Origin of the sequence: Sphingomonas sp., from assembly GCF_003248515.1 — a bacterium.
Taxonomy (GTDB): Bacteria; Pseudomonadota; Alphaproteobacteria; order Sphingomonadales; family Sphingomonadaceae; genus Sphingomonas_I.
In genome coordinates this window covers 172607-284466 of the sequence record NZ_QFOB01000004.1, presented here as the reverse complement: position 1 = coordinate 284466, position 111860 = coordinate 172607, and the positions used below count along the sequence as shown (strand labels likewise).

The window sequence follows — 111860 nt, the reverse complement described above, 5'->3', positions numbered from 1 at the left end:
CGATCTGGGCGATGCCAAGTCAAACGCGCTGCTGTTCAAGCGCGACAGCGTCCATGGCGCCTGGAAAGGCGAGGTTTCGTCCGAGGGCAACGAACTCGTCATCGACGGCAAGCGCATCCGCGTGACCGCCGAGCGCGATCCCGCCAATCTGCCGCATGCCGAACTGGGCGTGGAAATTGCGCTGGAGTGCACCGGCTTCTTCACCGACAAGGCTTCGTGCGAAAAGCATCTCGCCGCCGGCGCGAAGAAGGTGCTGATCTCGGCACCGGGCAAGAATGTCGACCTGACCGTCGTGTTCGGCGTGAATGACGACAAGCTGACGGCGGAACACACGATCGTTTCCAACGCATCGTGCACCACCAACTGCCTGGCGCCGATCGCCAAGGTGCTGAACGATACGATCGGCATCGAGCGCGGCCTGATGACCACGATCCACAGCTACACCAACGACCAGCGCATCCTGGACCAGATCCACAGCGACATGCGCCGTGCGCGTGCCGCCGCCATGTCGATGATCCCGACCACGACGGGCGCCGCCCGCGCCGTGGGCGAGGTGCTGCCGGAGCTGAAGGGCAAGCTGGATGGTTCCTCGATCCGCGTGCCGACCCCGGACGTCTCCGTCGTCGACCTCACCTTCACGCCGAAGCGCGACACGACCAAGGATGAGGTCAACGCCGTGCTGAAGGCGGCCTCCGAGGGCGGCCCGCTCAAGGGCATCCTCGAATATGTGACCGATCCGCTCGTCTCGATCGACTTCATGGGCAATCCGCATTCCTCGTCGGTCGACAGCCTCGAGACGGCCGTGATCGACGGCAAGCTGGTGCGCGTGCTCAGCTGGTACGACAATGAATGGGGCTTCTCGAACCGCATGGTCGATACGGCCGGCGCGATGGCGAAGTTCCTGTAAGGAAAGCCTGAGGAAACCGTTTGTGTCGAGCGAAGTCGAGACACCCGCCGATGCTCCGAGCGAGGCCGAGGCGATCTCGACTTCGCTCGATCGCAGGCGGCCCCTCGGCTTCGCCCGGGACAGGCGGGAAGGTGGCGTGGGCACCCTTCTCGGCATCGCCCGGCATGATCGCCCGCGCGGGATGATGCAGACGGTCGATCATGCCGAGATCGGGCTTTCCACCGGCGTGCGCGGGGATTTCCGGGGCGCGCTGAAGCCGGGACGCAACAAGCGTCAGGTAACGGTGATGACGGCCGCAGGCTGGGGGGATGCGATCCGCGAACTGGGCGTGAGCGTCGCCTGGGAATTGCGGCGCGTGAACCTGCTGGTGGACGGGCTGGACCTGGAAGAGACCAGGGGCGCCACGCTGACGTTCGCGGGCGGCGCCGTGCTGGAAATTACCGGCGAGTGCGATCCGTGCAGCCGGATGGAGGAAATCGCCCCGGGCCTGAAGGCGGCCTTGCTGCCCCACTGGCGCGGCGGCGTGACGACCATCGTGAAACAAGAGGGCCGCATCGCGGTCGGCGATAGCGTGAGGATCGATCGATGAGCTTCAAGACCCTGGACGACATGGGCGATGTTTCGGGCAAGCGCGTGCTGGTGCGCGAGGATCTGAACGTGCCGATGGATGGCGCGCGCGTGACCGACGATACCCGCCTGCGCGCCGCGGCGCCGACGATCGCCGAGCTTTCGGACAAGGGCGCGATCGTGCTGGTGCTCGCCCATTTCGGCCGTCCCAAGGGCGAGCGGAACCCGGAGATGAGCCTCTCCTTGGTGACGAAGGCGCTGAGCGATGTGCTGGGCCGCGAAGTGCGCTTCATCGACGATTGCGTGGGCGAAGCGGCCGCCGCGGCGATTGCCAGCCTTTCGCCCGGCGATATCGCGCTCCTGGAAAATACGCGCTTCCACAAGGGCGAGGAGAAGAACGATCCCGCGCTGGTCGCCGAAATGGCGAAGCTCGGCGATCTCTATGTGAATGATGCCTTTTCCGCCGCACACCGCGCGCACGCCTCCACCGAGGGGCTGGCACATGTGCTGCCCGCATTCGCCGGCCGATCGATGCAGGCGGAACTGGAGGCTTTGCAGAAGGCGCTGGGCGAGCCGGTCCATCCCGTCGCCGCCGTGGTCGGCGGGGCGAAGGTTTCGACGAAGCTGGATGTGCTGCAGAATCTCGTCAGCAAGGTAGATCATCTCATCATCGGCGGCGGCATGGCCAACACGTTCCTCGCCGCGCGCGGCGTGGATGTGGGCAAGTCGCTGTGCGAGCATGATCTGAAGGATACGGCGCTCGCCATCCTCGATGCGGCCGACGCGGCAGGCTGCACGGTGCACCTGCCTTATGACGTGGTCGTCTCCAGGGAGTTCAAGGCCAATCCGCCGACTCGCACGATCAACGTGCACGAAGTGGCGGCGGACGAGATGATCCTCGATTGCGGCCCGGCGGCGAGCGAGGCGATCTCCGATGCGCTCAAGACCTGCCACACGCTCGTCTGGAACGGGCCGCTCGGCGCGTTCGAGATCCCGCCCTTCGATACGGCGACGATGTCGCTGGCGCACACGGCGGCGGCGCTCACCAAATCGGGCAGCCTCGTTTCCGTGGCGGGTGGCGGCGATACGGTGGCGGCGGTGAACGTGGCCGGCGTAGCGGGGGACCTCACCTTCATTTCCACTGCCGGAGGCGCCTTCCTGGAATGGATGGAGGGCAAGGTGCTGCCGGGGGTGAAAGCACTCGGCGGTTGATTTGCTGCATCTGCTCAGTTAGACGTTAAACGCGTTTAACGGAGCGATGTGTGCTTGGAGTCAGGCTCGATAGCGAACTGGAGCAGCGGCTGGCCGCCGTCGCGCGTTCGCAGGGCCGCAGCAAGAGCGATATCGCGCGCGAGGCGGTGCGCCGCTATGTCGACCTCCACGATGCGGCCTTCCGCGCGGAGGCGAAGCGCCAGTCGCTTCGCGCCGCCGCGCGGGACACGGCCGGCACCACCGAGGACCGGCCTTTCTGGCACGCCACGGATATCGAGGCCGGCGCTTGGAAATAAGGCGCGGCATGATCGTGATCGCGGCCGGCTCCGGGCAGGTGCCCGAGAAGCCGCGCCCGTTCCTCGTCGTCCAGTCCGATCTCTTCAATGAGGCGCATTCCTCGCTCACGCTCTGTCCGATGACGAGCCTGCTGGGCGGGGAGGCGCTGTTTCGCGTCGCCTTCGCCCCGACATCCGAAACGGGCCTGACCGCCGAGAGCGAGGTGCAGGTCGACAAGATCCAGATCATCGAACGCGGGCGGATCACGCGCGTCATCGGCCGGGCGCCGGCGACCGCGATGGAGCAGGTCGATCAGGCGCTGCGCCGCTGGCTGGAACTCTAGGCACCCTATTCAACCGGGAAGGTGGGCACATGAACTTCGACGAGATGACGAGCAAGATCGCCGCCGGCCAAGGCTTCATCGCCGCGCTGGACCAGTCGGGCGGCTCCACGCCCAAGGCATTGAAAGGCTATGGGATCGAGGAGGACGCCTTCTCGAACGACGAGGAGATGTTCGGCCTGATCCACGACATGCGCGTGCGGATCATCACCTCGCCGGCCTTTACGGGCGACAAGGTGATCGGTGCGATCCTGTTCGAGCGAACGATGGACGGGCAGGCGGGCGGCAAGCCCGTGCCGACCGCGCTGCTGGAGCGTGGCGTGGTGCCCTTCATCAAGGTGGACAAGGGGCTGGAGGACGAGAAGGACGGCGTTCAGCTGATGAAGCCGATGCCGACGCTGGACGCGCTGGTGGCGCGCGCCAAGGGCCTTGGCGTGTTCGGCACGAAGGAACGTTCGGTCGTCAATCTCGCCAATCCGGCCGGCATCGCGGCGATCGCCACGCAGCAGTTCGAGATCGGCCTGCAGATCCTGGCGGGCGGCCTCGTGCCGATCCTGGAGCCCGAGGTGAACATCAAGAGCCCCGAGCGGGCGCAGGCCGACCAGATCCTGATGGAGGAACTGCTGAAGGGCCTGGATGCGCTGCCGGGCACCGACAAGGTGATGCTGAAGCTCTCGCTGCCGGAAAAGGAGGGCCTGTTCCAGCCGCTCGTCGATCATCCGCGCGTGCTGCGCGTGGTGGCGCTTTCGGGCGGCTACAAGCGGCCGGAAGCCTGCGTGGAACTGGCGAAGAATCCGGGCATCATCGCCAGCTTCAGCCGTGCGCTGCTGGAAGACCTGCGCTTCCAGATGAGCGCCGCCGAATTCGACGCGGCGCTGGAGGCGGCGATCGACGAGATTTACGGCGCCTCCGTCAACAAGACGGCATAGCGGCTTCGCCCTCATCCGTCCCGAGCTTGTCGGGCGCCCGTTCTTCCGGAAGAACGGGCGCTGCTTCACAGGCTCGGCACGGACGGGTGAGACATGGCGCGGATTTACTGGCTGCTGGCGCTGATCGGCACGGTCGTTCCCCTCGCGGCCTTCGTGCCATGGGTCGCGGCGCATGGGCTGGACGTGCCGCTGCTGTTCTCGGATCTGTTCGCGAACCGGGTAAGCGCCTTTTTCGGCCTCGACGTGATCGTCTCGGCGGTTGTGCTGATCCTCTTCGTGGCGATGGAGGGAAGACGGATCGGGGCGTGGGCCGTAGCGCTGCCGATCCTGGCCACCTGCCTGATCGGCGTTTCCTGTGGCCTCCCACTGTTCCTCGCGCTGCGGCACGGGGCGCGGTGAGCCCTTTCTTCTATCATCGCAGCCTCTCGCCGATGCTGTGGGCGCTGGTCGCCATATCGCTGGTCGAGATGATGGTGGTCCATCTGCTGATCGCCTTGTGGAGCCCGGCGCTGGGGCTGTGCCTGAGCCTTGCCAGCCTGGTCCTGATGATCTGGCTGGTGCGCCTCATCCGTTCCTTTCCCCGGCTGCCCGTGATGGTGGGCGAGGGGGGGATCGTGATGCGCGCGGGCACGCTTCGCAGGATCGACGTTCCGGTCGCGCTTGTGGCCGGTCTGCGGGAGGAATGGAGCGCCGAGACGCTGAAGGATCGCGCGATCGCGCGCCTTTCCCTGCTGGCCTATCCGAACATCGTGATCGATCTGGTGGAGCCGATCGAGATGCGCGGCGGGCGCTGCATCCGGGCGATTGCGCACAGGCTGGATGATCCAGCCGCTTTCTCCGCCGCGCTGAGGCAGCTACAGCGCGCGCATGGATCAGGATGATGATGACGCGCTGGCGCTGGACCCGGGCTTCGCCGACCGCTTCGAACGGGATACGAGCCGGCCGCCCTGCCAGCTCTATCTGATTTCGCCCCCCGCCATCGACGCGGGCTTTCGCGATCGGCTGGCGGCCGCTTTCGATGCCGGGCCGGTCGCCGCCTTCCAGCTGCGGCTGAAGGGGCTGGACGATCATGCGATCGCGCGGATCGCCGATCCGATCCAGCGCCTGTGCGCGGATGCCGAGGTGACCTTCATCATCAACGACAGCATGGCTCTGGCGAAGCGGCTGGGGGCCGATGGCGTGCATCTGGGGCAGGAGGATGGTGATCCGCGTGATGCCCGCGCCCTGCTGGGGCCGCAGGCACAGATCGGCGTGACCTGCCATGACAGCCGCCACCTGGCGATGGAGGCGGGTGAGGCGGGAGCCGATTATGTCGCGTTCGGCGCTTTCTATCCGACGATGACGAAGGAGGTCCGCCACCAGCCCGATCCCTCGATCCTCGGCTGGTGGACCACCTTGTTCGAGCCGCCCTGCGTGGCGATCGGCGGGATCACGCCCGCCAATGCCGCGCCTCTGGTGGCGGCCGGCGCGGATTTCATCGCGGCCAGCGGTTCCGTGTGGGGCGCGCCGGAGGGCGAGGCGGCGGCGGTGAAGGCGTTCGCGGCGCTGCTGGGCGGCTGAGAAGAGCTATCCGGCCCCGCTTCCGACGATGATCGCGGGATCGGCGCGAAACCGCCATATTCCCGACGAGGATAAGAAGAATTATCCATATTCCGCATAGACTTCGGTCTAGTCGGGCGGATGCGCCACCCGAATCCAACCTCTCGTAAAGATCTGATCGACATGGCGATTCCCCGAAGTGTGGGGGGTAAAGTTGCGGATCGTGATTGCCGAGGATTCGGATCTCATGGCGAAGATCCTCACCCGATTGATCGAGCGGCGCGGATGGAGTGTGGCGGGGCGGGCGGTTTCCGCGCGCGAGGTGCTGCCCGTGGTGCGCGCGGCCGAGCCCGATCTGGTGACGCTGGATCTCAATCTGCCGGAAGGCGGCAGCCTGGAGCTGATCGCGGGCATATCCGAACTGGCCGTGCCCGTGGTGGTGATCTCCGCCGCCACCTATGAAGGCTCGCCCGCCACGGCCGAAGCCTTTCGCCACGGCGCGAGCGCGTGCGTCGACAAATCCCGGCTGGGTCAGCCCGAGGAGCTTTGGGCCGCGCTGGAGGCCGCGCGCGAGCAGGCGGGCTCTCCCGCATCAATCGATGCGCCGCGAACCGGAGCGACAGCCGGCTGATTCGAGGGTGGGCCGCGCCGAAAAGCCCGGCAAGGAAGGTCAGCGCCGGAAACGAAGCGTGAGCAGGCTGCCGATCGCCAGCATCGCCGAAAGCATCGCCAGCGCGATCGTGGTGCTGCCGCTCGCATCCTTGATCCAGCCGACCGCATAGGGGCTCAGGAAACCCGCCATCTGGCCCAGCGAATTGACGAAGGCGATGCCCGCGGCCGCGCCGGCCGCGGCGAGATGGCGATCCGAAAGCGGCCAGAACATCGGCAGCGCCGTCAACGCGCCCATCGCGGCCAGCGTGAGGCCGAGCAATGACCAGAGCGGTGTCGTCGCCATGAGGGCGGAAAGGCCCAGCCCGACAGCCCCGAGCAGCATGGGGCCGGCAAGGTGCCAGCGCCGCTCCGCGCGTCGATCGGCGGATCGGCCGATCGCGATCATGAACAGGGCCGCCGCCAGATAGGGAATGGCGCTCAACCAGCCGATCAGCATCGGATCGCTCTGGCCGGATTGCGCGATGATCGAGGGCAGCCAGAAATTGATCGCATAGACCCCGCTCTGGATACAGAAATAGATCGCCCCCAGCCGCCACAACACGGGATTGCCCCATATCGGGGCCAAGCGGCCCGCCTCTGGCATCGTGCGGGGGTGTGCCTCGGCCGCCAGCGCCTGCGCCACCGCGATGCGCTCGGCCGGATCCAGCCAGCTGGCCCGATCGCCGCCCTCGTCGAGCAGGCGGAGCATGGCGAGGCCGAGCAGGATGGTCGGGATCGCTTCGATCAGGAACATCCACTGCCATGCCTCCAGCCCGCCTTGCCCGGCCCCGAAACGGGCGAGGATCCATCCCGAGAGCGGGCCGCCAAGCACGCCGGAAAGCGGAATGGCCGACATGAACAGCGCCATCACCCGGCCGCGCCGGGAGGCGGGGAACCAGCGCGTGAGAAACAGCACGATCCCCGGAAAGAAGCCGGCCTCGGCCGCGCCCATGGCGAAGCGCAGGATATAGAAAGCAATCGGCGTCCGCACGAATAGCATCGCCGCCGAAATCGCGCCCCACACGATCATCAGGCAGGCCAGCCAGCGTCGCGCGCCGACCCGCTCGGCCAGCAGATTGCTCGGCACCCCGCACGCAATATAGCCGAGGAAGAAGATGCCCGCGCCGAAGCCGTAGGCAGTCTCGCTCATCCCGATCGCGCCGAGCATCTCCAGCTTGGCGAAGCCGACATTCACGCGATCGAGATAGTTGAAGATATAGCAGAGGAAGAGAAACGGCACGAAGCGAAGCGTGATCCTGCGATAGGCGGTTGCCAGCGGATCGGCCCTTGTTTCCCCCGTCATCGGCAGCTCTCCGTCGCCCGTTCCCCGCCCACGCCAATCAGAAGGCGGCAGGGCCTGTGCCGCTCCCTCATGCCATCCGGTGGCCGCGCGGTCGATCATCCTGGCGTTCCGGCTGGCGGGGCCGTTGGGCGGCGCTTCGATCAGGCCGCCCGCGCGGCGAACAATTCCATCTGCTCGGCGCGGGGCTTCACCAGTGGCGCGAGGTCCGCCGCGCCATCGATCCGTGCAGGCGTCCAGTCGGCCGCAATCAGGAAGGGCCGGATCTTCGCGATCGAGACGGTGAGCCGTGCCACATCCTCCAGACGCAGCCGGCGCAGGCGGCGCGCGGAGAGGATCGCATCGATCGCCTTGATGCCCAACCCTGGCACGCGCAGCAGCGCCTCCCTCGGCGCGCGATTGACGTCCAGCGGGAAGAAGGCCCGGAATTTCAGCGCCCAGGCGAGCTTCGGATCCATATCAAGCGGCAGCATGCCACCCGCGTCCGTCGCTGCCGTCACGTCGGCCGGCGTGAAGCCGTAAAAGCGCATCATCCAGTCCGACTGGTAGAGCCGGTGCTCGCGCAGCAGGGGCGGTCGGCGCAGAGGCAGGATACTGCTCGCGTCCGGTATGGGGCTGAAGGCCGAATAATAGACGCGTCGCAGACCGAATCGATCATAGAGCCGGCTCGCGCTGGCGATGATGTCGCCGTCATTCGCGCTGTCCGCCCCCACGATCATCTGCGTCGATTGGCCGGCGGGCGCGAAGGCGGGCGCGGCGCGGAAATGGCGGCGCGCATCCTGCCCTTCCTCGATCGCTCCCTTCAGCTCGCCCATCGCACCCGCGATCCGCGTGGCCGATTTTTCCGGGGCGAGGCGGGCGAGCCCCGAAATCGTCGGCAGTTCCACATTGATCGACAGCCGATCCGCATGGAGGCCGGCGGCGCGGATCAATTCCGGATCGGCGTCCGGGATCGTCTTCAGGTGGATATAGCCGCGAAAGCCATGATCCTCGCGCAGCGATCGCGCCACCTCCACGATCCGCTCCATCGTATAATCGGAAGAGCGAACGATGCCGGAGGAGAGGAACAGGCCCTCGATATAATTGCGTTTGTAGAAGGCGATGGTGAGCTTGACGATTTCGTCCGTCGTGAAGCGCGCGCGGCGGACGTTAGAGCTCTTCCGGTTGATGCAATAATGGCAGTCGAAGATGCAGCTGTTCGTCAGCAGAATCTTGAGTAGCGAGATGCATCGCCCGTCCGGCGCATAGGCGTGGCAGATGCCCATGCCTTCGGTGGAGCCCAGCCCCCTGCCATCGCGCGACGTGCGCCTGGCCGTGCCGGACGAGGCGCAGGAGGCATCATATTTCGCCGCGTCTGCCAGGATCGCCAGCTTCGATCGGGTATCCAGTTGCGCCATTCGTTCATCATATGTTCCAAATGCCGTCGCGACAAGGCCGATCGGCCCGCCGCTCCGTGCCGGTTGGCGCGGAGGTGCGGGCCTGGGCGCGCATCTTAATGGCGATGTTCGCGGCGGAGCGCGTAGCGGCCGTCGGTGAAGGGCTCGAACAGGCCGTTGATCGCCGGATGATCGACGGGCTCGTCGCTGCTGTCCGGCTCCAGATTCTGCTGGCTGACATAGGCGACGTAGCTCGATTCCGCATTTTCGGCGAGCAGATGATAGAAGGGCTGATCCTTTTCGGGCCGCACCTCTTCGGGAATCGCGGCATACCATTCCTCGCTGTTGGCGAAGACGGGATCGACATCGAAGATCACGCCGCGAAAGCCGAACAATCGATGGCGCACGACATCGCCCAGCGCGAAGCGCGCATGCGAAACCGGTGGCATCGGGGGCAGCGGTGTCGAAGAGGGGGTATTGGTCCGAACGGGAAGCGTCATGCGCATATATTTAGGTTTCTGGCGAAGACGCGCAAGCGCCCTTGGCAAGCCCGATTTGCTCGGCTAGGAGCGCCCCTCCATCGGTCCGGCCGCGCTCACGCGGCTTTCGAACCTCGCTGCGGAGAGGTGCCAGAGTGGTCGATTGGGACGGTCTCGAAAACCGTTGTGGGTGCAAGCTCACCGTGGGTTCGAATCCCACCCTCTCCGCCACGACTTTCCTAAGTGATTGTCGTAACTTAACCTTATGACAAAGCGTCGCTTTCCACCGTCTGGGTGCTACAAAGTGGTGCTACAAAATGCGGGTTATGACGCATGTTCGAAGGTCGAGTGATGGCGGATTCGAAGTCCGCATCGTGGTTCCCGCTGGCCTTCGATCCGCGATCGGAAAAACGAACCTGACCCGACGCCTCGGGCGGCTCTCGAAATCGGACGCCAATCGCTTGGCCTTCCGGTCATTCAGCAGGTCCATGATCTCATTAAGCGAGCGAAGGCAGTGGCGCTCGACGATCCATCCCCTGTGCCCATTGCCGTCGCCACCTTGCCCCAGCCTTCAAAGCCGTCTCTCCGGCAGGCCTCCTCAAATCTTGGCTCCGTATGGGGGAAAGCGGGTGCCGGCGTATCCGTCACCCGCTTTCCGGATCAGCCAGCCTTGGCGACCGGCGTGTTGAGGAGCTGCTGCTCCCAAAGGTAGGCGATGCCGCTGCCGCCCGCATGGGCGACGAGGATTTCCGGCAGCAGGACGGCAGTGTCGAGGCGTGCCCAGTCGCGCTGCCATTCGGAGCCCACGGCCATCCAGGTCATCATGTTGACGCCCGCTGCGATCATGCGCTGGATCGCGACTTCATGCGCCTCCAGCGAGGTGCCGCCCGATGCGTCGGTCACCACCGTCACGTCCCAGCCTTCGCCGGCCGCCTGGATCGCGGGCATCGCGACGCAGACTTCGGTCCACAGGCCAGCGATGATGAGCTGCTTGCGGCCGGTTGCCTTGACCGCGTCGACCGTAGGCTTGTCCTCCCAGGTGTTGATGAACGTGCGATCGATCACCTCTTGCCCGGGGAACAGATCGGTGATCTGCGGAAAGAGCAGGCCGCCGCGATCGACGATGACGCTGGTGAGGATCGTGGGGACGTCGAACGCCTTTGCAAGCTTCGCCAGCGCGGTCGTGTTGTTTACCACCATGTGCGGATCATGGCTGTTCAGATTGGCCAGCTGATAGGGTTGGTGATCGATCAGGAGGAGGACCGAATCTTCGGGGCGGAGGAGCGAGTCGAGGCCGTTGCGAAAGGTCATGATAATCCTCTGCTTCCGTTGCAATGGATGGTTTGCGGGAGACCGCCGCCGGAGCGGTGACGCCCGTGATGCGCATTGCCATCGCGGTTTTTGACGCGGTAGCATCGCGCAGTGGCATGCTGTGTCGCGCATCGGGGAACGCCAGATGGATATCGAGGAGCTGCGAACCTTCGTCGAGGTCGCCGATGCGGGCGGCGTTTCGCCCGCGGCACGGCGGCTCGGCGTGTCCAAATCGATCGTCAGCCGGCGGCTCATGCGGCTGGAGCAGGAACTCGGCGTCCAGTTGCTGGCGCGAACGACGCGGGGCGCCGCGCTCACCGAAGCCGGGGTTACGTTTCGCGATCATGCCGCGCGGGTGTGCATCGAGATCGATATCGCGAAGGAGACGATACTCCCCGCCGGGGACCTGCAGGGTCGCCTGCGGGTGGCGGCGCCACTGACCTTCGGTCCGACGCATTTTGCATCCGTGCTGGCAGAGATGGCGCGGCGCCATCCGAAGCTGCATCTACAGGCCAGTTATACCGATCGCTTCGTGGATCTGATCGCGGAAGGCTATGATTGCGCGATCCGCGTCGGCCATCTCACCGATTCCAACCTGCTTGCGCGTCGCGTTGGATGGACCAAGGCGAAATATGTCGCTTCGCCGGATTATATCCGGGACCACGGCTCGCCCGCGACGCCGGAGGAATTCGTCACGCACGAAGTCGTCATGCAGGGCACGGAGACCTGGATGGCGATGGATGGCGATACGGCGATCCCACTCAAGCCGCAGGGGCGGTTCAAGGCCGATAACGCCGTCGCTCTGGTGGCGGCTGCGCTCGCCGGAATAGGAATTGCGGGCGTGCCCGAAGACCTGATCGCCAATCATCTGGCGTTCGGGGCGCTGATCCCGGTCATGCCACTCTATCCGCCGCCAGATATCGGTATCTATGTGATCCGGCCGCCGGGGCACTATCCCGCGCGCAAGATCCGGATACTCACCGAAATGCTGATCGAATGCTACGGCAGCAGATCGGGCTGAACGGGCTGGGTGCGCAGCCCGCAAGAGGCTGCGCACGCTGGAACGAGGCTCAGGTCAGCGCGCCGCCGTCGACGTTGAGGATGGTGCCGGTGATCTGCCGGGCGGCCGGCGTCGCGAGGAAGGCAACCGCCGCTGCGACATCCTCGGGCTGGCCGAACCGGCCGAGCGGGATCAGGCTGCGCTGGAAGTCCGCGAACTCGCTGTCCTCGGGATTCATATCGGTGTTGGTCGAGCCGGGCTGGACAAGGTTCACCGTGATGTCGCGCGGACCCAGATCCTGAGCCAAACCACGATTGAACGACTGAAGCGCGGACTTGGTCATGTAATAGACCGTGCCGGGCGCGCCGACGATGCGATCCGCGCCGGCGGAGCCGATGTTGATGATCCGGCCGCCGGCCGCGAGGTGTGGAATGGCCGCCTTGGCGGCGAGGATCGGGCCGCGGACATTCACCGCCAGCAGCGCATCGATATCCTCGGCCGTGAAGTCGGCGATGGTGTTGTAGCGTGCGATGGCGGCGTTGTTGACGAGGATGTCGAGCCCGCCGAGTGCGGCGGCCGCCTCGTCAACGGAGCGCTGGATCGCCGCCGGATCAGCGCTATCGGCCTGGATTGCCATGGCTTTGCCACCCTTGCTCTCGATCGCCTGCACCAGTTGCGCGGCGCGATCTGCGGATCGCTCATAAGTGATCGCCACGGCGGCGCCCCTCTCCGCGAGCGCGATCGCGATGGCGGCGCCGATGCCACGGGATCCGCCCGTCACGAGGGCCCGCTTGCCTTCCAGTTCCTGCACTTGTCGATTCCTTTCTGTGTTGATCGATACAGAATAAATGTGATCGTTGCGCACGAGCGTCAACCTATTATATATCGATCGATGCAGAAATCGGATGCCAGTGCTGAAGGCTGTGCCGCGGTGCGACGCGGCCGGCCGCGCGCCTTCGATCGCGAGAAGGCTCTGGCGACGGCGATGCACCTCTTCTGGCAGAAGGGATATTCGGCGACCTCGATCTGCGATCTTACCTCGGCGATGGGGATCGGGTCACCGAGCCTCTACGCGGCCTTCGGTTCGAAGGAGGCGCTCTATTCGGAAGCGCTGAAACATTATGCCAGCACGCATGAGGCGATCGCATGGGGACGCTTCTTTGCGGCGGAGACGGCGCGGGAAGCCGTCGCGGCCTTCCTCCACGACACTGCGGGTGGGCTCGTCGAGGCCGCCAACGGCTGCATGGTCACCCTGTCGGCGGTCGGCGGGGAGGGGCATGCGGAACTGGGCGCGCTCGTGGCGTCCGCGCGTCATGCGACTTTGGTGCGGCTGAAGGATCGGCTGGAACAGGCGCAGGCGGCGGGCGAAATCGGCCGATCGGTGGATATCCACGGCCTCGCCCGCTTCGTGCAGACCATGCAGAACGGCATGTCGCTGCTCGCCCGCGACGGTGCCAGCCTCGATGAACTCAAGGCCGTGGCGGACACCGCCATGCTGGGGTGGGACGCCCGCATCGCCGAGACGTCCTCCGCCTGAGACGCCCCGGCCGAAGAGACGGAAGTACGGTGGCGCCAGCATGGTCCGTCTTGCGACCTGACACAATCGGAGAGTGAGAATGCGCTGGGAATATCTTGTCGTCGAAGAGAGCCTGACATCCGATGCGCTTGGGGCCTTGGGCGCCGAGGGATGGGAACTCGTCGCGGTCGCTTCCCCGGGACATTTCGTGCTGCACTATTTCTTCACGCGCCCGGCGGCGGCCTGACCGATCCCCAGTCTTTGTGAGCCACCTTCGCTCGAGCGATCGCAAGGAGAAAATCCATGACCAAACCTAAACCCGTATTTCCTGCCGGCCGGCACGATCTCTTTACGGCGCAAACCTATTCCGCGGCGATCCGATCCGGCGATCTCCTTTTCGTGTCGGGCTTGGTCGGCAGCCGCGGCGATGGTTCTCCCGAGCCGGATTTCGAGGCGCAGGTCCGGCTGGCCTTCGCCAATCTGGAGGCGACGCTAAAGGCGGGTGGTTGCCAGCTGGACGACATCGTCGACGTGACGACCTTCCACACTGATCCCGAGAACCAGTTTCCCACGATCATGGCGGTGAAGGCCGAAGTCTTCTCCGCACCGCCTTATCCGAACTGGACGGCGATCGGTGTCAATTGGCTCGCCGGGTTCGATTTCGAGATCAAGGTGATCGCCCGCATCCCCGGCTGACAATCGGAAGTGGCGCGATGACGGAGCATGTGATGGACGACCTGCATCGCAACAAGGCGAACGTGATCGCCTTCTATGAGTTGATGTTCAACGCGGGCCGACCGGCCGAAGCGGTCGAGCGCTTCGTCGGTGCCGACTATGTTCAGCACAATCCCCACGTGGCGACCGGACGGGAAGGCTTCATCGCCTATTTCGAGCGAATGGCGCGTGAATGGCCGGGCAAGCGCGTCGAGATAAAACGGGTCTTGGCGGAGGCCGACCATGTCGTCCTTCACTGCTTTCAGCACTGGCCCGGCGATCATGACTATGCCGGCATCGACATTTTCCGGCTCGATGCGCGGGGAAAGATCGTCGAGCATTGGGATGTGTTGCAGATCGTTCCCGAGCAATCCGCCAATGGCAATGGCATGTTCTGACGATCGGCACCGTGCGTGATCGCCCCCGCCCATTGCCCATTTTCGATCGATCGAAAGAGAAGGCTCGCTCAAACCTAGTCGCGGTCTGGCGCACCCAAGGGGAAATAATGCCGAAATCGCCGTGCCTCATCGACTGCTCGCGCGAAGGATGGTCGCTGGAGCAAACGCGCGCGATAGGCGGTGAGATACTCGTATTGCTCGGGAATACGGTGCGTCCAATCGGCGTAGAACAGCGATGGCGCCGCAGCGCAGTCGGCCAGGGTGAAGGTGTTGCCGACCGCCCATTCGCGGCTCTGCATGCGCCGGTCGAGCCAGGCGTAGCTGGTGTCGAGCATCCGGCGGGCCTCCTCCATCCCATAGGGATCGCGGCTTTCTGGCGGACGCAACGCATCGAACACAAATTTGCTCTGCGGCGTCATCACGTAATTATCGAAGAACCGATCGAGCATGCGCGCTTCGACGGCAGCGTCGGGATCCTCTGGAATGAGCCTGACCGGTCCCGGATGTCGGGCCTGCAGATGCTCGATGATGATCGTGGTTTCGAATATGACGCGACCATTGTCGCGCAGGACAGGGAACTTACGAAAGGGCGATAGCGATGCAAGCTCATCTGCGACGCCTGGATCTTCGATCATGCGATAGGTGAACGGAATATCGTTTTCGTAGAAGGCGATCAGTGCCTTTTGACAATAAGAGGAGAATGGGTGGGCGAAGAGTTCCAGCGTCATGCGAATGCCCTCGCCTGGCGACCTTCGAGGATCGCGACGAGATTGTCGACATGCCACGCGGTGCCGTGCTCGCGGCCGTCCACGGCTTCCTGTCCACCCGAGAAGTACGCGCCCTGTTCGGTGTGCAGCAGTCGGGTTCCGCCACTTTCCGCGCGCAACTCGATCGTTTGCAGTGACACGGAGAGTTTTTCGTCGCCGTGGAACAGATCATAGACGAGCACGATCCGCTCATTTTCCACGATGTCGTGGTAGGTCGCCTGAAAATCGGTCACCAGCCCGCTGGCCCAGCGGGCGCGGAAACGTTCCTTGCCGCCGACACGGAAATCAAAGTCGCGGTCCAGCACCTCGACATCGACCGGCGTCTTGAACCACGCACTTTTGGCTGCGAGGCTGGTGTACGCCGCGAACACCCGGCCGGGCGGCACAGCCAGCTGTCGATCTATCACGAAGGTGGCGTTGGTGACGGTCATTCGGCCTCTCCGGTAGAGGGGGCCTGTGCGAGATAGGCCTCCAGTTGATCATATTGCTGTTCCCAGAAGCGCTTGCGTTCGGCGATCCAGCGCTCGGCCTGCGCCATCGCGGCGGTTTGCAGGGTGCAGGTCCGTACGCGCCCTTGCTTGCCGCTTTTGATGAGGCCGGCCTCCTCCAGAACCTTGAGGTGCTGGAGGGCCGCCGAAAGCGACATTGGCAGCGGCCTGGCGAGTTCGCTGACAGAGGCTGGACCAACGCTCAGGCGCTCGATCATCGCGCGCCGGCCGGGATCGGATAGCGCGTGAAATGCCTTGTCCAGCGGGTGCGACTCATACTGTAGCATGTGCTTAAGTATTGAGGGGATTTGAGGTGAGTCAACCGCCGCAGAGTGTCTGCGCCCGTTGCACATCTCTGGCGGCGGTCGCTGGCAGCTCCAGGCTCTCGATACCGCAACCGATATCAGCAGCGCGCCAGCGCCCGCCGGTGGGCGCATCCCCCGTTTGCGATAATCGACCCGTTGGCTGGGCTGGTCGAAGCTCGAATCGAATGAGTGAGCGGCAGATTTCGAGGGCTGAGAAGGACGCGTGAGCGGCCCGAGCCGGGTCGAAACCCGGATATCGATGTTATCCCGCGGCCGATTTTTCGAAAAATATTCCTTTGCGCGGCTACTTCATAAGATCGTCAGCGAAACGGCGGAGCAACTTTTGCAGCTGATCGAGGTCTGCCGCCGTCCAGTCGATCAGTATGCGATTGGCCAGCCGTTCTCGCGCCGTGTTCAGCATCGCGATCATTTCGCGGCCCTCCGGGCTCACCGTGGCTTCGCGTACGCGTTTGTCTTTTGCCGATGGATGACGCTGGACCAAACCCAGTTCCTCGAGCTTGGCCATCTGGCGACTGATGGTGGTATGATCGCGGCCCGTGCGGTCAGCGAGTTCGACGACGCCGATCGGGCCGTATCGGGCGACCCGAGCCAGCAGCGGAAATAGCGCGCGATCAAGCGGTATGCCTGCTTCCTCAATCAGCCGGTCGTCGCGTCGCGGCCGGTTAATCTCGTCCACCAGATCGATCATCGCGGCATGGAGATTCCTCAAGGTCTCGCGATCGTGTGCATTATTCACGCTTATTCTTGCCTCGATGCGATGTTGGATATATGTGCATTTTACACATTGATTCGCGGAGTTGGCAATGTCGTTCGATGCGGACGTTCTCATCGTGGGCGCCGGCGCCGCCGGACTGATCCTCGCGATTGACCTTGCACGCCGTGGCGTGGATTTCCTCCTGTTAGAACGGAACGATCAGCCGTTCGGCGGATCGAGGGGCAAGGGCATCCAGCCGCGCACGATGGAGGTGTTCGAGGATCTTGGCTTCGTCGATCGCGTGGCGGCCGCTGGCGGCCCCTATCCTCCATTGCGGCAGTATCGTCAGGGCGGAACCACCGAAGAATCGCTGCTGACGAGGGAGGAAACCGCTCCAAGCGCGGCTGAGCCCTACGCGGCGCCACTGATGCTCCCGCAATTCGCGACGGAACGCGTGATGCGGGAGCGGCTGGCCGAACTGGGATCCCGGCCATTTTTCGGGGCGCGGTTGATCGGATTTGAGCAAGACGCGGATGGCGTAAACGCGGATATCGAGAGTTCCTTCGGCCGCCGTCGCGTGCGTGCGAGATACCTCGTTGGGACAGATGGTGGTCGCAGCTTCGTGCGGCATGCGCTCGATGTGGGATTTCCGGGAGAAACACTGGGTGTTCGGGCGCTTGTCGCCGATGTGACTCTGGAAGGCCTCGATCGGCTGGCATGGCACCGCTTCCAGCTAGGCTCTCCCGCGACGCAACTCATGATCTGCCCGCTCGCCGGTACGGATCTGTTTCAGCTTCAAGGCCCGGTGGCTCCGGAGGGCGAGGTCGATCTGTCAGCTGCCGCTCTGACCGCTCTCGTGGCCGAGCGCACCGGGCGGAGCGACATTGTCGTTCATTCCGTATCCTGGGCATCGGTTTATACGATGAATGCGCGGCTGGCCGATCGTTATCGCATGGGCCGCGTCTTTTTGGCTGGCGATGCTGCCCATATTCATCCGCCGACGGGCGGCCAAGGACTGAACACCAGTGTTCAGGACGCCTATAATCTCGGCTGGAAGCTTGCCGCCGTCCTCGGCGGCGCGCCCGATGCGTTACTCGATACCTATGAAGAGGAGCGCCGCCCGATCGCCGCAGGCATGCTCGGTTTGGCGACCCGGCTGCTCGGTGAAGCGAAGCAGGGCACGATGCGGCGTGACCGTGAAGCGCGACAGCTCGATCTCGGCTATCGCACATCCTCGCTGGCGTTGCCCGGTATCGATACTGGCAGACTTCGGGCAGGCGACCGCGCGCCGGATGCGCCGTGCCGGGGGCAAGCCGGCCAGCCCACGCGCCTGTTCTGCGAGTTCCAAGGACCGCATTGGACACTCGTCGGTTATGACGCTGCGGAGCGGCCGGCCCCCCGGGCCGGTGTCCGTATCGTGACGGTGGGCGAGCATGGCGATCTCATCGACGACGGCGCGCACATCGCCGACGCTTACGGCCTCGCTCCCGGGCAATGGATCCTCATCCGTCCCGATGGCTATGTCGCCGCCATTTTGACCTCGGCCGACATGGTGGAGAAGCTCCCCGACTTCCTCGAGGGCGTGCTGCCGGCCGGCTCCGCTCATGTGCTGAAGGGGAGGTGAGCCATGACATTTGGGGCTCCCCTTCGCCCTCTTTAATTGCCCGAGACCCCGGGCGCTTCAATCCTGCCCAATGATCGACCGCCCGGTCTCGACGATGGTGGCGGCGAATGACAGGCTTTGGGTCTCTCGGATCAACGCCGGCCAAGATGCCGCTCCGTCATGTAACGGCCGGGCGATGTGCCCAATACCTTCCGGAACATGGTGACAAAACTCGGGACGCTCTCGTAGCCGAGCGCAGCGGCGACCTGCTGGATGGACGCACCTTCGGCAAGCGACTGCACGGCCAGCATGACCGCAAATTGCTGCCGCCATCGCCCGAAGCTGAGCCCGGTCTCGCGCGCGATCAGGCGTACCATGGTTCGGCCGCTCATGCCGATGCGCCGGGCCCATTCTTCCAATGATCCCCGATCGGCAGGCGAGGCCGCCATCAGTTCGGCCATTCGGCGCAGGCGGGGATCAGCAGGCATGGGCAGATGCAGATCCTCGATCTTCGCGGAGGCAAGCTCATCAAGCAGAACCGCGATGAGGTTCGAAGTGCGATCGTCCTGTTCATAGAAGGCGGGTAGCTCCGCCAGGCGCGCGATGACCTCGCAAAGAAGAGGAGTGACTGACACGGCGCAACAGGTGGATGGCAAGCCCTTGCCGACTGTCGGATCGATGAAGGAGTTCAGTCCATCGAGTATCCCGACGGCACGGATAGCATGCCGGGCCTCTCCGGGGATCCAGATGGCGCTGCGAGGAGGGACGATCCACAGGCCATTCTCCACCTCACAGGAAAGCGCACCGCGCCGGACTACGATAATCTGCCCCTTGGCATGGCTGTGCGGTTCCAGCTCGATCTTGCCGAAGTCGTTCGAGATGAAGCCATAGGTGACGACGGGACGAGGCACCTCGTCCGGATTTATCCACTCCGCCTCATGCGATACGTCGGTCAGCAGCGGCACCCTCGGGTCCTTATCCATCGCCAGAGTTTGGCGAGAATGAATAACATCATGTCCATCCTTCGGAATGACGCCATGATCGTCGCCGATTATCCGATTGGTATCGACCAGTCGAGGCGCTGATGGCCTCAGCGATCGGGAGACGAAACTTGAGCAGTTTGCACAGCGAGCGCGTAGCCACGCTTCTCGAAAAACTACACCGCGAAGGCGATGCGCTGGAGACGCTGAGAGATGTTGGGGGGGAGGTGGATATGCTCCATCTCGATGGCGCCTTTTTGCTCTATCTGGCCGTCTTTCATCTTGTGGAGCCTCGGCTTCGCTCCGGCGCGGTGATCCTTGGAGAAAACGCGTTCCAGCCCGAATATCTCGGCTATGTCCGCAATCCGGCGAACGGCTATCTGTCGCAGCCGCTGCCGTTCGAGGAGGGGCGCGGCAACGAACTGACCGTGAGGACCGCCTGATGCTCGCCACAGGCTCGCCCGAGCGCCCGAGAACGAAGGCCTCCGGCCGGTTAAGCCAGATTTTGGTGCGGATGTTGATGCGGCGTGCAACGATCGTCGCCGCCGAGCCTTTGCCGGGCCGGTTTCATCTGATCACGCTCGAAGGGGCTGCGCTCCGGGATATTGCGTGGACGCCTGGCCAGAAAGTGCAGGTGGCGATGGGCTCGGCATTCGTCGCGCGGACCTACACCCCGATGACGTGGAACGCCGAGGCCGGACGGACCTGCATCCTCGGCTACGCACATGGCTCGGGGCCTGGCAGCGACTGGATCCGGAATGTTCGGCAGGGTGATGAATGTGATCTGTTCGGTCCTCGCAAATCTCTTGATGTCAGCCTTATCACCGCTCCACTCGTGATTTTCGGGGACGAGACCTCTCTCGGTTTGGCTTACGCGCTGACCCAGCCGGATCCCGATCGCCCGGTAAGCTGCCACTTCGAGGTTGCCGACGCGCGGGCGACCCAGGAGGTTCTTCTGCAACTCGGACTTGTGGGCGCATGCCTTTACCCGCGGGCCGACGACGATCGCCATCTGGCGAGATCGGAAGCGGCTATCTCCTGTCATTTGGCCGCCGATACGGTGTTCGTGCTCACTGGGCGGGCCGCGGCGGTGCAACGCCTTAACCGACACCTGCGGCGCGCCGGAATCCCGGCGGCCAGGATTTACGCCAAGGCCTATTGGGCCCCGGGAAAGTCTGGAATGGACTGATCCGCGATACATTGTCGGCGTGAGCGAGGGCGGGGCCAGGTGTCGGGAAAAAGATCAACTCAGGTCGAGGCGACGGATTCTAGGCTGGCCTTTGGAGGCCGGCTTGGGCGAGCGGGTCGGGTTGCCGGACAATGTGTGTGCGCTGATCGAGCCGCTTCTGCCGTAGGGGAGAGGCGAGGCTGCCGACCTGCTGGTGACAACCGCCCCTTCTTCGAGTGCATGATGGGGGTGGCGCGGGCGAGCATTCTCGATTCTCTTCGGGAGGCGCGCGCCTCCCTCTCTCCTCGGGGGAGCCGGCGAAAGGCTCAGGCGATGCCCCAGCGTTGCTTCACTGCCCGCTCCAGCACGGCCAGGGGCATCGCGCCCTGCAACAGCACCTTGTGGAATTCCTTGAGATCGAAGCCTGGCTGCTTGCGCGCGGCCTCGCGCAGGCGGACCCACATCGTGTGGCCGATCTTGTAGCTGCATGCCTGACCCGGCCAGACGGTGTAGCGATCGATCTCCCCCTGGCTGCGGCCGCGCGCGATGCCGGTGGTCGCGATCAGATAGTCGGTCGCCTGCTCGCGGCTCCAGCGCCTGGCGTGCATGCCGCTGTCCACCACGAGGCGCGTCGCGCGGAACAGCAGGGACTGGAGATAGCCGACCTGCCCGAGCGGATCGCCTTCATACATGCCCATCTCGTCCGCCAGCTGCTCCGAATAGAGCGCCCAGCCCTCGCCATAGCCGGAGAAGAAGCTGCGCCTGCGGATCAGCGGAATCGTCTCGCTCTCCAGCGCGACGCTCACTTGCAGATGATGACCCGGCACGCCTTCATGATAGGTCAGCGTGGCGAGGCCGAATTTCGGCCGGTCGAACGTATCGCGCAGATTGATGTAGTAGATGGCCGGGCGTGATCCATCGAGCGAGGCATTTTCATAATAGCCGCCGGGCGCGCCCGCCTGGATGGTCGGCGGTACGCGGCGTATCTCGATCGGTGCCTTCGGCACGTTGGCGAAGGATTCGGGCAAACGTGCCTGCATCGCCTTCAGGTGGCGATTGAGTTCGGCCAGAAGCTGTTCGCGGCCCGGATCGGTGTTGGGATAAAGCTGGTCGGGACGCTCGTTGAGCACAACCAGCCGCTGGCCGACCGTGCCGGTGGTCAGGCCCTGGCCCTTCAGGATCGTATCGATCCGCGCACCGATTTCGGCCACCTGCGCGAGGCCCAGCCGATGTATCTCGTCGCCGCTCATCCTCACGGTGGTCGCGGCCTCGGCGGCGGCCGCATAATAGGCCTCGCCATCGGGCAGGCGCCAGCAGCCGGCATCGTGCACGGCCCTGGTCCGCAAGGCGGCGACGAGCGCCTTCTGCCGCTCCATTGCCGGGAAGACACCGTCGCGCACGATCCCGGCCGCCTTCTCGGCATGGGTGGCGGGCAGGCCCGCGGCTTTCAGCTTGGTGGCAAGCGCCGTTACCATCACGCTCTGCTCGGGCCGCTTGTCGAGGACGGCGCCGATCTGCTTCAGCGTCGTATCGAGGATGTAATCGGGCGCGAAGACGCCGCGCGCGGCATCGCTTTTCTGGCGCTCGCTGCTGTCGTCGATCGCCTTGGGAAAGGCGGCCAGCCGGGCGAGATAGGCATCCGCCTCGTCCGCATCGCGCACGCGTGCCTGGCTTTCGAGGAAATCGGGAACGTCTCGGTAGGGGCCCGTCAGCTGGCTCAATATGTAGGGTGCGAACCGCCCGAGGGAATCGCCGTAGGTGAAGCGCTCGGCACCCGAGATGGCATGATCGAGCTGATAGGTGACCACGTCCAGATCGAGTCGCGATTCCGCCGAAAGGCCGGCCGGCGTGAAGCGCTTCAGCTCGGCCCGCTCCTTCCTGGCGCGCGCCAGCCGCTTCGCCTGGCCGGCTGCGGAGACATCGTCCAGCTTCGCCTTGAGGCCGGCGCGGGGGCCGCTGTCGAGGCCCAGCCGCGTCGCCTGCTGCGGGCTTTCCTCCAGCCGGGCGTAGAAGAATCGATCGAGCGTGGCGCGCAGGCTGGCATCGGCGCCGCCCGGCGTCGCCGCCCGCAACGGCAGCGCGGCCGTCGCCATGCTGGCGGTGGCGCCCTTCACGAACTGGCGACGGTCCATTGGCTACTCCATCATTTCCATCATTGTCGGCGCTTCGCGTGGCGACGGAGGGCCGCGAATGTGCGCGTGATGCGCGGGTGCCCGATGTCCCGGACGCGCATCCCGAACGCGATCTAGAGGCGCGGGAGCGTGACGCCCTGCTGGCCCATATATTTGCCCGCGCGATCGGCATAGCTGACCTCGCAGGGCTGATCGCCCTTCAGGAACAGGAACTGGCAGGCGCCCTCATTGGCATAGATCTTGGCGGGCAGCGGCGTGGTGTTGGAGAATTCCAGCGTCACATGGCCCTCCCAGCCCGGCTCCAGCGGCGTCACATTCACGATGATTCCGCAGCGCGCATAGGTGGATTTGCCGAGGCAGATGACGAGCACGTCGCGCGGCACGCGGAAATATTCCACCGTGCGGGCGAGCGCGAAGCTGTTGGGCGGGATGATGCACACGTCCGTCTTGCGATCGACGAAGCTGTTGTGGGCGAAATCCTTCGGATCGACGATCGCATTATCGACATTGGTGAAGATCTTGAACTCGTCGGAAACGCGCGCATCATATCCATAGCTGGAAAGGCCGTAAGAAATGCAGCCGTCGCGCCGCTGCGCTTCCACGAACGGCTCGATCATGCCGTTGTCCAGCGCCTGTTCGCGGATCCAGCGATCGGATTGAATGGCCACCCTATTTCCTTCTTCGTCACCCCGGATCGAGTGCCCGGGGGCACCGTTCCACGCATCGTGCGGTGGAGTGTTGCCGCGCGGTGGATGCCGGAACAAGCCCGGCATGACCGATTTTCAGCCGATCCCCAGATCGCCCGGCCCGAAGGCGTGGGGCAGCAATTCCGACAGGCGATGGGTGCGAAGCTCGCGGCCGTCTCCGCTGGCGCAGTAAACCGCGATGTCGCGGCCGCCCAGCTGCGCCGCCTCGTTCAGCACCTGGCGGCAGCGGCCGCAGGGATAGACAGCCTCTTCGCCGCTCATTTCGCCGCCTGCCTTCACCGCGCCGCCGACGACGCCGACGGCCACCACATCCCGCAGCCGCCCCGCAACGTTGGCGGAGGCCAGCGCCACCGTTTCGGCGCAGAGCGACAGCCCATAGCTCGCATTCTCGAAATTCGTGCCGGGCACGATCGTGCCGTCCGTGAGCAGCAGGGCCGCGCCGACCGCGAATTTCGAATAGGGCACATGCGCGTTGCGGGCCGCTTCGCGGGCGGCCTCGATCAGCACGCCGGCGGCGGCCTGTTCCATCGTCACTTCCGTCATATGTTCCTCACTGGCGGATATGCAGCACGCAGATGAGCGTGAAGAGCCTGCGCGCCGTATCGAAATCCACCTTGATCTTGCCGTCCAGCCGCTCGATCAGCAGCTCGGCCGCCTCGTTGTGGATGCCGCGGCGCGCCATGTCGATCGTCTCGATCTGCTGCGGCGTGGCCTTGGCGACGGCCTGATAATAGCTGTCGCAGATCGCGAAATAATCCTTGATCGGCCGGCGGAACCGCCCGAGCGCGAGGATCAGCGTTTCCAGATGCTGGCCGTCCTCGGCCGCGATCGTGATGGCGAGCCGCCCTTCCTCCACCGACAGAGCCAGCTTGTAGGGGCCGGCATAGTCCTGCGGATAGGCACGCTGGGGCGCGAAATAATTCTCCTCGAGCAGATCGAAGATGGCGATGCGCCGCTCCTGCTCGATATCGGCGTTGCGCCACAGGATCGTCTGCTCGTCGAGCTGGATGTCGATGAGGCGCGGGTCGGCCATGACGCCGCTTAAATGAGCCGCGCCGGCTTGGGAACCCGAGCATTGCGGGGATCGGCTCCGGAATGCCCCTTCGTCCGCACTTGTCCACAGAAGCATGAACCGATCTTTTTGCGTGCGGCCTTGAGGCACCCCCCCGGTCGCGCGCAGATGGCCGGATGGCCGAACCCCTCCGATTCCCGTCCGAAGCCGAAACGCCGGGCATGCCCGCCCTGCCCCAGAATGTGGAGGCGGAAGCCGCGCTGCTGGGTGCGCTGATGATCGACAATCGCCTTGTCGAGGATGTCCAGCTGAAGCTCAGGTCAGAGCATTTCCACGAGCCCGCCCATGGGCGCATCTACGATGCGATCCTCAAGCTCGTCGAACGCAACATGATCGCCAATCCGGTGACGTTGCGGCCGATGTTCGAGGGTGATCAGGCGCTAAAGGATCTGGGCGGCCCATCCTATCTCGCCCAGCTGACCGGATCGGGCGCGGCGCTGATCGGCGCGCGCGATTTCGCGGCGCAGATCTACGATCTGGCGCTGCTGCGCGCGTTGATCGGCGTGGGCCGCGAAATGGTCGAAAAGGCGGTCGATACGTCGGATGACGTCGATCCCAAGGGGCAGATCGAGGCCGCCGAAGTGGCGCTCTATCGCGTCGCCGAGGAAGGCGGCGAGCAGGGCTCGATGAAGAGCTTCGGCCAGGCGACGCGCGTTGCGGTGGAGCAGGCGGAGCGCGCGCTGAATTCGGGCGGCCACGTCTCGGGCGTCACCACCGGCCTCGAAAGCGTGAACGCCAAGATGGGCGGCCTTCACAATTCGGATCTTCTGATCCTCGCCGGCCGCCCCGGCATGGGCAAGACATCGCTGGCCACCAACATGGCCTATAATGCCGCGCGCCGGTACATGCGCGACATGGAGGACGGCATTCCGCCGGAAAAGTCGATCGGCGCGCCGGTGGCCTTCTTCAGCCTCGAAATGTCGGCCGATCAGCTGGCGACGCGCGTGCTTTCCGAACAATCGGGGATCAGCTCCGAAAATTTGCGCATGGGCAAGATCAGCCAGGCGGATTTCCGCAATCTGGCGCGCGCCGCGCAGGAGCTGGAAAATCTGCCGCTCTATATCGATGATACGCCGGGCCTGACGATCGCGGCGCTGCGTACGCGCGCACGCCGCCTGAAGCGCCAGCGCGGCATCGGTTTCATCATCGTCGATTACCTCCAGCTGCTCACCGGATCGGGCCGGGGCGGCGAGGCGAATCGCGTGCAGGAAATCTCGGAAATCAGCCGCGGCCTCAAGACGCTGGCCAAGGAACTGAGCCTGCCGGTGCTGGCCCTTTCCCAGCTCAGCCGTCAGGTGGAAAGCCGCGAGGACAAGCGGCCCCAGCTTTCGGACCTGCGTGAATCCGGATCGATCGAGCAGGACGCGGACATTGTGCTGTTCGTGTTTCGCGAGGAATATTATGTCGCCGCGCGCGAGCCCAAGCGGCCGGGCGAAGGTGACGACGCCAAGATTTTCGAGGCGCACGATCAGTGGATGCGCGACATGGATCGCGTGTTCGGCACCTGCGAACTGCTGATCGCCAAGCAACGCCACGGCGCCACGGGCCGCGTAAGGCTGAAATTCGAGAGCAAGATCACGCGTTTCAGCGATCTTGCCGAAGAAGGATATGCCTTGCCGCAGGAATGAGACGGCGGCGCCCTCAGATCGAGGGAAGGACCATCGTGAGCTTCACCTTGCGAAGCTTCCAGCGCAGCTGGATGTCAGGCGTCTCCTGCGCGGGAAGCTCGGCCGTGGGGAGCAGATAGGGCGAACGCAACCGGTGCTGGAGCAGGGCGGGGGGCGTGGCCGCCTTGCGGCGCCTGGGCTTGGCCCTCGTCTTGCGGGCGATGGTGCTGCGCAGATCGAAGGTGGCGGGGATCGGGCGGGCGAGCGTCGCCGTATCGGGAAAGGCCGCCAGCGCGAGAGCCCACATCATCATCGTCCGCCCATCTCCAGAACGATCAGATTTCAGGCTGAAATTCTCGAAATGGCCGCAAGGTTCCCGCCGCGCGTATTCCGGCCCGCATCGCGCGGCGTGACGGTGGTGACGCCTATCGTTTCGCGATCATCGGCAGCACGCGATCCAGCGGCAGCGCCTCCACGGTGGCGCGATGACCTGCGACCGTCTCCGCCTTGAAGAGGCTGTCGAGCGCGGCCTCCTCCGTCGCTTCCGCCACCGCCTGGAAAAGGGGCGACATCTGATCGTTGGGCAGATCGGCCACGGGGGAGGGGGCGGTGCGGCGCGCGGGCGTGCGCCGGACATCCGCGCTGGTGGAAAAGGCGACCGCGAAATCGCCCGATCCGTTGGTGAAGGAGGATCCGGTCCGCGCGATGCCGGCAAAGGCCCGTTCGGCCAGCCGGCGCAAATTGCGATCGGAAAGCGGTGCATCGGTGGCGACGACGATCATCACGGATCCGTCCGCCTTCTGCGATTCGAGTTCGCTCTTCAGGAAATATGTGCCGAGCCTCTGGCCGACGGGCGCGCCCGCCACGGTCAGCACGCCGCCATAATTGCTCTGGACGAGCACGCCTACCGTATAGCCACCGAGCCGCGCGGGCAGCCGGCGCGAGGATGTGCCGATGCCGCCCTTGTAGCCGAATGCGACCGTGCCGGCGCCGGCACCCACCGCCCCCTCCTCGACGGGGCCGTCCTTCGCCGTCTCGATCGCGCGGCGCGCATCGGCGATGCTGACGTGCCGGCCCCGTATATCGTTGAGATCGCCATCATTCGTTTCGCCGACGATGGCATTGACCGAGCGGACCTGCTGGTTGCCCGGCCGGGCCAGCGTCCATTCCACCGAAGCGGCGATACCCTCGGCCACGTTGAGCGTGTTGGTCAGCAGGATCGGTGTCTCGATCTCGCCCAGTTCCAGCAACTGCGTGGAGCCGGCGAACTTGCCGAAGGCATTATAGGCGACGAAGCCGGCCGGCACCTTTTCCTGAAAGAGATTGCCGCCATGGGGCAGGATGGCGGTGACGCCGGTATGCACATCCCGCCCGCGCACGAGCGTGATCTGGCCCACCTTCACGCCGGCCACGTCCGTGATCGCATTGAGGGGGCCGGGCGGCAGGATGCCGATTGCGATGCCCGCTTCGCGGACGCGCGGGCGGGCGTCGGCGGGAGCGACGGAAAGGACCCCGAGCAGCAGAAGAGGCAGCGTCATGCGCATGTCGGAGTGAGCCCCTGTTCAGTCTGTCGGGCCAGATGGCTTTCCGACCGGACGAGCAACCGTCCTACTGCCGCGCAAGCAGGAGTCCAGCACCGCGAACGCCTCTATTTCAGCCTTGGGGTGCCCGCATTCGCGGGATCACCCGCCCGTCAGAAAACGGGGTCGTCGGCCTGCGGCGTGGTGGGGATGGGCGAGTGGATGCCGCACTCGATCTTGTCCCAGCCCCGCCAGCGGCCGGACCGGGGATCCTCGCCCGGCATCACCTTGCTGGTGCAGGGCGAGCAGCCGATCGAGAGATAGCCCTCCGCCTCCAGCGGATGGTGCGGCAGATCCTTCGCCTCGAAATAGGCGTTGAGCGCGGTCTTGTCCCACCCGGCGAGCGGATTGATCTTGAGCTTGGGGCCGGAGCCCGCGGCGTCGGCCGTATCCAGCTCGAACAGGGGCAGGGCGGTGCGCGTACCGGACTGGAAGCCCTTGCGGCCCGAAATCCAGGCATCGAAGCCCTTCAGCGCGCGCTTCAGCGGCTCCACCTTGCGGATCTCGCAGCAACCGTCCGGATCGTAGGACCAGCGCAGGCCGGTGCGGTCCTTCTCGGCCAGGATGCGCGGATCGGGGCGATAGACGCGCAGATCCGTGAAGCCCAGCCGCTCGGCCAGCTCGTCGCGATAGGCGAGCGTTTCCCCGAACATCTTCTGCGTGTTCGTGAAGACAAGCGGGATGTCCGTATCGATCTCGCTCACGAGATGCAGCAGCACCGCGCTTTCGGTGCCGAAGGAGGAGACGAGCGCGACGCGCCCGGCCAGATCCCCCGCCAGCAACTCGCGCAGCATCACGTGGGTCGGCACGCCCGCATAGCGCGCATTGAGCGCGTCGACATCGTCCTGCGTGAAAGCGGGGCGCACGTCGATCATGTCGACATCATGGGCGAGCGCGGCCTCAGCCATGGCGCAGCGCCCACACTGGCGGCCTGGCATCCGCCGCCTTCTGATAGACCGCCGGGAAACGGGCGAGCGCCTCTTCCACTTTGGCCGGATCCAGCACATGATCGCTCGCCAGCACGTCGAAGCCGCAGCGGCGCAGGATCACCACCTGATCCAGCAGCACATCGCCCGCCGCGCGCAGCTCGCCCGTAAAGCCCGCCTCGCGCAGGATGCGCGCGGAGGAATAGCCCCGCCCGTCGCGAAATTTGGGGAAGGCGATCTCGATCAGCTGGAGGCGATCCAGAAAGGGCAGCAGTTTGCGCGCATCCTCGCCCGGCTCGATGCGGACGGCGGTGGCGTTCGACTGGCCGAGGAACGCGTCGAGCGTGACGGCGGGCTCCTCATGCGCCTCGTCGGTGCGGAAGCGGATCTGGGTCATGCGCCCGCCTTTTCGTAGATCGCCGCCTTGAAGGGCTCGGGACCCACGCGCCGATAGGTATCCAGGAAACGCTCGCCCTCCGCGCGGATCTGGCGATAGGTTTCCAGTGCCTTCTCCACCGCATCGACCACGCCGTCCTCGTTGAAGCCGGGGCCGATGATCTTGCCGACGCTCGCATCCTCCGCGCCGGATCCGCCGAAGGAGAGCTGGTAATTCTCCTCGCCTTTCCGGTCGACGCCGAGGATGCCGATATGGCCGGCATGGTGATGGCCGCAGGCGTTGATGCAGCCGGAAATCTTGAGCTTCACTTCGCCCAGATCGCGCTGGCGATCGAGATTGGCGAAACGCTCGCTGATCTTCTGCGCCAGCGGAATGGAGCGCGCATTGGCGAGCGCGCAATAATCCAGGCCCGGGCAGGCGATGATGTCGGTCACCAGATCCAGGTTCGCGGTCGCCAGATCGGCCGCCTCCAGCTTCCGCCAGATCGCATGGAGATCGGCCTTGCGAACATGGGGCAGCACGATGTTCTGCGCATGCGTCACGCGCAGTTCGTCGTGGCTATAGTCCTTTGCGAGATCGGCCATCAGATCGATCTGCTCGGCCGAGGCATCGCCCGGGATGCCGCCGGTGGGCTTCAGGCTGATCGTGACGATCGCATGGCCGGGCACCTTATGCTCCACGACTTGGCTGTCGAGCCACAGCGCGAAATCGCGATCGCTGCGATCGATCCCGGCAGGCGCGGCGGGATCGAGCGGGGGCAGCGCGAACATTGCCGCGATCCGATCCAGCTCGGCGGCCGGCGGATCGAGGCCCAGCGTCTTCACGTGAAGATATTCTTCCTCCACCTGCCGGCGATATTCGTCGGCGCCGATCTCGTGGACGAGGATCTTGATCCGCGCCTTGTACATATTGTCGCGGCGGCCATAGCGATTGTAGACGCGCAGGCACGCCTCCAGGTAGCTGACCAGCTCGTCGGCGGGCAGGAATTCCCGGATCAGCGGCGCCACCATGGGGGTGCGGCCCTGGCCGCCGCCGACATAGACTTCGAAGCCGATCCCGCCGGCTTCATCCTTCACCAGCTTCAGGCCTATATCGTGCAGCTTCATCGCCGCGCGATCCTCGTCCGCGCCGATCACCGCGATCTTGAACTTGCGCGGCAGCAGCAGGAATTCGGGGTGGAACGTGCTCCACTGGCGCAGCAACTCGGCATAGGGGCGGGGATCCGCTACCTCGTCCGCCGCCGCACCCGCATATTGATCGGCCGAGATGTTGCGGATGCAGTTGCCGCTCGTCTGGATGGCGTGCATCTCGACGGTGGCGAGTTCGGCGAGGATGTCGGCCGCGTCGCTCAGCTTGATCCAGTTATACTGGAGGTTCTGGCGGGTCGTGAAATGGCCGTAGCCGCGATCATATTTGCGCGCGATGTGCGCCAGCATGTGCATCTGCCGGCTGTCGAGCGTGCCATAGGGCACGGCCACGCGCAGCATATAAGCGTGCAGCTGGAGATAGAGGCCGTTCATCAGCCGCAGCGGCTTGAACTGGTCCTCCGTCATCTCGCCCGAAAGGCGGCGATTGCACTGGTCGCGAAATTCCTCGACCCGCGCATCCACGATCGCCTGATCATATTCGTCATACTTGTACATTCAGGCGACACCCTGCTTTTCTGCCTGCACGCCGAGATCGGGCCGGACGCTGGGCCCGGCGGCGCGGATACGTTCCTTGGCGTTGCGGACGAGGGGCCCGTTCTGGCCCGCATCCGCCTCGATCAGATAGGGGCCGTTCACACGGCGAGCGGCCTCCTCGCGCGCGGCGATCGCCTCGCCCTCGTCGCCCGCGTCCGCCGCATCGGAAATGTGGCGCGACCAGCCATGGCCGGCCCACCAGATGACATCGCCCGAGACGAGATCATTGCCTGTCACGAGTTTCACGACGCCATCACCTGTGCCTGCTGAGCCAAACGCTGCATCCGGTCTTCCGCGTCCGAAAGCAGCACCACTTCCCCCACGACGATGATCGCGGGGCTCTTGATCTTCTCGCGCGCCAGCAGCCCGCCGAGATCGGCGAGCACGGTGCGCAGCGCGCGGCTGCCGGGCAGCGTGCCGCGCTCCAGCACGGCCACCGGCAGATCGGGCGCGAGCCCGTCATTCATCAGCTTGTCCGCGATACAGCCGCCGGATGCCACGCCCATGTAGATGACGAGCGTGCGGCCCTTGCCGGCGAGGCCGGACCAGTCCTGCTCGCTGAGGCCCTTGCACTGGCCGGCGACGAAGCTGACCGCGCTGGACCAGTCGCGATGCGTGAGCGGCAGCATCGCTTCCGCCGCGCAGCCGAGCGCGGCTGAGACGCCGGGAATTACCTCCACCGCGAGACCGGCGGCGCGCACCGCCTCCACTTCCTCGCCGCCCCGGCCGAAGACGAAGGGATCGCCGCCCTTCAGGCGGACCACGATCGATCCGGAGCGGACATGCGCCACGATCAGCGCGTTGATCGCCTCCTGCGGCAGCGTGTGGCGCGCCCGGCTCTTGGCGACGGAAATGCGCTGCGCGCCGGCCGGCGCATAATCCAGTACGGCGGGATCGATCAGCCCGTCATGCACGACGATATCGGCCTGGCGCAGCGCCTCGACCGCGCGCACCGTCAGCAGACCGGGATCGCCCGGGCCTGCGCCGACGAGGATCACGCGCCCGCGCGCGTCAGGATCGAGGAGTGACACCATGATAGCGGCAGATGCGTTCTGCCGTTCGCGAGCGCAATGCAAGCTATCTTGACGCAGCCGAAGCAGAAGTTTTTCTCGTCCGTTCGGGCGGTTGACCGCCCTTGGCGCCCCGCTACTGTCCGCTTTCGTTGAGGAGAGGCGCAGTGGCGACCAGATATACCGACAGTGCGCGCTACAGCCGCGTGGCGATGTGGCTGCACTGGCTGATCGCGCTGGCGATCTTCTACAATCTCGCCTCGGGCCTGCTGCGGCCGGTGATGCCGCGCGGTTTCTTCATGTGGCACATCTCCTCCGGCATGACGATCATCGTCCTGACGATCCTGCGCGTGGTCTGGCGGCTGACGCACAAGCCGCCGCCCTTCCTGCCGATGCAGAAGTGGGAGGCGAATGTCGCCCATGTGGTCCATTTCCTGCTCTATGTGGCGATGGTGGCGCTGCCTTTCTCCGGTTGGGCGATGGTTTCGGCCAATCCGCCGATCGGATCGCCGGGCGCCGCCTTCGTAGCCGCCGAGCGCGCGGCCAAGGCGCCTCCCGGGGCGCCCGCGCCGCCCCCGCGCAAGCCCACCATGGTCTGGAACAGTTTCAAGCTGCCGCTGATCGGATCGCTCAGCGAGATGGGGCGCACGCCCGAAGGCGTGCCCGAACAGCGCGAAATTCACGAGCGGATCGAGAAATTCCATTCGATCGGCGGGTGGCTGCTCCTGATCCTGCTCGTTCTGCATATCGGCGGCGCGCTGAAGCATCAGTTCATCGATCGTGAGCCCGAATTGCAGCGCATGGGCCTCGGCCATCCCGGGCGGAAGCGTCACGCCGCCGCGGAATGAAGCGGTGAGCGAGGATGGCTATCGCGGCGGCGGCACGCTGGGTGGTCGCTGGGGCTGCGCGCTTTCGGCCGTGGTGGGGCTGCCGTTGATCGCGGGCGTCTTCGTGCTGGCCGCGTTAGGTGATTGCGCGCCGGGCGTGGAATGTCACCGCGGCCCGAACTGGCGCCTGCTGGCCGGCGCGATCCTGATCGCGATCGGGATCGGCTTCGGCACGCGATTGTTCGTGAACGTCACCTTCCGGCGGCTGCGCGCGCTGGCACGCGAGCAGGAGGCTGATGCCGGGCCGGGCCAGGCGGAGTGACGGCCTGACGCGCCCTCGTCCGGGTGGCGCTCCAACCGGGACGAGTGTTTTCAGCCTCTCAGCCGGGCGAGCGCGTCCCCCATTCGTCGGATCGCGGCCACTTTCGCGTGGAGGGGGCTCCAGTCGTCCTCCCGATCGATCGAGCCCCAGATCGCCTCCACCTCCTCGATGTGCATCGAGCAGGGATTGGCATCGCTCCAATAGGCATGATCCCCCGCGCCGGATGGCGATCGCGTCTCCAGCATCGTGGCGAGCGCCGCGAAGGCGGGCGCATCATAGGCAGGGTCCGCAGGAGAGGCGCCCCGCCGCCGTCCGCCGGCCCAATCGAAGAAGAAGCGATCGATCGTGACGGTGCCCGCACCCAGCGCCTCCTCGATCGCCTGTACCAGCGCGAGATCGGAAACTTCGTCCGTGCGGGCGATTCCCAGCCGCCCCAGCATCGCCCCGACGATCGCGGCCTCATAGGTGGCGGGAAAGCTGTCGAGGATCGGCGCGAGAACCTCCGGATCGTGAATCTTCGAAAAGGCGATGGCGAGTTGGACGACGTTCCAGTGGATCGCATGCGCCTGCCGCCCGAAGGCGTAGAGCCCTTGATGATCGAAATAGGCGGCGGTGAAGCCCAGCTCCCAATAAGGGGTGAAGCGCCATGGGCCATAATCGAAGCTTTCGGCGGTGACGTTGATATTATCCGTGTTGAGCACGCCATGGACGAAGCCCGCCGCCATATAGGAGGCGGTCAGCCGCGCCGCGCCGGCCACGACATGCTCCAGCAGGCGCAGTTCGGGTGCCGCACCCGGCTCCTCGCCGAACAGGTGGCGCAGGCAATAAGCGGCGAGGCGAGTCATCTCGTCCGTCAGGCCGAGCGTGGCCAGCCGCTGGAAACTGCCGATGCGGATATGGCTGTGGCTGAGGCGCACGAGCACGGAGGAACGAGTGGGCGAGGGCTCGTCGCCGCGCTGGAGCGCCTCGCCCGTCTCGACCAGCGAGAAGGTGCGGGATGTTTCCACGCCCAGCGCCTCCAGCATTTCCGTCGCCAGAATCTCGCGCAGGCCGCCCTTGAGCGTCAGCCGCCCGTCCCCGAAGCGGCTGTAGGGCGTCCGCCCCGATCCCTTGGTGCCGAGATCCATCAGGCGATCGCGCGAATCGTGCATCTGCGCGAAGAGAAAGCCGCGGCCGTCGCCGATATCGGGATTGTACACGCGGAACTGGTGGCCATGATAGCGCAGCGCGAGCGGGCTCGGCAGGCTGCCGGGCAGCGGCAGGAAGCGGCCGAAATGATCGGTCCATCCTTCGTCGCCCAGATCATCCAGCCCCACCTGCGCCGCCGCGCGATCGTTGCGGAAGCGCAGGATGTGGCGGGGAAAATCGGCTGCCGGCACCGGATCGGCAAGGAAATCCGCCACTTCATCGATCGCGGTGGAGGGGCGGAACGGGGTGGGTTGCGGATCTGTGGCCATCGCGCCGATATGGTGGGCGCATGCCCCAGGGCGCAACCGGAGTATCGTCGTCCATGCCCTATGCGGATTGCACCTGGCTCTCTCCCGATGGGCTGACGCTCCATTACCGGGATTATCCGGGCGATCCCGGCAAGGCGCCGATCCTCTGCCTGCCCGGTCTCACCCGCAACGCGCGCGACTTCGCCGTGCTGGCGGAAAGGCTGGCGGGTCCGCGCCGCGTGATCGTGGCGGAACTGCGCGGGCGGGGCCTGAGTGCCTATGCGCCCGATCCGATGACCTATGTGCCGCCCATCTATGCGGGCGATGTGATCGCGCTGCTTCACCAGCTCGCGATCGGGCCGGTCGCCTGTTTCGGGACTTCGCTGGGCGGGATCGTCGCGATGCTGATCGGCGCGGCGCGGCCCGATCTGCTGGCGGCGGTGCTGCTGAACGATGTGGGTCCAGTGATCGATCCGGCGGGCCTCGCGCGGATCGCATCCTATACGGGGCGTGGCGAGGGCTGGTCGAACTGGTATGAAGCCGCCGCCGCGCAGGGCGAGGTGCATGCCGATGCCTATCCCGATTATGGCGCGGCCGACTGGATGGACATGGCGCGGCGCCTCTGTCGCGAGGAGGAGGGCGGCCGGATCGTCACCGATTATGATCCGGCGATCGCGATCCCGTTTTCGGTGCCGCCGCCCGATCCCGCGCCCGATCCCTGGCCGCTGCTGAACGGCCTTGCGGGCAAGCCGGCGCTGCTGGTGCGCGGTGGCCTTTCGGACATATTGAGCGAGGAGACGGCCGAACGGATGGTGCAGGCGCTGCCGCTCATGGAACGGATCACGCTCCCGCGCGTCGGCCATGCACCCACGCTGGAGGAGGCGGAGTGCGGGCCGGCCATTAACGCTTTGCTAGCCCGGATCGATCTATAAGGACGATCATGCGAGAGGCCCGCAGGCGCGCGGCGCCGGAAACAACTTTGATCGCGCAATCGCGATCGGTTTCTCCTATAGGCGCCGGATTGTCTTGCCGGAGGATGGTTTGTTCAAGGGTCTGCGTCCTATTCGCTATGGAGGCCGTGAGGTCTGGCCGCTGATCGAGGGTGGCAAGGGCGTTGCGGTGTCCAATCATGCGAGCGCGGGCGCCTGGGCGGCCGCCGGCGGCATCGGCACGGTCTCCGCCGTGAACGCCGACAGCTACGATCACGAGGGCAAGATCATTCCCCAGATCTATCGCGCGCTCACGCGGCGCGATCGGCACGAGGAACTCGTCCAATATGCGATCGACGGCGCTGTCGAGCAGGTGAGGCGCGCCTTCGAGATCGCCGGGGGCAAGGGCGCGATCAACATCAACGTGCTGTGGGAAATGGGCGGCGCGCAGCGCGTGCTGCATGGCGTGCTGGAAAAGACTAGGGGGATGGTCGCGGGTGTCACCTGCGGCGCGGGCATGCCCTACAAGCTTTCCGAGATCGCGGCCTCCTATGGCGTGAATTACCTGCCGATCGTCAGCTCCGGCCGCGCCTTCAACGCGCTGTGGAAGCGGGCCTATTCGAAGGCTTCGGAATGGCTGGCGGGTGTTGTCTATGAGGATCCGTGGCTGGCGGGCGGGCATAACGGCCTGTCGAACGCGGAAGATCCGCGCGCGCCGCAGGATCCCTATCCGCGCGTGAAGGCGCTGCGCGAGACGATGCGCGCAGGGGGCGTTTCGGAAGACGTGCCGATCATCATGGCCGGCGGCGTCTGGTATCTTCGCGACTGGAACGACTGGATCGATAATCCGGAGCTGGGCAGCATCGCCTTCCAGTTCGGCACGCGGCCCCTGCTGACGCAGGAAAGCCCGATCAGTCAGGAGTGGAAGGATCGGCTGACGACCCTCGACGAGGGCGACATCCTGCTTCACCGCTTCAGCCCGACCGGCTTCTATTCCTCGGCCGTGCGTAACGATTTCCTGCGCAATCTGGAGGCGCGTTCGGAGCGCCAGATCGCTTTCTCGATGGAGGCGGCCGGCGACCACCAGTTCCAGCTGGACGTGGGCGTGAAGGGCAAGAGCTTCTGGGTGACGCTGGGCGATCTGCACCGCGCGCGCGAGTGGGATGGCCGCGGCTTCACCACTGCGCTGAAGACGCCGGACAATACGCTCGTTTTCGTCACGCCCGAGGAAATGAAGATCATCCGCAAGGATCAGGCGGATTGCATGGGCTGCCTCAGCCAGTGCAGTTTCTCCTCCTGGGCCGATACCGAAGGCAACAGCACGGGGCGCCTGGCCGATCCGCGCAGCTTCTGCATCCAGAAGACGTTGCAGGATATCGCGCATGGCGGCCCGGTGGATCACAATCTGATGTTCGCGGGCCACGCGGCCTACAAGTTCAAGCAGGATCCCTTCTATTCGAACGGCTTCGTGCCTTCGGTGAAGCAGCTCGTCGATCGCATCCTGACGGGCGATTGAGGCTCCGCCCCGTCACGCCGGCTGGCTCCGGCGTGACGGGCGGAGATCCGCCGGACATGTCCGGTTCGCGCTTTTGCGCCCTCAAGATAAATTCGTGACACTTTCGCCGCGCGCCTTCTAAGCTCGCGCGTCCATGAAGCGCGCGCTCATCATCCGACATGTCCCCTATGAGGGTGTCGCCGGCTATCGCCTGCCGATCGAGCAGGCGGGCTATGCGATTGATCGGGTCGATGTGGGTGATCCGGCCTTTTCCTCGGTGGATCTGGTCGATCCCGATCTCGTCATCATGATGGGTGGCCCGATGGGCGTCTATGAACAGGCGCGATATCCGTGGATCGCCTGCCAGCTTCGCCGGCTCGCCCGGCGGCTGGAGGCGGACCGGCCCACGCTCGGCGTCTGCTTCGGCAGCCAGATGATGGCGGCCGCACTCGGCGCGCCGGTCTTTGCCGGGCCGGTGAAGGAAGTGGGGTTCGCGCCGATCGCGCTCACCGATGCCGGCGCGGCCTCGCCGCTGCGCCATCTGGAGGGCGCCTCCGTGCTGCATTGGCATGGCGATACGTTCGAGCTGCCCGATAATGTCGAGCGGCTCGCCGAGACGCCGGCTTATGCCAATCAGGCCTTCCGCCGCGGCCCGCGCCTGCTGGCACTGCAATTCCACGCGGAGATGGGCGAGGATCCGCGCATCGATGCGTGGCTGAACGACACGCCCTACATCACCTCGGCCGGCACCGATCCGGTGACGATCCGTGCCGATCACGATGCGCTGGGGCCACGCGCGGTGGAGGTGGGAAGATCGATGATCCGGGAGTGGCTGGCGGGTTTCTGAGCCCGCCTTGCGCCCGGAGCGCGATGTTTGAGCGCCGGCGGGCCATGGCCCAACAAGAAAGGGCCCCGGCATCGCTGCCGGAGCCCCGCTTACCGCCATGCGGCAGGAATATCGCTTACTTGTAAACGCGATAGCCGTTCTTGTTCACGTAGTAACGGCGACCACGGCTGTCGCGATAATAGTGGCGATTCTTCTTCAGCGCGGTGTAGGCGGCACCGCCCGCGCCACCGACGAGGGCGCCGGTGCCCACCGACATGCCGGGAATGATCGCGCCCGCCAGAGCGCCCGCGCCCGCGCCGATCGCGGTGCCCTTCAGCATCTGATTGGCATTCTGGGCCGAAGCCGGAGCGCCCAGGCCCACCGAGAGGGCAACGGCGCCGGCGATGAGTCCGGTACGGTTCATGACAACATCCCTTTCTTGCGAAACTTGTTTCCCGTGAACGGCGGACGGAGTGACCGGTTCCTTTATCCTGGGTTCATCCGACCCAAAGGATCCACCCTCTTCGCCGTGCCGTTCCTTATCGTCCGAATGTCCTTTGCGGAGCGCCCGATCGATGCTGCCTTTCTGACGTGATTCGTCCGAATCGGGGCTGAACACCCGGTTGCCCGCCGTTCATCTGATTGTGGGGGCGGCGGAGAGAGCAGGTATCCCGTCTCCCGCGTCCGGCGCGCCGCCCATCGCACTCCCGTCTCGAACGGCAGAGCCCCGTCGTCCTGATCCTTCGAGAGGCCATTTCGTCTTCGCTATAGGGCTTGTGTCGGGATAGACGGCGCTGGAACATGTCCGCGCGAAGCCGAAGTCGATCCGGCCTAGACCCAGCCTTCCAGCACCTGATCGGGCGGCCGATGGCCATCGGCCCAGGCCTTGATGTTGGCGATCACCTTCACGCCCTGCGCCGCGCGCGCCTCGTGCGTGGCTGATGCCATGTGCGGCAGCAGCAGCACATTTTCCATCGCGATCAGGCGCGGATCGATCGATGGGGCATGATCGAACACGTCGAGCCCCGCGCCCGCGATCACATCATTCTCCAGCGCGCGGATCACCGCCTCGCCATCGACGATCTCGCCGCGCGCGATATTGACCAGATAGCCCTGCGTGCCCAGCAACCCCAGCCGGCGCGCGTCGATCAGCCCGTGGGTTTCGGCGGTGAGCGGGCAATGGATGGAGACGATGTCCGCCGCTTCCATCAGCGCGTCCGCGCTCGGAAGATAGGTGGCGCCCAGTTCCTCCTCGATCGCGGCGGGCAGCCGGCGACGATTATGATAGACGATCCTCAGGCCGAAGCCCTGCGCGCGCCGCGCCACTGCCCGGCCGATCCGCCCCATGCCGATGATGCCCAGCGTGCGGCCGCCGATGCGATGCCCCAGCATCGCGGTGGGGCTCCAGCCCTTCCACTCGCCGGAACGCGCCACGCGCTCCCCTTCCACGATCCGGCGCGGCAGCGCCAGGATCAGGGACATGGCGAGATCGGCCGTGTCTTCGGTCAGCACGCCGGGCGTGTTGGTGACGACGATACCGCGCGCGCGGGCGGCCTTCAGATCCACATGATCCACGCCCGCCCCGAAATTGGCGATCAATTTGAGCGACGGCCCCGCCGCCTCGATCAGCGCGGCATCGATCCGGTCCGTGATCGTGGGCACCAGCACATCCGCGTCGCGCGTCGCCGCGGCGAGTGCGGCCGCATCGAGCGCGAGATCGGCATCGTTCAGCGCAACGTCGAAAAGTTCGCCCATCCTCTGCTCGACGCCGTCGGGCAGCTTGCGCGTGACGAACACGCGGGGACGGAGCGGCCGGGGCTGCGAGCGAAGCGCGTCGGACATGTGATCCGCTAGGCCCGGCGGACGCCGATGGTCAAGCGTGCCGAAGGTCGTAGCCGGAGTCGCGCGCAAGCGCCCGCGCGGCGAACAGGAAATGGATCGCCGCCCAGACATAGACGATCACGTCCAGCCGCAGCGCGCGCGCCAGAGCATCGCCGGGGGAAAGGCCTGTTGCCGCGAAATGATCGCTCAGTGCGCCCACCGCCAGCGGGCCCAGACCCAGCCCGATCGCATTCATCGCCATCAGCAGGATCGCCACCGCCGTCGCCCGCTCACGCGGGCTCACGCAGTTTGCCGTCACCGCATAGGTCGGCCCGAAATAGAGATGCGCGCCGAGCAGCGGGACGAGCCCGACGGCCGCCAGCGCCAGCGGGCTTTCCTGCAGGAGGGCGATCTGGAACAGGAGTGCGGCCACGATCATGCCGGCGGCCGCCACCATCCCCGGCGCGCCCCTGCGGCTCCTTCCCAGCCTGTCGGCCAGCCAGCCGCCCAGCGCGATGCCGGCGCCGATGCCACAGCCCGCGATCAGGCCATAGCCGCTCGCCGCCACCCCCAGCGGGAGATCGAAGCGGCGCACGGCGAGCGGCACGACGAAACTCGTCAGGCCATAGCCGGCAAAGGATGCGAGCGTCGCGCCCGCCATCATGTGCAGGAATGCCGGGCGGCGAGCGAGGGCGCGCGCCACGCCGGCGAGCGAGGGCGCTTCGGCCACGGGGCTCGTCCGGCGCGGCTCGCGAAGCAGCAGCGCGGCAATGCCCGCCAGTGCCACGCCGGGCAGGCCGAGCGCGAGGAAGGCGGCGCGCCAGCCCAGCGTCTGCGCGACCCAGCCGCCGGCTACCGCGCCGATCAGCATGCCGGCGGGGATGCCGAGCGAGAGCAGTGCCAGTGCGGTCGCGCGCTTTTCCCGTGGAAAGAGATCGGAGACGAGACTCTGCGATGCCGGCGCGCAGCCGGCTTCGCCCACCCCGACGCCGATGCGCGCGGCGAGCAGGGCGCCGAATCCACCCGCCATGCCGCACAGCGCTGTCATCGCGGACCACAGGGCGAGGCTGATCGCGATGATGGCCACGCGCGAGCCACGGTCCGCCAGCCGCGCGATGGGCAATCCCAGCACCGTATAGAAAAGCGCGAAGGCCACGCCGCCGAGCAGGCCGAGCTGCATATCGCTGAGCCCCAACTCCGCCTTCATCGGCTGGCCGACAATGCCCACGAGCTGCCGATCGATGAAGTTCACGACATAGATGAGCGTGAGCAGCGCCAGCGTGAGCTTCGGGCGGACGGGGGAGGGCGCGGTCATGGCCGGCCCCTTGGCGCGGGGGGCGAAGCGGGGCAAGCCTTCCCCGATTCGATCCTGAAGGAGAGCCGGATCGGGCGGAGATGGCCCGCTCGATCCGTCCCGCCTATCCCACGGCCAAGCAATTCTTCACACGATCCGCGCATCGCGAGTTGCGATCCGCTCGCAGCCTGCCCTAGAGGCATCACCCTTCCCTTATCTGCCAAGGCCGTTTGAATGTCCGCCCATGCCATGCTCCAGCCCCTCGAGCCCACTGCCAGCCTCACCGTGGAAAAGGTGCTGTCGGTGCGTCACTGGAACGAGCATCTGTTCAGCTTCACGCTGACGCGGCCCGCCAGCTTCCGCTTCCGCTCGGGCGAGTTCGTGATGATCGGGCTGATGGGCGACAACGGCAAGCCGCTGCTGCGGGCCTATTCCGTCGCCTCGCCTTCGTGGGCGGAAGAACTGGAATTCCTCTCGATCAAGGTGGAGGATGGCCCGCTCACCTCCAAGCTCCAGCAGGTGAAGGAAGGTGACGATATCTTCCTCGGCCGCAAGCCCACCGGCACGCTCGTCGCCGATGCGCTGCTGCCGGGGCGCCGCCTGTTCCTGTTCGGCACGGGCACCGGTCTGGCGCCCTGGATGTCGATCATCCGCGATCCGGACATTTACGATCGCTACGAGCGGGTCGTCGTCGTCCATTCGGTGCGCAAGGTGAGCGACCTCGCCTATCGCGATGAGCTGGACAACAAGCTGGCGGGGGATCCGCTGGTGGAGGATTTCGCGCGGAGCCAGCTTCATTATATCCCGACCGTCACGCGCGAGCCGTTCCACACCTCCGGCCGCATCGACAAGCTGATCGCCGATGGCACGATCTTCGCCGGCGATCCGGATCGCCCGCAGCGCTTCGATCCCGAACATGATCGCGTGATGCTGTGCGGATCGATGGCGATGATCAAGGAAACGGCGGCCCTGCTGGATGCGGCGGGCTTCACGGAGGGATCGAACGCCAAGCCGGGCGAATATGTGATCGAGCGCGCCTTCGTCGGCTGAGTCATTTTCGTGATCCCGGGCCTGGTCCGGGATCCGCTCCCTCGCGTGGCCTTCCGTCCGGCTTTCAACTTTCGCGCGACGGAGCCCGGAGCGCGCCCGGGGCGACGGGTGGATAGGGCAGCCCATCGCCTGCGCGACTCCATCCACAGCTTTCCGCTGTATCCCGCCTTGCAAAGCGCGCGTGCGCGCGGCAGTCGGGGATGGTGTCGCCCGTGCGCCTGCTTCTCGATCGAACCGCCGTCCTTTTTCTCGGCGTCGCCGCCGGGGCGGCGATCGGCTATGCGTTCGGCACGGGCAACCAGAGCCAGCAATCCGTCGTCCTCGCCCCAGAGGCCGCGCCGCCGCCTCCGCCGGCCGTAGCCCCCCCGCCGCCGACCGATCCGGCCGCTCCGGAACCCGAAAAGCCTGCCGAGCAGACGGAAGCCAAGCCTGTTCCCGTGCAGGCGCCGCCCGAAGTGCCCGTCACCATTGCCGACGATCAGCCGCAGCCGGGGCTGGAAAGCAGCGTGCGCCAGGGCCGCGCGATCCGCATCGGCGTGTTCGGAGACAGTTTCGGTGACGGCGTCTGGTCCGGCCTTTATCGGCTGCTGCCGGCGAGCCAGGGCTATCGCGTCGAGAAATACAGCCAGCAATCGACCGGCTTCACCCGCTACAAGCGGCTGAACCTCGAAAATCATGACGAAGGCCGGCTGGGCGATCAGCCTGTCGACATCGCCGTCATCTCCTTCGGTGCGAACGACGCGCAGGGCGTGTGCGGGGACGATGGCAAGTGCGGCGCTTTGATGAGCAGCCGCTGGCAATCGATCATCGGCGGGCGCGTGGAAAGCTATGTCGCGATGCTGCGGCGGCATGGCGCGTCGGTCTACTGGGTTGGCCTGCCGGTGATGCGCGATCATGGTTTCGATAGCGATACCAATGCGATGAACGCTTTCTATCGTTCGCTTATGGGGCGGCTCGGCGTGCCCTTCGTCGATATCCGCCCGCTCACCGTGGATGCCCAGGGCCAGTATGAAGCTTATTATCCGGACGAAACCGGCGCGCCGAAGCTGTTGCGCGCCAATGATGGCGTTCACATGTCGATGAACGGCTATCTGCGCATCACGAAGCCGCTCGCCGCGCGTATCCGCGAGGCGACCGAGAGCGCCCGCCAGCAGCAGGGCGCTCCCTCCGTCGCCACGACGCCGGACCGCCCGCAATCATGATCGGCCTGATGATGGCGGCCGCCGCCGCGCTCGGCACGGGCGAGGGGCTGGCGAACGCGCAGGCCCTCCAGCCTTTCTTCACGAAGCTGGCGCGGGCAAGCGCGCCGGGCGCCCAGAAGGGCAGACCGCTGCACATCCTCCAGATCGGCGACAGCCATACGGCCGGCGACATGATCTCGGGCGCGTGGCGCGATGCGCTGCAAGGGCGCTATGGCAGTGGCGGGCGCGGCGTGATGGCGCCGGGCCGCCCTTATGACGGCTATCTCACGCGGGGTATCACCGCATCCATGTCGCCGGACTGGAGCATCGCCGCCGATTTCGGAAAGGGCTGGGGCGATGGCCATCCGCCGCTCGGCCTTTCGGCCTACACGCTCACCAGCCGCAGGGACGGCGCGACGATGGCGCTGGATGCAGAGGCGACGGAGCGTTTCGACCGTGTCGTCCTCTGCGCGATGGCGGGGCCGGGGGCGGGCGCGCTCACCGTGCGCATGGGGGACCAGAGCGACCGGCTGAGCTGGGCTTCGCCTTCTCCACGCGCGGAATGCCGCACATTGCGCGCGGAGAGCCCGCAGACCCATGTCGACATCACGACGGACGGCGGCCCGGTGACGCTCACCTCCTGGGGCACGTTCCTGGATCAGGGCGGCATCGTCGTTTCGAACGTGGGCGTGGTGGGATCGCAGCTCGTGCATTTCGGGCGCACGGACGATGGCGTGGTGAGCGAGGAGCTCAACACCTACGATCCCGATCTGATCGTGATCGCCTTCGGCACGAACGAAGGCTTTTCGGCGCGGGTGTCGCCTTTCGAATATGAAGCGATCCTGCGCAGCCAGATCGGCCGTATCCGCAGGCTGGCGGGCAATGTGCCGATCCTGCTGCTCGGCGCGCCCGATGCGCTGACGCGGCGGAGCGAGATGCTCGCCAACGGGCCGGGCGGCGACAGCAGCGCCTGCCGCGAGGGGGGGGAGGCCGTCGTCGCGGCGCCGCCCCCGCCGCCACCCGCGCTTTCGGGAAGCGGGCTGGCGGCGGCGATGTCCCGGCTCGGTTCCTATCTGGGCGTCACGCAGGCGGCCGAGACGGGGCAGTCCCAGCCCCAGCTCCCGTCGCAACCGTTGGCCCAGCCCACGACGCCTCCCAAGCCGATCTATCCGCCGGGGGCGGTGGTGCAGCCGCTTCCCGCGCGCGCGCCGGAAACCTCGCGCAATCCGCTCTTCCCGCCGGCCGGCCTTTCGGTGATCCGCGATGTGCAGCGCCGCGTGGCGACTTCGCTGCACGTCGCCTTCTGGGATTGGGAGGGGCGCATGGGCGGCCGCTGCACGGCGATGCGCTGGACGCGCGCCAGTCCGCCGCTGATGCGCGGCGACTATGTTCATTATACGAAGGCGGGCGGCAAGGAGATCGCCGATCGCCTGCAGGCGGATCTCGATCGTGCGAGCGGGGCCTCGGCGCGCTAGATGCTGTTCCCGACACTCACCTTCGGGCTCTTCTTCCTTCTCGTCTTTTCCGTCACCTGGGCGGCGCGCGGATCGAATGAGTGGCGCAAGATCCTGCTGCTGCTGGCGAGCTGGATCTTCTACGGCGCGTGGGACTGGCGCTTCGTCGCCCTGCTGATCGCATCGGCCTTCCTGAACTGGGGCGCCGCGCGCCTGATCGAGCGCGTCGATACGGGCGAGGATGACGAGGAAGGCGGCACGCGCAAGGCGATCATGCTGGCGGGCGTCGTCGCCAATCTGCTGATCCTCGGCCTCTTCAAATATTATGATTTCTTCCTGGAGCAGCTGGGCGCGATCCTGGCGGGCCTCGGCTTCGCGCGGGACATGCCGCTGATGCAGATCGTGCTGCCGGTGGGCGTCAGCTTCTTCACCTTCCAGGGGATGAGCTACCTGATCGATGTCTACAAACGGCGCATCCCGGCGGAATCGCTGCTCGACATCACCTTGCTCATGTCCTTCTTTCCGCATCTCGTCGCGGGGCCGATCGTGCGCGGATCGGATCTGCTGCCCCAGTTCCGCCGCACGCCCGAACTGACGCGCGACATGGCGGCGATGGGCCTCGTGCTGATCGTGTGGGGCCTTTTCAAGAAGGCGGTGGTCGCCTCCGAAATCTCGACCGGGCTGGTCGATCCGGTCTTTTTCGATCCGGCCAGCCACACGGCGATCGATCTGGTCGCGGCGGCCTATGGCTATGCGGTGCAGATCTATTGCGATTTCTCCGCCTATAGCGACATGGCGATCGGCATCGCGGCGTTGCTCGGTTATCGCTTCCCGCTCAATTTCGATCAGCCCTATCGCGCGGCGAGCCTGCAGGAATTCTGGCGGCGCTGGCACATCAGCCTTTCCAGCTGGCTGCGCGATTATCTCTATATCGATGCGCTGGGCGGCAACCGGAAGGGTTTCGCGCGCCAGTGCGTGAACCTGCTCGCCACCATGGCGCTGGGCGGGCTGTGGCATGGCGCGAAATGGACATTCGTGATCTGGGGCGGCCTGCACGGCGGCGTGCTGGCGCTGGAGCGGATCTGGGATCGCCATCGGCCCGAAGGCGCGCCGCGCCTGCCGAAGCTGCTGGGTGTGATCCTCACCTTCCATATCGTCGTGCTCGGCTGGATCTTCTTCCGCGCGGAAAGCTTCGCGCAGGCGATGGCCTTTCTCGGCGGCCTGATCGGCTGCGGGATGGCGGGCGCGGAACTGGTGGTGACGCCTCTGGCCGTCGCGCTGATCCTGCTGGGCATGAGCTTCCATTTCGCGCCCGGCGATCTGGGGCAGCGGCTGGCGCTGAAGCTGCGCTGGCTGCCCGTGCCCGCGCTGGGGCTGCTGGTGGCGATCACGATCATGATGATCGATGCGATGCGCTTCGAGGGCGTGGCGCCCTTCATCTACTATCAGTTCTGACGGGAGATCGAGCATGCCCCGCGAGACGCCTTCGCCGATCGATCTTCCCGACGATCCCGTCGACGCGCCGGGCCTGGGCTGGGCGGCGGGCGTGATCGCCATCGCCGCGCTGGCTCTGCTGGCGATCAACGCCGTATCCCTGCGCGACTGGGCCAATGATCTGACGCCCGGCCCCGTTCAGGCGCGCCTGGCAGATGCCACCGAAGGCTGGCTGCAATTCACGGAGGCGGTGGGCGTCGGCAGGCCGCGCGCCTGGCTGCACGATCAATGGAAGAAAGCCGAAAATGCCCGCTTCGGCGGCCAGCAGCCGGACGAGGCGGCCCCGCCCGCGCCGTAAGCCTCAGCGGTTCGCCGCGAGGTGCAGCCCGAGGCCGATCATCAGCGTGCCGCAGGCCGCATCGATCCAGCGGCGCAGGGCAAGGTAGCGCCGCCGGACGCGATCCGTCGCCAGCCCGATCGCGACCAGTGCATACCAGCCGCCCGAGATCGTCACGACCACCACCAGAGTGGCGGCGAACAGGCCCACCGGCGCGTGCGGCGGAAACATCGAACTGAACACGCTCGTCCAGAAGGCGCCCGCCTTGGGATTGGTGAGATTGGTCATCAGCCCGGCGCGATAGGCACGCGCATAGGAAGTGGGCACCGGCACGGCACGCGCCGCCGTGACGGCGGAGCGCGCATTCCAGGCGAGCCTGATCCCGCACCAGATCAGATAGGCCGCCCCGGCCAGCCGGATGAGATCGTAGAGATGGCCCGCCCGCGCGAGCAGGGCCGCCACGCCCATCATCGCCAGCGTGGCCCAGATCAGCGATCCCGTGGCGACACCCACCGCGACGGTGACGCCGAGGCGCGTGCGCCCACTGAGCGCGAGCTGGCTGACCACGAGGAAGTTCGGCCCCGGGCTCGCGACCATCGCGAAATAGACGCCGGCGATCGCCGCGAGGGTGGGAAGATGGGGCATGGCGCCCACGCCATAGCTGGCCCCTGTGCAAAACGCCTCCGAGAATCTTCGACAAACGCCCTCCCGATCCCTATTTCGCGCGTCGAGGAGAATGCCCGTGAACGCCCCCGTGACGAACCTGACCGGCCTGGACCTGCGCGCCGAGATCGATCGGCTGCGCAAGGAGCGCAACGCCGTGATCCTCGCCCATTATTATCAGGTGCCGGAGATTCAGGATCTCGCGGATTTCGTGGGAGACAGCCTCGATCTGTCGAAGAAGGCGGCGGAGACGGACGCCGAGGTGATCGCCTTTTGCGGCGTGCGCTTCATGGCGGAGGTCGCCAAGATCCTGTCTCCGCAGAAGACGGTCGTGCTGCCCGATATGGCCGCCGGCTGTTCGCTGGAGGATAGCTGCCCGCCGGAGCAGTTCGCGGCATTCCGGGCCGCCCACCCGGATCACCTGGCGCTGACCTATATCAACTGTTCCGCGGCGGTGAAGGCGCACAGCGACATCATCGTCACCTCGTCCTCGGTCGAGAAGATCCTCGCGCAGATCCCGCAGGACCAGAAGATCCTGTTCGCGCCGGACAAGAATATGGGCGCCTATTTCAACCGGAAGACCGGGCGGGACATGTTGCTGTGGCAGGGCGCCTGCATCGTCCACGAGGCTTTCTCGGAAACCGAGCTGTTGAAGCTCAAGATGCAATATCCCGATGCGCCGATCGCCGCGCACCCGGAATGCCCGGCCTATATTCTCGATTATGCCGATCAGGTGGGCTCGACGCGCGCCATCCTGGAATTTGCCCTGTCCTCGCCGGCCGACACGATCATCGTCGCCACCGAGCCGCACATCATCCACCAGATGCAGAAGGCGGCACCGCACAAGACCTTCATCGGCGCGCCGGGCGCGGACGGGAATTGCAACTGCAACATGTGCCCGTACATGGCGATGAACAGCCTCGAAAAGCTCTATCTGGCGCTCCGCGATCTGAACCCGCGCATCGAGATGGACGAGGAAACCCGCCTCGCCGCCAAAAGGCCGCTCGATCGAATGCTGGAAATGGCCGCCCATAGCGTTGGCAAGGGCGATTTGGGCCGGCCGGTGACGGCGACGGCGGGCTGACATGGCCTATGCGGGAAGCTGCCATTGCGGGGCCGTGGCCTTCCGCGTCGAAGCGGAGCTGCCGGCCGAGGCGATCAGCTGCAATTGCTCGCACTGCCGCCGCAAGGGTTTCCTGTTGGCCTTCCACCCCGCCGACCAGTTCGCGCTGACGGCGGGCGAGGAGAGCCTCGTCACCTACATGTTCAACCAGCACAAGCTGCGGCATCGTTTCTGCAAGACCTGCGGCACGCAGGCCTTCGCCGAGGGGCAGGGGCCGAGCGGCGCGGAGATGCGCGCGGTGAACCTGCGCTGCGTGCCCGATTGCGATCCGGATGCGCTGACGATCAGGAAGATCAACGGGGCGTCGTTCTGACGACCGCGCGCGCGACGGCGGCGCTGTCCGCACTTCTGGGTGGCGGCGGGACGGCGGTGGCCACCGGCGCTCCGGGCGCGGCGCCCGCCCGCGTCCTCACGCTGTCGCTCGTCACGATCGCGAGCGATCAGGCTGCCCGCAACGCGCGCATATCAGGCGGCCCACGCACGGCTCCCCCGCTGGCGCTGCGGCTGACCTATCTGGTCAGCGCGGCCGATACGGATGGGGATCTGCTCGATCGCGCGCTTGCCCTCGTCCACGCTCATCCCGTTCTGACGGCGGATGGCGGGGAGCCGGAGGAGGCCGCGTTCCGCATCGCGCTGGAGGATGCGGAGACGGACATGCTTTCACACCTGTGGCTCTCTTATGGCGTCGCCCGTCGGCCCGGCTTTCTCATTCTCGTTTCCGGAGTTTCCGCCCCATGATCGCTGGCTTCGACCTCGACGCCTTCGTCGCCGCCACGCTGGCCGAGGACATGGGGCCATCCGGTGATATCACCGCCGCCGCCGTCATCCCCGCCGAAGCGCGCTTTTCCGGCGTGATGGCGAGCCGTGAGGCGATCGCGATCGCGGGCCTGCCGCTGGCCGAAGCCTTCTTCCGGGCGCTCGATCCGGATGTGGCGATCGAAATGCCGGTGGCGGATGGCGATCGCGTCGCGGCGGGCACGGTGCTGATGCGGATCGAGGGGCATGCGCGCGCGCTGCTGACTGCCGAGCGATCGGCGCTCAATACCGTCCAGCACCTTTCGGGCGTGGCGACGCTTACCGCCGCCTATGTGGATGCCATTGCCGGCACGGGCGCCACCCTGCTGGATACGCGCAAGACGATTCCGGGCCTGCGCCTGCTCGAAAAATATGCGGTGCGCATGGGGGGCGGGGCCAATCATCGCATGGGCCTGTGGGATGCGGCGATGATCAAGGACAATCATGTCGCGGTGGCCGGCGATATCGGCGCGGCGACGGCGCGCGCCCGCGATGCCGGAATCGCCAGCATCATCGTGGAGTGCGACCGGATCGATCAGATCGAGCCCGCCATCGCCCATGGCGCCACGCACCTTCTGCTGGACAATATGGCTCCGCCCACCTTGCGCGAGGCAGTGGCGCTTGTCGCGGGGCGGGTTCCGACCGAGGCGTCCGGCGGCGTGCGGCTCGATACGATCCGCGCCATCGCGGAGACGGGCGTCACCTATATTTCGGTCGGCCGACTCACCCAATCGGCGCCCGCCGTGGATATCGGTCTCGATTTCGAGGCCGTCTAGGGCGCGATCCGGCGGGTGCCGCAAGCTGACACCAAGGTTTGCCGCGGGCCTCTCCGTCGTTATCCTCGAGACTTCGGGGGATTATGTCGCGGCCGCCTTCCATCCTTTTGTTCGAGCGCCTTTGGATCGCGGCGCTGATGCTGGGCGCGGTCAATATGGTGATCGCCTGGCCCCTCACGCTTGCCGCCTATCGTGCCTCGGGCCTTTTCGCGGCGCTGCGCGTCGAGCCGAGGCTGGGCCTTCTCCTGATCGACATGCTCACCCTGCTGATCCAGCTCAGCGTGCTGATCCTCGTGTCGCGCGCGGGCAGCCGGATCGCGCGCGGGATCGTCTTCCTGCTGGCCGCCTGGGCGCTGGTGATGATCGCGCGTATGGCGGGCGAGCGGGAGGCGGTGCCGGGCGCGCAGGGAATGCTGGCGGCGATCTGCATTTTCCTGCAGGCGGCGGGGGCCGCGATATTGCTGCGGCCCGACGCGAGGGCGTGGATGGGAAGGGAGCGCATATGAAGCGGCTGTCGATCGTTGCTTGGGCCGTAACGGCCACCGTGGCCCCGCTGGCATCGGCATCGGCAGCCCCGCTATGTTCCGTGCCACAGCGCCTCGCCGCGCCCGCGGAGGAAGGCGCCAGCGAGCGTGAGCCGCGGCGCGTGCTGCCGATCGGCGGCTATACGCTCTCGATCATCTGGCTCGCCGAAAATTGCCGCAAGGGGGGCAGCAGCGGCGCGGGCTCGCTGGATTGCCGCGCCGGGGCCGGCAAGAGCGGCTTCGTGCTTCACGGTCTGTGGCCGGATGGCATCGGACGGGATTGGCCGCAATGGTGCGCGCCGGCCCGCCCGCTGCCCGCCGCCACGCTTCGCGCCCATTATTGCGCGACACCCTCGGCCCAGCTTGCCCAGCATGAATGGGCCAAGCACGGCACCTGCATGCCCGGCTATGATCCCGATCGCTATTTCGCGGATGCCCGCCGGCTGTTCGACGGGCTGAACTTGCCGAACCTGCGCGCGCTTTCCTATGGCGCCACCAGCCGCGGATCGATCCAGCGCGCCGTGGCTGCCGCCAATCCCGGCATGACGCCCGATATGGTTCGCCTCAACGTGAACCGGAAGGGCTGGCTGGAGGAGCTGTGGATCTGCCTCGATACGCGCCTGCGCCAGACGAGCTGCAAGGCGCCCGGCGGCCAGCCCAACGAGCGTGTCCGCATCTGGCGCGGCCGGGCCTGAAGCGGCGCCCGCACGGGGGCGGCATCGGGGGCCTGCGCGGGGCATGAAGTTGCGCTAGGATGGCGGCCCATGAGCCGGCCGCTGGATCCCGAGACAAACGACGAGACGGATCTCGTCCCGATCGCGGCTTCGCTGGTGGAGCCCGGCATCATCTGGAGTTGCTGGAGCGAGGGCGACAGGCTCGTCGTCGATCATGTCGAGCCGCCGGCCGACGCGCCATTCCGCTGGATCCATCTCGATCTGTGCGATCGGCGCAGTGTCCGTTGGGTGGCGCGGGAGGCCGGCTTGCCGGCGGCGGCGGCCGATCTGTTCACCGATATCGAAACCCGCCCGGAAGGCCGGTGGGCGGGCGGCGCGATGGTGCTGATCCTTCCCGATCTGGAGCGGGACTTCAACGCGGTGGAAACGGGGCGGATCGGCGCGCTGCGGCTCGCCTATCGCGATGGCCTGCTCGTCACGGGACGCCACCGCCCGCTCAGGACGCCGGATACGTTGCGCGGGCTGCTGGCCTCGTCCGGTCCGCTCGATGGCGGCACGGCGCTGGACCTCGTCTTCGCCACGCTCGGCAATCTCGTGGCCGAACGCACGCACATGCTGCTGGCCGAGCAGCTGGCGCTGGAGGATCAGATCCTGGCCGACGAGGGGACGCCCGACACGCGTCTGCTCGTCGGCATGCGGCGGCTTTCGGCGCGGCTCCACCGGATCACGGCGGGCATGCGCACGGCCCTGCACCGCCTGGAAGGAGAGCCGGGCCTGCCGCCCGATCTGGCGGCGTTGATCGAGCGGCAAAGCGCACGCCTCGGGGCGCTGGATCGGGAAATCATCGCCGTGCAGGGGCAATTGCGCCTGCTGCGCGACGAGCTGGATCTGCAGGCGAGCCAGCGGACCAACCACAATGTGTATCTGCTGTCCGTGGTGACCGCGCTTTTCGTGCCGGCCACTTTGGTGACGGGCTTCTTCGGAATGAACACGGGCGGCCTGCCCTTCGCGCGGGGCGCGGGCGGCACATTGCTGGCGGCGATCGCGGCGGCCGCCTGCTCGGGGGTGACCTGGCTGGCGCTCAGGCGGATGGGATTGATACGGCGCTAGACGCCCTCTGCTGCGGGCGGCGGATCTAGACCGAGTCGGAACTCGGCACGAGCACGCAGACCACGCCACCATCCTTGGACGGAAGCACGATCGGCTCGCCCGGCGGCAGTTCGTCGATCTCGGCCCTCGTCTTGGGCGGGAGCGCGATGGTGAGCATGCCACGTCCACGATCGAAGACGTAGCCGGCCTTGCTCAGGATCGTCGCCACCTTGTCGAGATCGTGGGCCGGCTCCAGCATCTTCATCGTCTTGGCATCGATCGTGCCGCGATAGGAAATGGCGTCGCAGTTCAGGTTGACCTGTTCTGCGCTCGCCTCGGCCGGCGGGGCTGCGCGCACCATGCCGGCGGAGGCCAGCAAGGTCATCATCGCGATCAGCCGTACGCCTGCGCCCATCATTTCCCCCGATTCTTGCGATGCTCCGCCATGTCCAGCACCGTATTCTCGCCTTCTGGCATGAGGCCGAGGCGCCGGGCAATCTCCTGATAGGCCTCGACCTCGCCGCCGAGATCCTGGCGGAAACGATCCTTGTCGAGCTTTTCTCCCGATGCCATGTCCCACAGGCGGCATCCATCCGGGCTGATCTCGTCGGCCAGGATGATGCGGCTGAAATCGTTTTCCCAGATACGGCCGAATTCCAGCTTGAAATCGACGAGCCGGATGCCGACGCCGGCGAAAAGGCCGGTCATGAAATCGTTCACGCGAATCGCCATATCGGCGATGTCGTGCATCTCGTCCTGGCTGGCCCAGCCGAAGCAGGCGATATGCTCCTCGGAGACGAGCGGATCGCCCAGCGCATCATCCTTGTAATAATATTCGATGATCGTGCGGGGCAGCTGAAAGCCTTCCTCCAGGCCGAGGCGCTTGGAGAGCGAGCCCGCCGCGACATTGCGGATCACCACTTCGATCGGCACGATCTCGCACTGGCGGATCAGCTGCTCGCGCATGTTCAGGCGGCGGATGAAGTGGGTCGGCACGCCGATATTTCCGAGCAAGGTGAAGACATGCTCGGAAATACGGTTGTTCAGCACGCCCTTGCCGCTGATCGTGCCCTTCTTCTGCGCGTTGAACGCAGTCGCATCGTCCTTGAAATATTGGATCAGCGTGCCGGGCTCCGGACCCTCGTACAGGATCTTGGCCTTGCCTTCGTAAATCTGGCGGCGACGGGACATTCGGTTCCCCAAGGTGCGTCGAAACGAAAAAGTGCGTCGAAACGAAACGCCCCGCTCGCGGCGTAGAATACGACGCGTGCGGGGCGAACCGCCGTCATATAGTCGAAGCGACCGATTACCGCAACGAAGGGCTGGCGCCGATGCGTTGTGCGGCGCATGTGCGGCGTGACCCGGAGGTATCGCATGCGTCACAGGCTGGCTGGGATCACGATGGCGATGACGGCGGCCGCCGTTTCCGCGCAGGGGGCCTCCGGCGTGAGCCCGCCCCATGCGAGCCCCGCGCGCATGACGGCGATCGTCAAGGAACTCACGACATCGCCCTATCAGGGGCGCGCGCCGGGCACGCCGGGCGAGGATCGTACGATCTTCTATCTGGCCCGCGAATATCGTGCGCTCGGGCTGGAGCCGATCGGGCCTGATGGCAGCTATTTCCAGTCGGTGCCGCTGATCCGCACGAAGCTGGCCGCGGGCACGCGGGTCACGATCGATACGGGCGGGGGCGCCATGCCGCTGGACGAAGGGCAGGGCATCTACATCAGCACCGTGCGCGATACGGATCGGATCGCGATCGCGGGGGCTCCGCTCGTCTTCGTCGGCTATGGCGTCAGCGCGCCGGAACGCGGCTGGGATGATTTCAAGGGCGTCGATCTCAAGGGCAAGATCGCCGTCTTCCTGGTCAACGATCCCGATTTCGCGGCGGCCGGGGGAGAGGCTGTGGCGGGCAAGTTCGGCGGGCGGCGGATGACCTATTATGGCCGCTGGACCTACAAGTTCGACGAGGCATCCCGCCGTGGCGCGATCGGCGCGCTGATCGTGCATGATACCGCCGGCGCGGGCTATGGCTGGGATACGGTGCGCGCGCCAGGCGGGGAGAATTACGATATCGTGCGCGCGCCGGGCGACGCGCGCGTCGCGATCCAGGGATGGCTGGAAGGCGCCTCGGCGACCGACCTGTTCAGGCGCTCGGGCCTCGATCTGGCCGCGCTCTCCGTCGCGGCGCGGCGGGCGGATTTCCGACCCGTCCCGCTTCAGGGCGCATCGCTCACCATCGATGCGCCGGTCGAGATCAGCCATGTGGAAAGCCACAATGTGATCGGCCGGCTGCGCGGCACCGGCCATCCGGACGAGACGATCATCTACGGCGCGCACTGGGACGCCTATGGCGTCGGCGCGCCCGACGCGCAGGGCAAGACGGTGCGGCAGGGCGCCGCCGATGACGGCACGGGCGTGGCCGGCGTGCTGGAACTTGCGCGGATGTTCAAGGCGGGGGCGGCGCCCGATCGCAGCATCGTCTTCGCGCTGTGGACCGGTGAGGAGCGCGGCCTGCTCGGCTCGGAATATTATGCGACGCATCCGCTGTTTCCGGTCTCGCAGACGACCGCCGTGCTGACGATGGACGTGTTGCAGACGGCGGGCCGCGCGAAGGATGTGGTGCTGGTGGGCGACGGCCAGAGCGAACTGGAAGATATGCTGGCGGCCGCGGCCGCGAAGCAGAATCGGCGCATCACGCCGGAAGCGCTGCCGGAGAGGGGCCTCTTCTTTCGCGCCGACCATTTCTCGCTCGCGCGGCGCGGCGCGCCGTCTCTCCTGCTCATGGGCATGAGCGGCGGGCACGATCTGGTGAAGGGCGGCCGCAAGGCGGGTGACAAATGGCTCGCCGATTACATGAAATGCTATCACCAGCCCTGCGACGACTGGACGCCCAAATGGGATCTCTCCGGCGCGGCACAGGATGTGGATCTGTTCTACGACATCGGCGCGAGCCTCGCGAACAGCCGCGCATGGCCCGACTGGCGCGCGGGCAGCGAATTCAAGGCACTGCGGGCTCAGACGGCAGAGGCGCGGAAGTAGTTCCTTCCGCCCGCGACCCCGCCAATTCTGGCTTGCATGCCGTCGGCGACTCTTATCCCAGCATGTCGGGACCGGGGGATGGGTAAGCCGATTGCGAATATACCTGCCGTGTCGGGACAGGCCCGACACGACAGAGGGGGTCACTTCGCGTGCAATTCCGCCAGCAGTCTCGGCGCCGGGTAGATCTTGGTCAGGGCTTCCTCGACCGCCACGGTCGAGACCGACACGCTGCGATTGAGCGCGCCATCGAAGCCGAAATTGCCGCCCAGCGAGTGAATGTTGCCATCGAACACCGCGCCGATCACGGCGCCCCTGGCATCCAGGATCGGTGAGCCGGAATTGCCGCCGATAATGTCATTGTCGCTCGTGAAATCGACCACCTTGGTCTTGTCGATCCTCGGCTCGGCGGCGGCGACCTTGGGCGGCAGCTTGAAAGGCGGCGCGCCGGTCGCGCGTTCATACATGCCGGCGAACACCGTCGTCGGCTTCACCGTCACGCCCTGATAGGTCCAGCCCTTCACCGCGCCATAAGAGAGGCGCAGCGTGAAGGTCGCATCCGGATACAGATCGGTGCCGTAGACCGCGAAGCGCGCCGCCGCGAGCTTCGATTGCGCGGCGGTGGTGGGCGCTTCCACTTCGAACCGGTAACGATCCTTGATCGCGCGCGCATCGCCGTCATGCGCCAGCACATATCGGATCAGCGGATCGTCCGATGCCTGCACGGCCGCGAGACCGCCGGAGAAAAGCGCGGCGCGCACCTTGGGATCGCCAAGCCTGGTGCCCGTCACCAGCCGATGCGCCACCTGTTCCGGGCTTTCCTTGCCGAGCAGCGCCTTCACCGCCGGCGCATCGGTCGTCAGCGCCTCGCGCGCCTTGGAAAGCCAGTAGGCGATGCTCAGTTCCTCGATCCACGGATAGACCGGCTTGTCGTCGGTCAGCTGCTTTTCGAGCAAAGCGAGCTTGCTGTCCTGATAGTCGGGCAGGCGCTCGGCATTGGGCTTCGCGCGCTCCTGTGCGGCGCGGACGATCGCCCGCGCATCGGCATAGAGATCGGAGAAGCCGCCCGCGCGCAGCTCCAGCCAGTTATAGGGCTTGTAGATGTCGCGATAGACGGCCTGCACCTTGGCGACGTCTACCCAGGGATCTCCCACTTTCTGCGCGATCGCCGGATCGGCCGCGACCTTCGCGCGCAGATCCGCCTCGTTCTGCGCGAGCTTGCCGGCGAAGCCCGGATCCAGCAGCGCCTGCCACTGGCCGTAGCGCGCCTTGTAGCTGTTCTCGATGCTGAACAGCAGCTCCTGGCCCGTCCGGTTCTTCTCGGGATCGGTCGCCATTTCGGCGATCATCCGGCCGCGTATCTCGGCGAGATACAGTTCCAGCGCGGGGAGGGAGACGTCGCGCTGGAAGGCCATCTGCGCCTGGGTCAAAAGCCGCTGGGTCGAACCCGGATTGCCCGAGATGAAGACGAGTTCGCCTTCCTTGGGCGGGCGTGCCGCCCAGGTCAGGTGCTGCGGCGTCACGACCGGCTTGCCGTTTTCGTAGATGCGCAGGAAGGCGGCATCCAGATCATAGCGCGGGAAATTGAAGTTGTCGGGGTCGCCGCCGAAGAAGGCCGCGTCGACCTCGGGCGCATAGACGAGCCGCACGTCCGAATATTTGCGATAATGATAGAGCTTGTACTGGCCGCCGCCGAAGAGGGTGACGACCTGGCATCGCTCGGTGGCGGGATCCGTGCAGCCTTCCTTCTCGATCGCGGCCACCTCGCCATCGCGCGCCTTGGCCAGCGCCGCGCCGGTGGAACCGCCGATCGCCTTCTGCACGCGCGCGGTCATGTCCGTGATGGAGGTGACGATTTCGGCCTGCTGGCCGGCGCATTTGCGCTCGTCCGCCAGCGTCGCGGCGAGGAAGCCGTCCGCGATATAATCGGCCTTGTCGGTCGATATCTGCTGCGCGCAATCGCGCACGCAATGATGGTTGGTGAGGACGAGCCCCTGGCCCGAGACGAGACTGGAGGAACAACCGCCGGTGAGCCGGAGGGACGACATGCGCACGCGATCGAGCCAGGCCTGATCGGGGCTGAAGCCGTAGGCGGCCTTCACCTTTGCGGAGGGAAAGGCATCGAAGGTCCACATGCCTTCGTCGGCCCGGGCGGCGCTGAGCGGCAATGCGGCGGCGGCGAGAAACGCTGCGGCCGGAGGGAGAAACTTCATTGGGCAGGATCCCCTGATCGTGATGGCCGGAGCCTAATCAGCGATCAGGGGAGTGCCAAGCGGCGCTCAGCGCGTGCGATCGAGCTGCGCGGGTTCGTTGGCCGGCCAGGCCTGATGCGCACCCCACCAGCGCACGAACGCGCGGGCGGCACCGATCGGGGACGAGAGCAGGGGAGCGGGCGCGATGGCGCGGTGCGCGGCCAGTCCGTCGAGATCCTTCATGTGATACATAGCTATTCTCCTTTCCGCGCATCCGGTGGATCCGGTGGCGCGAGGCTCGAATGCGCGCTTTCGATAAGGAGCGCCAATCAATCATTGTGGGAGTGGCATAAGTAGGGCTTATGTATCGCCATCACTACGGATAGGGTGCGGGATCCACGGGAAAGCGGCTTCCCCCGGCTGCCGGCCGGCGGACGGGAGGGGGCCGTAACAGTTTCAGGCCGGCGATGATCGATATCCGGGCGCGCCGGAGGAAAGGATGAAGCGAACATGCGCCAGATCCCGCCGCTTGCCGCCGTCCGCGTGTTCGAAGCGGCCGCGCGCCACCTGAATTTCACGGCCGCCGCCCATGAACTGGGCATGACGCAGGCGGCCGTGAGCTACCAGATCCGGATGCTGGAAGAGCGGCTGGGCACCTCGCTCTTCACGCGCGGCAAGCGACGGGTGACGCTGACGGAGGCGGGGCGGCAGGCGGCGCCGCTGGTGTCCGAAGCGTTCGACACGCTGGATCAGGCGTTCGGCTTCGCGCGGGCCGAGACGGATCAGGTGCTGTCGCTCACCGCGATGGTGTCCTTCGCCAGCGCCTGGCTCGCGCCGCGGCTCGGCCGCTTCCAGCTTGCCCATCCGGATGTCGCGCTGCGGCTGGAGACAAGCAACTTCGTGCAGGATTTCGCCAAATCGGGCTTCGATCTCGGCATCCGCACCGGGCGCGATCCGGCGAAATGGCCGGGGATGGTCTGCCACTTTCTCCACCGCGTCCATTTCACGCCGATGTGCAGCCCCGATTTCGCGCGGCGGATGGGCGGGCTTACCGATCCCGCCCAGTTGCTGACCGCGCCGCGCCTCGCCTCGGATGCCGACTGGTGGGATCTCTGGTTCAAGGCGGCCGGCGTGCCCGTCGCAACCTCGATGGCGCCGGCCACCCGCTTCGATGCGCAGAATCTGGAGGCCCAGCTGGTGATGGCGGGGCAGGGCGTGACGCTGCTGACCCCCACCTTCTGGACGGCGGAACTGGCCGACGGCCGGCTGATCCGCCCGTTCGAAACGGTAGCGTTCGATGGTGTGTGCATGTGGCTCGTCTATCCGGAGCCCAAACGGCGGCTGCGCAAGGTGCGACTGTTCCGGGACTGGCTGCTGGAGGAATATGCGATCCACGCGCGTACGGACACGACCGGCGCGTTCGTGGCGCCGTGAACATATTCCGTCTCGACCGTGCGGCGCGGGCGGGCAGGCGGCCGATCCCGCAACGTTGGCAAGCGGCGCATCCCGCCCTATCGCCCGCGTCATGACGATCCGCCGGCTCTTCGCGACGCTCTTCTCCGAAAGCGAACTGGACGATTCCGCCCTGCTCGCGGATCTCCACCACAGCTGTCGCACGCTGGCGGAGGATGATCGCGCCGGCCGCGCCTGGTCGAAGGCGCATGGCTATCGGGGATACACCTCCTATGCCTCGCTTGACGATCTGCCGCAGCGCGACCCGGTCTTCGCGGATCTGGTCCGCAAGCTGAATCGCCACGTCGCCTCCTTCGCGCGGGAATGCGATTTCGATCTCGGGCGGCCGCTGAAGCTGGATAGCCTGTGGGTGAACGTGATGAAGCGCGGCGCGGTCCATTCGGGCCATATCCACCCGCACAGCATCGTTTCCGGAACGCTCTACGTGGCGGTTCCGCCCGGATCGGGCGCGCTCAAGCTGGAGGATCCCCGGCTTGCCATGCTGATGGCCGCGCCCACGCGATTCCCGGATGGAGCGCCGGATCTCCAGCCCTTCGTCTATGCGGAGCCGAAGCCGGGCACGATCTTCCTGTGGGAAAGCTGGCTGCGACACGAAGTGATGCCGAGCGAGGCGAAGGACGAACGCATCTCGATCAGCTTCAACTATCGCTGAGCATTTGCGGGCAGGCGCAATTCCCTGCGGGTGGAAAGTGCGAGCCGCGGAAAGCGGATACGAAAACACCGCCGATCTCGCGATCGGCGGTGTTTCTGTTCGTTGGGTATCTTCAGGCGAAGCGGACGCTGGTCCGCATGCGGCGGCGCATCGCCCCGCCGACCAGGCCGAAGCCGCCGATGAACATCGCCCAGGTCGCCGGCTCCGGCACCGGGGCGGCCGATGCGAGCGTGCCGATCTGGAAATTGTCGAAGCCCAGCACGTCCGACTCGGGGCCATGGGCCACCGTCAGGCTCTTGATGCCGTCCAGCGTGGTGAAGCCGAGGAAGTCGACCGAGCCGGAGCCCGCGATCGCCGAGCCCAGCAGCGTGTTGAAGCTGTACGTCTCGATCGCGCCGGTTCCCAGCGTCAGGATGATCTGGGCATCCGTCTCGATATCCGTGGCGTAGAAGCCGAAGCCGCCGACCAGCTGATCGAAGGTGATCGTGAAGACCGACCCGTTGAGCTGCATCAGATTCTGGCCATCGGTGGCGAAGGTGCCGATATCGAAGGGGGCGGTGCGCGGCGCCGGCCCGATCACATAGCCCGATCCGGACAGGGAGGCGGTGGTGGAGCCGCCGGATCCCGTGAAGGTGAGCGTGGAGGGTGTCAGGCCCGAAGCATAGGTTTCGAAGCTTTCGCTGCGCACGTCGGTGAGCGACGAAAGGAACGCGCTGTTGGCAGCATCCGCAACCGGATTGGACAACATTACGCCACCGTTATTATTGTCGTGCCCCGAATAGACAGTCGTTGCCGCTGCAGGAAATGCAGCCCCGGCTACAACAGCCATTAACCATGCTTGTTTATACATCGCCACTGCAGAAACTCCTACGCAAACCGACGAATTTTGCTGTTGCATAGGCGAAATGGTTAACGCAAGCATATATTTACAGAATGTTATTCTTTGATGTGGTTTGTGATCCGCAAGCCTCGATTCAGGGGCGTGGAGGCTTCGCGAGCCTCGCCGAGGCACCGCTTCCACCCGCGCCGATCAGACCCTAAGGATAGGGAATGCAGTCCGGCTCCGACCCCCTCGACCAGATCGTCGATGCGCCTTTCGACAGCGCGCTTTCCGAACGCTATCTCGTCTATGCGCTTTCCACGATCACGGCCCGATCGCTGCCGGACGTGCGCGACGGGCTGAAGCCGGTCCATCGGCGGCTGCTGTGGGGAATGCGTCTGCTCCGGCTGGATCCGGCATCGGCGTACAAGAAATGCGCGCGCGTCGTGGGCGACGTGATGGGCAAATATCACCCGCACGGCGATGCCTCCATCTATGATGCGATGGTCCGCCTCGCCCAGCCCTTCGCGCTGCGTTATCCGCTTGTCGACGGGCAGGGCAATTTCGGCAATGTCGACGGCGATAATGCCGCCGCCATGCGTTATACAGAGGCACGGCTGACGGCGGCGGCGATCCGCCTGATGGAAGGGCTCGACGAACAGACCGTCGATTTCCGCCCCACCTATAATGGCGAAGAGGAAGAGCCGGAGGTTCTTCCCGGCCTGTTCCCCAATCTGCTGGCGAACGGCGCCGCGGGAATCGCCGTGGGCATGGCGACCTCGATCCCGCCGCACAATGCCGCCGAATTGCTGGATGCCGCCATCTTCCTGATCGATCGGCCGGAGAGCGATCCACGCGAACTGATGCAGTTCGTCACCGGCCCCGATTTTCCGACCGGGGGCATCATCGCGGACAGCCCCGTCGCGATCGCCGATGCCTATGCCACGGGGCGTGGCGGCTTCCGCGTGCGTGCGCGTTTCTCGACGGGGGGCGCGGCGGACGGCGCATGGGAAAAGAGCGGCGTCGAGAAATTGTCGGGCGGCACCTGGCAGCTCGTCATTTCCGAAATCCCCTATGGCGTGCCGAAATCGAAGCTGATCGAGCAGATCGCGCAGCTCATCGCGGACAAGAAGCTGCCGATCCTGGCCGATGTGCGCGACGAGAGCGACGAGCAGATCCGCATCGTGATCGAGCCGCGCGCGCGTACCGTGGATCCCCAGATCCTGATCGACAGCCTCTATCGGCTCACCGATCTCGAGATTCGCGTCCCGCTCAACCTCAACGTGCTCGACAAGGATCGCACGCCGCGCGTCATGTCGCTGAAGCAGGCTCTGGCGGCGTGGGTGGAGCATCAGTTCGAGGTGCTCGTCCGCCGCTCGCGGCACAGGCTGGCCAAGATCGCCGACCGGATCGAGCTGCTGGACGGTTATCTCGTCACCTATCTCAATCTCGATCGCGTGATCGCCATCATCCGCGAGGAGGACGAGCCCAAGCCGGTGCTGATGGCCGAATTCGAGCTGACCGACCGGCAGGCCGAGGCGATCCTGAACATGCGGCTGCGCAGCCTGCGCAAGCTGGAGGAGATGGAGCTTCGCAAGGAGCGCGACGCGCTGGATCGGGAAGCAAAGGGGCTGGAGCAGCTGGTGGAGAGCCCGGCCCGCCAGCGCACGCGGCTCAAGCAGGATTTCGCCAAGCTGCGCGATACCTATGGCGCGCAGACGACGCTTGGCCGGCGCCGCACGACGATCGAGGAGCAGGGCCCCGCGCGCGAAATCCCGCTGGAGGCGATGATCGAGCGTGAGCCGATCACCGTGATCCTTTCCCAGCGTGGCTGGATCCGGGCGATGTCCGGTCATCGCGATCTGGCCGCCGCCGATACGCTGAAATTCAAGGAAGGGGATGGCCCGGCCTTCGCCTTCCACGCGCACACGACCGACAAGCTGCTGCTCTTCGCGGATCAGGGGCGTGTCTATACGCTGGCGGCGGACAAGCTGCCCGGTGGACGCGGCTTCGGCGAACCGGTCCGGCTGATGATCGATCTGGAAGGCGATGTCGGCACGGTTGCCCTGCTGCCGGCGCGCCCGGCCGAAAAGCTGCTGCTCGCCGCCAGCGACGGCAAGGGTTTCGTGGCGCAGGTGGCGGAAATCGTCGCGGAAACGCGCAAGGGCCGGCAAGTCGTCAATATACGCGAGGGCGCCAGGCTGCGGGTGGTCCACCCCATCGCCGCCACCGATGATTATGTCGCCGCGATCGGGGACAATCGGAAACTCGTCGTCTTCCCGCTGACGGAACTGCCGGAGATGACGCGCGGGCAGGGGGCCAGCCTCCAGCGCTATCGCGACGGCGGCCTTTCCGATGCGATCAGCTTCCGCTTCGCCGATGGCCTCAGTTGGGCAATGGGGGGCGAGAGCGGCCGTACGCGCACCGAGGCGGATCTGGGGCCGTGGCGCGCCGCGCGCGGTGCGGCCGGCCGCATGCCGCCGACCGGATTTCCGCGCGACAATCGTTTCGGGCGCGTTATCGTGGAGGGCGACTGAGATATTATTAACGTCTCGGCGATAACGAAACCGGGATGGAAATGCGGAAGATCAGCAGCGAGCTCTATAGCGCGCAGCCTCTCGTCGGCTTTGTCGCCGATGTGGCGCCGCCGGCAGGCTCCGCGTCCGCATCCGCCCTTCAGCAATATCTGGACGCCCTGCCGATCGCGGCGGCCGTCGTCGTGCTGGGAGAAGAAGGGCCGCGTTCGATCGCGCGCAACCAGCAGATCGTGCGCATCCGCAATCGCGCGCCGGAAGAGAAACTGGAGCTTTTCCGGACGCGTATCACCCGGCATTTGCTGACGGATACGGAAGGCGAATCCTATCATTGGGAAGAGCCCGGCGTCGGCGGGCGCCACTTCCAGGTTCATCTGAAGCCGCTCGATCCTCATCCGATGCTGGGCCGAAGGGTGATGGTGAGCCTGGTCGATTGCACCGCCGCGATCGAAACCGAGAAGTCGCTGCGCGCGGGTATGCTGCACGACAGCCTCACGGGCTTGCCCAATCGCCTCGCTTTCTCCGAGGCGATCGAGGCGATGCTCGAGGCGGATGACGAAAATGCCGGCGGCTTCGCGGTGCTGGTGCTGGATCTCGTTCGCTTCAGCCGAATCAACGAAGGCATCGGTTCGCTGGCAGGCGACGAACTGATCCTGAGCGTGGCGAGCCGCCTTCGCTCGGTGCTCGGCCCGCAGCATATGCTGGCGCGCATGGCGGCAGACGAATTCGCGATCCTCGTACCGCTGGCGGACGGGCCGGGCGATGCGCTGCATCTCGCGCGGAGATTGCAGGAATCGCTCACCTATCCGCTCCGTCTCTCCGAACTTGAGATCAAGGTGGATTGCGCGATCGGCTGCGCGCTCTGGCATGAAAATGCGCTGGGCGCGGCGGACATCATCCGCAACGGCCAGTTCGCGCTGAAGCGCGCCAAGAGATCGGGCCGGGTGGAGGTCTATCAGCCCGGCGAGGCGGGGCGCGCGCGCCGCCGATTCGCGCTGGAGACGGAGTTGCGCCGCGCGATCGAGGCCGATCGCCTGGATCTCGCCTTCCAGCCTCTGGTCGATCTGGAGACGCGGGCCGTGGCCGGATTCGAGACGCTCGCGCGCTGGAATCACCCCGATCGCGGCCCCATCGCGCCCGCCGAATTCATCTCCGTGGCTGAGGAATCGGGTCTGATCGTTCCGCTGGGGCGCTGGGTGATCGATCGGGCGATGGCGACGCTGGCCGATTGGGACAGGCGCGCCGGCCATGCGCTGCCGCTCTATTTCAGCCTCAACGTCTCGGCGGTGCAGCTGGCGCGCGATCCCGTCGCCTCGGCCGTGGCGGAGGCGCTCAAATATCACAAGCTCGCCGGAAGCCGGGTCACGCTGGAGCTTACCGAGAGCACGATCGTCGCCGATCCCGATCGCGCGCGCGATATGCTGAATGCGCTGAAGGCGCTTTCCTGCCGCATCGCGATGGACGATTTCGGGACGGGCTATTCCAGCCTCGCTTATCTTCAGCGCCTGCCGATCGACGTGCTGAAGATTGATCGCCAGTTCGTCGCGGCGATGTTTGACGACAAGGATTCGACGGCGATCATCCGCGCCATCCTCAGCCTGGCGAACGCGCTGGGCATGACGACGATCGCCGAGGGTATCGAAACGCCCACCGCCGCGCATCTGCTGGCCGCATTGGGCGCCACGGTGGGGCAGGGTTATTATTTCGCCAGGCCGATGCCCGCCGATATCGCCTTCGAGCATTTTCTGGGCAAGCGCGCGGCCTGATAACCGGCGATGCGGGGCAGGTTCAGTCCCGCGCCACTTCCTCCCGCGCCAGCGCATCCACGCGGGTGGCATCGGGAAAGCCTTCCTCGATCCAGCGGCGTTCAACGGCCGCCAGTGTCGCCGCCACCCGGGGGCCGGCGGAGAGCCCCAGCGCAACCAATGCGCCGCCGCCGATCGGCAGGCGTGGCGGCGTCCACCCCTCGATCGCGGAAAGCCCGTCCATGTCGCCGGCCAGCAACAGCCTGTCCCGCGCGCCTGTGATCCCGATCCGGTAGGCCAGCGCCTTCGGATCGCCCGCCGCCGGCTCTGCCGCCGACATGAGCCGCTTGCGCTGCGCGTTGGAAAGCTTCAGCCGCGCGCCGATCTTGTCCGCGACGCCAATATCGCCCGGCAACAGGGCGGCGAGCCTGCGAACGGGATCTCCATCCTTGCCCTCGCGATGGACGAGGGCTGCCAGCCGATCCGCGCCGGCGGGCGTGATTTCAGGCAGGACGGGCGCGAATATCCCGCGCGAAACCATGATCGCGACGGTGGGGGCGGGATCGCCGAGGGCGAGCAGCTTCAGCAATTCCTGGGCGATTCGCTCGCGTGAGAGCGCCATCAGATCCCTGGCACGCGCGGCGCAGGCTTCCAGATCCGGCGCGGAGGGCGCGCCTTTGCCGAAGCGGGCATGGAAGCGGAAGAAGCGCAGGATACGCAGATGATCCTCCGCGATTCGCGCGAGGGGATCGCCGATGAAGCGCACCCGGCCTTCGGCAAGATCATCCTGCCCGCCGAAATAATCGTGGATCTGGCCCGTTATCGGATCGGCGGAAAGCGCGTTGATCGTGAAGTCGCGCCGCGCCGCGTCCGCCTGCCAATCGTCGGTAAAGGCGACGGTGGCGTGGCGCCCGTCCGTTTCCACATCGTGGCGCAGGGTCGTCACCTCGACGGGGCCGGATGGCAGCACTGCCGTGACGGTGCCGTGCGCGATCCCCGTGGGCACCGCCTTGAATCCCGCCGCGCGGATGCGCCGGGCGGCTTCCTCCGGCCTATGCACGGTCGCGAGATCCACATCGGCAGGGTCGAGCCCCAGCAGCATATCGCGCACATAGCCGCCGATCGGACGCACCTCGCCGCGATCGGCGCCCAGCGCCGCAAGCAGGGCGACCAGCCCGTAGCGGCGGGCGAGGCTGTCGGGCGGCAGCATCATGCGAAAGCCCCGAGTCGTGCGGAGAGGTTCACGATCATCCCCGCCGTCGCTCCCCAGATGCGCCATTCGCCCCACATGATCTCGTAATAATGATAGGTACGCCCCTGAAATTCGGCCGATCGCCGGGCATGATTCGCGCTGGCGAGCAGGAAGGAGAGCGGCACTTCGAACAGCGCCGCGACTTCCGCCTCGTGCGGCACGAGCGGCAGATCGGGGGGGACGACGCCGATGACGGGGACCACCTCGAAACCGGTGCCGGTTCGATAGGTGTCCGAAATGCCCACAAGCTCCACCTGCGCGGGCGCGAGCCCGATCTCCTCATCCGCCTCGCGCAGGGCCGCCGCGACGGCATCGATATCTTCCGGATCCACCCGGCCGCCGGGAAAGGCGACCTGGCCGGCGTGACGGCGCAGATGGGCATGGCGCAGCGTGAACAGCACGCCGGGCTCCGGCCGATCGGTCACGGCCACCAGCACGGCGGCACCGGTGAGGTTTGCGCCCGGCACGAGTCGCTCGTCGCTGCCGGCCACGCCCACACTGTTCTCCAGCGCCACGCGCAGCCGGTCCGCAAGCCTCATGCCGGGGCCAGCGCCAGGAAGGCACCGTTGCTCCACAGGCCGGGCGGATCGCGGCCCTCCGCAATCGCCAGTTCGGCGAGCTCATAATAGACAGGTCGCGCGATCCGCGCCTCCAGGCCGCCGCGAACGTGGAGATAGGGGGAGGGGCCGTCCGCACCCTCGATCACGCGCAGCGCATGTTCGGCATCCGCGACGACCACCTCGTCCGTATTGAGCCGGAAGGCGAGCCGGCGCCCGCGGCCTTCGCCCTCGCTCTTCACCTCGACAGCGACGAAGGGCGCCTCTTCCACCTCGATCGCGAGCTTTTCGACCGGGGTCACCAGAGCGAAGCTGCCGTCCGCCTCCCGGCGGAGAATCGTTGCGAACAGGCGCACCATCGCCGGGCGCCGTATCGGCGCGCCTTCATGATACCAGGTGCCGTCGCGCGCGATCCGCATGGCGCTGTCGCCGGTCCGTCCGGGATGCCAGGTCTCGATCGGGGGCAGGCGCCGCGCCTCCACCAGCGCGGCGATCTCCGCGAGCGAGAGGCTTGCCAGATCCTCGGGAAGGGGTGTGGTTTCGGGCATGGCCGGCCCAGTTAGGCGCGGTGGCTGGGGCAGAAAAGGGGGCGTTCCTTCTCGAAGACCTGCGAGCGGCAATGGAAGACGCCCGGGAAGACGCCCGCGCGGCCCTGCGATCTGGGGCCGACTCGGGCGGTGCCTTCTAGCGGCGCGGACCCAGATGGCCCTCGGCCGGAAGCGTGATTCCCTCGGGCACGCGCGCCAGCAGGCGCCGCCGCTCCACCGGCCCCGGCACCGTCCATTCCCGCGTCCAGTGCGATTCGAAACCGAAGAAGCGGCCATAATATTCGGGATCGCCGATCAGGACGAGCGGATCGCTGCCGAGATAGTCGGCGGCGGCGATCATCCGATCCATCATCGCGCGGCCGATTCCCTCGCGCTGCAAGGCGGGCTCCACCGCGACCGGACCGACGAGAATCACCGGCACCTCGCCATCCAGCGCGGCCGGCCAGCATTGGAGCGAGCCCACCAGCGCGCCGCCGCGATCGAAGGCTGCGAAGGAGAGATCGTCGATCGCCGTCATCCCGTCGCGGATCCGGTAGGCGGTCCGCCGTCGCCGGTCCGCGCCGAACACGCGATCCAGCAGCGAATCCACGTCGGCAGGCTTTGCGGCGCGCAACGGGCCGATCGAAACGGCGTTCAAGGCGATGGTCTGGTCCAAGGCGCGCCCCGATAATCGAACCCGCGTGAAACGCAACGACGGGACGGTGACAAGGCGATGGCCATCCGGGTTGCTTGCCGCGCACCGGTGGCGTCGCTACCGGCGCCAGCGATGACACCGGAGTTCGGCAGCCCACGCACCGCGATCGTCACCGGCGGTGGCCGCAGAATCGGCGCGGCCTTCGTCCGCGCGCTCTCTGCGGACGGCTGGACGATGTTGATCCATTGCCACGAATCGCGCGACGAGGCGGAGGCGCTGGCGGCGGAGATTGAAGGCGCGCGAATCGTTCAGGCGGATCTCGCGGCGGCGGATTGCGGGAAGACAATCGTCGCCGCTCTGGCCGGCATGCCGCCTGCGGGCTTGCTCGTGAACAGCGCATCCCGATTCGATCTCGACCGATTCGACGATTTCACAGTGGAAGGCTGGGATCGCCACTTCCTGCCGAATCTGCGCGGGCCGGCGCTGCTGACGCGTGCCTTCGCCGCATCCGTGCCGGAAGGGGCAGGGGGGCTGATCGTGAACATCCTGGATGCCAAGCTGGCCCAGCCCAATCCGGATTTCTTCACCTATACGCTTTCTAAATTCGGGCTGGCGGCGCTGACCGAGCTTTCGGCGCGGGTGCTGGCGGAGAAGGGGATTCGCGTATGCGGCATCGCCCCGTCCGTCACCCTGGTATCCGGGCAGCAGACGCGCGAGAATTTCGATTCGGTCCACGAGATGAACGCGCTTCGCAGCGGTGTGACGGTCGACGATCTCGTCGCCGCCCTGCGCTTTCTCGTGGCAAGCCCGCGCGTGACGGGCGAAATCGTGCGCGTCGACGGCGGACAGCGATTCCTCGGCCTGGCCCGCGACGTGCAGTTTCTCGACGAAAGACCATCATGACGAACGAATCCGGCGCGACGAACGCGCTTCCCGCCCATCTCGCGCCAAACCGCTTCCGAATCTTCCTGGAGGACCTCGATCTTCCCGTGGACATCGGCTTCCACGATTTCGAGATCGGCACGCCGCAGCGCCTGCGCGTGACGGTCCAACTGGAGGTGGACGAGACGCATTTCCCCTCCAGCGATCGGGTTGCGGAGGCCTGGAATTACGATCTCCTGCGCAGCGCCATCCTGCGTATGGCCGAGGGGCGCCGCTTCAATCTTCAGGAGACGTTCGCGCGGGAAGTCTACGCGCTCGTCGCCGCGCGCCCGGGCGTGCTGGCGATCCGGGTCGTGACCTCCAAGCCCGATGTCTATGCCGATTGCGCGGGCGTGGGCGTGGAGATTTCGTCCCTGTAGAGTCTGCGATGCCCAGATTGCATCGGTGTTTGCATCGATCGCCCCACGCAGGAAAGCTGCGTGGGGCGATCTGCCCGGCGCGCTAGTTCCGTCGGCAGGGGCCGAGCCCCTTCAGCACGGTCTGATAATCTTCCGAGGCGATCGTCGCGTCGGCGGGTTGCAGGCCATCCGTGGCGCTGCCGGGCAGCGTGCGCGGCAGGCCGCAGGCCAGCCGATACCAGAGCAATGTTTCGGGAGCGGGTGGCGCGGCGCTGGCGTCGGTCAGTTCCGAAAGAGCCACCGCCCAGCGCGGCGTTTCGCCCGGACGCCGCAGGATCGAGAGGGAAATGGGGCGGTTATCGGGCGTTTTCAGGAAAATCTGCGTCTCGCCTTCGCCGGGCAGAGTGCCCGCGACATGAAAGGCATGGCCGATGCCGGTGATGGCGGGCGGCGCATCCGGGGATACCGATGCGGTGAGGATGGCGCGCAGGCGCGTCTCGTCCGCGCTCGTCCGCGCGATCTGCGCGTGGGGGCCGATCAGGCGGATTTCGCCGGGCCGCGCGCCGGGCGCCGCCAGCAGCAGAACCTGCTGGCCTTTCAGCTTCGGCATTTTCTTCGTGGCGGGAAGATCGGCGAGATAGCGGATCGTTTCCGGCAATTCCGCGCGGCCCGCAATCAGCGCATCGGCGTGCGCTTCGAACAGGAAGCGCGTCTTGCCGACCGGCACGCCTATCGCGGCATCTCCCTTGAGCGGGATGGCCTTGAGAATCGTGGCCGCCAGGGAAAAGGGCGCCGAAAGGGCCATGTCGGCCATGTCGGCATAGGCCGGGTTGGTCGTAAAACCGTCATATTGCCGTATTGACGCCGCGTTAATCGCCGGAGCGCCGACACCGGTGGCACTGAGGGCAGCCAAAAGCGGCAGGAGGCGGTGCTTCATGAGTCTCCCTTTCCGAAGGGTTTGTGCGTCCGGACGACGGTCTGTTTTGAATGTCATCATGTCTTCGATCGAATGCGCAGGATTCAGGGGGGTTGCCGCGAGAGAGTGTATGATGCCTATAAAGGGCTTGCGCGATGGCGAACCACCGCGATAGGAAGTCTTGCCGCCGAGTAAAGAGCAATCGCAAGCGGGTCGGTGGCATCCGTGGGTGGTTGCATCTGAGCGCTGCGCCACAACTCGAATTCAGATTGAGGAGTCTTGTTCCTTAATGGCCTACGCTGATCAAACGATGAGCACCCGCAAGGCCGTGTCTATCGGTCTTGTCGTGGCGCTCCATGCGGCGCTCGGCTACGCCTTCATCACCGGTCTGGCCTACAATGTTATCAAGAAGGCCGCACAGGACCTGAAGGTCGTGGATGTGCAAGAGGCGCCTCCTCCCCCAGAGCAGAAGCCGCCGCCCCCGCCGCCCGAACAGAAGTTCGAGCCGCCGCCCATCGTCGCTCCGCCGCCGGTGGTCCAGACGCCGACGATCGCTCCGCCGATCGTGGCCGTGCCTGTCGCACCGCCGGTCGTCATCACGCCGGCCGCTCCGCCGGCTCCGCCCCCTCCGCCCCCGCCTACGGTTTCGAAGGCGGCCGGTGCCAAGGGCGATCCCGCACAGTGGGTTACGTCTGATGACTATCCGCCGTCCGCGCTTCGTGAGGAGCGGGAAGGTGTGACCAAGGTCACCTGGCAGATCAACGAGCAGGGTCGAATCGAGAATTGCCAGATCGTCAGTTCCTCGGGCTCGCCCGACCTCGACGAGACGGCCTGCCGCGTGCTGACGCGTCGTGGCCGTTATTCTCCGGCGCTCGACCAGAGCGGAAACCCGATGCGGACGACCCAGAGCCGCACGATCCGCTGGCAGATACCTAAAAACTAGGTGACAGCGGCCGGTTGGAACCGGCCGCCGATCCTTCCGAACCCCAGACTCAAGGATGTCACCTGTCATGGAAAAAAGCTCTAATCCTTATGGCCTGATGGCCGCGCTCGAGCAGGGCGGCCTCATTGCGCAGACCGTGTTCGCCATCCTCGTGATCATGTCGGCTGCTTCCTGGTACATCATGTTCACGAAGCTGCTGGAGCAGCAGAAGATCCTGAACCAGGCGAAGCGCGTGCGCACCAGCTTCTGGGGCACGCCCACGCTGAAGGACGGCGCGTCGAAGCTCGAGAAGAACTCGGCCTATCGCCAGATCGTCGACGACGGCCTGCTCGCCCAGGACCAGCACACCAAGCTGATCGATCCGGTCGACCAGCATGAGTGGCTCGGCAGCTCGCTCTCGCGCAGCGTTGCCGCGATCAATTCGAAGCTGGGCAACGGCCTCGCCGTTCTCGCGACGGTTGGCTCGACCTCGCCGTTCATCGGCCTGTTCGGCACGGTTATCGGCATCTATCGCGCTCTCATCAAGATCGGCGCCGCTGGTCAGGCCTCGATCGACGCCGTCGCCGGCCCGGTCGGTGAGGCTCTGATCATGACCGCGCTCGGCCTCGCCGTGGCCGTTCCGGCCGTGCTCGGCTACAACTGGCTGATCCGCCGCAACAAGGTGGTTGCCGAGCAGATCGGTGCCTTCTCCGTCGATCTCCATGGCTACATGGTTTCGAACGGTGCGGTGCGCCCGCAGATCGCGTCGGCCAAGGCCGCTCCGGCTCCGGCCGTGAAGACCGCGACCGCGATCCCGCCGAAGGCCTAAGACCGGGTTCGGCGGGGCTTTCGGGTCCCGCCGGTTCCATATTGCGAGCCCGCGCTTTTGCGGGTCCGCCCGAAGCTAGAACAGGACACGCCAGCCCATGGCCATGAGTGCCGGCCCCGCCGAAGCCGATGCCCCGATGTCGGACATCAACACGACGCCGCTGGTGGACGTCATGTTGGTTCTGCTCATCATCTTCCTCATCACGGTCCCGGTCGTGATCCAGACCGTTCCCGTGAAGCTCCCGAAGGTCGTGTACGAACCGACGACGAGCAAGCCCGAGAATGTCGTTCTTTCCATCCGGGGTGGCCCCGGTGGTTCGTGCGAGGTTTACTGGGGTCAGACGCGGGTCAAGCCGCAGGACCTTCTCGATCGTTCGGTCGCGAAGCTGAAGGCGGAGATCGACAAGCAGGGTGGCCCGACGGCTCCCGGCCTCGAGCTTCCCGAGGTGCATATCCGTGCTGACGTTGACACGCCCTGGCGTTGCGTCGGTGGTGCGATGACAAACGTCGCCCGTGCCGGTTTCGCCCGCGTCGGCTTCATCTCGCAGCCGGAGCCCGGCGCCTACCACGCCGAGCGTTGATCTCGCGCCAGCCTCCGAAGGAGTAATTTTTCATGGCCATGAGTTCGGGCGGCACCGCCGAAGGCGAGCCCATGATGGACATCAACACGACGCCGCTCATCGACGTCATGCTGGTGCTCCTCATCATGTTCATCATCACCATCCCGGTGCAGACGCACGCCGTGAAGCTGGATCTGCCGCAGAACCAGCCGAACACGCCGCCGCCGCCGATCCTTCCGGTGAAGAATCGCGTGACGGTCGATTCCGCCGGCAAGATCTACTGGAACGGTTCGCCGATCGATCTGACGGTGCTGCGCCAGTATCTGGATCAGACCCAGCAGATGAATCCGATCCCGGAACTTCATCTCGAGCCGGATCCGCAGGCCCGCTATGAGGTCGTCGATGAGGTGCTCGCCGTGACCAAGCGCGCGAACGTCACGAAGATGGGTTTCGTGGGCAACGAACGTTACGCCGGCTACGAGTGATCTGGGGTCACTTTTCGGCGTGATGAATGGGGCGGTCCGTTGGGCCGCCCCTTTTTCTTTGTTCCGCCTCTTTCGATCCCGTCCACTTTGCATGCCCGCGATCGGGGCGTGCGCCTTTTCCGGAATTGCCTGAAAGACGCCATGTGCGGCCCGCTCTCAGGTGGCGGCGCTCCCCTCCGGCCAGCCGAACGCGCGCTCGAGCGCGCGCAGCGAATCGGCCTGGGCACCGGCATAGAGCGTGAATTCGTCCAGCGTGGGCTCGCCCAGGGCCTGTTCGAATTCGGCGCGCGAACCGGTGGCGGCATAGCCGCCGCGTGCCTCATCGCCCAGATTGGAGCGGAAGATGCCGGCGGCGCTCACCGGCAGAAAATCTTCATAGGTGATCGGCGTGGCAATCACGGCGCCGTCCGCGATCAGCTCTTCCAGACTTTCCCCCCGGCGCTCGCGCGGACGGGCATCGCTCGGCTGATAGCGGAAAAAGGCGAGGCGCTGGCGGCGCAATTCCTCGCCATCGTCGGGCAGGTCGAGGTCGCCGCCGCCCGCGATCCATCGATCGTACCGGATCCTCCCCTCACGCGTAAGGGCCGCGCCGCGCTGCTCGATCTCTCCGAATCGCGCGGTATGGCTGCCCTGCGCCCCGCTGGCTCCGCCCGGGAAATGGACCTTTTCGCTCAGCGCCCTGAAGCTCGTCTGCCGCAGCAATATCGGGCAGGCCCGCGCGGGCGGCCCCTCAATCTCGTCCTTCGGCCCGAAGCCGAGCGCGGCCATCCGTGCATGAGCCGCATCGATGTCCAGCGTGCGGGGAGTCAGATGGTTGATGTGCGGGCCGGGAAAGCTCACCACGTCTGCGGTAAGCCGATGGCTGGCGAGCAGGCGCGCATAGCATTCCTCCGTGATCGTCGCGCGCTGATGCCAGCGGAACGTTTCCAGCAGGGCCGTCACGAATCGCCCGGCTTCCCGCTCGTCGAGGCCGCTCGCCGCCTCGCCCTCGGCCAGCAGGGAGAGCGCCTCTTCATTGATGATCTGGCGCCGGCCGAGAATCTCGGCGGCCTCGGCGCGCAGACCCGCATCGTCGATCAGTTCGAGCCGCAACAGCGAGGTGAAGACCCGGAACGGGCTCGCGGCGAGTTCTTCCGCCTCAACGGGTCGGAATGCGGTCGAGTGGACGGGCACGCCGGCCGTGGCGAGATCATAATAGCTGACCGGGCGCATCCCCATCAGGCGGAAGGCACGCGCCACGGCCGCCAATTCCGCGGCGGTGCCCAGGCGGATGGCACCATGGCGTTCCTGATCGATCCGGCCGAATTCGCCGCTTGCGAGAAGAGCGTCCGCCAGCGCGGGATCGGCCGCGATCGTCTCCCGGTTCACGTCCTTCACCAGCGCGAGGAGGGCGCCATATTGGGGCACTTCGGCGCGATACATGTCCGATAGTGCGGCCGCGAAACGCGCGCGCAGTTCGGCCGGGGGGAGAAGACCATTCATGCCCGATTGGTAGGTCATCGCATGTCCGGCGCATAGCGCCGCCCGCGCGCCGCAGGATCGTTGACCTTGCCCGGCCGTTAACCAAGAAGAAATGTCGCGATGCGTAACGTTTTCCGCCGCGCGGGATCGTGTTGCCACCTGATACCGTCTTTCTGGGCGGGAAGGTGGGCCTGCATCCTGCGCGCGCTTGGCGGCCCCGGCCGGGCGCGATATGGCATTGCACAACAACTTAGTGTGTTGTATCGCTAAAACACCTTGAGGGATATCGAGACGTGGGCCAGCATAATTTCGCGGAACTGAGGAAGGCGATGGTGGCGAGCCAGCTGCGCACCACCGCAGTGAACGATCCTCGCGTGGTCGAGGCGATGAGCCTCGTGCCGCGTGAGCGCTTCGTGACGGCCGATCGGGCGGGCCTCGCTTATCTCGATATCCCGCAGCCGCTGGGTGAAGGCCGCTCCCTGCCGGAGCCGATGGTTCTGGGACGGCTCCTGACGGAAGCGCGGGTTCGCCCGCAGGATCGCGCGCTCGTGATCGGTTCCGGCAGCGGCTATGCCGCCGCCGTTCTGGCGCGGCTGGCGGCCAGCGTGGTGGCGCTGGAGGAAGATGCCTCGCTCGTCGCCATCGGCGCATCCGAGCTGCCCGCGTCCGTCACGCAGGTTTCCGGGCCGCTTGCGGCCGGCTGGGCCGCCGCGGCGCCCTATGACGTGATCCTGTTCGATGGCGCGGTGGAAAATATTCCTCAGGCGATCATCGATCAGCTTGCCGATGGTGGCCGCATCGCCGTGGCCCTCGTGCAGAATGGCGTCACGCGGCTGGCGATCGGCCGTCGCGTGGCCGGCAGCTTCGGCATCTCGCCGTTCGTCGAGGTCGAGGCGCCGATCCTGCCGGGCTTCGCCGTGGCGGAGGGATTCCGCTTCTGATGTTGACCGGGGGGGGCAACTTGAAAGGACGTGCATGGCTGACGGGGGTTGCGGGGGCGGCCCTTTGCGCAGCGCCCGCCGCAGCGGATACGCTGAAGGATGCGCTTGTGCAGGCCTATGGCACCAGCCCGGTGCTGGCGGGAGCCCGTGCGCAGCTGCGCAGCATTGACGAGGGCGTGCCGATCGCCAAGGCCAACTCCCGCGTGCAGGTGAGCGGTACGCTCGGTGTGACGCAGAGCACCGATGGGCTCACGACCTTCCAGAATGGCGGCCGCGTGCTGACGGGGGGCGTCAATCTTTCCTACCCGGTCTTTCAGGGCGGCCGCGTCCGTAATGCGATCAACGCGGCGGAAGCGCGCGTGATCGCCGGCCGCGCCGATCTGCGCACATCGGAGGGTAATCTCTTCACGCAGGCGGTCAGCGCCTACATGAACGTGATTCGCGATCAATCGGTGGTGGAGCTGAATGCGTCGAACGTGCGCGTTCTGGAAACCAATCTGCGCGCCAGCCGCGATCGCTTTCAGGTGGGCGATCTGACCCGTACGGACGTGGCCCAGTCCGAGGCGCGTCTGGCGATCGCGCGCAGCCAGCTCGCCACCGCGCAGGGCAATCTCACGGGAAGCCGGGAAACCTATCGTCAGGTGATCGGCAAGTGGCCGGAAAAGCTGGATCAGCCGCCGCCGCTTCCCAAGCTTCCCGCCACGGCGGACGAAGCGGTGCAGATCGCGCTTTCCAATGCGCCCAGCATCGCCTCCGTCACCGCCTCCACGCAGGCGGCGGGCTATGACGTGCGCACCGCGACCGCCGCGCGTCTGCCGGTCTTCTCGGTGACCGGCGGCACCAGCTATAGCGACTATCTGAATACGCGTGCCCAGTCTGCCGGGCAGTCCAAGGAGCAGAATTATCTGTTCGATCAGACGGTCGGGCAGAATCGCATCGGCCTTTCCATGACGATCCCGCTCTATCAGGGCGGCAGCGTCTCGGCGCGCGTCCGCCAGGCGCAGGCGCTGGAAAATGCGGCGCTGGAGCAGGGGATCGATGTGGAGCGCCGCGTGATCGCCACCACGCGCGCCGCTTATGCCAATTTCCTGGCCGCAGGCGAGGCGATCAAGGGCAATCAGCAGGCCGTATCCGCCAACCGGCTGGCCCTGGAGGGAGCCCGGGCTGAAAATACCGCCGGCACGCGCACCGTGATTGAAGTGCTGAACGCCGAGCAGGAATATCTGAACGCTCAGGTGGCGCTGGTGACGGCCCAGCGCGATCAATATGTGGCCGGCTTCGCGCTGCTGAACGCCATGGGCCAGGCTCAGGCCGATGTGCTGAATCTGGATGGGGGCGCCGCCCTCTATGATCCGGTCGCCAATTACACGCGGGTCCGCAATCGCTTTGGCGACTGGAGCGATAACGGCAAATATCACTCCACGTCGGTCCATACGACCGGAGAGACCCCGCAGGATGCGGACGTGCAGCCGCTGACGCCCGATCCTCTTCTCGGGACGGATGGTTCTGTAGCCGCGATGCCCGCCCCGGCCGGGGCTGCCGTGCCCAACCCGGCGAACGTGACACGGCCGCCGCAGTAGGCGATATTGGGCCGATGGCCGAGACTGCGAACATGAACACGCCGCCGATGGACGAGATTCTCGCCTCGATCCGGCGCATCATCACGGATGATACGCCGATCGGCGGGCCGGCGCCGATCGCATCCGATGCCGATCCGGAAGAGGATGTGCTGGAGCTTGGCGAGCCTGCCGCCGCCGGGCCTGCCGAGCCCGTCGAACCGCAGCCGCTTCCGTCCGTGCCGGAGCCCGCCATGCTGCTGTCAAAGCAGACCCAGGCGGCCAGCCAGCGCGCGCTGGCGGCGCTTTCGGGCCTGAGCATCGATCCGAACGCCGATGCGAACACGATGGATGGACTCGTGCGCGAGATGCTGCGCCCGATGCTGAAGGATTGGCTGGACGCGCATCTGCCGGAGATGGTCGAGCGGCTCGTGGCGCGCGAAGTGGCCCGTATTTCCGGGCGATAAGTTTTTTGCGGGGGCAGGCCGCCGTTTACCTGCCGTTGAGCCTCGCCCGCTAGCTGCCTTTCACGGGGGGCCCGTATCGGCTGCCGGAAAGGGTATGGGTCGCGTGCTTCGTCGCATCAAGCCGGAACAGGTGCGCGTCGGCATGTATATTCAGGGCTTCGAAGGCTCGTGGATCCACCATCCCTTCTGGCGATCGCGCTTCCTGGTTTCCACCGCGGCCGATGTCGCGAAGATCCGCGCCGCGGATATCCCCGCCGTCATCATCGATGACGAAAAGGGCGTCGGTCCGGAGGACGAGACCCGGCCCATCCCCGATATGCGCCCGGAAGCGCGCGAAAATCTTCGTCCGGCCGCTCGCGTCCTCGCGCGTGGCGCATCGCCGGCGAAGAGCGGCCCGGCCGACGATCGCGCGATGGCGACGCGGGTGATGAACCGCTCGAAGAAGGCGATGAAGCATATCCTCGATGGCGCGCGCCTCGGCCGCGCCTTCCAGTCGGCGGAGGTGATCGCCGTCGTCGAGGAGATTTCCGCCTCGGTACTGCGCAATCCCCATGCGCTGATCGGCGTGACGCGTCTCAAGTCCAAGCATGAATATACCTATCTCCACTCGGTCGCTGTCTGCGCGCTGATGATCAACCTCGCCCGCGAGATCGGGCTGGAGGAGCAGATGGTCCGCGATCTGGGCATGGCCGGGTTGCTGCACGACATCGGCAAGATGGCGGTGCCGCAGGCCGTGCTCGACAAGCCCGGCCGGCTGGACGAGGCCGAATTCGAACTGATCCGTGGCCATCCGGAGAAGGGCTGTGGCCTGCTGGCTGACGGGGACAAGGTTCCCGATCTCGCCTTCGAGGTCTGCCTCCATCATCATGAGAAGATGGACGGGACAGGCTATCCCCATGGCCTTTCCGGCGAGGCGATCACGCTCGCCTCCCGCATGGGGGCGATCTGCGATGTCTATGACGCGCTCACCTCCAACCGCGCCTATAAGGAGGCCTGGTCGACCGTGGAGGCGATCAGCGCGATGGCCAGCTGGGACGGCCATTTCGATCGCGATCTGCTGTTCCGCTTCATGCAGAGCATCCTCGTCTTTCCCGCAGGCATGCTCGTGCGCCTGCGATCGAACCGGCTGGGCGTGGTGCTGGATCCCGGCCGCCGCGCACAGGCGCCGCGCGTGCGCGCTTTCTATTCCACCACGGATATGGCGATGATGGCGACGCCGCAGGACGCGATCATCTCGAACAGCTTCGCGGACGACCAGATCGTCTCGGAAGAACAGCCCGATGCTTGGGGACTGCTGGGCTGGGAGAGTCTGCGCGATCAACTGACGGGGGCGGGCAGGGCTGCCGCCTGACGGCATCGCGCCTTCCCTGGAGGCATGGCGTGACGGTGGCTTCGCGCTCGCCGCCGTCAGCCCACCGTGACGAAACTGTCGAGCACGCGCTTGCGGCCGGCATGTTCAAAATCGATCTCCAGCTTGTTGCCCTCGATCGCCGCGACCGCGCCATAGCCGAATTTGGTGTGGAAGACGCGGACGCCCAGCGCGATATCGTCGCGGGGCTTGGCGGCGAAGCTGGCCGCGCTGGCCTTCACTTCGGCCAGCTTCACCGGCGTCATATCCAGTTGCCGGGTTGAGGCGCGCTGCCAGCCGGGGCCGCGCGTCGCAGCGTGCTGGGGCCGTTCGCGCGCGACATGGGCGAAGGGATCTCCCTGCTCGCTCCATTGCGCGCGCCACAGCGATTCCCCGCCCGACATGGTCGTCTCGCTCTCGACATGCTCGGGCGGAAGCTCGTTCACGAAGCGCGAGGGGATGGAGGAGGTCCACTGGCCATAGATCCGGCGATTGGCGGCATGCAGGATCGTCGCCCGCCTGCGCGCGCGCGTGATCGCGACGTAGGCGAGGCGACGTTCCTCCTCGAGGCTTGCATTGCCGCCTTCGTCCAGCGCGCGCTGCGAAGGGAAGACGCCTTCCTCCCAGCCGGCGAGGAAGACGGTGTCGAACTCCAACCCCTTGGCGGCGTGGATCGTCATGATCGTAACCTTCGCCTCGTCGGCATTGGCGTCATTGTCCATGACGAGCGAGACATGTTCGAGGAAGGCGCCCAGCGTTTCATATTCCTCCATCGCGCGGGCAAGTTCGGTGAGGTTCTCCAGCCGGCCGGATGCCTCGGTCGAACGCTCGGCCTGGAGCATCGCCGTATAGCCGCTCTCGTCCAGCATCAGCCGGGCGACCTCGGCATGGGGCAGGTCCGCGAGCTTCGATCGCCAGCGCGCGATATCGCCGATCAGGTTGCCCAGGCTGCGGCGGGCTGACGGCGTCAACTCGTCCGTATCGAGGATGCGGGCGGCGGCGTGGGTGAGAGGCAGCGTTTCGGCGCGGGCGAGCTGATGGAGCTTGGCCACCGCCTTGTCGCCGATGCCGCGCTTCGGCACGTTCACGATCCGCTCGAAGGCCAGATCGTCGGCCGGCTGGGCGATCACGCGCAGATAGGCGAGGGCATCGCGGATTTCCGCGCGCTCGTAAAAGCGGAAGCCGCCGACGATGCGATAGGGCAGGCCGATCGCGATGAAGCGATCCTCGAACTCGCGCGTCTGGAACTGGGCGCGCACCAGGATAGCCACCCTGTCCAGCGCCTCGCCCCGGCGTTGCCCGGCCTCGATCTCCTCGCCGATGCGGCGCGCTTCCTCGGGGCCATCCCACACGCCGATCACGCGCACCTTCTCGCCCGTGTCGGTCTCCGTCCAGAGCGTCTTGCCGAGCCGGCCGCCATTGTTGGCGATCACGCCCGATGCCGCGCCGAGGATATGGGGCGTGGAGCGATAATTCTGCTCCAGCCGGATCACCTTCGCACCCGGAAAATCCCGCTCGAAGCGCAGGATGTTCGCCACCTCCGCGCCGCGCCAGGAATAGATGCTCTGATCGTCATCGCCCACGCAGCAGATATTCTTGCGTTCCTGCGCCAGCAGCCGCAGCCACAGATACTGGCTGGCGTTGGTATCCTGATATTCGTCCACCATGATGTAGCGGAAGCGATCCTGATACTGCTTCAGCACGTCGCGGTGCGTCTTCAGGATCACCAGCATGTGCAGCAGAAGATCGCCGAAATCGCAGGCATTCACCGCGATCAGCCGCGCCTGATAGGCGGCGTAGAGCTCCTGACCCCGTCCGTTGGCGAAGGCCTCGCTTTCGGCCGCGTCGATCTCGCGCGGGGTGAGCCCACGATTCTTCCAGCGATCGATCAGGCCGGCCAGCGCGCGCGCCGTCCAGCGTTTCTCGTCGATATCGGCGGCCACGATCAGCTGCTTCAGCAGGCGCAACTGATCGTCCGTATCGAGGATCGTGAAGTTGCTCTGAAGCCCGACCAGCTCGGCATGGCGGCGCAGCATCCGTGCCGCCACCGAATGGAAAGTGCCGAGCCAGGGCATGCCCTCCACCGCATCGCCCATCATCCGGCCCACCCGCTCGCGCATCTCTCGCGCCGCCTTGTTGGTGAAGGTGACGGCCAGGATCTCGGACGGCCATGCACGGCGCGTGGCGATAAGGTGCGCGAGCCGCGCCGTGAGCGCCGCCGTCTTGCCCGTGCCCGCGCCGGCCAGCACCAGCACCGGCCCCTCCGTGGTGAGCACGGCCTCCCGCTGCGGTTCGTTCAGGCCGCGCAGATAGAGCGGTTCGGGCGAGAGAGGGGCTGGCTCCATCGACGAACAGGTAGGGAACGGAGCCTCCCGGGGCAACCGATCATCGCGCGATTTGAGGCCGCCGGAGCGCAACCCAAGCGCGGCCCCTGCGCTCGGATGGGCCATGGAGCGGGTGTCATCACAGGCTCTTGAAGGAGAGTGACCTTGAACAAGTCCCTTATCATCCTCGCGGCGACCCTGTTGTTCGGCAGCGCCGCCGCGATCGCGCAGACCCCGCCGCCGGAGGCGCCGATGCCGCCGGCCGAAGCGCCTGCTCCGCCCCCGGCCGATCCCGGCATGACGGCGCCTCCGCCGGCAGACGCCGCCGCCGCGCCCACCGCCATGTCCGCCGCGCCGGCCACGCCCGCGCCGGATACCTCCGCCTATCCCGCCTGCTCGCGCAGCGTCACCGACAAATGCGTGCAGAAGGCCGGTGGTGGCGGCCGGAAGTGGAAGAAGAAATAACGATCCCGTCCGGCGCAGGACCGGGTATTGGGGCGGCGGCCGGATGCGGCCGCCGCCGTTTTTTTCATCGGGGAACGAGCAGGAAGGCCAGCAGCATCACGCTGGCCGTGCCGATCGCGGTGGAAAGCAGGATCACACGGGAGGCGAGTTCGGCATCGCGCCCGTACAATTCGGCCAGCATGAAGGGGCCGGTGCCGGTGGGGAGCGCCCCCAGTAATATCGCCGCGACGGCCCATGGATACGGCATGGGCACGCCGAGGGCAGGGGCCAGCCAGAAGACGCCCGCCGCCATCACCGTCGGCTGCGCAACGAGCTTGATGGCGAGGGCCGGCCCCAGCAGGGGCGTCGGCACCCGATCATCGCCGCGCGGCAAGGCGAGGAATGCGCCGATGGTGACGAGCGCACAGGGGCTGGCGGCGGCGGCCAGCAGATCGACGAAGCGGGCCGCCATGCCCGGCAGGGGAATTCCGGTCAGCGCCCAGAGCCCCCCGGCGATGGGGCTCAGGACGAGCGGGTTGCGGGCCAGCGCGCGGACCACCTTTACCCCCGAATCGCGCAGGCTGCCGCCCCGAGCGAGCCCGATCTCCACCAGCAACAGCGATATGGCGAACTGGAAGGAGATGGTCAGGATCGCGGCGATCACGCCGGCTGCGAGGCCGACCGGGCCGAGCAGCCCCTGCGCCAGCGGGATGCCGATGAAGCCGGCATTGGGATAGCTGGAGGTGAGCGCCGTGAGGGATCGATCGACAAGGGGGTGTTCGGCATCGGAGGGCGGCGGCAGCAACAGCCCCATGATGAAAGTGATCGCGATGCCGCCCGCGAAGATCAGGAGGAAGGAGGGGCGGTTCAGTTCCGCCCAGTCGCCTTCCGCCAGCGAACGGAACAGCAGGGCCGGCAAAGCGAGAGAGACGGTGAAATCGTTGAGCATCGCGATGCCGTCGCGCCCCACGCGCCGCCAGCGGCCGAACAGGATTCCGGCGCCGATCAATGCGAAAACGGGGAGAATGGCGGTCAGGATCGCGAGCATCGCCGCCCGCCTTCGGTGATGCTCGCGCATCACGCAAGCGATCCGATGGGAGGAGGCATGGGCGCGTCGGCTTGAGAAGCCATCCATGCTCCACTAAGTCGAGCGCATGACCTCCACGAACGACATCCGCAGATCCTTCCTCGATTATTTCGGAAGCGAGGGGCACCGGATCGTGCCTTCGGCACCGCTGGTGCCGCAGAACGATCCCACGCTCATGTTCGTGAACGCCGGCATGGTGCCGTTCAAGAACGTGTTCACCGGGCTTGAGACGCGCCCCTATGTGACCGCGACCTCCTCGCAGAAATGCGTGCGCGCGGGCGGCAAGCACAATGATCTCGATAATGTGGGCTATACGGCGCGCCACCACACCTTCTTCGAGATGCTCGGCAATTTCTCGTTCGGGGATTATTTCAAGGAGCGCGCGATCTCGCTCGCCTGGAACCTCATCACGAAGGAATGGGGGCTCCCGGCCGAAAAGCTGACGGCCACCGTCTATCACACGGACGACGAGGCGTTCGATCTGTGGAAGAAGATTGCGGGGCTCCCCGAAAGCCGCATCATCCGCATCCCCACGAAGGACAATTTCTGGGCGATGGGCGACAGTGGCCCGTGCGGGCCGTGCTCGGAAATATTCTACGATCATGGCGATCATATCTGGGGCGGTCCTCCCGGCTCTCCGGAGGAGGATGGTGATCGCTTCACCGAGATCTGGAATCTCGTGTTCATGCAATATGAGCAGGAGGCCAACGAGATCGTCGGCGAACTGCCGAAGAAATCCATCGATACGGGCATGGGGCTGGAGCGCGTCGCCGCCGTGCTCCAGGGCGTGCACGACAATTATGATACCGATACGTTCAAGGCGCTGATCGCGGCATCCTGCGAACTCACCAAGACGAAGGCGGAGGGCGATCGCAAGGCATCGCACCGCGTGATCGCGGATCACCTGCGTGCATCCGGTTTCCTCGTGGCGGATGGCGTGCTGCCCGCGAACGAAGGGCGCGGCTATGTGCTGCGGCGGATCATGCGCCGCGCGATGCGCCACGCCCATCTGCTGGGCGCGGCCGAGCCGCTGATGCATCGTCTCGTCCCCTCGCTGATCGCCGAGATGGGCGCCGCCTATCCGGAACTGGTCCGCGCGCAGCCGCTGATCGAGGAGACGCTGAAGCTGGAGGAGACCCGCTTCCGCCAGACGCTCGCCAACGGGCTTCGTCTGCTGGACGAGGCGACCGGATCGATGGCCGCGGGCGATACGTTGCCCGGCGCCGTCGCGTTCAAGCTCTACGATACCTTTGGCTTCCCCTATGACCTGACCGAGGATGCCCTGCGCGCGCAGGGCTTCGCGGTGGATCGCGCGGGCTTCGACAGCGCGATGGCGGAGCAGAAGGCGGCCGCCCGCGCCGCCTGGAAGGGATCGGGCGACAAGGGCTCCGACGACATCTGGTTCGATGTGGCGGAAGAGCAGGGCGGCACCGAGTTCATCGGCTATACCGGCCATGAGGGCGATGCGCAGGTCGTGGCGCTCGTGAAGGACGGGCATCGCGTGGATCAGGCGGCCGAGGGCGACGAGATCGTCATCCTCACCAACCAGACGCCTTTCTATGGCGAAAGCGGCGGCCAGATGGGCGATGCGGGCACGGCCGGCAACGACAGCGGCTTTTCGGCCGAGATCGCCGATACGTCGAAGCCGCTGGGCCGCCTTCACGCGCATAAGGCGAAGGTGACGGGCGGATCGATCCGCGTGGGCGATGCGATCCATCTGTCGGTGGACGTGGGCCGCCGCGCGAAGCTGCGCGCCAATCATTCGGCCACGCACCTGCTGCACGCGGCGCTGCGCCACCGTCTGGGCGGACATGTGACGCAGAAGGGCAGCCTCGTCGCGCCCGAGCGCCTGCGCTTCGATTTCTCCCATCCCAAGCCGCTTTCGGCCGAGGATATCGCGGTGATCGAGGCCGAGGTGAACCGCCACATCCGCGAGAATGATATCGTCTCCACCCGCCTCATGACGCCCGACGCGGCGATCGAGGCGGGCGCGATGGCGCTGTTCGGCGAGAAATATGGCGACGAGGTGCGCGTCCTTTCGATGGGGAAGGGCGAGGATCAGAGCTGGTCGGTCGAGCTGTGCGGCGGCACGCACGTTAATGCCCTGGGCGATATCGGCCTGTTCAAGATCGTCTCCGAAAGCGCTGTCTCCTCCGGGGTCCGCCGCATCGAGGCGCTGACCGGCGAGGCCGCCCGACTGTGGCTGGTGCAGCGGGACGAGCGGCTGCGCGAGGCGGCGGGCCTGCTCAAGGCACAACCGGAGGAGGTTCCGGCCCGTCTTGCCGCTCTCGTTGACGATCGCCGCCGGCTGGAGCGCGAACTGGCCGACGCGAAGAAGGCACTGGCACTGGGCGGCGGTGGCGCGGCCAAGGCGGAAGCCGATGCGCCGGAAGCGCTGGCGAGCGGCGTGGCCTTCTCGGGCAAGGTCATCGACGGGCTCGATCCCAAGAGCCTGCGCGGTCTGATCGACGATCAGAAGAAGGCGCACGGCACGGGCATCTTCGCGATCGTCGGCGTAAACGAGGGGCGTGCTGCGGTGGCCGTGGGCGTGACCGACGATCTCACGGGGCGTTACAGCGCGGTGGAACTCGTCAAGCGCGCGGTGGCAGCGCTGGGCGGGCAGGGCGGCGGCGGCCGTCCGGATATGGCCCAGGGCGGTGGCCCCGATGGCGCCAGGGGTGCGGAGGCGATTGCGGCGATCCGCACGGCGCTGGAAGAAGCGGTCGCGGCCTGAGCCTCCTTCCCCTGCGAGGCAGGGGAGGTGAGCCCGTTCAGCTGAACGAGTAGGGCACCACCGTCCGCCGATCGGGATTCACCTCGATCGCGCGGCCGGCGGGCGGATAGGCCCGCTGCTCGCAATCGCCGCGCGGGCAGATGCGGCAGGACGTGCCGATAGGGGTCGCGCTGTACTTGCCGGTCAGATCGAGCTGGTCGGCATAGATATAGTCGCCGGCGTGCGCGACTTCGCAGCCCAGCACCACGGCATAGCGCCGTGCCGGCCGGTGATAGCTGCCGGTGGGCTTCACCAGCCCCTTGGCCATCAGCACATAGCGCATCCCGTCCGGCGTTTCGGCGAGCTGGACGAGGATCCGATCGGGAATGGCGGCCGCCTCGTGCACGTTCCAGAGCGGGCAGGCGCCGCCCAGACGCGCGAACTGAAGCCGCGTCGCCGAATGGCGCTTCGTGATGTTGCCCGCCATATCCACCCGGGCGAAGAAGAAGGGCAGGCCGCCCATCCCCGTGCGCTGGAGCGTGGAAAGGCGGTGACAGGCCTGCTCGAAGCTGACGCCGAACATCTGCCGCAGCCGATCAATATCGTGGCGCAGCGCGCGGGCGGACTGGCGAAAGCGGGCATAGGGCATCAGCAGCGCGCCCGCCGCATAATTGGCGAGGCCCACCGAAAGCAGCTTGCGCGCCGCTTCGGACTGGAGCGGCGCCGCGCCGGCGATATCCGAAATCGCCTCCGTCATCTCCAGCCGCATCAGCTGGTGGGCGAACAGGAAGCGCGCGCTATCGGGCGGAAGCGATCGATCGATCGTCAGCGTGCGCCCGGCCGGATCATAATCGCGTAGCGGGGCGCCACCTGTGGCCTCGGCCTGCGTGCGGATCACCACGCCATGATCGCGCGCCAGCCTTTCCTCGATCCCCGCGACCGGCCCGCTATCTCCACCCAGTTCGCCGGCGATCCGTTCGGCGCCGCGATCGATCGGGTCGACATAATTGCCCGATGCCTGAAACCAGTCGCGCACCTCCTCCCACGGCAGGGGGCCGCCGGCCGCCGATCCGGTTTCGATCCGGTCATCCAGCACGCGCAGCTGATCCTGTGCGCGCAGATAGGCGGTGTGGAGCGCCACCATCCGGCGGGCGAGCAGGGGCTGCTGGCGCACGCCGCGCCGCAACGCTTCCTCGTCCAGCCCGGCCTGCGGCACGGTCGGATCGGCGGCGGCCTCCATCGCCTCGATCAGCAGGGCGTCCTCGTCGCTCGCGTCGAGATCGCCCCATGCCTGCGGGAAGACGCGGGCGAGCGAGAGCAGGACCGGGCCGGTCAGCGGCCTGTCGTCATTCTCGATCTGCGAAAGATAGGAGATGGACAGGCCGAGCCGCTGCGCCATGGCCGCCTGGCTGAGCGACAGGCGGCGGCGCAGATCGCGCACCTGATGCCCGGCAAAGATGCGTCGACGGGTCGGAAGAGCCATGGCTCCACCGGTTATTTCGCAAAATGGCTATTCGCAAGTTCGCACGGCCAATGGGGATGCGTCGCCGCATCCCGCATCGTTCAGCCCTGCGCGCTGTTTTCGTCTTCCTCACGAAAGGCACGCAGCACTTCCGCGGCGAAACGCAGCTGTTCCTCGCCCTGCCAGGTCACTCCGTGGCGGCTCAGCAATTCGGCCACGTCGGAAAGACGGCGGCCGCCCGGGAAGGACACAGGTGCTGGCGCTTCCTGATCGACATGGCGCCAGGTCCGCCGCTCGATGATGCTCAGGATGCTGGGCGCGCTCACGCCGAAGCGCGCACCCAGATTGCGCAGCGAAGGCTTCGATCCGCAGACCGGACACTGCTCCTCGGCCAGCCTACGGATCTCGCGAACCTGGCTCTCCGAAAGCTTCGTGACCGGACCTCGGCGGTCAGCGGCCTTCTTCGCAACGATCTTTCCGTCTTCCATTCCCACCCCAAATTGTTTCGCACGAACGTTCGCGCAAGTACATCCCGATTAAAAAGATCGGAATGCGTGCTCCGGACAGGAGCCATGTCCCATTCGTCGCTCCCGCCGGCCCCGGGAACAGGCCGAAGCTGCGGCAGCTTCTTGGCCTGTCGGCTCCGGTTTCCAGCGGAAAGGCTCTCCCAAGCCCGTCGCCAATCTGCGGCCAATCGATTAACAGTCTATTAGGAAGTCGACTTTTCCCGGATTCTTGCGGAATATTCTCCATCGGTCCACCGCAACCGTTCCGATGCTGACGCAGCATTGTCATAACGGGTTTCGAGCGGCAATAGCGCCGCCCGGCAAACAGCACGGCTTTTGCGACAAGGGGCGATCCCGCAATGGGGCAGCACGGCTTACCTGCCGGCAGGCCGGCGGGATTTTGACGGAGGAAATGACTGACGCGGGCGCGAGGGCGCGCCGTCAGCAACCCCTCATTCCTTGGCGGAGATCGCCCCCAGCTCTTCCAGATCGAGATCGCGTTCCAGGCTGTGCAGCGTCTCGTCGTCAATCTCGTGCGCGCGGTGCAGGCGGACGAGTTCCTCCCGACCAGCGGCGACGGCCGCCAGGATCAGGTCGAAATGCTCGGCAACGGCGGTGGATCTTTCTTCCGGCGTGCCGGCATATTCCTCCGCCACCGTCGCGCGACGCGTATATTGCTCCAGCAGGCGCGGATGGATGATGGTGCCGTCAGGCGCGCGGGCCAGCTTTTCCACCACGCGGAGCTGGGCCTTCATCATCGAGATTTCGGCTTCGATCATGCCCATGGCCGGCGCATCCGCCTCCGTCTGGCGCACGCCGGTCCAGCGGATGACGAGGCCCAGCGTCGAGCCCTGAACGACGACCGTCACGAGGATGACGCCGAAGGCCGCGAGCAACATGAAATCGCGCCCCGGCATGGCATCGGGCAGCGTCAGCGCGACCGCCAGCGTGACGACGCCGCGCATGCCCGCCCATCCCATCACGATCGCGGCGGGCGCGCCCAGCGGCTTTTCGCGGCCGAGCCCCAGCCGGTGGAGGAGCCGCAGAAAGGCGTCCGATCCGAATATCCAGGCGAAGCGGGCGATCGTCAGCGCGCCGACGATCGCGAGCAGCGGCCAGGCCATACTGCCGAGCGCCGCATCCAGGCCGCCCGCGCGTTCCAGCACATCGCGCAGCGAGAAGCCGATCAGCATGAAAACCGAGGCTTCGAACACGAACACGAGCACCGTCCAGAAGGATGTGGCCCGAATCCGCACCGCCGCCGAGAAGACGACATGCTGATACCAGCCGAGCGCCAGCCCGGTCGTCACCGTCGCGATCACGCCGGATACGTGCACGGCCTCGCCCGTCAGGTAGGCGATCCACCCGACTAGGGCGGAGATGACGACCAGCGGAAGCTCGTCATGCAGCCGGCGCGCGATCGCCACGCACAGCAGCCCCAGCGCGATGCCCACCGCGATCCCGCCGAGCGCGAGGATCAGGAACTGCCCTGCCGCCGCCATCGGATCGAAGCCGCCGCCCAGCGTCGCGGCGACGGCGAAACGGAACAGCACCAGTCCCGCTGCATCGTTGAGCAGGCTTTCGCCCTCCAGCAAGGTCGAAAGCCGGCGGGGGAGTCTCACGTTCTGGAGCACGGCGCGGGCCGAGACGGCATCCGGCGGCGCCACGATCGCGCCCAGCGCGGCGCATGCGGCCCAGGGCAGGGATGGCATCAGCCAGTGCGCCGTCGCCGCCACGACCAGCGTGGTGAACAGCACCGCGCCCACGGCCAGCGAGAGAATGCCCACGAAATGCCGGCGGAAGCGCGCGATCGCCGTATACCAGGCGCCATCCATCAGCAAAGGAGGCAGGAAGAGGACGAGGACGAGTTCGGGATCGAGATGGATGGCCGGCACGCCGGGGATGAAGGCCAGCGTGCCTCCGCCGATCAGAAGGGCGATCGAGGGCGGCCAGCGCAGATGCTCCGCCAGCCAGTGCAGCGCCAGAATGGCGATGAGCATGCCGATGACGAGTTCGAATAATTCTACGGGATGCATCGTCGCTCCGGCCGGGATCGTTCCGCCACCGGTCTATACGCGATCGATGGCGCGCATTGGCAAGCCCATTGCGGATCGGGGCTCGGGCAGGGCCGGCTCTTCCATCCGTCGAAATCCCGCCTCGATATGCGGGATCGTGTGTGAGGACTGACATATTCTGACATCGGTGCGCATCATCCCCCGGCGACGGGCGGCCCATGGATGGGCGTGCATCGAATATTGGCGCAGCGGTGAAACGCGCGTTCGGCGTTTCGCTGACGGGCGATCTCTACGAGCGCGCCTGCGAGGTCGGCTTCGGGCTGCCGCCCGATCGCAAGCGCCGCCACCGGCTGCGCCTGATCGAGGAAGCGGGCCTCCTCTTCATCCATGTCCCCAAGAATGCGGGCATGTCGATCAGCAACGCCCTGTACGGCGAACAGATCAAGCATGCGACGATCCGCTATTATCACCATGCCGCCCCGCGCCTCCTGCGGCGGACGACGAGCTTCGCCGTCCTGCGCGATCCGGTCGAGCGCTTTGCCTCAGCATTTGCCTATGCCCGGGCCGGTGGCAGCGCCCATAACCAGGTGGCCGCGCCGTTTCGGGAGACCTATCGGGGGTTCGGTGATGTCAATGCCGCGCTGGATCATCTGGAGGCGGCGCGCTCGGTCTATGCGATCGATCACATCTTCCGCCTGCAGAGCTGGTATGTGAGCGATCGACGGGGGCGACGATCGGTGGATCGGCTGTTCCTCTTCGACGAGCCGGATCGCCTCGCCGCCTTTCTCGATCGACGCGGTGCCGCGCCGCTCACCCATATCAACGCTGCGCCGCGCGAGAGGGCCTGTTTCTCGCCCGAGCAGATCAACCGTATTCGCGCCTTCTACGCGGCGGACGTGGCCCTGATCGAAGCGGTGAGGGCCGAGGCGCGCAGGCAGCGCGGCCATGCCTTCGACAGGGCGATGGGCGCGAAAATGCGGGCCGGGAAGCCTGCCGCGCCGGAGGCTCGGATCTTTCCCCACCGGGATCGGGCGGGACGCCTGTCAGTGCAGTTTCAGCCGGGGGCGCAGGATGGAGTGCACGCGCCCGAAGGCGATGAGGGCGATGCCCCTCGGCCAGCCGTGAATGGCGATCAGGTGCATGTGATAAAGTGAGGTATAGACGAGCCGCGCCAGTCTGCCCTCGATCGCGAGCGAGCCGCCGACAAGGGACCCCATCAGGCTGCCCACCGTGGAAAAGCGGCTGAGCGAGACGAGCGAGCCCTTGTCCCTGTAAACGAAGGGTTTGAGGCTGCGCCCGGCCATCAGCAGGCCGAGATTGCGGAAGGTGTGTGTGGCCATCTGGTGCGCGGCCTGCGCGCGCGGCGGAACGGGGCTGTCGCGCCCGGCCGGAGTGCAGGAGGCACAGTCCCCGATCGCGAAGATCCGAGGATCGCTCCTGGTTTGCAGCGTATCGGTGGTGAGGATCTGGCCGTTGCGCGACACTTCGAGATGGCCGAGCGTGCCGCGGATCGGAGTCGCCTTCACGCCGGCCGCCCAGATCTTCAGATCGGCCGGGATCACATCCCCGTTCGCGGCCTCGATGCCGGCCTGGGTGACGCGGGTCACCGCCGTTCCCGTCAGCACCCTGACGCCCAGCTTTTCCAGTTCCTTGTGCGCCGCCGCCGCCAGTCTTTCGGGCAAGGCGGGGAGGATGCGGGGGCCGGCTTCGATCAGCGAGACTTCCAGCCTCCTGCCATCGAAAACCTCCAGGCCGTAAAAGGCCAGCGCGTTCGCGGCGTTGTACAGTTCCGCCGCCAGTTCCACGCCCGTCGCGCCCGCTCCGACGATCGAGATGCGCACGCGCGCGTCTCCGCCCGGATCGATCAGCATGGAACGGGATACGCGCAGGCACTGGTTTATCAGGCTGTTGCGAAAACGGTCGGCATCCTCCCGGCTATCCAGCGCGAGGCAATATTCGCTCACGCCCGGCGTGCCGAAATCGTTCGTCACCGATCCGTAGGCCAGCACCAGATAATCGTATCGCAGCGAATGCCGGGCGATGATCTCGCGATCGCCCTCGATCAGCGGTGCGAGATGGATCCGCCGAGCCTCCGTATCCACCGATTCCAGCGATCCGTTGAAGAAGCGATAGCCGAAGCGATGGCAATGCGCGCGATAGCCCACCTCGTCGATATTCGCGTCGAGCGCGCCGGTCGCCACCTCATGCAGCAGCGGCTTCCAGATGTGCGTGCGGTTTCGCTCCACCAGGATGATGTCGTGATGCTTGCGACCATAACGCCGCCCGAGGCGTGCGGCGAGTTCCAGGCCGGCAGCACCACCTCCCACGATCACGATCTGCGTCTTGCGTTCCGCACCACCTGCATGGGCGAAATGAAGTTCGGAAGGTGTATCGACGATCATTGCGGCCCCATCCCTCTGTCACCGCGAAGTAACAGTCATAATGCGACGAATGCAAATTGCTCTTATGGGCCGGGCAGTTGCGGAGGCCGCATGAAAATGGCGAATTCAAGCCAAGTTCGTCATTGTTTGTGGGACGGGTGCTGATGATTTGTTGTGATACCGATTTCGCGACGAAGCCTCATCAGGCGAAATGCGCGGCACGGGCGATGGAGTAGCGGCCTGTTCGCTGCCGGCGTCGATGCGGGCGCGACACCGGTTTCCGCATTATGGCATCGCGGCCAGCGCGGACTATTCTCCCTTCGGCCCGGTCGGGCGATTGTCGATCAGGATCGCCCGAAAATCATTAACATTGGTTCCGGTCGGGCCGGTCACGAACAGATCGCCGATCGCCTCGAAGGCGGTGAAGGCGTCGTGCCGGGCCAGCGCGTCCCCCGCATCCACGCCCGCCGAGCGAAGCCGCGCTATGGTGGTGCCATCGGCGAAGGCGCCCGCATTTGTCTCGCTTCCGTCGATGCCGTCCGTATCGGCGGCGAGGGCGTGGATATACTCGCACCCGGCAATCTGCCGGGCGAAAGCGAGAAGGAATTCGCTGTTCCTCCCGCCACGGCCCGGCGTGTTTCCGATCGTCACGGTGGTCTCGCCACCGGAAAGCAGGGCCAGGGGGGTGCGTTCACGCTCGCCCGCTCCGGCCTCGCGCAGCGCCTTGAGACCCTGTTCGCGCCCTATCTCCGAAGCTTCCCCTTCGATCGCATCGGACAGGATCAACGGAGCATAACCGGCGGCACGCGCCAGATCCGCCGCCGCCACGAGAGACGTCATGGCGGAAGCCACGATATGCACTTCGTCGCTGGTTTCGCGGGGTGGGGGCGTTATGTCGTCCGCCTCGATCCCGCGCAGATGGCGCATCGCGGCCTCCGGAAGCGCGAGGCCCGCCTCGCGGATCGTGGCAAGCGCATCGGATATTCCGCGCGCGGGCGCGATCGTGGGGCCGGAGGAGACCAAGGCCGGATCGTCGCCCGGCACGTCGGACACGACAAAGCTTATCACCCGCGCCGGCCGGGCCGCAGCGGTGAGGCCGCCGCCCTTGATCGTGGAAAGATGCGTCCGGACCAGATTCATCCGGCTGATCGGCAGGCCGGATGCCAGCAGGGCGCGATTCACGGCCTGTTCGTCCGCCAGCGTCATGCCCGCAGGAGGCGCGGGCAGCAGGGCGGAGCCACCGCCCGAAATCAGGGCGATCACCAGATCGTCTTCACTGAGGCCGCTTACCGCGGCCAGCACCGCCGCTGTCGCCGCCTCGCCCGCGGCATCGGGAATGGGATGCGAGGCGCGCAGAAGCGGCAGTCTCTCCGGCTGGCCGATTGCCCCATGGCGATCGATCACGATGCCTTCGCATACATGAGGCCACAATTGTTCCAGCGCCCGGGCCATCGGAATGGCGGCCTTGCCAATCGCCACCACGATCGTGCGCCCCTTCGGGCGGGGCGGAAGATGCCGCGCGATCGCCGCCTTCGGGTCGGCCGCCCGCACGGCGGCCCGGAACATCTCTGCGAGAAGATGTCGCGCGCGATCCCGATCATCCTCGAATGGCATATGACCGGCTTGGTAGATTCGGGCTCCCATCCATAGGTGGATGCCTATCAGGAAGAGGAATGGATGCCAGCCATCACGCCATGATGCCCGCAAATGGAGGCGGACCGGGCGCGATCGAGGCGATGCAAACAGCCGGAGACATGGGGATCCGGAAGCTGGGAAAGGCGCGGAATATCAGCGCAATGAAGCATGAACCTGGACGCAAAATCTGTCTGAATTCAAAGATTTCAGACAGATTTTGCGATGGTCGGGGAGAGAGGATTCGAACCTCCGGCCCCTGCCTCCCGAAGACAGTGCTCTACCAGGCTGAGCTACTCCCCGACGGAGTCCGGAACCCTTTCGTGCCTGTGGGTCAGGCGGGTCCGGCGAGCCAAGTCGCGGCGCTTTAGCGACGGTCTTTCGTGGCGGCAAGGGGGTAGTCGGCCATAAAATGAAGCGGCGCCCGGATGACGTGCTCCGCCGGGGGGATGGGGCTCCCATCGCTGCCGATCCCGCCCGGCTGGCGCGATCCGAAGCGATGCGATAGGCATTGTTCATCGTGAGCCCCTTCGAAGCCGTCGCCGCCGCCCTTGGCGTCATCAACATCGTGCTGCTCATCCGCCGTAACATCTGGAATTACGCCTTCGGGCTGGCGATGGTGGCGCTCTACGCACCGATCTTCTTCGAGCAGCGGCTCTACAGCGATGCGCTGCTCCAGCTCTTCTTCTTCGCGGTACAGCTTTATGGCTGGTGGGAGTGGCGGCGTTCGGCCGGGCGATCGGGCGAGGTGGTGGTCGAGCGGCTGGGCTGGCGCGCGCGCGCCCTGTGGGCGTCGGTCGCCACGGCGGCATGGCTGGCGTGGAGCAGCGGCATGCACCATTTCACGGATGCGGTTAATCCCTATTGGGACGGTGCGGTCGCCGCGATGAGCGTGACCGCCCAGGCCATGCTCGCGCGGCGGCTGATCGAGAACTGGCCTCTCTGGGGGGCGGTCGATGTCGTCGCGATCGCGCTCTACTGGAGCCGGGATCTGCGCGTAACGGCCTTGCTATACGCCTTGTTTTTGTTGATGTCTCTTCTGGGGTGGCGGGCATGGTTGCGCGCCGAGCGTGAAAATGGGGGCGAGACGTCCGCGTGACGCATGGGCTGATCTTCGGCCGGTTCGATCCGCCGCATGCCGGCCACGTCATGCTCGGGCGCGCGGCGACCGAACTGGTCGACCGGCTGACCATCCTGCTGGTGGGGCGGCCGGCCGATATGGTGCCGCTCCCGATCCGGCAGGCATGGCTGACCGAACTTTTTCCAGGCGCCGATATCGTCGCGCGCGAAATCTCGGCCGCGCCACCCCGCGCCGCGAGCTTCGCGGAACTGGTGCGCGCGGCCGTGCCCGGGCCGATCGACGTGATCTATGCGGGAGGCGGCGGGCAATCGGCGATCGCGCCGCTGCTGGGCGCGCGCTTCGTGGAACTGGATCATGGCCAGCGGACCGTGCCCGTTTCCGGTGCTGAAGTGCGCGAGGATCCGCTGGTGGCCTGGCCCTTCCTGCCGGCGCCCGTACGGCCCTATTTTGCGCGCACCATCTGTCTGCACGGGCCGGAGAGCACGGGAAAATCCACGCTCGCCCCCGCGCTCGCCCGCCATTTCGATACGCTCTATCTGCCCGAATATGGCCGCACCTATTGCGAGGCCTTCGGGCTGGCGCTGACGATGGCGGACCTGCTTGCGATCGGCAGGACCCATGCGGCGATGACGCGCTCCACGCTGCGCTTCTGCAACCGGCGCCTGATTCTCGATACCGATCCGTTGATGACGGCAGCCTGGGCCGAAATGCTGTTCGAGCGCAGCGATCCGTGGTTCGAGGCGTTCGACGAGACGGCCAATCTCTACCTGCTGCTCGATATCGATATGCCCTGGGTCGATGATGGCACGCGCTTTTTCGGGGATCCGGAGCGGCGCCGCAAATTCTTCGATTGCTCGCGCGATCAGCTCGATCGGCGCGGTCTGCCCTATGTCATCATATCCGGACCGCCGGAGGAGCGATTCGCCCGCTCCGTCGAGGCCATCGAGGCAGCGGGACTGGCCTGAGCCCGGCCGGCGCGGGATATCGAAGAGCGACTCCGTGGCGCATGACGGGGCCATGGAGCGAGCGCGCGAGCGGGCGCGCCTTTGCAGGCGCGGCGCATTCTGCCGTCCGGGCGCGCAATTGTTCCGAATTGGCCAGCCTGCTCCGCACGAAAGGCGTGTGCAGCCGGCGATCGGATCTTCCAGTGAAGGAAAAATAAGACCGGAAAAGCGCCAGATCTTTTGTTGGAATCAATTTTATTGAAAATCATTAGCAACAAGCAACGAATGTTAAGATGTCCGGTCTTCCCGAAACATTTCAGATCGTTGACTCATCATTATTCATATGAGATTAACGAATCGTAATGCGATTTTATTTGAGAGTATGAAGTCGAAACAGGGTTAATGTTCTTCTCAGGAGGGCAGGGGTCGTGCGTAAGCTTATCATCGCGGCCGCATTATGTTCGGCCATTTCCGTTCAGGCATCCGCCGCCACGGCGCTGTTCAGTCTATCCGCAGGGGGAGCTGCGGCCGGGCTTGGTTCCGGCCCATTTGGAACCGTTTCGGTCACCGAAAGCTGGGGATCCCTGATTTTCTCGCAGACATTGGCATCCGGCTATCGGATCCATGACGGCAACGCCAATCACAACGCCTTCAGCTTCAGCCTCGTCGGCGATCCGGCGATCACGATTTCGGCGCTGACGAGCGGTTTCGCGGTGGTGACGCCCGCCGGCGTCACGGCGCCGCCGTTCGGATCGTTCGATTATGCGATCGATTGCACCACGGCCTGCGGACCCGGCTATGGCGGCGGCTTCGATGGCACGCTCAGCTTTACGGTCACGGCCAATTCGGGCCTCCTCTCGCTGGCCTCGCTGGATTTCAACACGGTTTCGGGCGCGAATATCTATTTCACCACGGATCTCGTGAACGGCGCGGGCAGCACGGGCAATATCGGCGCGACCGCCATCGCCCTGCCGGAACCGGCAAGCTGGGCGATGTTCATTATCGGCTTCGGGCTCGTGGGGAGCTCGATCCGTCGGCGGAAGGCAGCGATCCGCTTCGCCTGACGATCGACGGCATCTCGATATTCGGGGTTCTTTCGGGATTCGTCCGCGCAGCAGGGCGGTCCCCAGGCAGCCCCGGATATCGAATGTCGCCACGTCATGGCGCCGCCCGCGATCCGGTGGCGCTGGATCTGGCGCTTTCGCATCTGCTTTGCCCTGATTTCCGGGCCGCAGGATGATTCCACCGGCCTCGAAAGCGCGCTAGCCCGCCGCCTTCGTTCCGTTCGCCTGGCCCGTCACGGCTGCGAAGTTGAACGAGCGAAGCAGCGAGAGGCCGGCGCGCCCGTCATTCGACCATTGGACGCGCGCGGGCGTCCAGTCCCCGGCCATCAGCTCGATCTGGAGCGTGGCGCCGGGCAGCAAGCCCGCCGGCCCGAGCTGATCGATCATCGCACCGGCGACGGAGATGTCGCGCAGGCGCGCACTCGTCCGCTTGCCATTCTGCTCGATCATCACGGAGCGCAGCATGCGCACGCGCGGCGGCCGGCTGTGACGAACCCCGCTTGGCACCAGGGTGGTGGAATTGGCCAGCCTGTCCATCACCGCATCGTGCGTCATCGGCATGCCGTACACGAAGCCCTGTATGTGCGAGCAGCCGAGCGAACGGATCAGCTCGATCTCGTCATGGGCCTCCACGCCCTCGGCGGTGGTTTCCAGCTCCAGCGCTTCGGCCAGGCCGACGATCGCGCGGATGATCGCGCCGTTGCGGCTCCCGGCGATGCAGGCGCCCCGCACGAAGCTCTGGTCGATCTTGATCTTGTCGAAGGGGGCCGTCTGGAGATAGCCGAGCGATGAATAGCTCGTGCCGAAATCGTCAAGGGCGAAGCGGATGCCGAGCCGCTTCAGCGCCTTGAACGTGGCCTGGATCGTATCCGATCCCTCCATGAACACGCTCTCGGTGATTTCCAGTTCCAGCCGGCGCGCCTCCAGCCCGGATACCGCGAGCGCATTGGCCACCACCGCCGGCCAGCCGGGTTTCGCGAACTGGACGGGCGAGACGTTCACGGCCAGACGGACGGGCCGGGGCCATGCCACCGCCTCGCGCGCGGCCGTGCGCAGCACCCATTCGCCGATCTGCTCGATCAGGCCCGATTCCTCGGCCACCGGGATGAAATCGGCGGGTGAGACGGGGCCTCGTTTCGGATGCTGCCAGCGCAGCAGCGCCTCGAATCCCGTGACTTCGCCGGAGAGGGTGCTGACGATCGGTTGATAGACGAGCCGCAACTGCTCATGGCGGAGCGCGTCGCGCAGATCGTCTTCCATTTCCTTGCGCCGGCGGGCCTGGGCCAGCAGATCCGCCTTGAAGAAATGGAATACGCCGCGTCCGGCGCCCTTGGCGGCATAGAGCGCCAGATCGGCGTTACGCACCAGCGTTTCGGGATCATCGCCATCGTCCGGCGCCAGCGCGATGCCGATCGAGGATCCGATCGAGATCCACGCATCCTTGATCGAATAGGGCCGCGCCAGCGATGCGATGATGGATTTCGCCCAGACGGCCAGTTCCTCGCGATCATGATCGCCCACGATCACGATCTGGAATTCGTCGCCGCCCAGCCGGCCGACGAGGGCGCTCGGCATATTTTCCGCAGCCGCCTGCAGGCGTCGCGCGACCTGCACCAGCAACTGATCGCCCACCTGATGGCCGAGCGTGTCGTTCACGGCCTTGAAGCGATCGAGATCGAGCTGGAAGAGGGCGGTGCGGCGCCCCCCGCCGGATCGCCGCGCCAGTGCCTGATCCAGCCCGTGCTGGAGCCGCGCGCGATTGGCGAGGCCGGTCAGCGTATCATAAAGGGCGAGGCGCGTGATCTCGGCCTCGGTACGCTGGCGTGCCGTGAGATCCGATCCCGTTCCGACGAAGCCCATGAAGCGGCCGTTGCGATCGAGCGCGGGGCGGCCGGAAATGGACCAGACCCGGCCCGGCACGGCGCCAGCGACGATCTCCAGATCGCTGAAGCTGCTATGCGCCTGGAGCAGGAAGCCCAGCGTGCGCTCCGTGCCCATGCCGCTGCCGCTCGTCTGGAACAGGCCCTTCAGCGATTCGCCGAGCACGGCTCCCTCGCCGCCGAAAAAATCTGCGATCTTGGCGGAAAGATAGGTGATGTGGCCGGCACGGTCGGTTTCCCAGAACCAGCCATTGCCCTGATCCTCGATCGCCTGGACGAGGCGCAGGGCACGCTGCGATCCGTCCTGATCCTCGGCGCGCCGCCCCGAATTGCGTTCGAGGCTGCGATAACGGGTGATCCGATCGAGCACGGTCGGGGAACGGTTCAACGAAACACCTTGAATATGGCGCCATCGGGATGTCGTGGCGGGCGAAACCGCCGACGCGCCCGCTTTGCCAGATTCGCCCTAGCGATCCGTTAAGAGGCCGATACGAAACGGAGGTGGGCGGCGTGCGCGCAAGGGGCGCTTCCACGCCGGGCGATCTGGCTCTATGCGCTCGCGCATGACGCCTCTCGACAAGATCCGCAATTTTTCGATCATCGCCCATATCGATCATGGCAAGTCCACGCTTGCCGATCGCCTGATCCAGCGCACGGGCGGCCTTTCGGATCGCGAGATGAGCGCCCAGGTGCTCGACAATATGGATATCGAGAAGGAGCGCGGCATCACGATCAAGGCGCAGACGGTGCGCCTCGACTGGAAGGGCCATGTGCTCAACCTGATGGACACGCCGGGCCATGTCGACTTCGCGTACGAAGTCTCGCGCAGCCTGGCCGCCTGCGAGGGCGCGCTGCTGGTGGTGGATGCCGCGCAGGGCGTGGAGGCGCAGACGCTCGCCAACGTCTATCAGTCGATCGAGCATGATCATGAGATCGTGCCCGTCATCAACAAGATCGATCTGCCCGCCGCCGAGCCCGAGAAGGTGCGGCAGGAGATTGAGGATGTGATCGGGCTGGATGCCTCCCACGCGATCCTCGCCTCGGCCAAATCGGGCATCGGCATTGATGAGATACTCGACGCGATCGTCGAGCGCATTCCCGCGCCGAAGGGCGACGCGACGGCGCCGTTGAAGGCGATGCTCGTCGATAGCTGGTATGATCCGTATCTGGGCGTCGTCATCCTCGTGCGCGTGATGGCCGGCGTGCTGAAGAAGGGGCAGGAAATCGCCTTCATGGCGGGCGGGACGCGCCATCTCGTCGATCGGGTCGGCTGCTTCCGCCCGAAGATCGAGACGCTGGCGGAGCTGGGGCCGGGCGAGATCGGCTTCATCACCGCGCAGATCAAGGAAATCACCGAGACGCGCGTGGGCGACACGATCACCGACGCCAAGAAGCCCGCGACGGATCCTCTGCCGGGCTTCAAGGAAGTGCAGCCAGTGGTGTTCTGCGGCCTCTTCCCGACCGATGCCAACGATTTCGAGAAATTGCGCGAGAGCATCTCGAAACTGCGCCTGAACGACGCGAGCTTCTCGTTCGAGATGGAGACGTCAGCGGCGCTGGGTTTCGGCTTTCGCTGCGGCTTCCTCGGCCTTTTGCACCTGGAGATCATCCAGGAGCGCCTGATGCGCGAATATGATCTCGATCTGATCACGACCGCGCCGTCGGTCGTCTATCACCTGCACCTCACGCACACGAAGAATGAGGATGCCAAGACGATCGAGCTGCACAACCCGGCCGACATGCCCGATCCCAACCGGATCGAGACGATCGAGGAGCCGTGGATCGAGGCCACCATCTATTGCCCGGACGAATATCTGGGATCGCTCCTGAAGCTGTGTCAGGACCGGCGCGGCATCCAGAAGAATTTGACCTACGTGGGCGGGCGCGCGCAGCTGGTCTATGAACTGCCGCTCAACGAGGTGGTTTTCGATTTCTACGATCGGCTGAAATCGATCTCGCGCGGCTATGCGAGCTTCGACTATCACCAGATCGGCTATCGCGAGGGTGATCTCGTGAAGATGTCGATCCTCGTCAACGAGGAGCCGGTCGACGCGCTCAGCATGATCGTCCACCGCTCGGGCGCGGAAAGCCGGGGCCGGGGCATGTGCGAGCGGCTGAAGGATCTGATCCCGCGCCACCTGTTCAAGATTCCGATCCAGGCGGCGATCGGCGGCAAGGTGATCGCGCGCGAAACGATCGCGGCGATGCGCAAGGATGTGACCGCCAAATGCTATGGCGGTGATGCGAGCCGCAAGCGCAAGCTTCTGGACAAGCAGAAGGAAGGCAAGAAGCGGATGCGGGAATATGGCAGCGTCCAGATCCCGCAGGAGGCCTTCATCGCCGCGCTGCGCATGGGCGACGAGGGATAGAGAGGCGGGAGGGCGTCATTTCCGGATGACGCGGTCCCACGTTCAGGTCCTGATACCGGCACGCGCTGGCATCTCTTTTTCCCCGAGACGCCGGCGCGCCGATCACGATAGCCATTGACCCCGGCTTTCGCCGGGGTGCGGGGGCATATCTCAGCGTGACGCGTTCTGGAGGTCGTGGCCGGCGTTCGTGAGCGCCTGGCCGGTGGCGGAGGCTGCGCGATCGACGGCGTTGCCCGCCTTGTCCACGCCATTCTCGATCGCATTGCCGGCATCGTTCAGCACGGGCCTGGCGCTATCGCCGACATGGTCCAGCGCGGCTCCGGCATTGTCGAAGGCGGCTTCGGTGTCGTTGGCGGCGCTGTTCAGCGCGGCGTCCGTCGAGGACTCGGTCTTCTGGCTGCAGGCGGAAAGGCCGAGCAGACCGGCGGCGGCCACGAATCCGAGCATCTTGATACGCATGTTTCTCTCCCGTCTGGTCGCTTCCGAACGAAGCGGGGCCGGGGAGGTTGCACGCCGCGCAATCCGCGCCGGGCATGAAAAAACCGCCGGAGCCACCCGCCTTGAAAGCGAGCGACCCCGGCGGCCAGTTCGGGGGTTAGAAGGTGACGGTGCCTTCGACGCCGAAGGTGCGCGGCATGTTGAAGTTACCGTAGTCGCCCAGAACGTTGCCGATGCTGCCGGTCGTGGCGCTCGTCGTCGGCGCGCCGGGCAGGCTGTTCGACGGATCGCGACGATAGACATAATCCTTGTCGAACAGGTTGCGAGCCCACAGCGAGACGGTGAGCTTCTGACCGCCGTCACCCATCGCAATGTCCGTCAGCGCGATGCGACCGTTGAAGATCGTCGAGGCATCGGCCTTCGTGGCGAACTGGTCGAACGCCTGGGTGGCCTGCGCATAATTGCCGTCCAGGTGGAAGCGCAGCTTCGTGCCGGCGCCGCCGATCGGCAGATCATAGTCGATCGCCCCGTTCGCGGCGTTGCGTGGCGTGAACACGATATAGAATTGCTGGTTCACGACCGTGGTGGCGCCGCCGGTCGTCACCGTGATCGGGACGAGCGGGATCTTCGTGTAGGTATAGGCATAGCCGGCGCTGAGCGTGAGGCCGGTGACGGGCTTCACCGTCAGATCCACCTCGACGCCCCGGATCTTGGTCTTGCCCGGCGCATTGATCGTGACGAGATTGTTGAAGCTGCTCGATCCCAGGAACTGGATGTTGCTGATGTCGACCTGGCTGTCCTTGCGATCCATGATGTAGGCCGCGATGTTCAGGCGCGCCTTGCGATCGAAGAAGTCGGTCTTGGCGCCGATTTCGTAGGACTTCACGTCTTCCGGATCGAAGGCCTGATAGTTGATGGTGCGCGAGCTGGCGCCGCCGGCGCGATAGCCGGTCGCGTACTTGGCGTAGAGGTGGATGTTGTCGGAGGCGTCGAACGCTACCGTCGCCATCGGATTGAAGCGGTTCCAGCTTTCGTCCAGCGGCTTGTAGCCGGCGGCGGCCGCCGCCGTCGGGTTGAGCGCGTAGGTGGTGCCGCGCGAGATGAGAAGCTCGCCCTTCTTCTTGTCGTTGGTGTAGCGGCCGCCGACCGTGACATGCAGCTGATCGGTGGCATTGTAGGTGACCTGACCGTAGGCCGCATAGCTCTTGGTGTTCACGGCCGAGGCGCGATCGATGCTGCGGCAGCCGAGCTGCGAACCGAAGCCACCCGAACCACGGCAGCTATCGAGGATCAGATACTGGGCGACGCCGTTGACGAGAGCGACGCCATTCGAATTCGGCGTGGCGGCGTCATCCGTGACGTGCTCGTTGAAGTAGAACAGGCCCGCAACATAATCGAACTTGCCGACCGAGCCGACGGCCTGGAGTTCCTGGCTGAACTGGTCCTGATGCAGCGAGGCGAGGCTGTAGCGGCTGAAGGCGCAGGGCGAGGCCACGGTGCAGGAGGTGGTGAGGTTCACCACAGGCGGGCGATGCGCGCCGCCGGAATTGTCCCACTGGGTCACGTCCACGCCGCGCCATGCGGTGATCGAGCGCAGCTCGATCCAGTCGGCGGCCTTCCACTTCAGATTGTTGGTGAAGCCGTGTGTCTTGTCGACGCTGGGCTGCTGCGGCACGCCGATGTCGGCGGTGCGCATGCGCTTGTTGCCCTCCACCACGACGCCAGGAAGCGTCGGGCGGACGGTGCCCGTCAGCGTGGTGTAGGCAGTGCCGGGCAGGTAACAGGCGGCCGCGGCGGACTGGGCACCGGCGACGCAGCCGTTCGGATTGTAGTTCAGCAGCTGGCTGTAGAACGGGCTGTTCTTGTCCTTGGCGTAATCGACCGAGAAATCGTCGATGATGTCCAGTTCGGCCGGCTTCCAGCGGACGGCGGCGCGGCCGCCGACGCGATCATAATATCCCCAGCCGGTCTGCCCCGCGAGCGGGTTCTTGGTAACCGGGCCCTGATACTGCTTGATGGCGTCCACCTTCAGCGCGAAATCGTGGAAGGCGGGCAGATCGATGTGCAGATCGCCATTATAGGCGCCGAGATTGCCGATGCCGGCCGTGACGCGGCCGCCGAACTCGCCGGTCGGGGCCTTCGAAACGATGCTGAGCGCGCCGCCTTCGGTGTTGCGGCCGAAGAGCGTGCCCTGCGGACCCTTGAGGACCTCGATCCGCTCCAGATCGAACAGGCCGGCGTTCAGGCCATGCTGGCGGCCGAGATAGACGCCGTCGATATAGATGCCGACGCCCTGTTCGCGGGCGGGCTGGTTGGCGTCGAGCGGCACGATGCCGCGGATGCCGATCGTGAGCGCCGACTGGCGCGCCTCGAAGGTGGCGACGCGGAGAGAGGGAACGCTGCCATCGGCCATGTCGTACAGGCTCTGGATGTGGCGGTCCTCGATCGCCGCTGCGTTCACCACGCTGATCGAGATCGGGGTCTGCTGGAGATTCGTCTCGCGCTTGGTGGCGGTGACGATGATCTCGCCCAGCGCGCCATCGGAGCCAGCGGCCTGATCGTCGGCCGCTGCCGGCGCATCGGCCGCTGCGGCGCCGGCGCCTGCCGCTACTCCCGGCGTCGCCAGAAGGATCGCACCACCCAGCATGAGTCCCGAGCGAATGCCCGCGCCAAATCGCATTTTGAAAGCCCCTTGGTTTCGTGATTGTGGGGGCGCCTTAGGGGTGGGCGATGACGCTTATGTGACATTCGCCATTACGTATCGTTCGTATTCAGCTTCCGGTTCCGGGGAGGCACTGGCCCGTCACAGGGCGGTGGAAGCGACGGCAATCCCATTGCGGAAAAGCCGCGTCGAGGATGCTGCTGCGGCGGTACATGAAGGCGAGCGAACGCAGCGTGACAGGCAGGATCGGAAAGACGCGCGGCACCTGATTCGGCTCCGTCCAGCCCATCACCATGCAATCCGGCCGGCCGTTGCAAATGGTGAAGCCGACGATGGCGTAGCTGCCGGGCGATGCCGAGGGATCGAGCTGGAGCACGAACTGGCCGGCTTCCTCATCCTTGAGCCGCACGATCGCTCCCTTCAGCGCCGATTCGGGAACGCCCGCGATCGAAAGCGTCTGGAGCGGGATCTGCTTCGCCTGCTCCTCCAGCGGCGCGAATCCGTAGGCCTCCGCGTCGAGGCCGGCAAAGGCCGCCACGCGCGCATCCACCACTTCTCCCCCCGATCGGGCGGGGCGGAAGCTGGCCGCGAGGCCCCAGCGGCCCGGCCAGCGATAGAAGATATGCGGCGTGACCTGCGCGATCTTGGCGAGGCTCGATCCCCAATAAGGCACGACATAATCGGCGTGATAGTGGGTCGCCGTGCCGACCGCGCCGACGACATGGCCGCCGAGCGCGCGTTCCGCGATGAAGCGGGCGCGCTCCCAGGCGGCGGGGGAGGGCGTGCGGGCGAGCGCGCCATCGCAGGTGAAGGTGAACTGGCAACCGGTGCGCCGCTCCGATCCCTGAAAGACGACGCCACACACCGTCTTCGGGAAGGCCGGGTGGCGGAGCCGGTTGAGCACGACCTGCGCGACGGCGGCCTCGCCCTTCGGCTCGTCGCCCGCTTCATAGAGAATGGCGGCGGCGAGGCAGGCGGCCGCCCGCGCGCGATCCGGCGCGGCACCGGAATAACGGAAAGGGGGAGCGGGCACGACCCGGCCCGGCGCGAACGGGACGGATGCGTTGAAGGCGCGCGCCTGATCCGCCGTCATCTCGGCGAATTCCAGCGGCTCCACGGGGGGCGGGGTGCGTCCGCGCGGGGGTTTCTCGCGGCCGGGAAGATGGGCGACGTAGCGCCGGCTCACGCCCCGATCGCCATCCAGCCTGCCCGCGACCAGCAGGACGCAGAGGGAAATGATCGCCACGAGGATGGCGAGACCGATGAGGACGAAGCAGCCGGCCGCCCTCTTGCCCGAAGACAGGGGCATCAGGCCTGCTCCGCGCGCGACGCCATCGCGGCGGCTTTGGCCAGCGCGATCATGGCGGCGGCATGGCGCCCCGCAATTTCATGCATGTCCGCGCCGTAGCCGCCGCCGAGCGTGGAGGCGAGGGGCAGGCCCCGCCGCGTCGCCGCCGCCATCACCAGCCTGTCGCGCGCCAGAAGGCCTTCGCCCGACAGGCCGAGGCGCCCGAGCCGATCGTCGCGATGCGGATCGACCCCCGCCTGATAAAGGATCAGATCAGGCGCGAAATCGTCGAGCACGGGCGTGAGCGTGCGACCCAATATCTCCAGATAGGCATCGTCGCCGAGCCCGTCCGCCAGCGGCACGTCCAGCGACGAGCGCGCCTTGCGCACCGGAAAGTTGCGCTCGGCATGGAGCGACAGGGTGAAGATCTCGTCACGCCCGGCCGTGAGCACCGCCGTTCCGTCGCCCTGGTGCACGTCGAGATCGAGGATCAGGATGCGTTCGGCATCGCCCTCGGCGATCAGCCGGTTGGCGGTGATGGCGAGATCGTTGAGCACGCAATAGCCGGCGCCGGTATCGGGAAGGGCATGGTGGCTGCCTCCGGCGCAGTTCGCGGCATAGCCATGCACCAGAGCGAGCCGCGCGGCGAGGAAGGTGCCGCCCACCGTGAGGCGGGAGCGGCGCGCGATGGCAGGCGTGATCGGATAGCCGATCCGGCGTTCCTTCTCGGGCGGCACGCGCGCGCAGAGCACCTGATCGACATAATCGGGATCGTGCACCGCCGATATCCATTCGGCCGGCATCGGCTCCGGCTCGTGCAGCGTGAGCGCAATCCCGCTCGCGCGCAGGGCCGCCAGGACGGACATATATTTATCCGGCAGGAGCGCGCCGTTCTGGAAGCGCGGCACCACATAGTCCGGATGGTAGCAAAGGTGCAGAATTGTGCGCCTCATGGCTGGATTCGGATGACGCGCGACCCGCCGGCCGCGCGGGGCTGAACCCGTCCGCCGCCTTATGGTTGCGCCGTCGCCCTGTACAGCGGCGCCGGCATGAGCGAAAACAGGGTGCGATGGGTGGGGCACCGGGCATCATAATCTCCGGATCGCATGATCCGGTTCTCGTGACGATATCGCTTCTGATAGCGGTCGTCGCGTCCCTTGCCGCATTGGATCTGGCGGGGCGCGTGCGCGCCGCCGAGGATGGGGTCCGCAATCTCTGGCTCGGCGCCGCTGCCGTGGCGATGGGCGGCGGCATCTGGGCGATGCACTTCGTGGCGATGCTCGCCTTCGTCATGCCGGGCATGACGATCCGCTACGATATCGGCCTCACCCTGCTCTCCTTGCTGATGGCGATCGCCGCGACCGGGATCGCCTTCGCCCTGCGGGATGCGCGCGCGCGGAGCCGTGGCGGGCTGCTTGTGGCCGGGGCGCTGATGGGCGCGGGCATCGCCACCATGCACTATACCGGCATGGCGGCGATGCGGATGTCCGCCGCCGTGCGCTATGATCCCGCCCTCGTGATCCTTTCCGTCGCGATCGCGATCGGGGCGGCGACGGCGGCCCTGTGGCTGGCGGATCGCCACAGCGCGCTGCGCGAGCGGATCGGCGCGGCGCTGCTGATGGGAGGCGCGATCGCCGGCATGCACTATGTCGGCATGCTTGCCGCCACCTTCGAGGGTGAGAGCGCGATGGCATCCGTCATCAGCCAGCCGGGCGTGGGGCGTCCTGGCCTTGCGCTGTCCGTATCCGCTGCGACCTTCCTGATCCTGTTCCTCGCTCTCGTCGCGGCGATGTTCGACCGGCGCTTTGCCCTGATGGCGGAGCGCGAGGCGAATGCGCTGCGCGAAAGCGAGGAACGGTTCCGGACGCTTTATCACGGCACGCCGCTGCCGCTCCATTCGCTGGATGCGCAGGGCAATCTGGAACGCGTGAGCGACATGTGGCTCCAGCTGATGGGCTATCCGGCCGAGGAGGTGATCGGTCGGCCATTCATCAATTTCATGACCGAGGCGTCCGCCCGCCAGCGGGTGCAGCAGGACTGGCCCGAATTGATGGAATACGGGACGATATCCCCGCGCGAATATCGGATCGTCACCAAGGATGGCCGCTTCCTCGACATCGTCTGCACCGCCCGGGTGCAATATGATGAGGAAGGCCGCTTCCGGCATGTGCTGGGCGGCATCACGGATGTCACGGAACGCAAGCGCGCCGAGGAGGCCCTGCGCCAGGCGCAGAAGATCGAGGCGATCGGCCAGCTGACGGGCGGCGTCGCGCACGATTTCAACAATCTGCTCGCCGTCATCACGGGCAATCTGGAGCTGCTGCAGAAGCGGATTCCCGATGATCCCCGGCTCGCGCGCTATCTTTCCAGCGCCATCGAGGGCGCGCATCGCGGCGCCGCGCTCACCCAGCGCCTGCTGGCCTTCGCGCGCCGGCAGGATCTGCGGCCGGAGCCGGTGGACGTGCCGAAGCTGGTGCGCGGCATGACGGACATGCTTCAGCGCTCGCTGGGGCCGATGATCCGGGTCGAGACCCACTTTCCGTTGCGCCTGCCCAGCGCCCGGGTGGACGCGCATCAGCTGGAAATGGCGGTGCTCAATCTGGCCGTGAACGCGCGTGACGCGATGCCGGATGGCGGCCTGCTCGACATCACGGCTTCGGAAGAGACGTTGTCTGCCCGGGAGAATGGGTTGCCCGCCGGCCAATATGTGAAGCTGACGCTGGCGGATAGCGGGCAGGGCATGGATGCGGAGACGCTGGCGCGCGCCGTCGATCCCTTCTTCACAACCAAAGGGGTCGGCAAGGGCACGGGGCTCGGGCTTTCGATGGTGCAGGGGCTGGCCGCGCAATCCGGCGGGCGGCTGCTGCTCAAGAGCAAGGTGGGGCAGGGAACGGTCGCCTCGCTGTATCTCCCCGTGGCGGGCGAGGCGCCGGCTCTCGCCGCGATGCCGATTGAGGAAGGCGAGATCGCGCCGATCGAGCCCCGCACCATATTGGTGGTGGATGATGATCCGCTGGTGCTGGGCAATACCGTCGCCTTGCTCGAGGATCTCGGCCACCGCATCATGACGGCTTCGTCCGGCGCCGAGGCGCTGGACCGGCTGACCTTCGATGCCGTGCCCGATCTGGTCGTCACCGATCAGTTGATGCCGGGCATGACGGGACTGGAACTCATCAATCGTCTGGCGCTGGAGCGCCCCGATCTGCCGGTGCTGCTGGTCAGCGGCTATGCCGATATGGCGCCGGCCAGCGCCCCCCATGTCCACTTCCTGTCCAAGCCCTTCACGCAACGATCTCTGGCCAAACAGGTGCGCCTCGCGCTGGGTGCAGGCGATGTCATTCCGTTACGCAGGCGTTCCTAAGGTCTGAAAAGAAACGAAAATCCGGATCCTTTTACGTTATGTTAGGCGTTCGTCGTTAATGCCCGCCGCTGGGGCATCAACGGGGCGGCGCCATGCGCGGATATGGAGAGGTTTGGGCGGCGGCACTCGTGCGCCTGCGGCGATCGGCGCGCGGAGCATTGCCGTGGCGCCTGTCGCGCGAGGGGGCGCTGTGGCGCTCGTCGCGCGGGGCGACGATGCCGCTGATCGCGTTCGGCATGCTGCCGATGATCGCCGCCCTCGGCGGATCGGTGGATGTGGGCCGCATCTATATCACGCGCAGCCAGATGCAGGCGGGCGTGAACGCTGCCGCCCTGGCCGCCGCCAACGCGCAGGACAATGCTTCCGAGACGGATGAGAATGGCCGCTACATGCAGGCCCTGCGCTATTATCAGGATAATGTGCCCAACAATTATATGGGCCTGACCAAGCCGGACGGGTTCGTTTCCTATGGCGGCACCGCGACGCTGGCGAAGCCGCTTTTCTCGCTCAACAACGGGATCAGCCGCACCGACGTGACCGCATCCGGGATGATCCCGCTTACATTCATGTCGATCTTCGGGATGCGCACCTACCGGATCGAAGTGGCGGCCCACGCCGAATTCCAGCCGCATCCGCTGGAGGTGATGGTGGTGCTCGACAACACCGGATCGATGAACGACACGATCGACGGCGTCACCAAGATGGCCTCGCTCAAGACGGCGATGCACAGCTTCCTGAACGTCCTTTACCAGGGGGCGGCGACGCAGCCGGATCTCGCGATCGGCATCATCAATTATACGGTGACGACCAATGTCGGCGCGATCCTGAAATCCTACGGCGTCCAGACGCAGAGCATGACCGGCTTCACGGACCGCGAATGGGGCGGCACCGGCAATGACAATCTCGGCTGGAAGGGCTGCGTCTCCGATGACGAGACGGTCAACACGATGAGCACCAACATGGCCGTTTCGGAGCCGGAGGCCTATGACATCTGGCCCGCGCTGCCCGGCGAACGCCCCAAGCCTTCCTCGTCGCACGTCATGCTGCCGATCAGGCCCTATTATTATCCGCCGATGTTCACATCGAGCGACCTGACGGCCGACAAGACCAATCCCGCAGGCAACTATTACAAGGCCAGCGGCAGCGACTTCAACGCCTTCCGCCCGACAGGCGGCGTCCTGCCGTCCACGCTCTACAATCTCGCCATCTACAAGCGATATATCTACCGGCTCTACAAGGGGCTGAACAACGGATCGGCCAATATGGCGGATGACGTGATCGTGGCCGCCAATGGCACGGATTATTATGATCCGACCGCAACCGGCGCCTATGACGACACCACCGGCATTGGCACCGATTTCTACGTCCGCGCCGACAAGATCCCCTATTATTCGGGGACGAACAACGTCTGGAAGGACGCGACTCATTACGACATCACCAAATATAATGTCGCGCAGCCGACGCCCAATTATCAATGCCCGGAGCCGGGCCTCGCGATAACCTATGGCGTCGCCAAGACGGTGTTCGACAATTATGTCGATACCAAGGTGTGGCCGGTCTATCCCGCCAACGGCACGATGCATCATATCGGCTTCCTGTGGGGCTGGCGCCTGCTGAGCCGCTACGATGTCTTCACCCGCACGCCGCCGGCGGGTTCGGGCACGCCGCGCCGGGCGCTGGTGTTCATGACGGACGGGCTTACGGCCTTTTCGGTGGGCAATGGCACGGCTGCCAAGGATATCGACAAGCAGGGCCGCGTCTTCGCCGCCTATGGATCGCCCGTCGACAAGCAGATCGCCACGGGCATCAAGGAATCCGATTATCTGGCGGCGGTGAAGCTGCGCTTCACCAAGGCCTGCTCGATCGCCAATTCGCTGAACCTGCCGGACAGCAACAAGCCGCCGATGATCTTCACGGTCGCGATCAACAAGGGATCGGATCTCGACAGCGACGCCAAGACGCGCCTGCAGAATTGCGGCACATCCGGCTATTGGCTGACGACATCGCCGAGCGAACTGAACAGCGCCTTCCAGCAGATTGCACGCACGCTTACCGACGTGCATCTGGTGCATTGATGCGCGCGCATTTCCGCATGGGCGCCGATGAGCGCGGGGCGACGATCGTCGAATTCGCGCTGATCCTGCCGGTTCTGCTGCTGCTGATCTGCGGGGCGATCGATCTGGGCTTCCTGTATCTCGCGCAGACCACGCTCAACGGCGCGATCATGCAGGGCGCGCAGGTCGCCTCCTCCAGCATGGAGCGGACCGAGGCGCAGCGGCTCGCCTCGCTGCGCGGCGGCATCACCGCCTCGATGGCGAGCTTCTCGGCGGAGACGCCGACCATCGATGCGCACGTCTATCGCAATTTCGGGGAAAGCTTCCCGGAGGACTATACCGATACCAATCATAATGGCGCCTATGATGGCCCGTCCGGCAGCTTTCCGGGCGAGGCCTTCACCGATCGCAACGGCAATGGCCATTGGGATGCGGACGTGCCGGTGGCGAGCGGCGCCACGGTGATGGGCGATGTCGGCGATGTCGTCAGCTATTCGGCCAGCCTGCCTGTGCGGCACCTGTTCGGGTTTCTCGGCTGGGGGCGATCGACCGTGAACCTCAAGGCCTATGCGGTCGTCCGCAACGAAGCGACGAAGACGGAATGAGCATGCGCGCCTCTTTCATCGCCCCCCTGCGCGGGCTGCTCCGCGCCGAGCGGGGCATCGCCATGATGGAATTCGCCATCGGCCTGCCCGTGCTGCTGGGCCTCACGCTCGGCGCGCTGGAATTGTCCAATTACATCATCGCCAGCAATACCGTGCAGCGCCTGGCGACAGCCTCCGCCGACATGCTCTCGCAAACGGGGGTCAACAACATCTCCACCACAGAGGCGCAGATATACGACATGTTCTATGCGCTGGACGTGGCCGCCAAGCCACTCGACATGCGTAGCCGCGGCCGGATCATCCTGACGGTGATCAAGGGCGTCGCGCAGGGCAATGGCACGGTGCAGAACCAGTTTGCCGATGCCGTCTATTCACAGCAGTTCGATGGCGGCTATGTGGGTGCCAATATCCTGCTCGGCTGCCGCACCAGCGTGACGCTGCCCGTCTATAATCGCACCCTGCCGGCCAACGAACTGATGGTGCACGCGCAGGTGAGCTATCAATATGCATCGCTGCTCGGCAGCGCGAACGTGCTCAGCTATTTCAACGTGCCGCCGGTGATCACGCGCACGGCCGTCTTCCGGATGCGCAAGAACATGTTCAACATCACCAACGACAACAGCCATCCCGTGAAGAGCAAGTGCACGAGCGCCACCGGCACGTGAGCGGGCCGGCCCGGCGCCGGCTCGTCACGGCACCAGGATCGTATCCTTGGCCTCCGGCAGCGTATCGGGGTGATCCAGCGTATAGTGCAGGCCCCGGCTCTCCTTCCGGTGGAGCGCCGAGCGGACGATGAGATCCGCCACGTCGACGAGGTTGCGCAACTCGATCAGGTCGGCCGTGACGCGATAATTGCCGTAATAATCGGCCACTTCGTGGCGCAGCATGTCCACGCGATGCTTGGCGCGCTCCAGCCGCTTGGTGGTGCGCACGATGCCGACATAATCCCACATGAAGCGGCGTATCTCGCGCCAGTTATGCTGGACGACGACATCCTCGTCCGCCTCGGAGACGCGGCTTTCGTCCCAGGAGCGGATCGGGGGCGGGGCGGGGAGCTCCTCCCAGCGGGCGAGGATGTCGCGCGCGGCGGCTTCCCCGAAGACGAGGCATTCCAGTAGCGAGTTGCTGGCCAGCCGGTTCGCACCGTGCAGGCCCGATTGCGTGCATTCGCCGGCCGCATAGAGGCCGGGCAGATCGGTGCGCCCATCCAGATCCACGACGATGCCGCCGCACGTATAATGCTGGGCGGGGACGACGGGGATCGGCTCCTTCGTCATATCGATGCCCAGCGTGATGAGGCGCGCATCGATATTGGGGAAATGCTCGCGGATGAACGCGCTCGGCATGTGGCTGATGTCGAGATGCACATAATCGAGGCCGAGCCGCTTGATCTCGTGATCGATCGCGCGGGCCACGATGTCGCGCGGGGCCAGTTCGGCGCGCAGATCGAAATCGGGCATGAAGCGATGCCCGCCATTGGGCACGCCGGGGGGCAGCTTCAGCTGGCCGCCCTCGCCGCGAACTGCCTCCGTGATGAGGAAGTTCTTCACGTCCAGATTCCACAGGCAGGTCGGGTGGAACTGCATGAATTCCATGTTCGAGACACGGCAGCCCGCGCGCCAGGCCATCGCGATCC

At 66.0% G+C, this 111860-nt stretch carries 112 protein-coding genes and 2 tRNA genes (2 of these 114 running past the window's edge); 63 read left to right on the top strand and 51 right to left on the bottom strand.

The features are described from left to right. The 10 genes from gap to DI605_RS08795 all read left to right on the top strand — a co-directional run. A protein-coding gene (gene gap / locus DI605_RS08840; protein ID WP_293972122.1) for a type I glyceraldehyde-3-phosphate dehydrogenase crosses the window boundary here: on the top strand, window positions 1–907 show its 3' portion. The gene continues 101 nt to the left of window position 1, outside the view; 907 of the gene's 1008 nt are visible here — the last part of the coding sequence; its start codon lies off the left edge, out of view; its stop codon occupies window positions 905–907. 22 nt (window positions 908–929) lie between these two features. Continuing rightward, window positions 930–1496 (top strand): MOSC domain-containing protein, encoded by a 567-nt coding sequence (locus DI605_RS08835; protein WP_367120034.1) that lies wholly within the window; start codon window positions 930–932, stop codon window positions 1494–1496. After that, on the top strand, window positions 1493–2686 hold the full coding sequence (pgk, locus tag DI605_RS08830) for a phosphoglycerate kinase (protein ID WP_293972121.1): 1194 nt from the start codon (window positions 1493–1495) through the stop codon (window positions 2684–2686). Before DI605_RS08835 ends, pgk begins: the two co-directional genes overlap by 4 nt. 50 nt (window positions 2687–2736) lie before the next feature. Next, window positions 2737–2982 carry a ribbon-helix-helix protein, CopG family gene (locus tag DI605_RS08825; RefSeq protein ID WP_293972120.1) on the top strand — a complete coding sequence of 82 codons (246 nt, stop codon included), beginning with the start codon at window positions 2737–2739 and terminating at the stop codon, window positions 2980–2982. Window positions 2983–2990: 8 nt separating this feature from the next. Further along, a complete protein-coding gene (locus DI605_RS08820; protein WP_293972119.1) occupies window positions 2991–3305 on the top strand; it encodes a type II toxin-antitoxin system PemK/MazF family toxin in 315 nt (104 codons plus the stop codon). A gap of 29 nt (window positions 3306–3334) precedes the next feature. Then, window positions 3335–4231, top strand: coding sequence for a fructose bisphosphate aldolase (locus tag DI605_RS08815; protein ID WP_293972118.1), 897 nt, complete (start codon window positions 3335–3337; stop codon window positions 4229–4231). A 93-nt stretch (window positions 4232–4324) separates the two neighbouring features. Beyond that, window positions 4325–4630 (top strand): DUF2834 domain-containing protein, encoded by a 306-nt coding sequence (locus DI605_RS08810; protein WP_293972117.1) that lies wholly within the window; start codon window positions 4325–4327, stop codon window positions 4628–4630. Further along, window positions 4627–5112 (top strand): hypothetical protein, encoded by a 486-nt coding sequence (locus DI605_RS08805; RefSeq protein WP_293972116.1) that lies wholly within the window; start codon window positions 4627–4629, stop codon window positions 5110–5112. Before DI605_RS08810 ends, DI605_RS08805 begins: the two co-directional genes overlap by 4 nt. Next, a complete protein-coding gene (gene thiE, locus DI605_RS08800; protein WP_293972115.1) occupies window positions 5099–5791 on the top strand; it encodes a thiamine phosphate synthase in 693 nt (230 codons plus the stop codon). The genes DI605_RS08805 and thiE overlap by 14 nt, the downstream gene beginning before the upstream one ends. Window positions 5792–5993: 202 nt before the next feature. Beyond that, window positions 5994–6401, top strand: a complete 408-nt coding sequence (locus DI605_RS08795) for a response regulator (RefSeq protein WP_293972579.1) — start codon at window positions 5994–5996, stop codon at window positions 6399–6401. A 39-nt stretch (window positions 6402–6440) separates the two neighbouring features. On the opposite strand, the gene DI605_RS08790 is transcribed toward DI605_RS08795, so the two are convergent. The 3 genes from DI605_RS08790 to hspQ all read right to left on the bottom strand — a co-directional run bounded on the left by DI605_RS08790 (window position 6441) and on the right by hspQ (window position 9597). Next, window positions 6441–7724, bottom strand: coding sequence for an MFS transporter (locus DI605_RS08790; protein WP_293972114.1), 1284 nt, complete (start codon window positions 7722–7724; stop codon window positions 6441–6443). Between the two features lie 140 nt (window positions 7725–7864). Then, entirely contained in the window at window positions 7865–9118 is a 1254-nt protein-coding gene (locus tag DI605_RS08785; protein WP_293972113.1) for a putative DNA modification/repair radical SAM protein, read from the bottom strand. Window positions 9119–9213: 95 nt separating this feature from the next. Then, window positions 9214–9597, bottom strand: coding sequence for a heat shock protein HspQ (hspQ, locus tag DI605_RS08780; protein ID WP_293972112.1), 384 nt, complete (start codon window positions 9595–9597; stop codon window positions 9214–9216). A 120-nt stretch (window positions 9598–9717) separates the two neighbouring features. On the opposite strand from hspQ, the gene DI605_RS08775 reads away from it, so the two are divergent. Further along, window positions 9718–9807: transfer RNA gene (locus DI605_RS08775), tRNA-Ser, on the top strand. A 429-nt stretch (window positions 9808–10236) separates the two neighbouring features. Here the strand turns inward: DI605_RS08775 and DI605_RS08770 are convergent. After that, window positions 10237–10887: a hydrolase gene (locus DI605_RS08770; RefSeq protein ID WP_293972111.1), complete on the bottom strand. Its 651-nt coding sequence runs from the start codon at window positions 10885–10887 to the stop codon at window positions 10237–10239. Window positions 10888–11032: 145 nt separating this feature from the next. Here DI605_RS08770 and DI605_RS08765 point away from each other — a divergent pair, with 145 nt between their 5' ends. Next, complete coding sequence (locus DI605_RS08765) at window positions 11033–11908, top strand: LysR family transcriptional regulator (RefSeq protein WP_293972108.1); 876 nt, start codon at window positions 11033–11035, stop codon at window positions 11906–11908. Between the two features lie 49 nt (window positions 11909–11957). Here the strand turns inward: DI605_RS08765 and DI605_RS08760 are convergent, their stop codons facing one another. Beyond that, the gene (locus tag DI605_RS08760) at window positions 11958–12698 is read right to left on the bottom strand and encodes an SDR family oxidoreductase (protein ID WP_293972105.1); all 741 of its coding nucleotides are present in this window, start codon (window positions 12696–12698) and stop codon (window positions 11958–11960) included. Window positions 12699–12779: 81 nt separating this feature from the next. Here DI605_RS08760 and DI605_RS08755 point away from each other — a divergent pair, with 81 nt between their 5' ends. The 4 genes from DI605_RS08755 (at window position 12780) to DI605_RS08740 (ending at window position 14515) form a co-directional block, all read left to right on the top strand. After that, window positions 12780–13424: a TetR/AcrR family transcriptional regulator gene (locus DI605_RS08755; protein ID WP_293972102.1), complete on the top strand. Its 645-nt coding sequence runs from the start codon at window positions 12780–12782 to the stop codon at window positions 13422–13424. Window positions 13425–13503: 79 nt separating this feature from the next. After that, window positions 13504–13650 carry a hypothetical protein gene (locus tag DI605_RS08750; protein WP_293972099.1) on the top strand — a complete coding sequence of 49 codons (147 nt, stop codon included), beginning with the start codon at window positions 13504–13506 and terminating at the stop codon, window positions 13648–13650. 56 nt (window positions 13651–13706) lie between these two features. Next, window positions 13707–14099, top strand: a complete 393-nt coding sequence (locus DI605_RS08745; protein ID WP_293972096.1) for a RidA family protein — start codon at window positions 13707–13709, stop codon at window positions 14097–14099. A 32-nt stretch (window positions 14100–14131) separates the two neighbouring features. Then, complete coding sequence (locus DI605_RS08740) at window positions 14132–14515, top strand: nuclear transport factor 2 family protein (RefSeq protein ID WP_293972094.1); 384 nt, start codon at window positions 14132–14134, stop codon at window positions 14513–14515. 74 nt (window positions 14516–14589) lie between these two features. Here DI605_RS08740 and DI605_RS08735 read toward each other — a convergent pair whose 3' ends face one another. From DI605_RS08735 to DI605_RS08720, 4 genes are all read right to left on the bottom strand, one after another. Next, a complete protein-coding gene (locus DI605_RS08735) occupies window positions 14590–15243 on the bottom strand; it encodes a glutathione S-transferase family protein (RefSeq protein ID WP_293972091.1) in 654 nt (217 codons plus the stop codon). Further along, window positions 15240–15713 carry an SRPBCC family protein gene (locus tag DI605_RS08730; RefSeq protein WP_293972088.1) on the bottom strand — a complete coding sequence of 158 codons (474 nt, stop codon included), beginning with the start codon at window positions 15711–15713 and terminating at the stop codon, window positions 15240–15242. Before DI605_RS08730 ends, DI605_RS08735 begins: the two co-directional genes overlap by 4 nt. Then, window positions 15710–16057, bottom strand: a complete 348-nt coding sequence (locus DI605_RS08725; RefSeq protein ID WP_293972085.1) for a helix-turn-helix transcriptional regulator — start codon at window positions 16055–16057, stop codon at window positions 15710–15712. The genes DI605_RS08730 and DI605_RS08725 overlap by 4 nt, the downstream gene beginning before the upstream one ends. A gap of 322 nt (window positions 16058–16379) precedes the next feature. Then, the gene (locus DI605_RS08720) at window positions 16380–16784 is read right to left on the bottom strand and encodes a MarR family transcriptional regulator (RefSeq protein WP_293972082.1); all 405 of its coding nucleotides are present in this window, start codon (window positions 16782–16784) and stop codon (window positions 16380–16382) included. Window positions 16785–16899: 115 nt separating this feature from the next. Between DI605_RS08720 and DI605_RS08715 the strand changes: the two genes are divergently transcribed. Beyond that, complete coding sequence (locus tag DI605_RS08715) at window positions 16900–18414, top strand: FAD-dependent oxidoreductase (RefSeq protein ID WP_293972079.1); 1515 nt, start codon at window positions 16900–16902, stop codon at window positions 18412–18414. Window positions 18415–18545: 131 nt separating this feature from the next. On the opposite strand, the gene DI605_RS08710 is transcribed toward DI605_RS08715, so the two are convergent. Continuing rightward, window positions 18546–19358 (bottom strand): helix-turn-helix transcriptional regulator, encoded by an 813-nt coding sequence (locus DI605_RS08710; protein WP_293972076.1) that lies wholly within the window; start codon window positions 19356–19358, stop codon window positions 18546–18548. 119 nt (window positions 19359–19477) lie between these two features. Here DI605_RS08710 and DI605_RS08705 point away from each other — a divergent pair, with 119 nt between their 5' ends. Together DI605_RS08705 and DI605_RS08700 are read left to right on the top strand one after the other, a co-directional pair. Beyond that, window positions 19478–19816 carry a hypothetical protein gene (locus tag DI605_RS08705; RefSeq protein WP_293972073.1) on the top strand — a complete coding sequence of 113 codons (339 nt, stop codon included), beginning with the start codon at window positions 19478–19480 and terminating at the stop codon, window positions 19814–19816. Further along, window positions 19816–20562: a siderophore-interacting protein gene (locus tag DI605_RS08700; RefSeq protein WP_293972070.1), complete on the top strand. Its 747-nt coding sequence runs from the start codon at window positions 19816–19818 to the stop codon at window positions 20560–20562. Before DI605_RS08705 ends, DI605_RS08700 begins: the two co-directional genes overlap by 1 nt. 305 nt (window positions 20563–20867) lie before the next feature. Here the strand turns inward: DI605_RS08700 and DI605_RS08695 are convergent, their stop codons facing one another. From DI605_RS08695 to DI605_RS08680, 4 genes are all read right to left on the bottom strand, one after another. Further along, window positions 20868–22673 carry a DUF885 family protein gene (locus DI605_RS08695; RefSeq protein WP_293972067.1) on the bottom strand — a complete coding sequence of 602 codons (1806 nt, stop codon included), beginning with the start codon at window positions 22671–22673 and terminating at the stop codon, window positions 20868–20870. Between the two features lie 113 nt (window positions 22674–22786). Continuing rightward, on the bottom strand, window positions 22787–23341 hold the full coding sequence (gene dcd, locus DI605_RS08690; protein ID WP_293972064.1) for a dCTP deaminase: 555 nt from the start codon (window positions 23339–23341) through the stop codon (window positions 22787–22789). Window positions 23342–23455: 114 nt separating this feature from the next. Beyond that, window positions 23456–23923, bottom strand: coding sequence for a cytidine deaminase (locus tag DI605_RS08685; RefSeq protein ID WP_293972060.1), 468 nt, complete (start codon window positions 23921–23923; stop codon window positions 23456–23458). A gap of 7 nt (window positions 23924–23930) precedes the next feature. Then, on the bottom strand, window positions 23931–24413 hold the full coding sequence (locus DI605_RS08680; RefSeq protein WP_293972057.1) for a UPF0262 family protein: 483 nt from the start codon (window positions 24411–24413) through the stop codon (window positions 23931–23933). A gap of 155 nt (window positions 24414–24568) precedes the next feature. On the opposite strand from DI605_RS08680, the gene DI605_RS08675 reads away from it, so the two are divergent. Beyond that, window positions 24569–26080 (top strand): replicative DNA helicase, encoded by a 1512-nt coding sequence (locus DI605_RS08675; RefSeq protein WP_293972054.1) that lies wholly within the window; start codon window positions 24569–24571, stop codon window positions 26078–26080. Window positions 26081–26093: 13 nt separating this feature from the next. Here DI605_RS08675 and DI605_RS08670 read toward each other — a convergent pair whose 3' ends face one another. The 7 genes from DI605_RS08670 to cobA form a co-directional block, all read right to left on the bottom strand. Continuing rightward, on the bottom strand, window positions 26094–26372 hold the full coding sequence (locus DI605_RS08670; RefSeq protein ID WP_293972051.1) for a hypothetical protein: 279 nt from the start codon (window positions 26370–26372) through the stop codon (window positions 26094–26096). A 112-nt stretch (window positions 26373–26484) separates the two neighbouring features. Continuing rightward, the gene (locus tag DI605_RS08665) at window positions 26485–27603 is read right to left on the bottom strand and encodes a P1 family peptidase (RefSeq protein WP_293972048.1); all 1119 of its coding nucleotides are present in this window, start codon (window positions 27601–27603) and stop codon (window positions 26485–26487) included. A gap of 149 nt (window positions 27604–27752) precedes the next feature. After that, window positions 27753–28547 carry a phosphoadenylyl-sulfate reductase gene (locus DI605_RS08660; RefSeq protein ID WP_293972045.1) on the bottom strand — a complete coding sequence of 265 codons (795 nt, stop codon included), beginning with the start codon at window positions 28545–28547 and terminating at the stop codon, window positions 27753–27755. Further along, on the bottom strand, window positions 28540–28962 hold the full coding sequence (locus DI605_RS08655; protein WP_293972042.1) for a DUF934 domain-containing protein: 423 nt from the start codon (window positions 28960–28962) through the stop codon (window positions 28540–28542). The genes DI605_RS08660 and DI605_RS08655 overlap by 8 nt, the downstream gene beginning before the upstream one ends. Beyond that, window positions 28959–30605: a nitrite/sulfite reductase gene (locus DI605_RS08650; RefSeq protein ID WP_293972039.1), complete on the bottom strand. Its 1647-nt coding sequence runs from the start codon at window positions 30603–30605 to the stop codon at window positions 28959–28961. Before DI605_RS08650 ends, DI605_RS08655 begins: the two co-directional genes overlap by 4 nt. After that, window positions 30606–30890 (bottom strand): DUF2849 domain-containing protein, encoded by a 285-nt coding sequence (locus DI605_RS08645; RefSeq protein ID WP_293972036.1) that lies wholly within the window; start codon window positions 30888–30890, stop codon window positions 30606–30608. Then, window positions 30887–31678: a uroporphyrinogen-III C-methyltransferase gene (gene cobA, locus DI605_RS08640; protein ID WP_293972033.1), complete on the bottom strand. Its 792-nt coding sequence runs from the start codon at window positions 31676–31678 to the stop codon at window positions 30887–30889. Before cobA ends, DI605_RS08645 begins: the two co-directional genes overlap by 4 nt. Window positions 31679–31821: 143 nt before the next feature. Here cobA and DI605_RS08635 point away from each other — a divergent pair, with 143 nt between their 5' ends. Then, window positions 31822–32502 (top strand): cytochrome b/b6 domain-containing protein, encoded by a 681-nt coding sequence (locus DI605_RS08635; RefSeq protein WP_293972030.1) that lies wholly within the window; start codon window positions 31822–31824, stop codon window positions 32500–32502. A gap of 4 nt (window positions 32503–32506) precedes the next feature. Further along, window positions 32507–32803, top strand: coding sequence for a hypothetical protein (locus DI605_RS08630; protein ID WP_293972027.1), 297 nt, complete (start codon window positions 32507–32509; stop codon window positions 32801–32803). 50 nt (window positions 32804–32853) lie between these two features. Here DI605_RS08630 and DI605_RS08625 read toward each other — a convergent pair whose 3' ends face one another. Continuing rightward, window positions 32854–34260 (bottom strand): protein adenylyltransferase SelO family protein, encoded by a 1407-nt coding sequence (locus DI605_RS08625; protein ID WP_293972024.1) that lies wholly within the window; start codon window positions 34258–34260, stop codon window positions 32854–32856. Window positions 34261–34280: 20 nt separating this feature from the next. Between DI605_RS08625 and DI605_RS08620 the strand changes: the two genes are divergently transcribed. From DI605_RS08620 to DI605_RS08610, 3 genes are all read left to right on the top strand, one after another. After that, window positions 34281–35171, top strand: coding sequence for an alpha/beta hydrolase (locus DI605_RS08620; RefSeq protein ID WP_293972021.1), 891 nt, complete (start codon window positions 34281–34283; stop codon window positions 35169–35171). Window positions 35172–35280: 109 nt separating this feature from the next. Continuing rightward, complete coding sequence (locus tag DI605_RS08615) at window positions 35281–36684, top strand: nitronate monooxygenase (RefSeq protein ID WP_293972018.1); 1404 nt, start codon at window positions 35281–35283, stop codon at window positions 36682–36684. Window positions 36685–36817: 133 nt separating this feature from the next. Continuing rightward, on the top strand, window positions 36818–37510 hold the full coding sequence (locus DI605_RS08610; RefSeq protein WP_293972015.1) for a glutamine amidotransferase: 693 nt from the start codon (window positions 36818–36820) through the stop codon (window positions 37508–37510). Between the two features lie 115 nt (window positions 37511–37625). On the opposite strand, the gene DI605_RS08605 is transcribed toward DI605_RS08610, so the two are convergent. The 3 genes from DI605_RS08605 to DI605_RS08595 form a co-directional block, all read right to left on the bottom strand. Continuing rightward, window positions 37626–37913 carry a YMGG-like glycine zipper-containing protein gene (locus DI605_RS08605; protein WP_293972012.1) on the bottom strand — a complete coding sequence of 96 codons (288 nt, stop codon included), beginning with the start codon at window positions 37911–37913 and terminating at the stop codon, window positions 37626–37628. A gap of 407 nt (window positions 37914–38320) precedes the next feature. Further along, complete coding sequence (locus tag DI605_RS08600) at window positions 38321–39331, bottom strand: D-glycerate dehydrogenase (RefSeq protein WP_293972009.1); 1011 nt, start codon at window positions 39329–39331, stop codon at window positions 38321–38323. Between the two features lie 31 nt (window positions 39332–39362). After that, a complete protein-coding gene (locus DI605_RS08595) occupies window positions 39363–40625 on the bottom strand; it encodes an MFS transporter (protein ID WP_293972006.1) in 1263 nt (420 codons plus the stop codon). Window positions 40626–40838: 213 nt separating this feature from the next. Between DI605_RS08595 and DI605_RS08590 the strand changes: the two genes are divergently transcribed. The 5 genes from DI605_RS08590 (at window position 40839) to DI605_RS08570 (ending at window position 46081) form a co-directional block, all read left to right on the top strand. Continuing rightward, window positions 40839–41654, top strand: a complete 816-nt coding sequence (locus DI605_RS08590) for a ferredoxin--NADP reductase (RefSeq protein WP_293972003.1) — start codon at window positions 40839–40841, stop codon at window positions 41652–41654. A 200-nt stretch (window positions 41655–41854) separates the two neighbouring features. Beyond that, window positions 41855–42856 carry a DUF459 domain-containing protein gene (locus DI605_RS08585; RefSeq protein ID WP_293972000.1) on the top strand — a complete coding sequence of 334 codons (1002 nt, stop codon included), beginning with the start codon at window positions 41855–41857 and terminating at the stop codon, window positions 42854–42856. Then, entirely contained in the window at window positions 42853–44310 is a 1458-nt protein-coding gene (locus tag DI605_RS08580) for an SGNH/GDSL hydrolase family protein (RefSeq protein ID WP_293971997.1), read from the top strand. Before DI605_RS08585 ends, DI605_RS08580 begins: the two co-directional genes overlap by 4 nt. Then, on the top strand, window positions 44311–45744 hold the full coding sequence (locus DI605_RS08575) for an MBOAT family protein (protein ID WP_293971994.1): 1434 nt from the start codon (window positions 44311–44313) through the stop codon (window positions 45742–45744). Between the two features lie 13 nt (window positions 45745–45757). Next, window positions 45758–46081, top strand: coding sequence for a hypothetical protein (locus DI605_RS08570; RefSeq protein ID WP_293971991.1), 324 nt, complete (start codon window positions 45758–45760; stop codon window positions 46079–46081). 3 nt (window positions 46082–46084) lie between these two features. On the opposite strand, the gene DI605_RS08565 is transcribed toward DI605_RS08570, so the two are convergent. Beyond that, complete coding sequence (locus DI605_RS08565; protein WP_293971988.1) at window positions 46085–46705, bottom strand: LysE family translocator; 621 nt, start codon at window positions 46703–46705, stop codon at window positions 46085–46087. 97 nt (window positions 46706–46802) lie between these two features. Here DI605_RS08565 and nadA point away from each other — a divergent pair, with 97 nt between their 5' ends. The 7 genes from nadA (at window position 46803) to DI605_RS08530 (ending at window position 51725) form a co-directional block, all read left to right on the top strand. Beyond that, the gene (gene nadA / locus DI605_RS08560) at window positions 46803–47807 is read left to right on the top strand and encodes a quinolinate synthase NadA (protein WP_293971985.1); all 1005 of its coding nucleotides are present in this window, start codon (window positions 46803–46805) and stop codon (window positions 47805–47807) included. 1 nt (window position 47808) lies between these two features. Further along, window positions 47809–48159: a GFA family protein gene (locus tag DI605_RS08555; protein WP_293971982.1), complete on the top strand. Its 351-nt coding sequence runs from the start codon at window positions 47809–47811 to the stop codon at window positions 48157–48159. Beyond that, window positions 48108–48584 carry a Pvc16 family protein gene (locus DI605_RS08550; RefSeq protein ID WP_293971979.1) on the top strand — a complete coding sequence of 159 codons (477 nt, stop codon included), beginning with the start codon at window positions 48108–48110 and terminating at the stop codon, window positions 48582–48584. Before DI605_RS08555 ends, DI605_RS08550 begins: the two co-directional genes overlap by 52 nt. Then, the gene (gene nadC, locus DI605_RS08545) at window positions 48581–49417 is read left to right on the top strand and encodes a carboxylating nicotinate-nucleotide diphosphorylase (protein ID WP_293971976.1); all 837 of its coding nucleotides are present in this window, start codon (window positions 48581–48583) and stop codon (window positions 49415–49417) included. The genes DI605_RS08550 and nadC overlap by 4 nt, the downstream gene beginning before the upstream one ends. 83 nt (window positions 49418–49500) lie before the next feature. Next, complete coding sequence (locus tag DI605_RS08540) at window positions 49501–49923, top strand: hypothetical protein (RefSeq protein WP_293971973.1); 423 nt, start codon at window positions 49501–49503, stop codon at window positions 49921–49923. Beyond that, window positions 49920–50636, top strand: coding sequence for a ribonuclease T (locus DI605_RS08535; protein ID WP_293971970.1), 717 nt, complete (start codon window positions 49920–49922; stop codon window positions 50634–50636). Before DI605_RS08540 ends, DI605_RS08535 begins: the two co-directional genes overlap by 4 nt. Window positions 50637–50705: 69 nt before the next feature. Further along, the gene (locus tag DI605_RS08530; RefSeq protein ID WP_293971967.1) at window positions 50706–51725 is read left to right on the top strand and encodes a CorA family divalent cation transporter; all 1020 of its coding nucleotides are present in this window, start codon (window positions 50706–50708) and stop codon (window positions 51723–51725) included. A 25-nt stretch (window positions 51726–51750) separates the two neighbouring features. On the opposite strand, the gene DI605_RS08525 is transcribed toward DI605_RS08530, so the two are convergent. Continuing rightward, on the bottom strand, window positions 51751–52122 hold the full coding sequence (locus DI605_RS08525; protein ID WP_293971964.1) for a hypothetical protein: 372 nt from the start codon (window positions 52120–52122) through the stop codon (window positions 51751–51753). Next, the gene (gene purC, locus DI605_RS08520; RefSeq protein WP_293971961.1) at window positions 52119–52895 is read right to left on the bottom strand and encodes a phosphoribosylaminoimidazolesuccinocarboxamide synthase; all 777 of its coding nucleotides are present in this window, start codon (window positions 52893–52895) and stop codon (window positions 52119–52121) included. Before purC ends, DI605_RS08525 begins: the two co-directional genes overlap by 4 nt. A 216-nt stretch (window positions 52896–53111) precedes the next feature. On the opposite strand from purC, the gene DI605_RS08515 reads away from it, so the two are divergent. Continuing rightward, on the top strand, window positions 53112–54746 hold the full coding sequence (locus tag DI605_RS08515) for a M28 family peptidase (protein ID WP_293972576.1): 1635 nt from the start codon (window positions 53112–53114) through the stop codon (window positions 54744–54746). A 140-nt stretch (window positions 54747–54886) separates the two neighbouring features. Here the strand turns inward: DI605_RS08515 and DI605_RS08510 are convergent, their stop codons facing one another. Both DI605_RS08510 and DI605_RS08505 read right to left on the bottom strand, forming a co-directional pair. Then, a complete protein-coding gene (locus tag DI605_RS08510) occupies window positions 54887–56956 on the bottom strand; it encodes a S46 family peptidase (protein ID WP_293971958.1) in 2070 nt (689 codons plus the stop codon). A gap of 66 nt (window positions 56957–57022) precedes the next feature. Beyond that, complete coding sequence (locus DI605_RS08505) at window positions 57023–57187, bottom strand: hypothetical protein (protein WP_293971955.1); 165 nt, start codon at window positions 57185–57187, stop codon at window positions 57023–57025. Between the two features lie 258 nt (window positions 57188–57445). Between DI605_RS08505 and DI605_RS08500 the strand changes: the two genes are divergently transcribed. Further along, entirely contained in the window at window positions 57446–58369 is a 924-nt protein-coding gene (locus DI605_RS08500) for a LysR substrate-binding domain-containing protein (RefSeq protein ID WP_293971952.1), read from the top strand. A gap of 91 nt (window positions 58370–58460) precedes the next feature. After that, a complete protein-coding gene (locus DI605_RS08495) occupies window positions 58461–59060 on the top strand; it encodes a TIGR02466 family protein (protein ID WP_293971949.1) in 600 nt (199 codons plus the stop codon). A 112-nt stretch (window positions 59061–59172) separates the two neighbouring features. Here DI605_RS08495 and DI605_RS08490 read toward each other — a convergent pair whose 3' ends face one another. Beyond that, the gene (locus DI605_RS08490) at window positions 59173–59808 is read right to left on the bottom strand and encodes a PEPxxWA-CTERM sorting domain-containing protein (protein WP_293971946.1); all 636 of its coding nucleotides are present in this window, start codon (window positions 59806–59808) and stop codon (window positions 59173–59175) included. Between the two features lie 302 nt (window positions 59809–60110). Here DI605_RS08490 and parC point away from each other — a divergent pair, with 302 nt between their 5' ends. Together parC and DI605_RS08480 are read left to right on the top strand one after the other, a co-directional pair. Further along, window positions 60111–62417: a DNA topoisomerase IV subunit A gene (gene parC, locus DI605_RS08485; protein ID WP_293971942.1), complete on the top strand. Its 2307-nt coding sequence runs from the start codon at window positions 60111–60113 to the stop codon at window positions 62415–62417. 35 nt (window positions 62418–62452) lie between these two features. Further along, window positions 62453–64180, top strand: a complete 1728-nt coding sequence (locus DI605_RS08480) for an EAL domain-containing protein (RefSeq protein ID WP_293971939.1) — start codon at window positions 62453–62455, stop codon at window positions 64178–64180. 22 nt (window positions 64181–64202) lie between these two features. On the opposite strand, the gene DI605_RS08475 is transcribed toward DI605_RS08480, so the two are convergent. From DI605_RS08475 to DI605_RS08460, 4 genes are all read right to left on the bottom strand, one after another. Next, entirely contained in the window at window positions 64203–65372 is a 1170-nt protein-coding gene (locus DI605_RS08475; protein WP_293971936.1) for a CCA tRNA nucleotidyltransferase, read from the bottom strand. Continuing rightward, entirely contained in the window at window positions 65369–65950 is a 582-nt protein-coding gene (locus DI605_RS08470) for a CoA pyrophosphatase (protein WP_293971933.1), read from the bottom strand. Before DI605_RS08470 ends, DI605_RS08475 begins: the two co-directional genes overlap by 4 nt. Beyond that, window positions 65947–66516, bottom strand: a complete 570-nt coding sequence (locus DI605_RS08465) for a DUF1285 domain-containing protein (protein WP_293971930.1) — start codon at window positions 66514–66516, stop codon at window positions 65947–65949. Before DI605_RS08465 ends, DI605_RS08470 begins: the two co-directional genes overlap by 4 nt. A gap of 136 nt (window positions 66517–66652) precedes the next feature. Next, a complete protein-coding gene (locus DI605_RS08460; protein WP_293971927.1) occupies window positions 66653–67171 on the bottom strand; it encodes a GNAT family N-acetyltransferase in 519 nt (172 codons plus the stop codon). Window positions 67172–67282: 111 nt separating this feature from the next. Here DI605_RS08460 and DI605_RS08455 point away from each other — a divergent pair, with 111 nt between their 5' ends. Both DI605_RS08455 and DI605_RS08450 read left to right on the top strand, forming a co-directional pair. Next, window positions 67283–68053 carry an SDR family NAD(P)-dependent oxidoreductase gene (locus DI605_RS08455; RefSeq protein WP_293971924.1) on the top strand — a complete coding sequence of 257 codons (771 nt, stop codon included), beginning with the start codon at window positions 67283–67285 and terminating at the stop codon, window positions 68051–68053. Continuing rightward, window positions 68050–68451, top strand: coding sequence for a dihydroneopterin aldolase (locus DI605_RS08450; RefSeq protein ID WP_293971921.1), 402 nt, complete (start codon window positions 68050–68052; stop codon window positions 68449–68451). Before DI605_RS08455 ends, DI605_RS08450 begins: the two co-directional genes overlap by 4 nt. Window positions 68452–68533: 82 nt before the next feature. On the opposite strand, the gene DI605_RS08445 is transcribed toward DI605_RS08450, so the two are convergent. Beyond that, window positions 68534–69367, bottom strand: a complete 834-nt coding sequence (locus DI605_RS08445; RefSeq protein ID WP_293971918.1) for a hypothetical protein — start codon at window positions 69365–69367, stop codon at window positions 68534–68536. A 289-nt stretch (window positions 69368–69656) separates the two neighbouring features. Here DI605_RS08445 and DI605_RS08440 point away from each other — a divergent pair, with 289 nt between their 5' ends. From DI605_RS08440 to DI605_RS08425, 4 genes are all read left to right on the top strand, one after another. Then, complete coding sequence (locus tag DI605_RS08440; RefSeq protein ID WP_367120033.1) at window positions 69657–70289, top strand: energy transducer TonB; 633 nt, start codon at window positions 69657–69659, stop codon at window positions 70287–70289. Between the two features lie 67 nt (window positions 70290–70356). Then, window positions 70357–71097, top strand: coding sequence for a MotA/TolQ/ExbB proton channel family protein (locus DI605_RS08435; protein ID WP_293971912.1), 741 nt, complete (start codon window positions 70357–70359; stop codon window positions 71095–71097). 97 nt (window positions 71098–71194) lie between these two features. Beyond that, window positions 71195–71677: a biopolymer transporter ExbD gene (locus DI605_RS08430; RefSeq protein ID WP_293971909.1), complete on the top strand. Its 483-nt coding sequence runs from the start codon at window positions 71195–71197 to the stop codon at window positions 71675–71677. 32 nt (window positions 71678–71709) lie between these two features. Next, entirely contained in the window at window positions 71710–72141 is a 432-nt protein-coding gene (locus DI605_RS08425; protein ID WP_293971906.1) for a biopolymer transporter ExbD, read from the top strand. A 156-nt stretch (window positions 72142–72297) separates the two neighbouring features. Here DI605_RS08425 and DI605_RS08420 read toward each other — a convergent pair whose 3' ends face one another. After that, complete coding sequence (locus tag DI605_RS08420) at window positions 72298–73641, bottom strand: VOC family protein (RefSeq protein WP_293971903.1); 1344 nt, start codon at window positions 73639–73641, stop codon at window positions 72298–72300. A gap of 254 nt (window positions 73642–73895) precedes the next feature. Here DI605_RS08420 and DI605_RS08415 point away from each other — a divergent pair, with 254 nt between their 5' ends. The 4 genes from DI605_RS08415 (at window position 73896) to DI605_RS08400 (ending at window position 77917) form a co-directional block, all read left to right on the top strand. Continuing rightward, window positions 73896–74543 (top strand): protein-L-isoaspartate O-methyltransferase, encoded by a 648-nt coding sequence (locus DI605_RS08415; RefSeq protein WP_293971900.1) that lies wholly within the window; start codon window positions 73896–73898, stop codon window positions 74541–74543. 20 nt (window positions 74544–74563) lie between these two features. After that, complete coding sequence (locus tag DI605_RS08410; RefSeq protein ID WP_293971897.1) at window positions 74564–76123, top strand: TolC family outer membrane protein; 1560 nt, start codon at window positions 74564–74566, stop codon at window positions 76121–76123. A gap of 14 nt (window positions 76124–76137) precedes the next feature. After that, on the top strand, window positions 76138–76566 hold the full coding sequence (locus tag DI605_RS08405) for a DUF2497 domain-containing protein (protein ID WP_293971894.1): 429 nt from the start codon (window positions 76138–76140) through the stop codon (window positions 76564–76566). A gap of 103 nt (window positions 76567–76669) precedes the next feature. After that, window positions 76670–77917 carry an HD-GYP domain-containing protein gene (locus DI605_RS08400; protein WP_293971892.1) on the top strand — a complete coding sequence of 416 codons (1248 nt, stop codon included), beginning with the start codon at window positions 76670–76672 and terminating at the stop codon, window positions 77915–77917. 56 nt (window positions 77918–77973) lie between these two features. Here DI605_RS08400 and DI605_RS08395 read toward each other — a convergent pair whose 3' ends face one another. Then, window positions 77974–80259, bottom strand: a complete 2286-nt coding sequence (locus tag DI605_RS08395; RefSeq protein ID WP_293971890.1) for an ATP-dependent helicase — start codon at window positions 80257–80259, stop codon at window positions 77974–77976. Window positions 80260–80403: 144 nt separating this feature from the next. Here DI605_RS08395 and DI605_RS08390 point away from each other — a divergent pair, with 144 nt between their 5' ends. Further along, complete coding sequence (locus DI605_RS08390) at window positions 80404–80703, top strand: hypothetical protein (protein ID WP_293971887.1); 300 nt, start codon at window positions 80404–80406, stop codon at window positions 80701–80703. A 64-nt stretch (window positions 80704–80767) separates the two neighbouring features. On the opposite strand, the gene DI605_RS08385 is transcribed toward DI605_RS08390, so the two are convergent. Further along, on the bottom strand, window positions 80768–81730 hold the full coding sequence (locus tag DI605_RS08385) for an AEC family transporter (RefSeq protein ID WP_293971884.1): 963 nt from the start codon (window positions 81728–81730) through the stop codon (window positions 80768–80770). A 106-nt stretch (window positions 81731–81836) separates the two neighbouring features. On the opposite strand from DI605_RS08385, the gene alaS reads away from it, so the two are divergent. Beyond that, window positions 81837–84503, top strand: coding sequence for an alanine--tRNA ligase (gene alaS / locus DI605_RS08380; protein WP_293971881.1), 2667 nt, complete (start codon window positions 81837–81839; stop codon window positions 84501–84503). A 37-nt stretch (window positions 84504–84540) separates the two neighbouring features. Here alaS and DI605_RS08375 read toward each other — a convergent pair whose 3' ends face one another. The 3 genes from DI605_RS08375 to DI605_RS08365 all read right to left on the bottom strand — a co-directional run bounded on the left by DI605_RS08375 (window position 84541) and on the right by DI605_RS08365 (window position 88486). After that, entirely contained in the window at window positions 84541–85965 is a 1425-nt protein-coding gene (locus tag DI605_RS08375) for a short-chain fatty acyl-CoA regulator family protein (protein ID WP_293971878.1), read from the bottom strand. Window positions 85966–86045: 80 nt separating this feature from the next. Next, entirely contained in the window at window positions 86046–86432 is a 387-nt protein-coding gene (locus tag DI605_RS08370; RefSeq protein ID WP_293971875.1) for a hypothetical protein, read from the bottom strand. A gap of 470 nt (window positions 86433–86902) precedes the next feature. Further along, window positions 86903–88486, bottom strand: coding sequence for a Na+/H+ antiporter (locus DI605_RS08365; RefSeq protein ID WP_293971872.1), 1584 nt, complete (start codon window positions 88484–88486; stop codon window positions 86903–86905). A gap of 230 nt (window positions 88487–88716) precedes the next feature. Between DI605_RS08365 and DI605_RS08360 the strand changes: the two genes are divergently transcribed. Then, entirely contained in the window at window positions 88717–89619 is a 903-nt protein-coding gene (locus tag DI605_RS08360; RefSeq protein WP_293971869.1) for a sulfotransferase family 2 domain-containing protein, read from the top strand. Here DI605_RS08360 and DI605_RS08355 read toward each other — a convergent pair. From DI605_RS08355 to DI605_RS08345, 3 genes are all read right to left on the bottom strand, one after another. Then, on the bottom strand, window positions 89509–90867 hold the full coding sequence (locus DI605_RS08355; RefSeq protein WP_293971866.1) for an NAD(P)/FAD-dependent oxidoreductase: 1359 nt from the start codon (window positions 90865–90867) through the stop codon (window positions 89509–89511). The two genes, DI605_RS08360 and DI605_RS08355, sit on opposite strands and share 111 nt — an antisense overlap. 288 nt (window positions 90868–91155) lie before the next feature. Then, window positions 91156–92460: a glycerate kinase gene (locus tag DI605_RS08350; protein ID WP_293971863.1), complete on the bottom strand. Its 1305-nt coding sequence runs from the start codon at window positions 92458–92460 to the stop codon at window positions 91156–91158. A gap of 244 nt (window positions 92461–92704) precedes the next feature. Further along, window positions 92705–92781: transfer RNA gene (locus tag DI605_RS08345), tRNA-Pro, on the bottom strand. 217 nt (window positions 92782–92998) lie between these two features. Here DI605_RS08345 and pnuC point away from each other — a divergent pair. From pnuC to DI605_RS08330, 3 genes are all read left to right on the top strand, one after another. After that, window positions 92999–93577 carry a nicotinamide riboside transporter PnuC gene (gene pnuC, locus DI605_RS08340; protein WP_293971860.1) on the top strand — a complete coding sequence of 193 codons (579 nt, stop codon included), beginning with the start codon at window positions 92999–93001 and terminating at the stop codon, window positions 93575–93577. Continuing rightward, window positions 93574–94524 (top strand): AAA family ATPase, encoded by a 951-nt coding sequence (locus DI605_RS08335; RefSeq protein ID WP_293971857.1) that lies wholly within the window; start codon window positions 93574–93576, stop codon window positions 94522–94524. The genes pnuC and DI605_RS08335 overlap by 4 nt, the downstream gene beginning before the upstream one ends. A 407-nt stretch (window positions 94525–94931) precedes the next feature. After that, complete coding sequence (locus DI605_RS08330) at window positions 94932–95567, top strand: PEPxxWA-CTERM sorting domain-containing protein (RefSeq protein ID WP_293971854.1); 636 nt, start codon at window positions 94932–94934, stop codon at window positions 95565–95567. A gap of 198 nt (window positions 95568–95765) precedes the next feature. Here DI605_RS08330 and DI605_RS08325 read toward each other — a convergent pair whose 3' ends face one another. Then, complete coding sequence (locus DI605_RS08325; protein ID WP_293971851.1) at window positions 95766–97835, bottom strand: EAL domain-containing protein; 2070 nt, start codon at window positions 97833–97835, stop codon at window positions 95766–95768. A gap of 175 nt (window positions 97836–98010) precedes the next feature. Here DI605_RS08325 and lepA point away from each other — a divergent pair, with 175 nt between their 5' ends. Beyond that, complete coding sequence (gene lepA, locus DI605_RS08320; protein ID WP_293971848.1) at window positions 98011–99816, top strand: translation elongation factor 4; 1806 nt, start codon at window positions 98011–98013, stop codon at window positions 99814–99816. Between the two features lie 150 nt (window positions 99817–99966). Here the strand turns inward: lepA and DI605_RS08315 are convergent, their stop codons facing one another. From DI605_RS08315 to DI605_RS08300, 4 genes are all read right to left on the bottom strand, one after another. Beyond that, window positions 99967–100275, bottom strand: coding sequence for a hypothetical protein (locus DI605_RS08315; protein ID WP_293971845.1), 309 nt, complete (start codon window positions 100273–100275; stop codon window positions 99967–99969). Window positions 100276–100411: 136 nt separating this feature from the next. Further along, the gene (locus DI605_RS08310; protein WP_293971842.1) at window positions 100412–102934 is read right to left on the bottom strand and encodes a TonB-dependent receptor; all 2523 of its coding nucleotides are present in this window, start codon (window positions 102932–102934) and stop codon (window positions 100412–100414) included. A 91-nt stretch (window positions 102935–103025) separates the two neighbouring features. After that, window positions 103026–104225, bottom strand: coding sequence for a cell wall hydrolase (locus DI605_RS08305; RefSeq protein ID WP_293971839.1), 1200 nt, complete (start codon window positions 104223–104225; stop codon window positions 103026–103028). Continuing rightward, the gene (locus DI605_RS08300; protein WP_293971837.1) at window positions 104225–105157 is read right to left on the bottom strand and encodes a histone deacetylase; all 933 of its coding nucleotides are present in this window, start codon (window positions 105155–105157) and stop codon (window positions 104225–104227) included. The genes DI605_RS08305 and DI605_RS08300 overlap by 1 nt, the downstream gene beginning before the upstream one ends. 167 nt (window positions 105158–105324) lie before the next feature. On the opposite strand from DI605_RS08300, the gene DI605_RS08295 reads away from it, so the two are divergent. The 4 genes from DI605_RS08295 to DI605_RS08280 all read left to right on the top strand — a co-directional run bounded on the left by DI605_RS08295 (window position 105325) and on the right by DI605_RS08280 (window position 110889). Next, a complete protein-coding gene (locus tag DI605_RS08295) occupies window positions 105325–107565 on the top strand; it encodes an MHYT domain-containing protein (protein ID WP_293971835.1) in 2241 nt (746 codons plus the stop codon). Between the two features lie 92 nt (window positions 107566–107657). Then, window positions 107658–109640, top strand: a complete 1983-nt coding sequence (locus tag DI605_RS08290) for a TadE/TadG family type IV pilus assembly protein (RefSeq protein WP_293971832.1) — start codon at window positions 107658–107660, stop codon at window positions 109638–109640. Beyond that, the gene (locus DI605_RS08285) at window positions 109640–110224 is read left to right on the top strand and encodes a TadE/TadG family type IV pilus assembly protein (RefSeq protein WP_293971829.1); all 585 of its coding nucleotides are present in this window, start codon (window positions 109640–109642) and stop codon (window positions 110222–110224) included. The genes DI605_RS08290 and DI605_RS08285 overlap by 1 nt, the downstream gene beginning before the upstream one ends. A gap of 2 nt (window positions 110225–110226) precedes the next feature. Then, complete coding sequence (locus tag DI605_RS08280) at window positions 110227–110889, top strand: TadE/TadG family type IV pilus assembly protein (RefSeq protein WP_293971826.1); 663 nt, start codon at window positions 110227–110229, stop codon at window positions 110887–110889. A 24-nt stretch (window positions 110890–110913) separates the two neighbouring features. Here the strand turns inward: DI605_RS08280 and nadB are convergent, their stop codons facing one another. Further along, a protein-coding gene (nadB, locus tag DI605_RS08275) for an L-aspartate oxidase (protein WP_293971823.1) crosses the window boundary here: on the bottom strand, window positions 110914–111860 show its 3' portion. 664 nt of this gene lie beyond the right edge of the window; only the last 947 of its 1611 coding nucleotides appear in the window; its start codon lies off the right edge, out of view; the stop codon is at window positions 110914–110916.

What these genes read in the sequence shown, in the direction of transcription:
- pgk (WP_293972121.1), top strand. Translation starts at nt 1,493, where the DNA reads ATGAGCTTCAAGACCCTGGACGACATGGGCGATGTTTCGGGCAAGCGC.
- DI605_RS08820 (WP_293972119.1), top strand. Translation starts at nt 2,991, where the DNA reads ATGATCGTGATCGCGGCCGGCTCCGGGCAGGTGCCCGAGAAGCCGCGC.
- DI605_RS08815 (WP_293972118.1), top strand. Translation starts at nt 3,335, where the DNA reads ATGAACTTCGACGAGATGACGAGCAAGATCGCCGCCGGCCAAGGCTTC.
- DI605_RS08810 (WP_293972117.1), top strand. Translation starts at nt 4,325, where the DNA reads ATGGCGCGGATTTACTGGCTGCTGGCGCTGATCGGCACGGTCGTTCCC.
- thiE (WP_293972115.1), top strand. Translation starts at nt 5,099, where the DNA reads ATGGATCAGGATGATGATGACGCGCTGGCGCTGGACCCGGGCTTCGCC.
- DI605_RS08790 (WP_293972114.1), bottom strand. Translation starts at nt 7,724, where the DNA reads ATGACGGGGGAAACAAGGGCCGATCCGCTGGCAACCGCCTATCGCAGG.
- DI605_RS08785 (WP_293972113.1), bottom strand. Translation starts at nt 9,118, where the DNA reads ATGGCGCAACTGGATACCCGATCGAAGCTGGCGATCCTGGCAGACGCG.
- hspQ (WP_293972112.1), bottom strand. Translation starts at nt 9,597, where the DNA reads ATGACGCTTCCCGTTCGGACCAATACCCCCTCTTCGACACCGCTGCCC.
- DI605_RS08770 (WP_293972111.1), bottom strand. Translation starts at nt 10,887, where the DNA reads ATGACCTTTCGCAACGGCCTCGACTCGCTCCTCCGCCCCGAAGATTCG.
- DI605_RS08765 (WP_293972108.1), top strand. Translation starts at nt 11,033, where the DNA reads ATGGATATCGAGGAGCTGCGAACCTTCGTCGAGGTCGCCGATGCGGGC.
- DI605_RS08755 (WP_293972102.1), top strand. Translation starts at nt 12,780, where the DNA reads ATGCAGAAATCGGATGCCAGTGCTGAAGGCTGTGCCGCGGTGCGACGC.
- DI605_RS08750 (WP_293972099.1), top strand. Translation starts at nt 13,504, where the DNA reads ATGCGCTGGGAATATCTTGTCGTCGAAGAGAGCCTGACATCCGATGCG.
- DI605_RS08745 (WP_293972096.1), top strand. Translation starts at nt 13,707, where the DNA reads ATGACCAAACCTAAACCCGTATTTCCTGCCGGCCGGCACGATCTCTTT.
- DI605_RS08740 (WP_293972094.1), top strand. Translation starts at nt 14,132, where the DNA reads ATGGACGACCTGCATCGCAACAAGGCGAACGTGATCGCCTTCTATGAG.
- DI605_RS08735 (WP_293972091.1), bottom strand. Translation starts at nt 15,243, where the DNA reads ATGACGCTGGAACTCTTCGCCCACCCATTCTCCTCTTATTGTCAAAAG.
- DI605_RS08730 (WP_293972088.1), bottom strand. Translation starts at nt 15,713, where the DNA reads ATGACCGTCACCAACGCCACCTTCGTGATAGATCGACAGCTGGCTGTG.
- DI605_RS08725 (WP_293972085.1), bottom strand. Translation starts at nt 16,057, where the DNA reads ATGCTACAGTATGAGTCGCACCCGCTGGACAAGGCATTTCACGCGCTA.
- DI605_RS08720 (WP_293972082.1), bottom strand. Translation starts at nt 16,784, where the DNA reads ATGATCGATCTGGTGGACGAGATTAACCGGCCGCGACGCGACGACCGG.
- DI605_RS08715 (WP_293972079.1), top strand. Translation starts at nt 16,900, where the DNA reads ATGTCGTTCGATGCGGACGTTCTCATCGTGGGCGCCGGCGCCGCCGGA.
- DI605_RS08705 (WP_293972073.1), top strand. Translation starts at nt 19,478, where the DNA reads ATGGCCTCAGCGATCGGGAGACGAAACTTGAGCAGTTTGCACAGCGAG.
- DI605_RS08700 (WP_293972070.1), top strand. Translation starts at nt 19,816, where the DNA reads ATGCTCGCCACAGGCTCGCCCGAGCGCCCGAGAACGAAGGCCTCCGGC.
- DI605_RS08695 (WP_293972067.1), bottom strand. Translation starts at nt 22,673, where the DNA reads ATGGACCGTCGCCAGTTCGTGAAGGGCGCCACCGCCAGCATGGCGACG.
- DI605_RS08685 (WP_293972060.1), bottom strand. Translation starts at nt 23,923, where the DNA reads ATGACGGAAGTGACGATGGAACAGGCCGCCGCCGGCGTGCTGATCGAG.
- DI605_RS08680 (WP_293972057.1), bottom strand. Translation starts at nt 24,413, where the DNA reads ATGGCCGACCCGCGCCTCATCGACATCCAGCTCGACGAGCAGACGATC.
- DI605_RS08675 (WP_293972054.1), top strand. Translation starts at nt 24,569, where the DNA reads ATGGCCGAACCCCTCCGATTCCCGTCCGAAGCCGAAACGCCGGGCATG.
- DI605_RS08670 (WP_293972051.1), bottom strand. Translation starts at nt 26,372, where the DNA reads ATGATGATGTGGGCTCTCGCGCTGGCGGCCTTTCCCGATACGGCGACG.
- DI605_RS08665 (WP_293972048.1), bottom strand. Translation starts at nt 27,603, where the DNA reads ATGCGCATGACGCTGCCTCTTCTGCTGCTCGGGGTCCTTTCCGTCGCT.
- DI605_RS08660 (WP_293972045.1), bottom strand. Translation starts at nt 28,547, where the DNA reads ATGGCTGAGGCCGCGCTCGCCCATGATGTCGACATGATCGACGTGCGC.
- DI605_RS08655 (WP_293972042.1), bottom strand. Translation starts at nt 28,962, where the DNA reads ATGACCCAGATCCGCTTCCGCACCGACGAGGCGCATGAGGAGCCCGCC.
- DI605_RS08650 (WP_293972039.1), bottom strand. Translation starts at nt 30,605, where the DNA reads ATGTACAAGTATGACGAATATGATCAGGCGATCGTGGATGCGCGGGTC.
- cobA (WP_293972033.1), bottom strand. Translation starts at nt 31,678, where the DNA reads ATGGTGTCACTCCTCGATCCTGACGCGCGCGGGCGCGTGATCCTCGTC.
- DI605_RS08625 (WP_293972024.1), bottom strand. Translation starts at nt 34,260, where the DNA reads ATGGCCACAGATCCGCAACCCACCCCGTTCCGCCCCTCCACCGCGATC.
- DI605_RS08620 (WP_293972021.1), top strand. Translation starts at nt 34,281, where the DNA reads ATGCCCCAGGGCGCAACCGGAGTATCGTCGTCCATGCCCTATGCGGAT.
- DI605_RS08610 (WP_293972015.1), top strand. Translation starts at nt 36,818, where the DNA reads ATGAAGCGCGCGCTCATCATCCGACATGTCCCCTATGAGGGTGTCGCC.
- DI605_RS08605 (WP_293972012.1), bottom strand. Translation starts at nt 37,913, where the DNA reads ATGAACCGTACCGGACTCATCGCCGGCGCCGTTGCCCTCTCGGTGGGC.
- DI605_RS08600 (WP_293972009.1), bottom strand. Translation starts at nt 39,331, where the DNA reads ATGTCCGACGCGCTTCGCTCGCAGCCCCGGCCGCTCCGTCCCCGCGTG.
- DI605_RS08595 (WP_293972006.1), bottom strand. Translation starts at nt 40,625, where the DNA reads ATGACCGCGCCCTCCCCCGTCCGCCCGAAGCTCACGCTGGCGCTGCTC.
- DI605_RS08590 (WP_293972003.1), top strand. Translation starts at nt 40,839, where the DNA reads ATGTCCGCCCATGCCATGCTCCAGCCCCTCGAGCCCACTGCCAGCCTC.
- DI605_RS08585 (WP_293972000.1), top strand. Translation starts at nt 41,855, where the DNA reads ATGGTGTCGCCCGTGCGCCTGCTTCTCGATCGAACCGCCGTCCTTTTT.
- DI605_RS08580 (WP_293971997.1), top strand. Translation starts at nt 42,853, where the DNA reads ATGATCGGCCTGATGATGGCGGCCGCCGCCGCGCTCGGCACGGGCGAG.
- DI605_RS08575 (WP_293971994.1), top strand. Translation starts at nt 44,311, where the DNA reads ATGCTGTTCCCGACACTCACCTTCGGGCTCTTCTTCCTTCTCGTCTTT.
- DI605_RS08570 (WP_293971991.1), top strand. Translation starts at nt 45,758, where the DNA reads ATGCCCCGCGAGACGCCTTCGCCGATCGATCTTCCCGACGATCCCGTC.
- DI605_RS08565 (WP_293971988.1), bottom strand. Translation starts at nt 46,705, where the DNA reads ATGCCCCATCTTCCCACCCTCGCGGCGATCGCCGGCGTCTATTTCGCG.
- DI605_RS08555 (WP_293971982.1), top strand. Translation starts at nt 47,809, where the DNA reads ATGGCCTATGCGGGAAGCTGCCATTGCGGGGCCGTGGCCTTCCGCGTC.
- nadC (WP_293971976.1), top strand. Translation starts at nt 48,581, where the DNA reads ATGATCGCTGGCTTCGACCTCGACGCCTTCGTCGCCGCCACGCTGGCC.
- DI605_RS08540 (WP_293971973.1), top strand. Translation starts at nt 49,501, where the DNA reads ATGTCGCGGCCGCCTTCCATCCTTTTGTTCGAGCGCCTTTGGATCGCG.
- DI605_RS08535 (WP_293971970.1), top strand. Translation starts at nt 49,920, where the DNA reads ATGAAGCGGCTGTCGATCGTTGCTTGGGCCGTAACGGCCACCGTGGCC.
- DI605_RS08530 (WP_293971967.1), top strand. Translation starts at nt 50,706, where the DNA reads ATGAGCCGGCCGCTGGATCCCGAGACAAACGACGAGACGGATCTCGTC.
- DI605_RS08525 (WP_293971964.1), bottom strand. Translation starts at nt 52,122, where the DNA reads ATGATGGGCGCAGGCGTACGGCTGATCGCGATGATGACCTTGCTGGCC.
- purC (WP_293971961.1), bottom strand. Translation starts at nt 52,895, where the DNA reads ATGTCCCGTCGCCGCCAGATTTACGAAGGCAAGGCCAAGATCCTGTAC.
- DI605_RS08515 (WP_293972576.1), top strand. Translation starts at nt 53,112, where the DNA reads ATGACGGCGGCCGCCGTTTCCGCGCAGGGGGCCTCCGGCGTGAGCCCG.
- DI605_RS08510 (WP_293971958.1), bottom strand. Translation starts at nt 56,956, where the DNA reads ATGAAGTTTCTCCCTCCGGCCGCAGCGTTTCTCGCCGCCGCCGCATTG.
- DI605_RS08505 (WP_293971955.1), bottom strand. Translation starts at nt 57,187, where the DNA reads ATGTATCACATGAAGGATCTCGACGGACTGGCCGCGCACCGCGCCATC.
- DI605_RS08500 (WP_293971952.1), top strand. Translation starts at nt 57,446, where the DNA reads ATGCGCCAGATCCCGCCGCTTGCCGCCGTCCGCGTGTTCGAAGCGGCC.
- DI605_RS08495 (WP_293971949.1), top strand. Translation starts at nt 58,461, where the DNA reads ATGACGATCCGCCGGCTCTTCGCGACGCTCTTCTCCGAAAGCGAACTG.
- DI605_RS08490 (WP_293971946.1), bottom strand. Translation starts at nt 59,808, where the DNA reads ATGTTGTCCAATCCGGTTGCGGATGCTGCCAACAGCGCGTTCCTTTCG.
- parC (WP_293971942.1), top strand. Translation starts at nt 60,111, where the DNA reads ATGCAGTCCGGCTCCGACCCCCTCGACCAGATCGTCGATGCGCCTTTC.
- DI605_RS08480 (WP_293971939.1), top strand. Translation starts at nt 62,453, where the DNA reads ATGGAAATGCGGAAGATCAGCAGCGAGCTCTATAGCGCGCAGCCTCTC.
- DI605_RS08475 (WP_293971936.1), bottom strand. Translation starts at nt 65,372, where the DNA reads ATGATGCTGCCGCCCGACAGCCTCGCCCGCCGCTACGGGCTGGTCGCC.
- DI605_RS08470 (WP_293971933.1), bottom strand. Translation starts at nt 65,950, where the DNA reads ATGAGGCTTGCGGACCGGCTGCGCGTGGCGCTGGAGAACAGTGTGGGC.
- DI605_RS08465 (WP_293971930.1), bottom strand. Translation starts at nt 66,516, where the DNA reads ATGCCCGAAACCACACCCCTTCCCGAGGATCTGGCAAGCCTCTCGCTC.
- DI605_RS08455 (WP_293971924.1), top strand. Translation starts at nt 67,283, where the DNA reads ATGACACCGGAGTTCGGCAGCCCACGCACCGCGATCGTCACCGGCGGT.
- DI605_RS08450 (WP_293971921.1), top strand. Translation starts at nt 68,050, where the DNA reads ATGACGAACGAATCCGGCGCGACGAACGCGCTTCCCGCCCATCTCGCG.
- DI605_RS08445 (WP_293971918.1), bottom strand. Translation starts at nt 69,367, where the DNA reads ATGAAGCACCGCCTCCTGCCGCTTTTGGCTGCCCTCAGTGCCACCGGT.
- DI605_RS08440 (WP_367120033.1), top strand. Translation starts at nt 69,657, where the DNA reads ATGAGCACCCGCAAGGCCGTGTCTATCGGTCTTGTCGTGGCGCTCCAT.
- DI605_RS08435 (WP_293971912.1), top strand. Translation starts at nt 70,357, where the DNA reads ATGGAAAAAAGCTCTAATCCTTATGGCCTGATGGCCGCGCTCGAGCAG.
- DI605_RS08430 (WP_293971909.1), top strand. Translation starts at nt 71,195, where the DNA reads ATGGCCATGAGTGCCGGCCCCGCCGAAGCCGATGCCCCGATGTCGGAC.
- DI605_RS08425 (WP_293971906.1), top strand. Translation starts at nt 71,710, where the DNA reads ATGGCCATGAGTTCGGGCGGCACCGCCGAAGGCGAGCCCATGATGGAC.
- DI605_RS08420 (WP_293971903.1), bottom strand. Translation starts at nt 73,641, where the DNA reads ATGACCTACCAATCGGGCATGAATGGTCTTCTCCCCCCGGCCGAACTG.
- DI605_RS08405 (WP_293971894.1), top strand. Translation starts at nt 76,138, where the DNA reads ATGGCCGAGACTGCGAACATGAACACGCCGCCGATGGACGAGATTCTC.
- DI605_RS08395 (WP_293971890.1), bottom strand. Translation starts at nt 80,259, where the DNA reads ATGGAGCCAGCCCCTCTCTCGCCCGAACCGCTCTATCTGCGCGGCCTG.
- DI605_RS08385 (WP_293971884.1), bottom strand. Translation starts at nt 81,730, where the DNA reads ATGCTCGCGATCCTGACCGCCATTCTCCCCGTTTTCGCATTGATCGGC.
- alaS (WP_293971881.1), top strand. Translation starts at nt 81,837, where the DNA reads ATGACCTCCACGAACGACATCCGCAGATCCTTCCTCGATTATTTCGGA.
- DI605_RS08375 (WP_293971878.1), bottom strand. Translation starts at nt 85,965, where the DNA reads ATGGCTCTTCCGACCCGTCGACGCATCTTTGCCGGGCATCAGGTGCGC.
- DI605_RS08370 (WP_293971875.1), bottom strand. Translation starts at nt 86,432, where the DNA reads ATGGAAGACGGAAAGATCGTTGCGAAGAAGGCCGCTGACCGCCGAGGT.
- DI605_RS08365 (WP_293971872.1), bottom strand. Translation starts at nt 88,486, where the DNA reads ATGCATCCCGTAGAATTATTCGAACTCGTCATCGGCATGCTCATCGCC.
- DI605_RS08355 (WP_293971866.1), bottom strand. Translation starts at nt 90,867, where the DNA reads ATGATCGTCGATACACCTTCCGAACTTCATTTCGCCCATGCAGGTGGT.
- DI605_RS08350 (WP_293971863.1), bottom strand. Translation starts at nt 92,460, where the DNA reads ATGCCATTCGAGGATGATCGGGATCGCGCGCGACATCTTCTCGCAGAG.
- lepA (WP_293971848.1), top strand. Translation starts at nt 98,011, where the DNA reads ATGACGCCTCTCGACAAGATCCGCAATTTTTCGATCATCGCCCATATC.
- DI605_RS08315 (WP_293971845.1), bottom strand. Translation starts at nt 100,275, where the DNA reads ATGCGTATCAAGATGCTCGGATTCGTGGCCGCCGCCGGTCTGCTCGGC.
- DI605_RS08310 (WP_293971842.1), bottom strand. Translation starts at nt 102,934, where the DNA reads ATGCGATTTGGCGCGGGCATTCGCTCGGGACTCATGCTGGGTGGTGCG.
- DI605_RS08305 (WP_293971839.1), bottom strand. Translation starts at nt 104,225, where the DNA reads ATGCCCCTGTCTTCGGGCAAGAGGGCGGCCGGCTGCTTCGTCCTCATC.
- DI605_RS08300 (WP_293971837.1), bottom strand. Translation starts at nt 105,157, where the DNA reads ATGAGGCGCACAATTCTGCACCTTTGCTACCATCCGGACTATGTGGTG.
- DI605_RS08290 (WP_293971832.1), top strand. Translation starts at nt 107,658, where the DNA reads ATGCGCGGATATGGAGAGGTTTGGGCGGCGGCACTCGTGCGCCTGCGG.
- DI605_RS08285 (WP_293971829.1), top strand. Translation starts at nt 109,640, where the DNA reads ATGCGCGCGCATTTCCGCATGGGCGCCGATGAGCGCGGGGCGACGATC.
- DI605_RS08280 (WP_293971826.1), top strand. Translation starts at nt 110,227, where the DNA reads ATGCGCGCCTCTTTCATCGCCCCCCTGCGCGGGCTGCTCCGCGCCGAG.